90 protein-coding genes, 1 pseudogene and 1 riboswitch are annotated in these 108,297 nt (G+C 73.1%); of the genes and pseudogenes, 53 read left to right on the forward strand and 38 right to left on the reverse strand.

Going from position 1 to position 108,297, the window contains the following annotated elements; translation table 11 throughout:
* Nucleotides 1-350: 350 nt before the first annotated feature.
* Both fmt and ABZT03_RS17415 read left to right on the forward strand, forming a co-directional pair.
* Nucleotides 351-1,283: a methionyl-tRNA formyltransferase gene (fmt, locus tag ABZT03_RS17410; protein WP_356039934.1), complete on the forward strand. Its 933-nt coding sequence runs from the start codon at nucleotides 351-353 to the stop codon at nucleotides 1,281-1,283.
* 81 nt (nucleotides 1,284-1,364) lie between these two features.
* Complete coding sequence (locus ABZT03_RS17415) at nucleotides 1,365-2,783, forward strand: transcription antitermination factor NusB (protein WP_356039937.1); 1,419 nt, start codon at nucleotides 1,365-1,367, stop codon at nucleotides 2,781-2,783.
* On the opposite strand, the gene ABZT03_RS17420 is transcribed toward ABZT03_RS17415, so the two are convergent.
* On the reverse strand, nucleotides 2,764-4,935 hold the full coding sequence (locus ABZT03_RS17420) for an MMPL family transporter (RefSeq protein ID WP_356039939.1): 2,172 nt from the start codon (nucleotides 4,933-4,935) through the stop codon (nucleotides 2,764-2,766). The genes ABZT03_RS17415 and ABZT03_RS17420 overlap by 20 nt on opposite strands.
* A gap of 134 nt (nucleotides 4,936-5,069) precedes the next feature.
* Here ABZT03_RS17420 and rpe point away from each other — a divergent pair, with 134 nt between their 5' ends.
* The 13 genes from rpe (at nucleotide 5,070) to ABZT03_RS17485 (ending at nucleotide 19,093) form a co-directional block, all read left to right on the forward strand.
* On the forward strand, nucleotides 5,070-5,756 hold the full coding sequence (gene rpe / locus ABZT03_RS17425; RefSeq protein WP_356039942.1) for a ribulose-phosphate 3-epimerase: 687 nt from the start codon (nucleotides 5,070-5,072) through the stop codon (nucleotides 5,754-5,756).
* Nucleotides 5,757-5,834: 78 nt separating this feature from the next.
* Nucleotides 5,835-6,878, forward strand: coding sequence for a sugar-binding domain-containing protein (locus ABZT03_RS17430; protein ID WP_356039944.1), 1,044 nt, complete (start codon nucleotides 5,835-5,837; stop codon nucleotides 6,876-6,878).
* Nucleotides 6,879-6,917: 39 nt separating this feature from the next.
* On the forward strand, nucleotides 6,918-7,349 hold the full coding sequence (locus tag ABZT03_RS17435; protein WP_356039947.1) for a ribonuclease domain-containing protein: 432 nt from the start codon (nucleotides 6,918-6,920) through the stop codon (nucleotides 7,347-7,349).
* A complete protein-coding gene (locus ABZT03_RS17440) occupies nucleotides 7,346-7,684 on the forward strand; it encodes a barstar family protein (protein ID WP_356039950.1) in 339 nt (112 codons plus the stop codon). The genes ABZT03_RS17435 and ABZT03_RS17440 overlap by 4 nt, the downstream gene beginning before the upstream one ends.
* 107 nt (nucleotides 7,685-7,791) lie before the next feature.
* Nucleotides 7,792-9,234 carry a GuaB1 family IMP dehydrogenase-related protein gene (locus ABZT03_RS17445; protein ID WP_356039953.1) on the forward strand — a complete coding sequence of 481 codons (1,443 nt, stop codon included), beginning with the start codon at nucleotides 7,792-7,794 and terminating at the stop codon, nucleotides 9,232-9,234.
* A gap of 294 nt (nucleotides 9,235-9,528) precedes the next feature.
* Nucleotides 9,529-10,995 (forward strand): amino acid permease, encoded by a 1,467-nt coding sequence (locus ABZT03_RS17450; RefSeq protein WP_356039956.1) that lies wholly within the window; start codon nucleotides 9,529-9,531, stop codon nucleotides 10,993-10,995.
* 10 nt (nucleotides 10,996-11,005) lie between these two features.
* On the forward strand, nucleotides 11,006-11,458 hold the full coding sequence (locus tag ABZT03_RS17455) for an Lrp/AsnC family transcriptional regulator (RefSeq protein ID WP_356039959.1): 453 nt from the start codon (nucleotides 11,006-11,008) through the stop codon (nucleotides 11,456-11,458).
* Between the two features lie 335 nt (nucleotides 11,459-11,793).
* Nucleotides 11,794-12,996, forward strand: a complete 1,203-nt coding sequence (locus ABZT03_RS17460) for an MFS transporter (protein ID WP_356039962.1) — start codon at nucleotides 11,794-11,796, stop codon at nucleotides 12,994-12,996.
* A gap of 119 nt (nucleotides 12,997-13,115) precedes the next feature.
* Nucleotides 13,116-15,530: a nitrate- and nitrite sensing domain-containing protein gene (locus ABZT03_RS17465; protein ID WP_356039964.1), complete on the forward strand. Its 2,415-nt coding sequence runs from the start codon at nucleotides 13,116-13,118 to the stop codon at nucleotides 15,528-15,530.
* A complete protein-coding gene (locus tag ABZT03_RS17470; protein ID WP_356039967.1) occupies nucleotides 15,520-15,996 on the forward strand; it encodes a roadblock/LC7 domain-containing protein in 477 nt (158 codons plus the stop codon). Before ABZT03_RS17465 ends, ABZT03_RS17470 begins: the two co-directional genes overlap by 11 nt.
* 7 nt (nucleotides 15,997-16,003) lie before the next feature.
* The gene (locus ABZT03_RS17475) at nucleotides 16,004-16,384 is read left to right on the forward strand and encodes a DUF742 domain-containing protein (RefSeq protein WP_356039970.1); all 381 of its coding nucleotides are present in this window, start codon (nucleotides 16,004-16,006) and stop codon (nucleotides 16,382-16,384) included.
* Nucleotides 16,385-16,543: 159 nt separating this feature from the next.
* Entirely contained in the window at nucleotides 16,544-17,332 is a 789-nt protein-coding gene (locus tag ABZT03_RS17480; RefSeq protein ID WP_356039973.1) for a carbon-nitrogen hydrolase family protein, read from the forward strand.
* 63 nt (nucleotides 17,333-17,395) lie between these two features.
* Nucleotides 17,396-19,093, forward strand: coding sequence for an NAD(P)/FAD-dependent oxidoreductase (locus ABZT03_RS17485; protein WP_356039976.1), 1,698 nt, complete (start codon nucleotides 17,396-17,398; stop codon nucleotides 19,091-19,093).
* Between the two features lie 75 nt (nucleotides 19,094-19,168).
* Here ABZT03_RS17485 and ABZT03_RS17490 read toward each other — a convergent pair whose 3' ends face one another.
* Both ABZT03_RS17490 and ABZT03_RS17495 read right to left on the reverse strand, forming a co-directional pair.
* Nucleotides 19,169-19,855: a DUF5995 family protein gene (locus ABZT03_RS17490; RefSeq protein ID WP_356039979.1), complete on the reverse strand. Its 687-nt coding sequence runs from the start codon at nucleotides 19,853-19,855 to the stop codon at nucleotides 19,169-19,171.
* A gap of 340 nt (nucleotides 19,856-20,195) precedes the next feature.
* Nucleotides 20,196-20,550, reverse strand: a pseudogene (locus ABZT03_RS17495) (hypothetical protein); the annotation flags it as partial.
* A 113-nt stretch (nucleotides 20,551-20,663) separates the two neighbouring features.
* Here ABZT03_RS17495 and ABZT03_RS17500 point away from each other — a divergent pair.
* Complete coding sequence (locus ABZT03_RS17500) at nucleotides 20,664-21,122, forward strand: thioesterase family protein (protein WP_356039981.1); 459 nt, start codon at nucleotides 20,664-20,666, stop codon at nucleotides 21,120-21,122.
* Here the strand turns inward: ABZT03_RS17500 and ABZT03_RS17505 are convergent.
* Nucleotides 21,082-22,293, reverse strand: coding sequence for an MFS transporter (locus ABZT03_RS17505; protein WP_356039983.1), 1,212 nt, complete (start codon nucleotides 22,291-22,293; stop codon nucleotides 21,082-21,084). The two genes, ABZT03_RS17500 and ABZT03_RS17505, sit on opposite strands and share 41 nt — an antisense overlap.
* Nucleotides 22,294-22,412: 119 nt before the next feature.
* Here ABZT03_RS17505 and ABZT03_RS17510 point away from each other — a divergent pair, with 119 nt between their 5' ends.
* The 10 genes from ABZT03_RS17510 to ABZT03_RS17555 all read left to right on the forward strand — a co-directional run bounded on the left by ABZT03_RS17510 (nucleotide 22,413) and on the right by ABZT03_RS17555 (nucleotide 31,603).
* The gene (locus ABZT03_RS17510) at nucleotides 22,413-23,657 is read left to right on the forward strand and encodes an ROK family transcriptional regulator (protein WP_356039985.1); all 1,245 of its coding nucleotides are present in this window, start codon (nucleotides 22,413-22,415) and stop codon (nucleotides 23,655-23,657) included.
* A 294-nt stretch (nucleotides 23,658-23,951) separates the two neighbouring features.
* Nucleotides 23,952-24,082, forward strand: a riboswitch (FMN riboswitch).
* A gap of 144 nt (nucleotides 24,083-24,226) precedes the next feature.
* Nucleotides 24,227-24,832, forward strand: a complete 606-nt coding sequence (locus ABZT03_RS17515) for a riboflavin synthase (protein ID WP_356039987.1) — start codon at nucleotides 24,227-24,229, stop codon at nucleotides 24,830-24,832.
* Entirely contained in the window at nucleotides 24,829-25,470 is a 642-nt protein-coding gene (locus ABZT03_RS17520; protein WP_356039989.1) for a nicotinamide mononucleotide transporter family protein, read from the forward strand. The genes ABZT03_RS17515 and ABZT03_RS17520 overlap by 4 nt, the downstream gene beginning before the upstream one ends.
* The gene (locus ABZT03_RS17525) at nucleotides 25,467-26,756 is read left to right on the forward strand and encodes a bifunctional 3,4-dihydroxy-2-butanone-4-phosphate synthase/GTP cyclohydrolase II (protein WP_356039991.1); all 1,290 of its coding nucleotides are present in this window, start codon (nucleotides 25,467-25,469) and stop codon (nucleotides 26,754-26,756) included. Before ABZT03_RS17520 ends, ABZT03_RS17525 begins: the two co-directional genes overlap by 4 nt.
* A 20-nt stretch (nucleotides 26,757-26,776) precedes the next feature.
* The gene (gene ribH, locus ABZT03_RS17530; RefSeq protein WP_356039993.1) at nucleotides 26,777-27,262 is read left to right on the forward strand and encodes a 6,7-dimethyl-8-ribityllumazine synthase; all 486 of its coding nucleotides are present in this window, start codon (nucleotides 26,777-26,779) and stop codon (nucleotides 27,260-27,262) included.
* A gap of 32 nt (nucleotides 27,263-27,294) precedes the next feature.
* The gene (locus ABZT03_RS17535) at nucleotides 27,295-27,567 is read left to right on the forward strand and encodes a phosphoribosyl-ATP diphosphatase (protein WP_356039995.1); all 273 of its coding nucleotides are present in this window, start codon (nucleotides 27,295-27,297) and stop codon (nucleotides 27,565-27,567) included.
* A gap of 50 nt (nucleotides 27,568-27,617) precedes the next feature.
* Complete coding sequence (gene hisG / locus ABZT03_RS17540) at nucleotides 27,618-28,466, forward strand: ATP phosphoribosyltransferase (RefSeq protein WP_356039997.1); 849 nt, start codon at nucleotides 27,618-27,620, stop codon at nucleotides 28,464-28,466.
* A 23-nt stretch (nucleotides 28,467-28,489) separates the two neighbouring features.
* On the forward strand, nucleotides 28,490-28,945 hold the full coding sequence (locus ABZT03_RS17545; RefSeq protein ID WP_356039999.1) for a PH domain-containing protein: 456 nt from the start codon (nucleotides 28,490-28,492) through the stop codon (nucleotides 28,943-28,945).
* A 247-nt stretch (nucleotides 28,946-29,192) separates the two neighbouring features.
* Nucleotides 29,193-30,518 carry a hemolysin family protein gene (locus tag ABZT03_RS17550; protein ID WP_356040001.1) on the forward strand — a complete coding sequence of 442 codons (1,326 nt, stop codon included), beginning with the start codon at nucleotides 29,193-29,195 and terminating at the stop codon, nucleotides 30,516-30,518.
* Entirely contained in the window at nucleotides 30,515-31,603 is a 1,089-nt protein-coding gene (locus tag ABZT03_RS17555; protein WP_356040003.1) for a hemolysin family protein, read from the forward strand. The genes ABZT03_RS17550 and ABZT03_RS17555 overlap by 4 nt, the downstream gene beginning before the upstream one ends.
* A 28-nt stretch (nucleotides 31,604-31,631) precedes the next feature.
* Here the strand turns inward: ABZT03_RS17555 and ABZT03_RS17560 are convergent, their stop codons facing one another.
* Both ABZT03_RS17560 and ABZT03_RS17565 read right to left on the reverse strand, forming a co-directional pair.
* Entirely contained in the window at nucleotides 31,632-33,494 is a 1,863-nt protein-coding gene (locus ABZT03_RS17560; protein ID WP_356040006.1) for an AAA family ATPase, read from the reverse strand.
* A gap of 432 nt (nucleotides 33,495-33,926) precedes the next feature.
* The gene (locus ABZT03_RS17565; RefSeq protein ID WP_356040166.1) at nucleotides 33,927-34,556 is read right to left on the reverse strand and encodes a hypothetical protein; all 630 of its coding nucleotides are present in this window, start codon (nucleotides 34,554-34,556) and stop codon (nucleotides 33,927-33,929) included.
* Between the two features lie 337 nt (nucleotides 34,557-34,893).
* Between ABZT03_RS17565 and ABZT03_RS17570 the strand changes: the two genes are divergently transcribed.
* The 3 genes from ABZT03_RS17570 (at nucleotide 34,894) to ABZT03_RS17580 (ending at nucleotide 37,274) form a co-directional block, all read left to right on the forward strand.
* A complete protein-coding gene (locus tag ABZT03_RS17570; protein WP_356040009.1) occupies nucleotides 34,894-36,261 on the forward strand; it encodes a peptidase C39 family protein in 1,368 nt (455 codons plus the stop codon).
* A gap of 147 nt (nucleotides 36,262-36,408) precedes the next feature.
* On the forward strand, nucleotides 36,409-36,549 hold the full coding sequence (locus ABZT03_RS17575) for an SCO1431 family membrane protein (protein WP_356040012.1): 141 nt from the start codon (nucleotides 36,409-36,411) through the stop codon (nucleotides 36,547-36,549).
* Between the two features lie 65 nt (nucleotides 36,550-36,614).
* Nucleotides 36,615-37,274 (forward strand): TetR/AcrR family transcriptional regulator, encoded by a 660-nt coding sequence (locus tag ABZT03_RS17580; protein ID WP_356040014.1) that lies wholly within the window; start codon nucleotides 36,615-36,617, stop codon nucleotides 37,272-37,274.
* 89 nt (nucleotides 37,275-37,363) lie between these two features.
* Here ABZT03_RS17580 and ABZT03_RS17585 read toward each other — a convergent pair whose 3' ends face one another.
* Nucleotides 37,364-38,602: a glycoside hydrolase family 18 protein gene (locus ABZT03_RS17585; protein ID WP_356040017.1), complete on the reverse strand. Its 1,239-nt coding sequence runs from the start codon at nucleotides 38,600-38,602 to the stop codon at nucleotides 37,364-37,366.
* 330 nt (nucleotides 38,603-38,932) lie between these two features.
* Between ABZT03_RS17585 and ABZT03_RS17590 the strand changes: the two genes are divergently transcribed.
* The gene (locus ABZT03_RS17590; RefSeq protein WP_356040020.1) at nucleotides 38,933-40,105 is read left to right on the forward strand and encodes an acyl-CoA dehydrogenase family protein; all 1,173 of its coding nucleotides are present in this window, start codon (nucleotides 38,933-38,935) and stop codon (nucleotides 40,103-40,105) included.
* Here the strand turns inward: ABZT03_RS17590 and ABZT03_RS17595 are convergent.
* Entirely contained in the window at nucleotides 40,068-40,313 is a 246-nt protein-coding gene (locus tag ABZT03_RS17595; RefSeq protein ID WP_356040022.1) for a hypothetical protein, read from the reverse strand. The genes ABZT03_RS17590 and ABZT03_RS17595 overlap by 38 nt on opposite strands.
* A gap of 296 nt (nucleotides 40,314-40,609) precedes the next feature.
* Nucleotides 40,610-41,044: a hypothetical protein gene (locus ABZT03_RS17600; protein ID WP_356040025.1), complete on the reverse strand. Its 435-nt coding sequence runs from the start codon at nucleotides 41,042-41,044 to the stop codon at nucleotides 40,610-40,612.
* A gap of 267 nt (nucleotides 41,045-41,311) precedes the next feature.
* On the opposite strand from ABZT03_RS17600, the gene ABZT03_RS17605 reads away from it, so the two are divergent.
* From ABZT03_RS17605 to fxsA, 4 genes are all read left to right on the forward strand, one after another.
* Nucleotides 41,312-41,752, forward strand: coding sequence for an Lrp/AsnC family transcriptional regulator (locus ABZT03_RS17605; protein WP_016434164.1), 441 nt, complete (start codon nucleotides 41,312-41,314; stop codon nucleotides 41,750-41,752).
* Between the two features lie 66 nt (nucleotides 41,753-41,818).
* Nucleotides 41,819-43,432 (forward strand): amidohydrolase, encoded by a 1,614-nt coding sequence (locus ABZT03_RS17610; protein WP_356040029.1) that lies wholly within the window; start codon nucleotides 41,819-41,821, stop codon nucleotides 43,430-43,432.
* Between the two features lie 534 nt (nucleotides 43,433-43,966).
* Entirely contained in the window at nucleotides 43,967-44,767 is an 801-nt protein-coding gene (locus ABZT03_RS17615; protein WP_356040032.1) for a polyprenol monophosphomannose synthase, read from the forward strand.
* 250 nt (nucleotides 44,768-45,017) lie between these two features.
* Nucleotides 45,018-45,578, forward strand: a complete 561-nt coding sequence (gene fxsA, locus ABZT03_RS17620; RefSeq protein ID WP_356040035.1) for an FxsA family membrane protein — start codon at nucleotides 45,018-45,020, stop codon at nucleotides 45,576-45,578.
* 148 nt (nucleotides 45,579-45,726) lie between these two features.
* Here fxsA and ABZT03_RS17625 read toward each other — a convergent pair whose 3' ends face one another.
* The 4 genes from ABZT03_RS17625 to ABZT03_RS17640 all read right to left on the reverse strand — a co-directional run bounded on the left by ABZT03_RS17625 (nucleotide 45,727) and on the right by ABZT03_RS17640 (nucleotide 49,200).
* On the reverse strand, nucleotides 45,727-46,101 hold the full coding sequence (locus tag ABZT03_RS17625) for an RNA polymerase-binding protein RbpA (RefSeq protein ID WP_150943815.1): 375 nt from the start codon (nucleotides 46,099-46,101) through the stop codon (nucleotides 45,727-45,729).
* A 255-nt stretch (nucleotides 46,102-46,356) separates the two neighbouring features.
* Entirely contained in the window at nucleotides 46,357-47,709 is a 1,353-nt protein-coding gene (locus ABZT03_RS17630) for an MFS transporter (RefSeq protein ID WP_356040039.1), read from the reverse strand.
* 73 nt (nucleotides 47,710-47,782) lie between these two features.
* Nucleotides 47,783-48,550, reverse strand: coding sequence for a glycerophosphodiester phosphodiesterase (locus tag ABZT03_RS17635; protein WP_356040042.1), 768 nt, complete (start codon nucleotides 48,548-48,550; stop codon nucleotides 47,783-47,785).
* Nucleotides 48,547-49,200: a hypothetical protein gene (locus ABZT03_RS17640; protein ID WP_356040045.1), complete on the reverse strand. Its 654-nt coding sequence runs from the start codon at nucleotides 49,198-49,200 to the stop codon at nucleotides 48,547-48,549. Before ABZT03_RS17640 ends, ABZT03_RS17635 begins: the two co-directional genes overlap by 4 nt.
* 98 nt (nucleotides 49,201-49,298) lie before the next feature.
* Between ABZT03_RS17640 and ABZT03_RS17645 the strand changes: the two genes are divergently transcribed.
* Nucleotides 49,299-50,798: a PLP-dependent aminotransferase family protein gene (locus tag ABZT03_RS17645; RefSeq protein ID WP_356040048.1), complete on the forward strand. Its 1,500-nt coding sequence runs from the start codon at nucleotides 49,299-49,301 to the stop codon at nucleotides 50,796-50,798.
* 363 nt (nucleotides 50,799-51,161) lie between these two features.
* On the opposite strand, the gene ABZT03_RS17650 is transcribed toward ABZT03_RS17645, so the two are convergent.
* On the reverse strand, nucleotides 51,162-52,781 hold the full coding sequence (locus ABZT03_RS17650) for an ABC transporter ATP-binding protein (RefSeq protein WP_356040051.1): 1,620 nt from the start codon (nucleotides 52,779-52,781) through the stop codon (nucleotides 51,162-51,164).
* Between the two features lie 37 nt (nucleotides 52,782-52,818).
* Entirely contained in the window at nucleotides 52,819-53,013 is a 195-nt protein-coding gene (locus ABZT03_RS17655) for a hypothetical protein (protein WP_037742059.1), read from the reverse strand.
* A gap of 258 nt (nucleotides 53,014-53,271) precedes the next feature.
* Here ABZT03_RS17655 and ABZT03_RS17660 point away from each other — a divergent pair, with 258 nt between their 5' ends.
* The 5 genes from ABZT03_RS17660 (at nucleotide 53,272) to ABZT03_RS17680 (ending at nucleotide 58,701) form a co-directional block, all read left to right on the forward strand.
* Complete coding sequence (locus ABZT03_RS17660; RefSeq protein WP_356040055.1) at nucleotides 53,272-53,664, forward strand: ankyrin repeat domain-containing protein; 393 nt, start codon at nucleotides 53,272-53,274, stop codon at nucleotides 53,662-53,664.
* Nucleotides 53,665-53,965: 301 nt separating this feature from the next.
* Complete coding sequence (locus ABZT03_RS17665; RefSeq protein WP_356040058.1) at nucleotides 53,966-55,384, forward strand: HEAT repeat domain-containing protein; 1,419 nt, start codon at nucleotides 53,966-53,968, stop codon at nucleotides 55,382-55,384.
* A 139-nt stretch (nucleotides 55,385-55,523) separates the two neighbouring features.
* Nucleotides 55,524-56,651, forward strand: a complete 1,128-nt coding sequence (locus tag ABZT03_RS17670) for a glycosyltransferase family 1 protein (RefSeq protein ID WP_356040061.1) — start codon at nucleotides 55,524-55,526, stop codon at nucleotides 56,649-56,651.
* On the forward strand, nucleotides 56,648-57,811 hold the full coding sequence (locus tag ABZT03_RS17675; RefSeq protein WP_356040064.1) for a glycosyltransferase: 1,164 nt from the start codon (nucleotides 56,648-56,650) through the stop codon (nucleotides 57,809-57,811). Before ABZT03_RS17670 ends, ABZT03_RS17675 begins: the two co-directional genes overlap by 4 nt.
* Nucleotides 57,808-58,701: an SGNH/GDSL hydrolase family protein gene (locus ABZT03_RS17680; RefSeq protein WP_356040066.1), complete on the forward strand. Its 894-nt coding sequence runs from the start codon at nucleotides 57,808-57,810 to the stop codon at nucleotides 58,699-58,701. Before ABZT03_RS17675 ends, ABZT03_RS17680 begins: the two co-directional genes overlap by 4 nt.
* Nucleotides 58,702-58,980: 279 nt before the next feature.
* Here ABZT03_RS17680 and ABZT03_RS17685 read toward each other — a convergent pair whose 3' ends face one another.
* Genes ABZT03_RS17685 through ABZT03_RS17705 form a run of 5 tightly spaced genes read right to left on the reverse strand, consistent with a single transcriptional unit; the run spans nucleotide 58,981 to nucleotide 63,426 of the window.
* The gene (locus tag ABZT03_RS17685; RefSeq protein WP_356040069.1) at nucleotides 58,981-59,850 is read right to left on the reverse strand and encodes a biotin-dependent carboxyltransferase family protein; all 870 of its coding nucleotides are present in this window, start codon (nucleotides 59,848-59,850) and stop codon (nucleotides 58,981-58,983) included.
* Nucleotides 59,850-60,464, reverse strand: a complete 615-nt coding sequence (gene pxpB, locus ABZT03_RS17690; protein WP_356040072.1) for a 5-oxoprolinase subunit PxpB — start codon at nucleotides 60,462-60,464, stop codon at nucleotides 59,850-59,852. Before pxpB ends, ABZT03_RS17685 begins: the two co-directional genes overlap by 1 nt.
* Entirely contained in the window at nucleotides 60,461-61,219 is a 759-nt protein-coding gene (locus ABZT03_RS17695; RefSeq protein WP_356040075.1) for a 5-oxoprolinase subunit PxpA, read from the reverse strand. Before ABZT03_RS17695 ends, pxpB begins: the two co-directional genes overlap by 4 nt.
* An 18-nt stretch (nucleotides 61,220-61,237) precedes the next feature.
* A complete protein-coding gene (locus tag ABZT03_RS17700; RefSeq protein WP_356040169.1) occupies nucleotides 61,238-62,068 on the reverse strand; it encodes a putative hydro-lyase in 831 nt (276 codons plus the stop codon).
* Between the two features lie 35 nt (nucleotides 62,069-62,103).
* A complete protein-coding gene (locus ABZT03_RS17705; RefSeq protein ID WP_356040078.1) occupies nucleotides 62,104-63,426 on the reverse strand; it encodes an MFS transporter in 1,323 nt (440 codons plus the stop codon).
* A gap of 172 nt (nucleotides 63,427-63,598) precedes the next feature.
* Here ABZT03_RS17705 and ABZT03_RS17710 point away from each other — a divergent pair, with 172 nt between their 5' ends.
* The 4 genes from ABZT03_RS17710 (at nucleotide 63,599) to ABZT03_RS17725 (ending at nucleotide 72,610) form a co-directional block, all read left to right on the forward strand.
* Nucleotides 63,599-64,294: a GntR family transcriptional regulator gene (locus ABZT03_RS17710; RefSeq protein WP_356040080.1), complete on the forward strand. Its 696-nt coding sequence runs from the start codon at nucleotides 63,599-63,601 to the stop codon at nucleotides 64,292-64,294.
* A gap of 787 nt (nucleotides 64,295-65,081) precedes the next feature.
* Entirely contained in the window at nucleotides 65,082-66,608 is a 1,527-nt protein-coding gene (locus ABZT03_RS17715) for a hypothetical protein (protein ID WP_356040083.1), read from the forward strand.
* Between the two features lie 382 nt (nucleotides 66,609-66,990).
* Nucleotides 66,991-67,872 carry a hypothetical protein gene (locus ABZT03_RS17720; protein ID WP_356040086.1) on the forward strand — a complete coding sequence of 294 codons (882 nt, stop codon included), beginning with the start codon at nucleotides 66,991-66,993 and terminating at the stop codon, nucleotides 67,870-67,872.
* Nucleotides 67,873-67,924: 52 nt separating this feature from the next.
* Nucleotides 67,925-72,610 carry a hypothetical protein gene (locus ABZT03_RS17725; RefSeq protein ID WP_356040089.1) on the forward strand — a complete coding sequence of 1,562 codons (4,686 nt, stop codon included), beginning with the start codon at nucleotides 67,925-67,927 and terminating at the stop codon, nucleotides 72,608-72,610.
* Here ABZT03_RS17725 and ABZT03_RS17730 read toward each other — a convergent pair whose 3' ends face one another.
* The 9 genes from ABZT03_RS17730 to ABZT03_RS17770 all read right to left on the reverse strand — a co-directional run bounded on the left by ABZT03_RS17730 (nucleotide 72,611) and on the right by ABZT03_RS17770 (nucleotide 84,945).
* Nucleotides 72,611-74,161: a GMC family oxidoreductase N-terminal domain-containing protein gene (locus ABZT03_RS17730; RefSeq protein ID WP_356040092.1), complete on the reverse strand. Its 1,551-nt coding sequence runs from the start codon at nucleotides 74,159-74,161 to the stop codon at nucleotides 72,611-72,613.
* Between the two features lie 16 nt (nucleotides 74,162-74,177).
* Nucleotides 74,178-75,746, reverse strand: a complete 1,569-nt coding sequence (locus ABZT03_RS17735; protein WP_356040094.1) for an amino acid permease — start codon at nucleotides 75,744-75,746, stop codon at nucleotides 74,178-74,180.
* A gap of 127 nt (nucleotides 75,747-75,873) precedes the next feature.
* Nucleotides 75,874-77,340 (reverse strand): aldehyde dehydrogenase family protein, encoded by a 1,467-nt coding sequence (locus tag ABZT03_RS17740; protein WP_356040097.1) that lies wholly within the window; start codon nucleotides 77,338-77,340, stop codon nucleotides 75,874-75,876.
* Nucleotides 77,321-78,463, reverse strand: a complete 1,143-nt coding sequence (locus ABZT03_RS17745) for an aromatic ring-hydroxylating dioxygenase subunit alpha (RefSeq protein ID WP_356040100.1) — start codon at nucleotides 78,461-78,463, stop codon at nucleotides 77,321-77,323. Before ABZT03_RS17745 ends, ABZT03_RS17740 begins: the two co-directional genes overlap by 20 nt.
* Nucleotides 78,464-78,474: 11 nt before the next feature.
* On the reverse strand, nucleotides 78,475-79,629 hold the full coding sequence (solA, locus tag ABZT03_RS17750) for an N-methyl-L-tryptophan oxidase (RefSeq protein WP_356040103.1): 1,155 nt from the start codon (nucleotides 79,627-79,629) through the stop codon (nucleotides 78,475-78,477).
* Nucleotides 79,630-79,698: 69 nt separating this feature from the next.
* A complete protein-coding gene (locus ABZT03_RS17755; protein ID WP_356040106.1) occupies nucleotides 79,699-82,155 on the reverse strand; it encodes an FAD-dependent oxidoreductase in 2,457 nt (818 codons plus the stop codon).
* A gap of 46 nt (nucleotides 82,156-82,201) precedes the next feature.
* Complete coding sequence (locus ABZT03_RS17760; RefSeq protein ID WP_356040109.1) at nucleotides 82,202-82,828, reverse strand: MBL fold metallo-hydrolase; 627 nt, start codon at nucleotides 82,826-82,828, stop codon at nucleotides 82,202-82,204.
* Nucleotides 82,825-83,910 carry an S-(hydroxymethyl)mycothiol dehydrogenase gene (locus ABZT03_RS17765; protein WP_356040112.1) on the reverse strand — a complete coding sequence of 362 codons (1,086 nt, stop codon included), beginning with the start codon at nucleotides 83,908-83,910 and terminating at the stop codon, nucleotides 82,825-82,827. Before ABZT03_RS17765 ends, ABZT03_RS17760 begins: the two co-directional genes overlap by 4 nt.
* 291 nt (nucleotides 83,911-84,201) lie before the next feature.
* Complete coding sequence (locus tag ABZT03_RS17770) at nucleotides 84,202-84,945, reverse strand: IclR family transcriptional regulator (RefSeq protein ID WP_356040172.1); 744 nt, start codon at nucleotides 84,943-84,945, stop codon at nucleotides 84,202-84,204.
* 409 nt (nucleotides 84,946-85,354) lie between these two features.
* Here ABZT03_RS17770 and ABZT03_RS17775 point away from each other — a divergent pair, with 409 nt between their 5' ends.
* A complete protein-coding gene (locus tag ABZT03_RS17775) occupies nucleotides 85,355-85,678 on the forward strand; it encodes a bifunctional 3-phenylpropionate/cinnamic acid dioxygenase ferredoxin subunit (protein WP_356040115.1) in 324 nt (107 codons plus the stop codon).
* Nucleotides 85,679-86,117: 439 nt separating this feature from the next.
* Entirely contained in the window at nucleotides 86,118-87,320 is a 1,203-nt protein-coding gene (locus ABZT03_RS17780; RefSeq protein ID WP_356040118.1) for an FAD-dependent oxidoreductase, read from the forward strand.
* A 71-nt stretch (nucleotides 87,321-87,391) separates the two neighbouring features.
* On the opposite strand, the gene ABZT03_RS17785 is transcribed toward ABZT03_RS17780, so the two are convergent.
* Nucleotides 87,392-88,081 (reverse strand): hypothetical protein, encoded by a 690-nt coding sequence (locus ABZT03_RS17785; RefSeq protein ID WP_356040121.1) that lies wholly within the window; start codon nucleotides 88,079-88,081, stop codon nucleotides 87,392-87,394.
* 419 nt (nucleotides 88,082-88,500) lie between these two features.
* Here ABZT03_RS17785 and ABZT03_RS17790 point away from each other — a divergent pair, with 419 nt between their 5' ends.
* The 4 genes from ABZT03_RS17790 to ABZT03_RS17805 all read left to right on the forward strand — a co-directional run bounded on the left by ABZT03_RS17790 (nucleotide 88,501) and on the right by ABZT03_RS17805 (nucleotide 92,952).
* Complete coding sequence (locus tag ABZT03_RS17790; RefSeq protein WP_356040124.1) at nucleotides 88,501-91,386, forward strand: nitrate- and nitrite sensing domain-containing protein; 2,886 nt, start codon at nucleotides 88,501-88,503, stop codon at nucleotides 91,384-91,386.
* Nucleotides 91,383-91,820 carry a roadblock/LC7 domain-containing protein gene (locus ABZT03_RS17795; protein WP_356040127.1) on the forward strand — a complete coding sequence of 146 codons (438 nt, stop codon included), beginning with the start codon at nucleotides 91,383-91,385 and terminating at the stop codon, nucleotides 91,818-91,820. Before ABZT03_RS17790 ends, ABZT03_RS17795 begins: the two co-directional genes overlap by 4 nt.
* Before the next feature lie 9 nt (nucleotides 91,821-91,829).
* Nucleotides 91,830-92,225 carry a DUF742 domain-containing protein gene (locus ABZT03_RS17800; RefSeq protein WP_356040130.1) on the forward strand — a complete coding sequence of 132 codons (396 nt, stop codon included), beginning with the start codon at nucleotides 91,830-91,832 and terminating at the stop codon, nucleotides 92,223-92,225.
* Between the two features lie 121 nt (nucleotides 92,226-92,346).
* A complete protein-coding gene (locus tag ABZT03_RS17805) occupies nucleotides 92,347-92,952 on the forward strand; it encodes an ATP/GTP-binding protein (RefSeq protein WP_356040132.1) in 606 nt (201 codons plus the stop codon).
* 155 nt (nucleotides 92,953-93,107) lie between these two features.
* Here ABZT03_RS17805 and glpK read toward each other — a convergent pair whose 3' ends face one another.
* The 5 genes from glpK to ABZT03_RS17830 all read right to left on the reverse strand — a co-directional run bounded on the left by glpK (nucleotide 93,108) and on the right by ABZT03_RS17830 (nucleotide 99,152).
* Complete coding sequence (gene glpK / locus ABZT03_RS17810) at nucleotides 93,108-94,619, reverse strand: glycerol kinase GlpK (protein ID WP_356040135.1); 1,512 nt, start codon at nucleotides 94,617-94,619, stop codon at nucleotides 93,108-93,110.
* 22 nt (nucleotides 94,620-94,641) lie between these two features.
* Nucleotides 94,642-95,367 carry an MIP/aquaporin family protein gene (locus tag ABZT03_RS17815; RefSeq protein ID WP_356040138.1) on the reverse strand — a complete coding sequence of 242 codons (726 nt, stop codon included), beginning with the start codon at nucleotides 95,365-95,367 and terminating at the stop codon, nucleotides 94,642-94,644.
* Between the two features lie 344 nt (nucleotides 95,368-95,711).
* Nucleotides 95,712-97,358, reverse strand: coding sequence for a GGDEF domain-containing protein (locus ABZT03_RS17820; RefSeq protein ID WP_356040141.1), 1,647 nt, complete (start codon nucleotides 97,356-97,358; stop codon nucleotides 95,712-95,714).
* A 169-nt stretch (nucleotides 97,359-97,527) separates the two neighbouring features.
* Entirely contained in the window at nucleotides 97,528-98,718 is a 1,191-nt protein-coding gene (locus ABZT03_RS17825; RefSeq protein WP_356040144.1) for a lipid-transfer protein, read from the reverse strand.
* On the reverse strand, nucleotides 98,715-99,152 hold the full coding sequence (locus ABZT03_RS17830) for a zinc ribbon domain-containing protein (protein ID WP_356040146.1): 438 nt from the start codon (nucleotides 99,150-99,152) through the stop codon (nucleotides 98,715-98,717). The genes ABZT03_RS17825 and ABZT03_RS17830 overlap by 4 nt, the downstream gene beginning before the upstream one ends.
* Before the next feature lie 259 nt (nucleotides 99,153-99,411).
* On the opposite strand from ABZT03_RS17830, the gene ABZT03_RS17835 reads away from it, so the two are divergent.
* Nucleotides 99,412-99,948 carry an NUDIX domain-containing protein gene (locus tag ABZT03_RS17835; protein ID WP_356040149.1) on the forward strand — a complete coding sequence of 179 codons (537 nt, stop codon included), beginning with the start codon at nucleotides 99,412-99,414 and terminating at the stop codon, nucleotides 99,946-99,948.
* A 2-nt stretch (nucleotides 99,949-99,950) separates the two neighbouring features.
* Here ABZT03_RS17835 and ABZT03_RS17840 read toward each other — a convergent pair whose 3' ends face one another.
* The gene (locus ABZT03_RS17840) at nucleotides 99,951-102,317 is read right to left on the reverse strand and encodes a glycoside hydrolase family 31 protein (RefSeq protein WP_356040152.1); all 2,367 of its coding nucleotides are present in this window, start codon (nucleotides 102,315-102,317) and stop codon (nucleotides 99,951-99,953) included.
* Between the two features lie 213 nt (nucleotides 102,318-102,530).
* Between ABZT03_RS17840 and ABZT03_RS17845 the strand changes: the two genes are divergently transcribed.
* Both ABZT03_RS17845 and ABZT03_RS17850 read left to right on the forward strand, forming a co-directional pair.
* Nucleotides 102,531-104,498 (forward strand): acetoacetate--CoA ligase, encoded by a 1,968-nt coding sequence (locus tag ABZT03_RS17845; protein ID WP_356040155.1) that lies wholly within the window; start codon nucleotides 102,531-102,533, stop codon nucleotides 104,496-104,498.
* A 75-nt stretch (nucleotides 104,499-104,573) separates the two neighbouring features.
* Entirely contained in the window at nucleotides 104,574-105,461 is an 888-nt protein-coding gene (locus ABZT03_RS17850; RefSeq protein ID WP_356040158.1) for a hypothetical protein, read from the forward strand.
* Between the two features lie 87 nt (nucleotides 105,462-105,548).
* Here the strand turns inward: ABZT03_RS17850 and ptsP are convergent, their stop codons facing one another.
* Nucleotides 105,549-107,219, reverse strand: a complete 1,671-nt coding sequence (gene ptsP, locus ABZT03_RS17855; RefSeq protein ID WP_356040160.1) for a phosphoenolpyruvate--protein phosphotransferase — start codon at nucleotides 107,217-107,219, stop codon at nucleotides 105,549-105,551.
* A gap of 80 nt (nucleotides 107,220-107,299) precedes the next feature.
* Complete coding sequence (locus ABZT03_RS17860; RefSeq protein ID WP_356040163.1) at nucleotides 107,300-107,749, reverse strand: PTS glucose transporter subunit IIA; 450 nt, start codon at nucleotides 107,747-107,749, stop codon at nucleotides 107,300-107,302.
* Nucleotides 107,750-108,297 lie beyond the last annotated feature (548 nt).

A 108,297-nucleotide genomic window follows, 5' to 3' on the forward strand; every position in this document is an offset into this window, starting at 1 on the left:
CGCCGTGGCCTGGTCACTGCCGCCACGTGGCCCCGGGCCCGTCACCCGCCGTCCCGCCGTGGCCTGGTCACTGCCGCCACGTGGCCCCGGGCCCGCCACCCGCCGTCCCGCCATCGTCTGCCCACTGCCGCCACGTGGCCCCGGGCCCGTCACCCGCCGTCCCGCCGTGGCCTGGTAACTGCCGCCACGTGGCCCCGGGCCCGCCACCCGCCGTCGGCTTCCCGCCTCGCCGCAAGGGGCCCCGCCTCCCCGCCGGCCGTGCCCTCCGTCGCCGCACCCCTCCCGGGGCGTCGCCATAGACTTGTGCGTCGCCCGACGTCGAAATCCGTCCGAGAGGCCCTGACCCACCCATGAAGCTCGTCTTCGCCGGTACCCCCGAGGTCGCCGTTCCCGCACTGGACGCCCTGATCGCCTCCGGGCGGCACGAGGTGGCCGCCGTCGTCACGCGGCCCGACGCGCCGGCCGGGCGGGGCCGCAGGCTGGTCGCGTCCCCCGTCGCCGAGCGGGCCGAGGAGGCCGGCATCGAGGTGCTGAAGCCGGCCAGGCCGCGGGAGCCGGAGTTCCTGGAGCGGCTCGCGGAGATCGCCCCCGACTGCTGTCCCGTCGTCGCCTACGGGGCCCTGCTGCCGCGCGTCGCCCTCGACATCCCTGCCCACGGCTGGGTCAACCTGCACTTCTCGCTGCTGCCCGCCTGGCGCGGTGCCGCGCCCGTGCAGCACGCCGTCATGGCCGGCGACGAGATCACCGGCGCCTCCACCTTCCTGATCGAGGAGGGCCTCGACTCCGGGCCGGTGTACGGCACGGTGACCGAGCTGATCCGTCCCACCGACACCAGCGGTGACCTGCTGACCCGGCTGGCCTTCGCCGGTTCCGGGCTGCTCGCCGCGACCATGGACGGCATCGAGGACGGCACGCTGAAGGCCGTACCGCAGCCGGCCGACGGCGTCACGCTCGCCCCGAAGATCAGCGTGGAGGACGCCCGGGTCGACTGGGCCGCCCCCGCACTGCGCGTGGACCGGGTGGTGCGGGGCTGCACGCCCGCCCCCGGCGCCTGGACGACCTTCCGCGGTGAGCGGCTCAAGCTCATCCAGGTCGCGCCGGTGACCGGGCGCACGGATCTCGCCCCCGGGCGGCTGTCGGTCGGCAAGAACACCGTGCACGCGGGCACGGGTTCGTACGCCGTCGAGCTGCTGTGGGTGCAGGCGCAGGGCAAGAAGCCGATGAGGGCGGCCGACTGGGCGCGCGGGGCGCGGATCACCGACGAGGAGACCCTCGGCGGCTGACGGCCCCGGCGGGGACCGGCCGGTGACGGGGGCGTCGTACGCTTGGGGGGTATCCCTTCCTGACATCCGGAGCACCTTTCTGTGAGCGACCAGCACCGTCGTCCCCGCAAGCCCGGCAAGCCCTACCGCCGGCCCCAGAAGGACCCCGTCCGCATGCTCGCCTTCGAGGCCCTGCGGGCCGTGGACGAGCGGGACGCGTACGCCAACCTCGTCCTGCCGCCGCTGCTGCGCAAGGCGCGGGAGAGCGGCGACTTCGACGGACGGGACGCCGCGCTGGCCACCGAGCTGGTCTACGGCACGCTGCGGCGGCAGGGGACGTACGACGCGGTCATCGCGGCATGCGTCGACCGGCCGCTGCGGGAGGTCGACCCGCCGGTGCTCGACGTGCTGAGCCTCGGCGCGCACCAGCTGCTCGGCACCCGCATCCCCACGCACGCCGCCGTCTCCGCCTCGGTGGAGCTCGCGAGGGTCGTGCTCGGGGACGGACGCGCCAAGTTCGTCAACGCGGTGCTGCGCAAGGTCGCGCAGCACGACCTCGACGGCTGGCTGGAGAAGGTCGCCCCGCCCTACGAGGACGACCCCGAGGACCACCTCGCCGTAGTGCACTCGCACCCCCGCTGGATCGTCTCCGCGCTGTGGGACTCGCTCGGCGGCGGCCGGGCCGGCATCGAGGACCTGCTGGAGGCCGACAACGAGCGGCCCGAGGTCACCCTGGTGGCCCGGCCGGGCCGCTCCACCGCGGAGGAACTGCTCGGCGAGGAGGCCGCGGTGCCGGGGCGCTGGTCGCCGTACGCCGTGCGGCTCACCGAGGGCGGCGAACCGGGTGCGATCGAGGCCGTACGTGAAGGGCGGGCGGGTGTGCAGGACGAGGGCAGTCAGCTCGTGGCCCTCGCGCTCGCCAACGCGACCCTCGAAGGACCCGACGAGAAGTGGCTCGACGGGTGCGCGGGGCCGGGCGGCAAGGCCGCGCTGCTCGCCGCCCTCGCGGCCGAGCGGGGGGCGGCGCTGCTGGCCTCCGAGAAGCAGCCGCACCGCGCGGGACTGGTGGCCAGGGCTCTGGCCGGCAACCCCGGTCCGTACCAGGTGATCGCCGCCGACGGCACCCGGCCGCCGTGGCGCCCGGGGTCCTTCGACCGGGTGCTGATGGACGTGCCGTGCACGGGCCTCGGGGCCCTGCGCAGGCGGCCCGAGGCGCGCTGGCGGCGCCGCCCCGCCGACCTGGAGGGGTTCGCCCCCTTGCAGCGGGGTCTGCTGACCACGGCTCTGGACTCGGTGCGGGTCGGCGGGATCGTCGGCTACGCGACCTGCTCACCGCACCTCGCCGAGACCCGGGCGGTCGTCGACGACGTGCTCAAGCAGCACCCGGCGGCCGAACTCATCGACGCCCGCCCCTTCATGCCGGACGTACCGGCCCTCGGCGACGGCCCCGACGTACAGCTGTGGCCGCATCTGCACGGGACCGACGCCATGTACCTGGCGCTCATCCGGAGGACTGGCTGACGGGTTTCTCGGCCCGGGCCCTCACGTCCGGGTCGCCGTCCTCGCGGGCGAGGCGGCCGGGCCACCACACCCGGCGGCCCACGTCCAGGAACAGCGACGTGACGAGCACCGACCGTACGACGAAGGTGTCCAGGAGGACGCCGAGGGCGACCGCGAAGCCGATCTCGGCGAAGGCGACCATCGGCAGGGTGGCCAGGGCGGCGAAGGTGCCGGCCAGGACCAGGCCGGCGGAGGTGATGACCGCGCCCGTCGCCGCCAGGCCCGTCACCACGCCCCGGCGGGTGCCCTCGCGGGCCGCCTCCTCGCGGATCCGGGTGGTCAGGAAGATGTTGTAGTCGATCCCCAGGGCCACCAGGAACACGAAGACGAACAGCGGGAAGTCCGTCTGCTCGCCCGCGTAGTCGAAGATGTGCCGGAAGGCGAGCGCGCTCGCGCCCAGCGCGGCCGCGAAGGACAGCACGACCGTGCCGATCAGCAGCAGTGGCGCCACCACGGCACGCAGCAGCGCGGCCAGGATCAGCAGGACGACCGCGAGGACCGCCGGGATGATCACGAGGTTGTCGTGCGTCGTCGCCGCGTCCATGTCGAGCAGGGCCGCGGTGCCGCCGCCCACCTGGGCATCGGCGTCCGGCACGGCGTGCACCGCGTCACGGACGCGCTCCACCGTGTGCTTGGCGGCCTCGCTGTCGGAGGGCGCGGTCATCGTCGCCTCGAAGAGCACCTGGCCGTCGTGCGTGGGTTTCGTGCCCGGCGGGACCGTGAGGCTGCCGGGGACCACGCCCCGCGTCGAGGCGACGGCACGGCGGACCTGGTCGCCCTGCGCCTGGTTGGAGACGATCACCAGTGGATCGCCGCTGCCCGCCGGGAAGTAGCGCGCGGAGACCTGCTGACCGGTGATGGAGTCGGGTTTGCCGGTGAAAGCGTCCGCGTTGGCGATGCCCTCGGCGCGCAGTTGCAGCAGGCCGAGGGAGAGGACGGCCAGCGCCAGCGCGGTGCCGGCCCAGACGACCCGCGGCCGGCCGGACATCCGGCGGCCCGCGCGGGCCCACACGCCCCGCTCGGTCGGGTCGGGCGACCCGGAGTGCGGGATCGACGGCCAGAAGATCCAGCGGCCGCAGATCAGCAGCAGCGCCGGGAAAAGGGTGAGCATGGCGAGCAGGGCGACGGCCACGCCGATCGCGGCGACCGGGCCGAGGCCCCGCGTCGAGTTCATCTCGGCGGCCAGCAGCACCAGCATGCTCAGGACGACCGTCGCCCCGGAGGCCAGCACGGCCGGGCCGGCGCGGTGCAGGGCGAGGGCCATCGCCTCGTGCCGGTCCTCGTGCCGGCGCAGCTCCTCGCGGTAGCGGGCGACCAGGAGGAGGGCGTAGTCGGTGCCCGCGCCGAAGACCAGGACGGTGAGGATGCCCGCGCTCTGCCCGTTGACCGTCAGGCCCGCGTGCTGGGCGAGCAGATAGATCAGTGCCTGTGCCGTGAACAGCGAGGCGATCACACCGAGCAGGGGCACGATGATCAGGGTCGGACTTCGGAAGGTGAGCAGCAGCATCACGATCACGACGCCCATGGCCGAGAGCAGCAGGGTCGAGTCGATGCCCTCGAACGCCTTGGAGAAGTCGGCGGAGGTGCCGCCGGGCCCGGTGACGTGGACGGCGAGCCCGGTCGCGCTCGCTGCGGTCAGGTTCCGGATGGAGTCGACGGCGGGGGCGATCTCCTTCCAGCCCTTCGCGTCCATGGTGATCGGCACGTAGATCTGGGCGGCCCGCGGTGCCGGCCGCCGGTCGTAGACGGGGCCGCGCGTCTCGGTGCCGCGGACGCCGTGGGCGGTCAGCTGCCTGATCTGCGCCGCGTCCGCGGCGATCCGCTGCCGGTCCTGGACGGTGAGGCCACCCTCGCGGGCGTAGACGACGACGGCCGGGATCTGTTCCGGCCTGAACTCGTTCGCCGTGCGCAGGACCTGGGTGGACTCCGCGGAGCCCGGCAGCCAGGAGGCCGCGTCGTTGTCCTGGGCGTCGCCGAGTTTCTGCGCGAGGGGCGCGGCGACCACGAGCACCACCAGCCACAGGGCGACGATCAGCCACTTGCTGCGGTGCCCGGTCACGAATCCGATGAGTCCCTGGCGCACATGGCGCCCGTGGTCCCTGCCGTCCGTCATGGCCACCCCCGTAGCCTCAGCCGCACATGATGAGCCGCCCAGCATGGCAGGTGCGGGCCCTGTGGAACATCCGATGAACGGCCCAGGTACGGACCGGCGCGAACAAACGTGCTCGGACATGGGAGGCTTGGGTCATGGCCGCGCAGATCAACCCCAGCATTCTGTCCGCCGACTTCGCCCGCCTCGCGGACGAGGCGCAGGCGGTCGGTGGAGCCGACTGGCTTCATGTCGACGTCATGGACAACCATTTCGTCCCGAACCTCACGCTCGGGGTGCCGGTCGTAGAGTCACTGGCCCGTGCGACGGACACTCCGCTGGACTGCCATCTGATGATCGAGGCCCCTGATCGGTGGGCGCCCCAGTACGTCGAGGCGGGGGCCGGTTCCGTCACGTTCCACGTCGAGGCGGCCGCCGCTCCGGTCAGGCTGGCCAGGGAGATCCGGGCCAAGGGCGCCCGCGCCTCCATGGCGTTGAAGCCGGCCACGCCCATCGAGCCGTACGAGGATCTGCTACCCGAACTCGACATGCTGCTGATCATGACGGTCGAGCCCGGCTTCGGCGGACAGGCGTTCCTCGACATCATGCTGCCGAAGATTCGCCGCACCCGCGAGTTGATCAGCAAGCACGGTCTGGAGCTGTGGCTCCAGGTCGACGGCGGGGTCTCGGCCACCACGATCGAGCGGTGCGCCGAGGCGGGGGCCGACGTCTTCGTGGCGGGATCGGCGGTCTACGGCGCGTCCGACCCGGCCGAGGCGGTACGTGCACTGCGCACGCAGGCGGAGGCGGCCACCGCCAAGGCGTCCTGGGCGTGCGACCACTGACTGACAGGAATGTGAACGGCTCTCGTCCGGGCCGATCAAGTGCGCCGGATCTGCGAGGATGAACGGCGTATCCAGAGTGTGAACAGCAGTGAGGAGATGGCCGTGTCGGGTATGTCGGCGGGCCGGTCAGCCATGCGGATGGGACCCGCTGAGCTGGTCCAGGCGGCGGCCATGGCCCGCCGCTTCTATCTCGAGGGCAAGTCCAAGATCCAGATCGCCGAGGAGTTCGGCGTCAGCCGCTTCAAGGTGGCCCGGGTCCTGGAGACCGCTCTCGAACGCGATCTCGTACGCATCGAGATCCGCGTGCCGGCCGAGCTGGACGCGGACCGCTCGGACGCGCTCCGGGCCCGCTACGGCCTGCGGCACGCCGTGGTGGTCGAGTCCCCGGCCGAGGCCGAGGAGACACCGGACCCCGAGAACCTGGGGGAGGTGGCGGCCGACCTGCTCGGCGAACTGGTCAACGAGGGCGACATCCTGGGTCTGGCCTGGGGCCGGTCGACCATCCACATGGCGGCCGCCCTCGACCGGCTGCCGCCGTGCACGGTGGTGCAGCTCACCGGGGTCTACGACGCCGGAACCGCCGAGCGCGGCTCCGTCGAGGCCGTTCGCCGCGCGGCCCAGGTGTCGGGCGGCGACGCGCACCCCATCTACGCGCCGATGCTGCTGCCGGACGCGGCCACCGCGGCCGCGCTGCGCAACCAGACCGGTATCGCCCGGGCCTTCGAGTACTTCGACAAGGTCACCGTCGCCTGCGTCTCCATCGGCTCCTGGGAGCCGGGCATCTCGACGGTGCACGACATGCTCAGCGACGAGGAGCGCGCGCACTACGCCTCGCTCGGGGTCGCCGCCGAGATGTCCGCGCACCTCTTCGACGTGGAGGGCCGCCGGGTCGGCCGGGACCTGGGCGAGCGGTGCATCACCGTGAAGACCGACCAGCTCCGCCGGGTCCCCGAGGTCGTGGCGATCGCGGGCGGCCAGCGCAAGGCGCCGGCGATCGACGCGGTGCTGCGCTCCGGGCTGGTCACCAGCCTGGTGACGGACACCTCGGCCGCGGACTACCTGCTGACGGCGGGGCCCACACCCCGGCCGTCGCTCAACCGGGCGGACCCCGACGGGCCCTGACGGTGCGTCAGAAGGGGGCGGCCGTGACAGCATCGGCGCATGGTGTCACGGTCCGTCCCCCGGGTGTTCGCCGGTGTCCTCGTCTGTCTCGCCGTCCTGCTGGCGGCCTGTTCGCCGTCGGGGACCGGTGGCTCAGCACCGCGGAGCGGCACCCCGGCCGGCGCGAGTGCCGCCGCCCCCTCGTGGGCCGGGGGCCTGGCCGTCGTCGAGGCGTCCCGGCTCCCCGCCGAGGCCCGGCGGACACTCCGGCTCATCGATGAGGGAGGCCCGTTCCCCTACGCCCGGGACGGCGTCGTGTTCGGCAACTTCGAGCGGCTGCTGCCCGCCCGGGAGCGGGGTTACTACCACGAGTACACCGTCCCGACCCCCGGCTCACGGGACCGCGGGGCCCGCCGCCTGGTCACCGGCCGCGGCGGCGAGACCTACTACACCGACGATCACTACGACTCGTTCAGGGCGGTCCTGAGATGACGCGACGCGTGCTGCCGCTCGACCTCGCCGGGGTCACCGACAAGGCCGGTCTGATGGACCGCTGCGCCCGCGCCCTGGACCTGCCCGGCTGGTTCGGCCGCAACTGGGACGCGCTGGCCGACAGCCTCGGCGACCCCGCCCGCTGGCCCGAGGGCGCCGACGAGGACGGGCTGCTGATCGTCGTGCACAACTGGCGGCCCTACGCGGAGGTGCGCCCGGACGAATGGGAGACCGCCCAGGAGGTGTTCGCCGAGGCGGCGGGCCGGACACCGGCGCTGACGGTGGCCCTCGCCCTTGGAGGTTCCTCCCAGGGCCCCTCTGACCTGCCTGGATGAAGCTACCGGGCAGCGCGTTCCGGCCGCCGTGGGACAATGAAGCACGTGCTCTTCCCCCTGGCTGACCTGTCCGGGGGTCACCTCTGATCGACTGGGATGTGCGGCACGTGCGTTTCCTCAATGACATCCAGCCCCCGTACGACCTCACGTACGACGACGTGTTCATGGTCCCCAACCGCAGCGCCGTCGGCTCGCGGCAGGGCGTGGACCTCGGCTCCCCGGACGGCACGGGCACCACGATCCCCCTGGTCGTCGCCAACATGACCGCCATCGCCGGCCGCCGGATGGCCGAGACCGTGGCCCGGCGCGGCGGCCTCGTGGTCATCCCGCAGGACATTCCGATCGAGGTCGTCACCGACGTCGTCACCTGGGTGAAGAGCCGCCACCACGTCCTCGACACCCCGATCGTGCTAGCCCCGCACCAGACCGTCGCCGACGCCCTGGCCCTGCTGCCCAAGCGCGCCCACAACGCGGGGGTCGTCGTCGACGAGGAGCACCGGCCCGTCGGTGTCGTCACCGACCGGGACCTCACCGGCGTCGACCGCTTCACCCAGCTCGCCGAGGTCATGTCCCGCGACCTGCTGCTGCTCGACGCGGACATCGACCCGCGCGAGGCCTTCAACCGGCTCGACGGCGCCAACCGCCGCTACGCCCCCGCCGTGGACGCCGACGGCCGCCTGGCCGGCATCCTCACCCGCAAGGGCGCCCTGCGCGCCACGCTGTACACGCCGGCCGTCGACGCGCGGGGCAAGCTGCGGATCGCCGCCGCCGTCGGCATCAACGGCGACGTCGCCGGCAAGGCCAAGCAACTGCTCGACGCGGGCGTGGACACGCTCGTCATCGACACCGCCCACGGGCACCAGGAGTCGATGATCAGCGCGGTCAGGCTGGTGCGCGCGCTCGACCCGCAGGTGCCGATCGCGGCCGGCAACATCGTCGCCGCCGAGGGCGTGCGGGATCTGGTCGAGGCCGGCGCGGACATCATCAAGGTCGGGGTGGGCCCCGGCGCCATGTGCACCACGCGCATGATGACCGGCGTGGGCCGGCCGCAGTTCTCCGCCGTCCTGGAGTGCGCCGCCGAGGCGAAGAAGTACGGCAAGCACGTGTGGGCCGACGGCGGGGTCCGCCACCCGCGCGACGTCGCGATGGCGCTCGCGGCCGGCGCCTCCAACGTGATGGTCGGTTCCTGGTTCGCCGGCACCTACGAGTCGCCCGGCGACCTCCAGCAGGACGCCGACGGACGGCTCTACAAGGAGTCGTTCGGCATGGCGTCCTCGCGTGCCGTGCGCAACCGCACCTCCGACGAGTCGGCGTACGACCGGGCCCGCAAGGCGCTGTTCGAGGAGGGCATCTCCACCTCCCGGATGTTCCTCGACCCGGCCCGCCCGGGCGTCGAGGACCTGATCGACTCGATCATCGCGGGCGTCCGCTCCTCCTGCACCTACGCCGGAGCGGGCTCCCTGGAGGAGTTCGCGGACAAGGCCGTCGTCGGTGTCCAGAGCGCGGCCGGCTACGCGGAGGGCAAGCCGCTGCACGCCAGCTGGACCTGATCCGCACCCCGTCGGACGGCCCCGGCGCCCGAGGGCACCGGGGCCCTCCGCATGCCCCGGCGGCCACCCGTGCCACGGCCGGAGACCCGTGCGCAACGAATGCCCCGGCCGCCGGACAGGAACGCAAGGATCTTGCGGACACGCGCAAGGTTGCTGCATTACGACCGCGACGCCCCTGCTCATAGGGTCAGGCGCTGTACTGGTGTGGCGGGGACCCCGCTCGGCGGGTCCCCGTTCCCGGGTGATGCCGCAGGTCCCCGCCGCCCCGCGAGGCAGCGACGAAGGAGTCAACGCGTGCTCGACCAAGGCGCACCCCCGCACGACAGCAGCCGGACGGCCCCCGCGTCCCCGGGCCTCGGCGCGCGCCTCATGCGCCGCAAACCCGTGGAACGCCTGGTCGCCGAGGGCGGCCAGGGCGAGGGCGGAAGCCTGCGGCGCTCCCTCGGACTGTGGCAGCTCACCATGATCAGCATCGGTGCCACCCTCGGCACCGGCATCTTCGTGGTCCTCGGCGAGGCCGTCCCCAAGGCCGGCCCGGCCGTCACCCTCTCCTTCGTGATCGCCGGTCTGACGGCCCTGTTCTCCGCCCTGTCCTACGCCGAGCTGGCCGGCACCATCCCGGTGGCCGGCTCCTCCTACTCGTACGCCTACGCAACGATGGGCGAACTCATCGCCTGGATCTGCGGCTGGTGCCTGGTCCTGGAGTACGGCGTCTCGGTCGCCGCCGTCGCGGTCGGCTGGGGCGAGTACCTGAACGAACTGCTCGACGGGACCCTCGGCGTCACCATCCCCGACGCGCTGTCCGCCCCGCCCGGCGACGGCGGGATATTCAACCTGCCCGCGCTGATCGTCGTCCTGCTCGCGATGACCTTCCTGCTGGGCGGCGCCCGCGAGTCCGCCCGCGCCAACACGATCATGGTCGCCGTGAAGATCGCCGCGCTCGTGCTGTTCTGCGCGATCGGCGTCCAGGGCTTCCGCTCCGGCAACTACGCGCACTTCATGCCGCTCGGCATGGCCGGCGTCAGCGCGGCCGGCGCGACCCTCTTCTTCTCCTACATCGGCTTCGACGCCGCCTCCACGGCCGGCGAGGAGGCCAAGAACGCGCAGCGCGACCTGCCCCGCGCCATCATGCTGTCGCTGGTCATCGTCACCGCGCTGTACGTCCTGGTCGCGGCCGTCGCCGTCGGCGCCAGGCCGTGGCAGCAGTTCGGCGACTCCCATGCCGCCCTCGCCCAGATCATGCGGGACGTCACCGGGCAGACCTTCTGGGGCACCCTGCTGGCCGCCTGCGCGGTCATCGCCATCGCCAGCGTCGTGCTGACCGTGCTCTACGGCCAGACCCGCATCCTGTTCGCCATGGCCCGGGACGGCCTGGTGCCCAAGGTCTTCGCGAAGGTCCACCCGAAGACCGGCGCTCCCCGGGCCAACACCGTGATCGTCTCGCTGTTCTGCGGGGTCCTGGCCGCCGCGATCCCGCTCGGTCAGCTGGCCGACGCCACCAGCATCGGCACCCTGTTCGCCTTCGGACTGGTCAACATCGCGGTCGTGGTGCTGCGCCGCACGCGCCCCGACATGCCCCGCACCTTCCGGGTGCCGCTCTCCCCGGTCCTGCCCGCGCTGGGTCTCGCGCTCTGCGTGTGGATGATGGGCAGTCTGTCCACCGTAACCTGGGTGGTCTTCGGGATCTGGATGGCCGTCGGGCTCGTGTTCTACTTCGGTTACGGCCACCGCCGTTCCCGACTCGCCACTCCAGAGAAGTGAACCGCCCGCAGTGCTGAACCAGCTCGACGAACGCATCGTGCACGCCCTCGCCGAGGACGCCCGCCGCTCCTACGCGGACATCGGGCAGATCGTCGGCCTGTCCGCGCCGGCCGTGAAGCGGCGCGTGGACCGGCTGCGGGCCACGGGGGCGATCACCGGCTTCACCGTACGGGTCGACCCTTCCGCCCTCGGCTGGGAGACCGAGGGGTTCGTCGAGATCTACTGCCGGCACAACACCTCGCCGGAGACCATCCGGCGGGGCCTGGAGCGCTACCAGGAGGTCGTGGCCGCGTCCACCGTCACCGGTGACGCGGACGCGGTCGTCCAGGTCTTCGCCTCCGACATGCGGCACTTCGAGCGGGTGCTGGAGCGGATCGCGGGCGAGCCGTTCGTCGAACGCACCAAGTCCGTACTGGTGCTGTCCCCGCTGCTCCGCCGCTTCTCGTCGGGGTCGCCGACCTGAGACGGGGTGGGGCCGGGGGGCGGCCGACCGGGGGCCGTTCTGCCAGGGCCCGACGCCGCCGGGACGTGCTTCCGCCGGTCGACGGTCGCAGGTTGGCTGGTCCGCTGGTCCGCTGGTCCGCTGGTCCGCCGGTCCGCCCGTGCGGCCGTCTGTCCGGACGTGCCCTCGCCGGCCCACCGCCCCCGGCCGCCCCGCCATTTCGCTGGCCGCACACCCCCGCCCCCGCCTAGCATCGTCGGTATGACCTGGCGACATTGATTCCCCAGCCGTGCCTCCCGAGGGCCGCCTCGGACGCCGTACCCCCGGCATCCGATCCGTCCCTGCGGGAAGGCCCCATGACACTCTCACCCCCACGTGTGCCCACTGCCGGTGTCCGACGGCTCACGGCCACGCTGTACGGCTACGCGTTCCTCGACGACTTCGTGCTGCTCTACCCGGTGTACGCGCTGCTGTTCAGCGACACCGGTCTGTCCCTGTGGCAGATCTCCTCCCTCTTCGCCCTGTGGTCCGTCACCGGCGTGCTGCTGGAGGTCCCCTCCGGTGTCTGGGCCGACGCGGTGTCCCGCCGGCTGCTGCTGTGGCTGGGCCCGCTGCTCACGGCCGTCGGCTTCGCACTGTGGGTACTCGTCCCGTCCTACTGGTCCTTCGCCGTGGGCTTCGTGCTGTGGGGAGCGAGGGGGGCGCTCGGTTCCGGGGCCCTGGAGGCGCTGGTCTACGACGAACTGGAGCGGCTCGGCGCGGCCGGACGGTACGCGGGCGTCATGGGCCGTGCCCGGGCGGCGGGACTGGTCGCCGTGATGGCGGCGACCGGACTGGCCGGGCCGGTGTTCGGCTGGGGCGGCTATCCGGCCGTGGGCGCCGCCAGCGTGCTGGCCTGTCTGCTGACCGCCGCCGTCGCGACCCGGTTCACCGAGCAGCGGTCGAAGGCCGCCGCGGGCGACCACTGGACGGCGACCCTGCGGTCCGGTGTCGCCGTGGCCCGCCGTGACCGCTCCGTGCGCGGGGCCCTCCTGCTCGTGCCGGCCGTCGCCGCGGTGTGGGGCGCGCTCGACGAATACACCCCGTTGCTGGTCCGGGAGACCGGCGTGGCGGACGGAACGGTCCCGTATCTGCTCCTGCTGATCTGGGCCTGCGCCACCGCCGGGAGCCTGCTGGCAGGTCCGGCCGAGCGGCTCGGCCGGCGAGGACTGGCCTGGCTGCTCGCGGCCGCCGCGCTCGCCCTGGCCGCCGGCGGTCTCGCTGACACGCCCGCGGGCATCGGCCTGGTGGCGGTCGCGTTCGGCGGCTTCCAGCTGGCCGAGGTGCTCGCCGACGTCCGCCTCCAGCGGCGGATCGACGCAACCGGCCGGGCGACGCTCACCTCGGTCGCGGGCCTGGGCACCGAGCTGACCACGGTCCTCGTGTACGGCGTCTACGCGGCGATCGGCACCCGGGCCGGGCACGGCACCACCTTCGCGGTGCTCGCCGTCCCGTACCTGGCGACCGCGCTGCTGCTGGCGGTACGGCGGCCATTGCGGTCCCGGTGCGAGGTCCCGTAGGTTGTGCGGCATTCGCTACCAGCGGGTAACACCGGTGAGTAACCGGCGTTGCGCGCTGCCGCCCGCACGTCCTGTCGCGATCGTCCGCCACCCGATCGCCCTGTCGCCCTGGGGAGAGCATGCGCCGGCCCATCGGCCGTCCCACCACGGTCCGCGCCCGGATCGTGGCCCTCGCGCTCGCTCCGGCGATCGCCCTGATGGGCCTGTGGAGCTTCGCCATGGTGTCCGTCACGGGCGAACTGCGCGCCCTCATCAGGCTGCAGAGCGTCTACGACGACTTCGGCACCCCCGTCGACACGGCGGTCGGGCAGATCCAGATCGAACGGCGGCTCGCGGCCGCCTACCTGGGCACCGGCGCCGGGAGGGATACGGCGCCGGCCACCGTGCTGCTGGCGCAGCAGCGCCGTACGGACCGGGCGACCGGCGCCCTGCGGACCGCGATCCGGGACGGTGACCGCGAGCGGCTCTCCGGCCGGCAGCGGCAGGCCCTCGACGCCATGCTCGCCGGCGTGGACGCACTGGGAGGGCTGCGCGGACGGGTGCTGGCCCGGAGCATCTCGTGGGACAGCGCGGTGGCGGAGTACAGCGCCCTCGTGGAGCCGGGCTTCGACGTCCCGTCCGCGCTCACCGCCCTGCAGGCCGGCCGGCTGGCCCGGGAGGCCCAGGTCGTCGTGGAGCTGGTCCGGGTACGGGAGTTCGTCTCCCGCGAGGACGCGCTCGTCACGGGCGCCCGGGCCGCCGGCACCCTGACCGACCGTCAGTACGACACGCTCACCGCCACGGTCGAGGACCGCCGGGTCTTCGAGCGGACCTACGTCCCCGACCTCCCCGCGGACTCCCGGGCACTGTTCACCGCGTTCCAGCACGGCTCGCTGCACCGGGAGTTGGAGGGCGGCGAGGACGCGCTGCTGCGGGCCGGCGCCGACCGCGCGGGCGAGGCGGTCGGGGCCGAATCCTGGCGCACCACCACCGACCGGGCGGTCAGGCAGTACATGCTGCTGTGCACCCGGGCGGCGAAGAACTCCGCCGAGCGCGGACGGGAGTTCGCCTACCGGGAACTGACCGTGGCCGTCGTGGCGGGGACGCTCGGGCTGGCCGCGGTGGCCGTGTCGCTCTGGTTCGCCGTGCGGGGCGCCCGCCGTATATCCCGCCGGCTGGAGAGCCTGCGGGACGCGGCCGATCTGCTGGCCACCCGGCAACTCCCCGATGTCATGCGCCGGTTGAGCGCGGGCGAGGAGGTGGACGCGGTGGCGGAGGCGCCGCCCCTCGCCGACGGCGAGGCGGGCTGCGACGAGATCGGTGACGTCGGCCGCTCCTTCAACACCGCCCGGCTCGCCGCCGTGGAGGCCGCGGTCAAGCAGGCCATGCTGCGGCGCGGGCTGTTCGCGGTGCTCCTGAACATCGCCCGCCGCAACCAGGCGCTCGTGCACCGCCAGTTGAAGCTCGTGGACCGGCTGGAGCGGCGCACGGACGATCCGGACCTGCTGCGGCAGCTGTTCCACGTCGACCATCTCACCACCCGGATGCGGCGGCACGCGGAGAGCCTGATCATCCTGTCCGGAGCGGCGCCCGGCCGCAGATGGCGGCGCCCGGTGCCGGTCGGGGACGTCGTGTCCTCGGCGGTGGGCGAGATCGAGGACTACACGCGGGTGGAGGTCCCGCCGATGGAGCGGGTGGGCATCGCCGCGGACGCGGTGGCCGACGTCGTCCACTTGGTCGCCGAACTCCTGGAGAACGCCACGACGTTCTCCCCGCCCCGCACCCGGGTGACCCTGCGCACGGGCCGGGCCGGCGGCGGCTTCGTCCTGGAGATCGACGACCGGGGCCTGGGCCTGGACGCCGACCGCGCCGAGGAGGCCCGGCGCACCCTCACCGCCCCCGACGAGTTCGACCCCACCCGGCACGACCGGCTCGGCCTGTACGTTGTCGGCCGTCTCGCCGCCCGCCACGGCATCGGGGTCACCCTGTGCCGATCACCGTACGGCGGCACCACAGCGGTGGTGCTGCTGCCCGACCGGGTACTGGCGGAGGTGGACGGCGACCCCGGGCGCGGGCAGGGCGAGGGGACGGCGGCCACTGCCGGCCCCGCCCCACGCACCCCGACCCCTTCACGGCGTGAGACGCCCGCCGACCGCACGGCCGGAGTCCCCGGAGTTCCCGGAGCCGCCTGGTCGCCGCAAGCCCCCGGAGCCGAGCACGGCCCCACCCCGCCCCCCGCCCTCCCCACTCGGACCCGCAGGACCGCCCTCTCCGCCGTCCGCCCCACCGAGGACCCGTCCGCGAGCGAGCCGCCCGCCCGCGACCTCACCCCCGAAGAGGTGCGCGCCGTGTTCGGCGCCTTCCAGCGGGGCCTGGACCGCGGCCGCAGGGGCCTGCCCACGGGCCCCGGCGCCTCAGCCGTGGAGCAGGACACCGGAGCCGTGGAGCAGGACATCCCAGCCGTACAGCAGGACACCCGAGTCGTACGACAGGGCACCCCAGCCGTGCGGCAGACCGACACCGAGCGAGGGACGGACGCCGACGATGCCCAGTGACGACCGCAATCCGGAGGCACCGGCACCGGAACCGGTCTCCGTCGCCGAACCGGCGGACGCGCAGCCCGGTACGGATCTCGGCTGGCTGCTCGACGATCTCGTGGCCAGGACCGGACAGGTCCGCCAGGCCGTGCTGCTGACCGGCGACGGCCTCCCGCTGAGCGCCTCGGACGGCATGCGGGCCCGGGACGTGGAGCACCTCGCCGCCGTCTGCTCCGGCTTCCACGGCCTCGCCCGTTCTGCCGGTGAGCGGTTCGGGGCCGGGCAGGTGCGGCAGACGATGGTCATGCTCGACGACGCCTACCTGTTCATCACCCCGGCGGGCGCGGGCAGCCGGCTGGCCGTGCTGAGCGAGGCCGGCACCGACGTGGGCCAGCTCGCCCACGAGATGGCCCTGCTGGTCCGCCGGCTCGGCCGGCACCTGGACGCCACCGCGCGGTCGGCCGCCGGCCCGCACGGTCCATGAACCGGCCGTGAGCGACGACCACTGGTACGAGGACGAGACCGGCCCGATGGTGCGCCCGTACACGGTGACGCGGGGCCGGACCCGGCCCGCCGCCGGGCACACCGTCGACCTGATGTCGCAGGTCACGGCCGTGAGCACGGAGGCGGAGCCGGCCGGAGTGGACCACGCCGGGGCGGCTCTGCTCGACCTGGTGCGCCGCGGCCCCCGCCCGGTCGTCGAGCTCGCCGCGGACGCCGACCTGCCACTGACCGTCGTACGCGTGCTGCTCGGTGACCTGGCCGAGGCCGGTCTGGTCCGTATCGGGGAGCCGCGGCGCACCCCGCCGGGCGGGCCGGCGGCCGACCCGGGGCTGCTGCGGGAGATCATCGAGCGGCTGCGCCGGATCTGAGTCCCGGCGCCGCGCGAGCCGCGCAACGAATCGCCGCCGGGGCCCCGGCGCACGCAACGTTCCGCGCACCGGCGCGCAACGGCTCCCGCTTGTCCGGCCGAGCGCGCCGACCGTACCGTCTAGGTGACCCCCAACCTTTCGTCCCGGTGAGGAACACGCATGCGCACCGCCCTGCTCCAGAGCTCCGGCCGCCCCGGCTCCGTCGCCGCGAACCTCAAGGTTCTCGACGAGGCCGCGGGCCGGGCCGCCGCCGCGGGCGCCGGGCTGATCGCCGCGCCGGAGATGTTCCTGACCGGCTACGCGATCGGCGACGACATCGCCCGCCTGGCCGAGCCCGCCGACGGCGAGGCGGCGGACGCGATCGCCGAACTCGCCGCCCGGCACCGCATCGCCGTCGCCTACGGCTATCCCGAACGGGCCGGCGGACGCGTCCACAACTCCGCCCAGCTGATCTCCGCCGACGGCACCCGCCTGGCGAACTACCGCAAGACCCACCTCTTCGGCGGCTTCGAGCGCGACCACTTCACCCCGGGCACGACGCCGGTCGTGCAGGCCGAACTCGACGGCTTCCGCGTCGGCCTGATGATCTGCTACGACGTGGAGTTCCCGGAGAACGTCCGCGCCCACGCCCTCGCCGGCACCGACCTCCTGGTGGTGCCGACCGCGCAGATGCACCCGTTCCAGTTCGTCGCCGAGTCGGTCGTACCGGTGCGCGCCTTCGAGAACCAGATGTACGTCGCGTACGTCAACCGGGTCGGTCAGGAAGGGGAGTTCGAGTTCGTCGGCCTCTCCACGCTGGCCGGCCCCGACGGCGTGGCCCGCACCCGCGCCGGACGCGCCGAGGAACTCCTTTTCGCCGACGCCGATCCGGTCCTGCTCGCGGCCTCCCGCGAGGGGAACCCGTATCTGAAGGACCGCCGCCCCGGCCTCTACGGGTCCCTGATCTGACCTCCGCGCCCCACCTCCCCCCGCTTTCCCCCAGTCTTCGCCCGCGCAAGGAGTCCGTACCCCATGACGTCCACGGTGCCCACCGCCGTCCAGCACGCCGACGAGCAGCAGCCGCCGATCACCATGTTCGGGCCGGACTTCCCGTACGCCTACGACGACTTCCTCGCCCACCCGGCGGGCCTCGGCCAGATACCGGCGACCGAGCACGGCGCCGAGGTCGCGGTCATCGGCGGCGGCCTGTCCGGCATCGTGGCCGCCTACGAGCTGATGAAGATGGGCCTCAAGCCCGTCGTCTACGAGGCCGACCGGATCGGCGGCCGGCTGCGGACCGTCGGCTTCGACGGCTGCGACCCCTCGCTCACCGCCGAGATGGGCGCGATGCGCTTCCCGCCGTCCTCCACGGCGCTCCAGCACTACATCGACCTGGTGGACCTGGAGACCAGGCCGTTCCCCAACCCCCTGGCGGAGACCACGCCGTCCACGGTCGTCGACCTCAAGGGCGAGTCCCACTACGCGGAGACCGTCGAGGACCTGCCGCAGGTGTACCGGGACGTGGCGGCCGCGTGGAACCGCTGTCTCGAGGAGGGCGCCGACTTCACCGACATGAACCGCGCGCTGCGCGAGCGGGACGTGCCGCGCATCCGGGAGATCTGGGCGAAGCTCGTCGAGAAGCTCGACAACCAGACCTTCTACGGCTTCCTCTGCGACTCCGAGGCGTTCCGGTCATTCCGGCACCGGGAGATCTTCGGCCAGGTCGGGTTCGGCACCGGCGGCTGGGACACCGACTTCCCCAACTCCATCCTGGAGATCCTGCGCGTCGTCTACACCGAGGCCGACGACCACCACCGCGGCATCGTCGGCGGCTCGCAGCAACTCCCGCTGCGGCTGTGGGAGCGCGCGCCGGAGAAGATCGTCCACTGGGCGTACGGCACCTCGCTGGCGAGTCTGCACGAGGGCGGCGAGCCCCGGCCGGCCGTGACCCGGCTGCACCGCACCGCCGGCAACCGGATCACGGTGACGGACGCGAACGGGGACATCCGCACCTTCCGGGCGGCCGTCTTCACCGCCCAGTCCTGGATGCTGCTGTCGAAGATCGCCTGTGACGACTCGCTCTTCCCGATCGACCACTGGACGGCGATCGAGCGCACCCACTACATGGAGTCCAGCAAGCTGTTCGTGCCCGTGGACCGGCCGTTCTGGCTGGACAAGGACGAGACCACCGGCCGGGACGTCATGTCGATGACGCTCACCGACCGCATGACGCGCGGCACCTACCTCCTCGACGACGGTCCGGACAAGCCGGCCGTCATCTGCCTCTCGTACACGTGGTGCGACGACAGCCTCAAGTGGCTGCCGCTGTCGGCGAACGAGCGGATGGAGGTCATGCTCAAGTCGCTCGGCGAGATCTATCCGAACGTCGACATCAGGAAGCACGTCATCGGCAACCCGGTGACGGTCTCGTGGGAGAACGAGCCCTACTTCATGGGCGCGTTCAAGGCGAACCTGCCCGGCCACTACCGCTACCAGCGGCGCCTGTTCACCCACTTCATGCAGGACCGGCTGCCCGCGGACAAGCGGGGCATCTTCCTCGCGGGCGACGACATCTCGTGGACGGCCGGCTGGGCCGAGGGCGCGATCCAGACGGCGCTGAACGCGGTCTGGGGCGTCATGCACCACTTCGGCGGGGCGAGCGACCACACCAACCCGGGCCCCGGCGACCTCTACGACGAGATCGCTCCCGTCGAACTCCCCGAGGACTGATCCCGCCCCGGTTCGCCGGCCCCCGACCCCGCCGGCCCGCCCGTTCCGGTCCCACCCACCGGGCCGGGGCGGGCCTCAGTCCGGCAGGGGCGTCAGCAGCATGCGTCCCGCGAAGCCGACCGCCGCGTCCAGACGGTCGGTGAACTCCCCGGCGAGGTCGGGGATTTGGCGCAGCGCCCACAGTGCGCGGGCCGCCGCCCAGGTGGCGTCCCGGGCTCGCTCCAGGCTCCAGGCGCCGAGCAGATGGGTCAGCGGGTCGGCGACCTGAAGGAGGTCGGGGCCCGGCATCAGGTCCTCGCGGATGCGCTCCTCCAGCGAGACGAGGAGATCGCCCACGCGGTCGAACTCGTCCTCCAGCTCGACCGGTTCGCAGCCGAGCGTACGACAGGCGTCCACGACGGCGAGCGCGAGGTCGTGCCCGATGTGCGCGTTGATACCCGCGAGGGCGAACTGCAGCGGCCGTACGCCCGGGTGGCGGCGGAGCTGGAGCACGGGCCGCCAACAGGCCGGTGGGCGCCGCTCGTCGGCGACCGCCTCCACCGCGTCCAGGTAGCGCTCGGCGAACCGTACGTCCAGCGTGGTCGCGGCGCGCGCGTCACCGAGGAGACCGGCGTCGATGTGCCGGTCCACCGCCTCGGTGACCGCGAGGTAGACACGGTTGAACACCGCCACGCCGTCCCGCGCCGGCAGGCTCGCGTCGAGCGCGCGCATCCGGGAGACCACCGCGTCGACGGGGGTGGTGACTTGTTCGCATTGCACCATGGGGGCAGAGTCCCAGCTTTACCCCGACCCGGGTACCGACGGGCCGCAGGCTTCCCCAGAACGGGGGAACGCACCCGCCGGGTCGTCAGACACCAGCCGCAACGGCAACGGCAACGGCAACGGCAACGGCAACGGCAACGGCAACGGCCGCCCGACCGGCGGTTCTACGAGTTGGCGCGCCGCCCCCGCCGCTCGGTCCGCCCGCACGCGGTTCGCTCCCCTGGTGCACAGGCCGTCCGCGGCCTCAGCCGACCTTCGCGTCGTAGGACGACGTTCCCTCGTCCAGGAGCGGTTCCCGAGTCCTCCAGTGGGCGGGCGCGAACACGCGCAGGGCGTGGGAGCCGACGACCAGGCCGAGGAAGATCGCGATCCGGGACCAGAAACCACGCAGACAGACGACCGCCAGACCGGTGAAGACCATCAGCGGCAGGGCCGTCCACTGGTCCTGCGGCCACCCGGCCCCGGGTCGCCGGCAGGAAGACGACGGTGGCGACGCCGGACATCATGAGGGCGAGGTCGGGTTCCAGGCCCATCAGGACCGGCGCGGCGAACGGCGCCCCGGACATCGCGACCGCCTGCTGCGCGCCGAGCCCGGCCGTGCGCGGCCAGGTCAGCCGTTCGTAGGGACGGACCACGGCTCCGGGCGCCGGGGTGCGTCCGTCGCCGTGCAGGGTCCGGCGGACGCCGAGATCCATGGTGCGGTTCGCTTTCGGCGTGCGGGCGTTCGTCGACCACTGCCGGGCGGCGGGCGAGGATGAGCGACCGCTTAGGATAGTGATCGTTGTCCCATACACCCAGGAGTTGCGCCGTGACCGCCGAAGCCCCGACCGCCCCCGCCCTGTCCCACGGCCGGCTGATGCCGGTCACGGTCCACTTCGACGACCTGGACGCGCTCGGCATGCTGCACAACGCCCGCTACCCGCTCCTGGTCGAACGGGCCTGGACCGAGTTCTGGCAGGGCCACGGCATCCGCTTCGACGGCGACTGGGCGAGCGCCGGGGATGCCTGCAACGTGGTCAGGGAACTCCGGATCTCCTACGAGGTCCCGGTCACCCGGAGCGGCACCTACGCCGTCCACATCTGGCTGGAGCGACTCGGCACCACCGGCCTGACCTACGGCTTCCGGTTCTGCTCGGCGGACGGCGCCACCACCTACGCGCGCGGCACCCGGGTGCTGGTGCGGCTGGACGCGGCGACCCTGCGCCCCGCGCCCTGGAGCGAGGGCTTCAGGGCCGCGGGCCGGGAACTGCTTCGGCCGGCGGACTGAGCCGGGGCCGGTCACGGTCCGCCGCGCGCAGCACGCCCGCGAAGGCCACGAGCCCGCACGCCAGCACGGTCACCAGGCCGAACGACACCATCAGGCTGGTCGCCTGGGCGAGGCCGCCGATCGCGCTCGGCGCGACCAGGCCGGAGGTGTAGGTGATGGTCGCGACGCCCGCGATGGCCTGGCTCGGGTTGGGGCCGCTGCGGCCCGCCGCCGCGAAGCACAGCGGCACGACCACCGCGATGCCGAGGCCCATCAGCGCGAACCCGCCCATCGCCACCGCCGGATGGCCGGCCACGACCACGAGCAGTCCGCCGAGGACCGCGAGGACACCGCCGGCCCGGACCGTCGCCACCGAGCCGAACCGGTCCACCACCCGGTCGCCGGCTATCCGCGCGATCGCCATGGTGAGCGTGAAGCCCGTCGTGCAGGCCGCGGCGAGCCCGGCCGAGGACTCCAGCCGGTCGCGCAGATAGACCGCCGACCAGTCCAGGCTGGCGCCCTCCGCGAACACCGCGCAGAACCCGACGGCGCCGATGAGCAGCGCCGACCTGGGCGGCAGCGCGAACCGGGGCGGCGGCTCCTCGTCCTCGGCGGGCTGGATGTCGAGGACCCACGTGCACGCGCCCACGCCGAGCACGGTCAGGATCCCGGCCGCGAGCAGGTGGTGCACCCGGGCGTCGGCGCCCAGGTGAGCGGCGAGGGTGCCGGCCGCCGAGCCGATCAGGGCGCCCGCGCTCCACATGCCGTGCAGGCCGGACATGATCGAGCGGCCGAGGCGGTTCTCGACCTCGACGCCGAGGGCGTTCATCGCCACGTCCGCCATGCCCGCCGTGGCCCCGTACACGAACAGCGACACGCAGAGCGTCAGCAGGTTCGGGGCGAGGGAGGGCAGGGTCAGCGCCAGCGTCCACAGGGCGATCAGTCCGCGCAGCGCGTTGCGGGCGCCGAAACGGTGGGTGACGCTGCCCGCCAGCGGCATCGCGAGCGAGGCACCCAGTGCCGGGAAGGCGAGGGCGAGGCCGAGCTGGCCCGCGCTGACCGAGGCGTGGTCCTGGATCCACGGCACGCGCGTCGCGAACGAGCCGGTGACGGCGCCGTGCACGGCGAAGACGGCGGCCACGGCGTACCGGGCTCGTCTGACCTCGCGCTGCTCGTAGACCACTGCACTCATTCTCCGACCCTCCCAGGTCTGTTCCCCGCTCGGCCGACGTAAACTATCAGGGACCCTGCCTGATAGATAGCGAGTAACCGGTCGCCCGCCCGCGACCCCGGATCTGGAAGGATCCCGGCATGCCCGCATCCCCGAGCACCGCCCGGGCCATCAACGACCGGCTCGCCCTGCGTCTGCTCCAGCAGGAGGGCCCGTTGACGGCGGGGCAGCTCAAGCAGCTGACCGGACTGTCCCGGCCGAGCGTCGCCGACCTCGTCGAACGCCTCGCGCTGGCGGGCCTGATCGCCGTCGTGGGGGAGTCGGGGGAGCAGCGTCGCGGCCCGAACGCCAAGCTCTACGGCATCGTCGCCGACCGGGCCCACCTCGCGGCCCTCGACGTACGCCTGGAGGGGGTCTCCGTGGTCGTCTCCGACCTCCTCGGCCGGGTGCTCGCCGAGGCGTCGGTGCCGATCGGACCGGACGCGGGCACCGGACCCGCGGTGGAGCAGGCGGTCACGCTGGTCGAGCGTACGGCCAAGGAGGCGGGGGCCGACCGGCTGCACACCGTCGGCATCGGCGCCCCCGGCCTGATCGACCCGGCAGGCGGCGAACTCCGTGACTCCACGGGGCTGCCCGCCTGGCACCGCCGGCTCGTGGCGGCCCTCCAGGAGCGCTTCCCCGACGCCCGCTTCAGCGTCGAGAACGAGACCAACCTCGCGGCGCTGGCCGAGCAGCGCGACGGCGCCGCCCGGGACCGGGACACCTTCGTCCTGCTGTGGCTCGGCATGGGGATCGGCGCGGCCGTCGTCCTGGACGGCGCCCTGCGCCGGGGCGCCTCCGGTGGCGCGGGCGAGATCGGCTTCCTGCCGGTGCCCGGGACGGCGGGGCTGCCGTCGGCCACCGACTGCGGCGGCGGGTTCCACTCGCTCGCCGGGGCGGCGGCCGTCGCCGACCTCGCGGCACGGCACGGCGTGGCCGAACGGGCCGGGGCACAGGGGGAGAAGTCGGGGCCCGGACGGGGGCAGGGCGCGGCCGCGCTGGTGCGCGCCGCGGTCGAGCGGGCCGGCGCCGACCCGTCCGCCGGGCGCTTCCTCGACGCCCTCGCCGACCGGGTGGCCCTCGGTGCCGCCGCCGTCATCTCCGTCCTGGACCCCGGCTGCCTGGTGCTGGCCGGCGAGATCGGACGCGCGGGCGGGGACACGCTCGCGGCCCGGGTCCAGCGCCGGCTCGCCCGGCTCTCGCCGCTGCCCACCGAGGTGCGCTCCAGCGCCCTGGGCGGCGGGGCGGTCCTGCGGGGGGCGCTGCTGACGGCGCGGGACCGGGCCCAGGAGGAGCTGTTCGCGCCACCGGGGAGCCGGCCGGCGCTCGTCACGCGCGCGTACTGAACGGGCCCGCCGCCCGAGGGCGATGGGGGGCCCGGCGGCGGGCAAGGGCCGTCGTCACCGCCGCCGGGCCGGACCGGGAGGGGCGGGTGGAACCCGCTCACCTGCGCCGACCCTAAAAGGACTAGACCATGCCGGTCAATAGGTATGGACCAATAGCAAGTCGCCCCGGACGGCCGGAGGTTGACGCCGCCACAGGCCGCCGGAGAAGTCCAGGCAAGGGTGCTGTGAGCCAGCCCACATCGTTCGCCCGTATGGACGAGTGGGCGGCGTGGCACACTGGCCCTGTACCAGAAGCAGCGCACTCCGGGGTCGGTGAAAGTCCGAACCGGCGGTTACAGTCCGCGACCCGGCCGCTTCCAGCGGCCGGTTGACCAGGTGAAATTCCTGGACCGACGGTTAAAGTCCGGATGGGAGGCAGTGCGCGGCGGGCGGGCATTCGTGCGCGCCGCCGAACCGGTTCGTCCATGGGGCGAGCCCTGTCCGGCGTCGCATCCGGTGTCCTGCTCGTTCATTCTGTCGTCATCGACAGCCCCGGAGTCCGTGCCCCAAGAGGCAGGAGGACCCGGGAAGTGTTCACCGGAATCGTCGAAGAGCTGGGCGAGGTCACCGCCGTCGAGAACCTCGGCGACGCATCCCGCTTCCGGCTGCGCGGCCCCGTCGTCACCGAGGGCGCGAAGCACGGCGACTCCATCGCCGTGAACGGCGTCTGTCTGACCGTCGTCGACCACGAGGGCGACGAGTTCACCGCGGACGTCATGGCCGAGACCCTGGACCGCTCCAGCCTGGGCGCCCTCACGGTCGGCTCCCGCGTCAACCTCGAACGCCCCACCGCCGTCGGCGCGCGCCTCGGCGGCCACATCGTGCAGGGCCACGTCGACGGCACCGGCCGGGTGCTGGAGCGCAGGCCCTCCGAGAACTGGGAGATCGTCAAGGTCTCGCTCCCCGCGGACCTCGCCCGCTACGTGGTCGAGAAGGGCTCCATCACCGTCGACGGCATCAGCCTCACCGTCGTCGACGCCGGCGCCGACCACTTCACGGTCAGCCTCATCCCCACCACCCTCGACCTGACCACGCTCGGCCGCAAGCAGCCCGGCGACCCGGTCAACCTCGAGGTCGACATCATCGCCAAGTACGTCGAGCGCCTGCTCGCCACCGGAGCGGGGGCGGCCCGGTGAACCGGCTGAACTCCGAGGCATTCGTCCTGTTCGACCAGCACATCCTGTGGTCGGACATGATCGGCAACATCTTCGGCCTGATCGCCCTCGCCCTCGGCTGGCGCCGTTCCATCTGGAGCTGGCCCGTGCAGTTCCTGTCCGGCCTGGTCCTCTTCGGCGCCTTCTACAGCCACCTGACCGGCAGCGCCGGCAAGCAGGTCGTCGTGATGACCGTCGCCGGCTGGGGCTGGTGGCAGTGGAACCGCCGACGGCACCAGGGCGAGGACGGCCAGATCTCCGTGCGCTTCGCCACCTGGCGCGAGCGGGCCGCGATGCTCGCCGCCGCGGCCGCCGGCACCGTCGCCGTGGCCCTCCTCTTCAAGGCGTACCCGAGCCTGTCGTGGGACCCGTGGCCGGACGCCTACATCTTCGTCGGCACCGTCGTCGCCATGTACGCCCAGGCCCGCGGCATGGTCGAGTTCTGGTTCGCCTGGCTCCTGGTCGACCTGGTCGGCGTCCCCCTCAACTTCGCCAACGGCTACGCCTTCTCCGGCTTCGTCTACGTCATCTACGGCGCACTCGTCCTGTGGGGCATGCGCGACTGGTGGCTGCGCTCCCGCCGGGACTCGCGGCCCGTCCTGGAAGGAGCCCCCGCATGACGTCCGCCCCGATCCTCTACAGCACCGACAACATCGAGGACTGGTCGCTCGACCCGATCGAGCAGGCCGTCGCCGACATCGCGGCCGGCCGCCCCGTCGTGGTCGTCGACGACGAGGACCGCGAGAACGAGGGCGACCTCGTCATCGCCGCCGAGAAGGCCACCCCGGAGATCGTCGCCTTCATGATGAGCGAGTGCCGCGGACTGATCTGCGCGCCGATGGAGGGCGAGGAGCTCGACCGGCTGAAGCTCCCGCAGATGGTCGACGACAACACCGAGTCGATGAAGACCGCGTTCACCGTGACCGTGGACGCGTCCGGCGCCCACGGTGTGACCACCGGGATCTCCGCCTCCGACCGGGCCACCACGCTCCGGCTGCTCGCCGGCGGCACCGCCGTCGCCGACGACTTCGTCCGCCCGGGCCACATCTTCCCGCTGCGCGCCCGCTCCGGCGGCGTGCTGGTCCGCAACGGCCACACCGAGGCCGCCGTCGACCTGGCGCGGCTCGCGGGCCTGCGCCCGGCCGGTGCGATCGTCGAGATCGCCGGCGAGGACGGCCGCATGCTGCGGCTGCCCGAACTGATCCCGTTCGCCCGCAAGCACGGCCTGACGATCATCTCCATCGAGGACCTGATCGCCTACCGGCGCGGCGCCGAACCCACCGTGCGGCGCGAGGCGGAGGTGCGCCTGCCCACCGTGCACGGCGCGTTCACGGCGTACGGCTACCGCTCCACCGTCGACGGCGTCGAACACGTCGCCCTGGTCCACGGCGACATCGGCGAGGGTGAGGACGTGCTCGTCCGCATCCACTCCGAATGCCTCACCGGTGACGTCTTCGGCTCGCAGCGCTGCGACTGCGGTCCCCAGCTCGACGCCTCCCTGGACCGCATCCAGGAGGAGGGCCGGGGCGTCGTGGTCTACCTCCGCGGCCACGAGGGGCGCGGCATCGGCCTGATGTCCAAGCTGCGCGCCTACGAACTCCAGGAGCGCGGGCGCGACACCCTCGACGCCAACCTGGAGCTCGGCCTGCCCGCGGACGCCCGCGACTACGGGGCCGGCGCGCAGATCCTGGAGGACCTCGGCGTCCGCAGCCTGCGCCTGCTGACCAACAACCCCGAGAAGACCGACGCGCTGCTGCGCCACGGCCTCAAGGTCACCGGCCGGGAGCCGATGCCCGTACAGGCGGGCGAGCACAACCTCACCTACCTGCGCACCAAGCGGGACCGGATGGGGCACGACCTGCCCTGGCTGGACGCGGCCCCCGTGTCCGCCTGCGGCAACCAGTAAGAACGGAACTGAGGAGAGACGTGAGCGGCAAGGGTGCACCGGAACTGTCCGTACGCAACGTCGGGGACCTGCGGGTCGCCGTCATCGCGGCGCAGTGGCACGAAAAGGTGATGGACGGCCTGGTGGACGGCGCCCTGCGCGCCCTGCACGACCTGGGGATCGACGAGCCGACCCTGCTGCGGGTCCCCGGCAGCTGGGAACTCCCGGTCGTGGCCAAGGTGCTGGCCGGCCGGGGCTACGACGCGATCGTGGCGCTCGGCGTCGTCATCCGCGGCGGCACCCCCCACTTCGAGTACGTGTGCCAGGGCGTCACGGGCGGCCTCACCCAGGTCTCCGTCGAGACAGGCGTCCCCGTCGGCTTCGGTGTCCTCACCTGCGACACCGAGGAACAGGCCCTGGACCGGGCCGGGATCGAGGGCTCCAGCGAGGACAAGGGGCACGAGGCGGTGACGGCGGCGGTGGCGACCGCGGCCACCCTCCGCTCAGTATCCGAACCCTGGCGCTAGGGCGTCCGGCACACGCGTAAAGTGGGGCCACCATGTCCAATAAGACGTTCGAGGAGCTCTTCACCGAGCTCCAGCACAAGGCAGCCCACGGCGATCCCGCCACGTCCCGCACCGCGGAGCTGGTCGGCATGGGCGTCCATGCCATCGGCAAGAAGGTCGTCGAAGAGGCCGCGGAGGTCTGGATGGCCGCGGAGCACGAGGGCAAGGAGGCGGCCGCCGAGGAGATCTCGCAGCTGCTCTACCACGTCCAGCTGATGATGGTCGCCCGCGGCATCTCCCTGGACGACGTGTACGCCCACCTCTGAGCCGACGCCCACCACCGCACCGTACGCAACGAACAAAGGAAGCCGACCTCATGCTGCGCATCGCCGTCCCCAACAAGGGTTCCCTGTCAGGCCCCGCGGGGGAGATGCTGCATGAGGCCGGCTACCAGCAGCGCCGCGAGTCCAAGGAACTGCGGATCGTCGACCCGGTCAACGACGTCGAGTTCTTCTACCTCCGCCCCCGCGACATCGCGATCTACGTCTCCTCCGGCCGCCTCGACATCGGCATCACCGGCCGTGACCTGCTGATCGACTCCGGCGCCCAGGCCGAGGAGATCCTCCCGCTGGGCTTCGCCCGCTCCACCTTCCGCTTCGCCGCCAAGCCGGGCACCGCGAACGGCATCGAGGACCTCAAGGGCAGGACGGTCGCCACCTCCTACGAGGGGATCGTGGCCGGGCACCTCGCCGACCACGGCGTCGACGCCTCCGTCGTCCACCTGGACGGCGCCGTGGAGACCGCCATCGAGCTGGGCGTCGCCGAGGTCATCGCCGACGTCGTCGAGACCGGCACCAGCCTGCGCAACGCGGGCCTTGAGGTGTTCGGCGAGCCGATCATGAAGTCCGAGGCCATCGTCATCCGGCGCACCGAGGCCGACGCCGAGGAGCCCAAGGTGCAGCAGTTCCTGCGCCGCCTCCAGGGCGTCCTGGTGGCCCGGACGTACGTGATGATGGACTACGACTGCCGTGTCGAGCAGCTGGAGAAGGCCGTGGCCCTCACTCCGGGCCTGGAGTCGCCGACCGTCTCCCCGCTGCACAACGAGGGCTGGGTGGCCGTCCGCGCGATGGTCCCGTCCAAGGAGGCCCAGCAGATCATGGACGACCTGTACGACATCGGCGCCCGGGCCATCCTGACCACGGCCATCCACGCCTGCCGTCTCTGAGAGCCGTACGAGAGCCGTTGACCATGTCGGACCTGCCCCCTCTCCCCGTCACGTTCCGGCCGGGCCGCACCCGGGCCGTCCTGCTCAGCGCCGGCCTCGCGATCTTCGTGGTGATCACGACGGTCGCGATGCTGCTGGAGCAGCTCAGCGCGGGCGAGCGCCTCAGCTTCGTGCTCACCGGCGCCCTGCTCTTCGCCGTGCTGCTCCTGCTGTCCCGGCCCAAGGTGGTCGCCGACGAGTCGGGGGTCACCGTGGTCAACATCACAAGCCGCCGCCGGCTGGAGTGGCCCGAGATCATCCAGGTGAACCTGCGGCCCGGCGACCCCTGGGTCTTCCTCAACCTCAGCGACGGCACGAGCCTGCCCGCCCTCGGTATCCAGCCGGGCATCGCGAAGCAGCGCGCCATCGCCGACGCGCGCACCCTGCGGGCGCTCGCCGAGGCCCGGTCCGTCCGCGACCCCGGACAGCACCGGGACTGATCCGGGGCAACTTCAGGGCCGGCCCGAGGCCGTCCACCCTGCCGAAGACACCCATGTCTTGATTAATCTGTTGGCGGAGGCTTTTTTCGCTGCGCCTCCACCCCTGCGCGCCGCCCGGCGCCCAGGGGTTCCTGCTACCCGAGGAGTGACCCTCTCCGGCGATGGACGGATCGTCCTGTAGTACCTGCGCCGCCCCCTGCCGACATACCGCGGACCCGCTCCGCGCGTACGCGGAGGCGGCGGCATCATGAGCACCCCCCTGCTGCTCCTCGGAGCGGCCCTCCTGTTGATCCTCGCCAACGGCTTCTTCGTGGCGGCCGAGTTCGGCCTGGTCACCGTGGAAGCCACGGACGCCGAGCAGGCCGCCGCCGAGGGCGACCGACGGGCCCGTACGGTCGTCGAGTCCCTCAAGGAGCTGTCCTTCCAGCTCTCCGGCACCCAGCTCGGCATCACCATCACCTCCCTGGTCGTCGGCATGCTCGCCGAGCCCGCGCTCGCCGAACTGCTGCGCGGCCCGTTCGGCGCGGCCGGCATCCCGCACGGAGCCGTCTCCGGGGTCGCGGTGGTCGTCGGCATGCTGCTCGCCTCCGCCGTGCAGATGGTGATCGGCGAACTCGTGCCCAAGAACTGGGCGGTGTCCAAGCCCATGCAGGTCGCGCGGTTCGTCGCCGGCCCGCAGCACGCCTTCGCCCGCCTGTTCCGGCCGGTGATCGCCGCGCTGAACACGGTCGCGAACCGGCTCGTCCGCGCCCTCGGCGTCGAACCCACCGCGGAGCTGGCCTCCGCCCGCACCCCCGGTGAACTCGTCTCCCTGGCCCGGCACTCCGCGCAGGCCGGCACCCTGGAACAGGACACCGCGGACCTGTTCGTACGGACGCTGTCGCTCGCCGAGCTGACCGCGCAGCACGTCATGACCCCGCGGGTGAAGGTCAGCGCCCTGCAGTCCTCGGCCACCGCCGAGGACGTGGTCAACCTGACCCGGGCCACCGGCCTGTCCCGCTTCCCCGTCTACCGCGAGAAGATCGACGAGATCGTGGGCATGGTCCATCTGAAGGACGCGCTGGCGATCCCCTCACGCGACCGGCTGCGCACCCCGGTGGGACGCATCGCGCGTCCGCCGCTGCTGGTGCCCGAGACCCTTCCGGTGCAGCCGCTGCTCGCGCGGCTGCGCAGCGAACAGCCCATCGCCGTCGTCGTCGACGAGTACGGCGGCACAGCGGGCGTCGTCACCCTGGAGGACATCGTCGAGGAGATCGTCGGCGAGGTCCGCGACGAGCACGACGGCCAGGACGTGCCGGAGCTCGCCGCCGCCCCGCCCGACGACGGCCGTCTCGCCTGGGACGCCGACGGCAGCTGCCGCGTCGACCTCCTCCGGCGCATCGGCCTCGACGTGCCCGAGGGCCCCTACGAGACGGTCGCCGGCCTGGTCGCCGACCTGCTCGGCCGGATCCCGGCCGTCGGCGACCGGGCCGAGCTGCCCGGCTGGCGGCTGTCCGTGCGCCAGGTGGGCCACTACCGTGCCGAGCGGGTCCGCCTGGTGCGGACGTCACCCGTCGTGGAGGCGGCCCGATGAGCGTGCTCCAACTCCTGTTCGCCACCCTGCTGGTGCTCGCCAACGGCTTCTTCGTCGGCGCCGAGTTCGCGCTCGTCTCCGTGCGCCGCAGCCAGATCGAACCGCTCGGCACCGCACGGGCCCGCCAGGTCCTCTACGGCCTGGAGCGGCTGCCGCAGATGATGGCGGCCGCCCAGTTCGGCATCACCGTCTGCTCGCTGACCCTCGGCGCGGTCGCCGAACCGACCGTCGCGCGGCTGCTGGAGCCGGTCTTCGAGTGGCTGCACCTGCCGCACGGGACGATCCACCCGCTCGGCTACGTCGTCGCCCTCGCCGCGGTCGTGTTCTTCCACCTCGTCATCGGTGAGATGGTGCCGAAGAACCTGGCGATGGCGGCGCCCGAGAAGGCCGCGCTGTGGCTCAGCCCCGGCCTGGTCGCCTTCGCCCGCCTGTGCCGCCCGATCACGGTGGCCCTCGGCGCCTGCGCCCAGGGCATCCTGCGCCTGTTCGGGGTGGAGCTGAGGGACGAGGTCGAGGCGGTCTTCACCAGCGAACAGCTCAACCGGCTGGTGGAGGACTCCGGCCAGGCCGGACTGCTCGACCCCGAGGAGCAGGAACGCCTGGAGGACGCCCTGGAACTGGGCTCCCGCCCGGTCACCGACGTGCTCCTGAACCGCGAGTCGCTCGTGACGGTCAGCCCCTCGGTCACCCCGGGGCAGATCGTCGCTCTCACCGCCCGCACCGGGTACTCCCGCTTCCCGGTGGCCGCGGAGAACGGCGGCGCCTTCATGGGCTACCTGCACGTGAAGGACGTACTCGATCTGGAGGAGTCCGAGCGGGCGGTGCCGCAGCACCTGTGGCGGCCCATGACGACCCTGCGCTCCGAACTGCCCCTGGACGACGCCCTGACGGTCATGCGCCGGGCCGCCACCCATCTGGCGCAGGTCGCGGACGCGTCCGGCAGGGTGCTGGGGCTCGTGGCCCTGGAGGACGTACTGGAGCTGCTGGTCGGCGAGGTACGCGATCCCGCGCACCGTGAGACGCCCGGCGTGCGGGTGACCGAGCAGCGCGCCAGCGGGACGCCCGAGCAGGCGCTGGCCGGCTGACGGACCGGGGCGGGAGCGGCGGGGCGCGTCAGGTGGTCGACGGGTCCTGCGGTCCCCGCCCCGACAGCACCTCGCCGTAGGCCTGCATCAGGTCGGGCAGCCGCAGCGTGGAGAGGTCGTCGCGGGACAGCATGCCCGGGTACGTCGACAGCCGCAGGTCCCGGTAGGCGCAGCTCTTCTCGTACAGCGTGCGCAGGAACCGCCCGTTGCCCAGCTCGTCGATCCACCCCTGGTCGACCACGTGCCCGGCGATCGAACGCAGCTCGTCGAGGGCCTCCTCGTCCCAGACGTCACCGTTGTCGGCGGCCAGCACCTCGCCGATGGAGGTGAGCTCCAATGGCCGGTACGACGGGAAGTCGACCCGGGTGGTGAAGCGGGAGGAGAGGCCGGGGTTGGCGGCCAGCAGACGGTCCATGCCCTCCGGGTAGCCGGCCAGGATCACCACCAGGTGGTCGCGGTTGTCCTCCGCCCGCTTCAGCAGCACCTGGAGTGCCTCGTCGCCGTAGGCGTCGCCCTTGCCGTAGCCGGAGTTGGAGAGGGAGTAGGCCTCGTCGACGAACAGGACCCCGCCGAGCGCGGAGTCGATCAGTTCGTTGGCCTTGACCGCGGTCTGCCCCAGGTACTCGCCGACCAGGTCGGCGCGCTGCGCCTCCACCAGGTGGTCGCCGCCGAGCAGGCCGAGCGCGTAGAAGACGCGGCCCAGGATGCGGGCGACCGTGGTCTTGCCCGTGCCGGAGGGGCCGGAGAAGACGAAGTGCCGTTTGGGCGGCTGGACGGGCAGTCCCTGCCCGGCGCGCAGCCGGGCCATGTTCAGCTGCGCGGACAACGCCTTCACCTGCCGTTTCACCGGCTCCAGGCCCACCATCCGCTCCAGCTCGGCGAGGGCCTCCTCCAGCAGGGCGGGGTCGGTGGGCCCGGCGGGCAACTGCTGCACGGGGACGACGTTCTTCTCGCGGACCGCGGGGTCGGTGACCGAGGGCAGGGGCCCGGCCGGCAGGTCGGGCTCGGTCAGCCGCAGGTCCCGTCCCTCGGTGCCGAAGAGCGGGTCGAGCCCGTCGGGTGACTCCAGCGCGTCCTGCCCGATGCCGGTGAGGGTGATCGCCGCGAGGTCGGTGGCGTCCTCGTAGCCGTCGCCCTCGGCGATGGCGGCGAGCCGGGCCGAGGTGTCCATGAAGGCGGGGTCGACGCGGTGCACCGCCCGGTACAGGGGGAGGGCGGCCGCGCTGCGGCCGGTGCCCTCGTGCGCCCGTGCCAGCCAGTAGCGCAGTTCCTTGCGCTGCGGCTGCTCGCTGCGGCAGCGCATCAGGGCGGCCGACAGGAGGGGTTCGGCCTGTCCGTACGTCTCCAGGCGGACCCGGGCCATGCCGCCGAACAGGCCCGCCTCGATCCCGAGCATGGGGTCGGCGAGCAGCGGGTCGGTGTGCCGGACGAGCTGGTCCCAGTCCTTGACCAGGTAGGCGCGACAGGCGTGCAGGAAGCGGACCTGGTGGTCGGCGTCCACCGGGGGCAGACCGGCCAGCGCCCGGTCCAGCTCGGGGACGTGCCGCCCGTCCAGCCAGTGCGAGGCGTGCGCGAGCAGCAGATCGCGGGGGGTCTCGAGCACCGGCTGCACCCACCAGCCCAGCCAGTACCAGGAGTTGAGGGAGCGGCGGTGCCGGGCGCGCTGCTCGCCGAAACGCTCCCGGTGGCGGAACATCCGCAGCAGCGCGGTCGTCATGTCCACCCGCAGCGCGTGCAGGCCGAGCCAGCCGTCGGCCATCCCCGGATCGATCCGGACAGCGGCCCGGAACTCCTCCTCCGCCTGCGGATAGGCGCCCATCGTGTAGGCGTCCACACCCCGCAGCCAGGCGAGGTCGGCCGGGGCCTCGGGGCCCTGCGTGCCGAAGTCCATCACGTCCCCCACAAACCGTGCCCCCGTGGTTCACCACCCGACTGTCGTCCGGCGGCCGGCCTGGTCCAACGGCGCTGCCGCGGACCGGAGTTGCAACGGTGCGCAGAGCAGTCGTCCGTAGGCCGCACCGAGGGCATCGTACCTGCGGTGGTGTCGCTCGCCGAAGGGTGCCGCACAGGCCGTTTGACGAGGTGGGAGCACATGGGGCGCACAGGGCGCGGTGACCCAGGGTGAGCGGATCGCGTCGCGGGGCGCCCGAAAAGGGGGCCGGAGGCAGAACGAAGCCCCCGATCACGGGGGAACAACCGGGGGCTTCGCGTCTGAGGGGCGGCCTCGAGCGGCCGCACATTCAGAACGTAAGACCTGTACGGCCCCACGGTCAAGCGGAGTTGAAGCACTCCGGGAAGTTGCTCCGCAAGGCCCTTCACGAATTCAGCACATTGCCGATGGCCCGTCACCGTGCGTGATCGACTGGTTCGGACCGGCGGTCCGGGAGGGGCCTTCGAGCACCTCGTAGCCCTCGTGCCCCTCGCCGAGCTGCCGTACCAGGAGGTCGGCGAAGGGCCGGGAGGGGTCGGCGGCGAAGTGCGCGCGTTCCGCCCGGACCCAGCCGTCCCAGAAGTCCCGCTGGTCCTTCCCGTCCCGCAGTCGTCCCCGTGTCCACGCCTGCTCGGCCGGCAACTCCAGCCACAACAGGTGGGCCAGGTGCGGGCGCAGGGCGCGGCGGCCCGCGCCGACGCCCTCCACGAGGACCACCGGCGCGGGCGGCAGGGCGCGGGGCGGGCCGAAGCGCCGGCCGTGCCAGTCGTAGGGGGAGTAGCGAGCGGTCTCGCCGCGGTTGAGGGGTTCGATCACCTGGGCCCGGAGCCGTCCCGTCCAGCCGAACAGCTCCTCGTGGCTGGCGATGTCGTCCAGGTGCAGCACCGGGGCACCGTCCAGTGCCCCGGCCAGCCGCGCGGCGAACGTGGACTTCCCGGAGCCCGCGTGGCCATCGATCCCGATCAGACGGACCGGGCCGCAGGACGGGGGCAGCCGGCGCAGCCGTGCGGCGAGCTCGTGGATGACTGTTCCCGGAGGGGTGAGAAGGGGTGGTGCGGTCGCCGGAACATTCTAGTGAGGGGTGAGAGTGAGGGGGTGGCGGCCGGCGGGGACGCGAGGACGAGGGGACGCGAGGACGCCCCGCCCCCGCGGCCGGCCGTCCGTGGAAACGGCCCGGCCGGCGAGGTCCCGCAGCAGGTCATGCCAGTGGTCGAGACCAATATTGCCTGGCGTGGCATGGGCCGAAGTGCTGGCAGGAGCATGCCTCTGCGGCCATAGTTGGCCCACCACCGCGCATCCGCCGGTGCGGCACCACCCGTTGGACCTGCCCCGACTCGGACACCTGGGAGTCATTCCGCCCATGAGCAGAGCCGAACAGCCGTCCCGTAGAACCGTTCTGGCCGTCGCGGTCGCCGCCGCGGTGGCCGGCGGCGCCACCCCGGCGGTCGCCGCCGGCCGTCCCGGCGACGCCCCCGGCGCGCCGGACCCCGCGCCGGCCCGACCCGTCGACAACCGCGCCTGGGTCACGTACACCGACTGGCGCGGCGGCGCCGCCCAGGGCACCCGGGCCGTCGCGGGCGCCCGCCCGGGCCTGGAACTCGGCAAGCCCGCCGGCACCGCCGACTACACCGACCCGCACACCGGCACGACCGCCACCTGGGCGTACGGCACCTGGACGTCCCCCGTCCACCGGCTCGCCGTCCCCGCCACCGAGGTCGTCGCCTCCTGGAACGCCCACACCCCGGCCGGCACCTGGATCATGGTCGAGCTGAAGGGCACGTACTCCGACGGCACGGACACGCCGTGGTACGTGATGGGTCGCTGGGCAGCCGGCGACCAGGACATCAGGCGCACCTCCGTGGACGACCAGGCGGACGGCAGGAGCACCGTCTGGACGGACACCTTCGCGATCGACGACGCCGCCACCGGTCTGCGCCTGGCCTCGTACCGGCTGCGGCTCACCCTGTACCGCAGGCCCGGCACGAAGCTGACGCCCACGGTCTGGCGGGTCGGCGCGATGGGCTCCGACGTCCCCGACCGCTTCACGGTGCCGGCCTCGACGCCCGCGCTCGCCCGCGAACTGGCCGTGCCGCGCTACTCGCAGGAGATCCACAAGGGCCAGTACCCCGAGTACGACAACGGCGGCGAGGCCTGGTGCAGCCCGACCTCCTCGCAGATGATCGTCGAGTACTGGGGCGGACGGCTCAGCCCGGAACAGCTGTCCTGGGTCGACCCCTCGTACGCCGACCCGCAGGTCTGCCACGCCGCCCGGTACACCTACGACTACCAGTACGCGGGCTGCGGCAACTGGCCGTTCAACGCCGCCTACGCGGCCACCTTCGAGGGTCTGCAGGGCGTGGTCACGCGGCTCGGCTCGCTCACCGACCTGGAGACGCTGATCGCGGCCGGCATCCCGGCCATAACGTCCCAGTCGTTCCTCAAGGAGGAGCTCACCGGGGCGGGTTACGGCACCTCCGGGCACCTGATGACGGTGATCGGCTTCACCGCGGAAGGCGACGTCATCGCCAACGACCCCGCCTCCGCGAGCGACGCGGCGGTCCGCCGGGTCTACCAGCGCGCCGAGTTCGAGACCATCTGGCTGCGGACCAAGCGGTACAACGCCTCCGGGAAGGTGGTCTCCGGCACGGGCGGCGTCTGCTACCTCTACTTCCCCGCGCGTCCGACCCCGCGCCAGCGCAGGGCGCTCGCGGCGGTCGGCGTCCGCTGAGCCACCACGCGTGACGAAGACGGCCCCCGGTCCTTTGGGGGCCGTCTTCGTGTGACCAAGCTCTCCGCCGCAAAAGCCGCCGCCGGTGGCAAGGTGGACATCACGGTGGGGGGAGTCCGCCAGCACCGCCGAGACCAGTGAGACGCCATGACCACACACTCAGCCACCGCCGCCCGCGTCCGCACCGGCGGCCCCGGCGACGACGACCCCAGGACCCTCGAACACGTCGTGGGGTGGACCCTCGTCGTGGTGATCGCGATGCTCGTGGCCCAGCTCGGTCTGCTGTGACCTGACCAGGACCCGACCTGCCATACTGCGGATGTCCCGCCGCCCGTTGGAGACCAGGGTCTGAATTGAAGATCAGCCAAGAGCGTGACACCGACCGCCCGCGGGCCCGCGGTACCGAGCGTTCGGTCGCGCGACGCGCCGAACTCATCTCCATCGGCCGGAAGTTGTTCGCCGACATCTCCTACGACGCCCTGTCCATGGACGACATCGCGCGGCAGGCCGGGGTCGCCAAGGGCCTGATCTACTACTACTTCCAGTCCAAGCGCGGCTACTACCTGGCGATCATCCAGGACTCCGTCGCCGACCTGGTCACCTACGCGGCGAGCGGCGTGGAACTGGAGCAGGTGGACCGGGTCCACCGCACCATCGACAGCTATCTGCGTTACGCCGAGCACAACCACGCCGCGTACCGCACGATCGTCAGCGGGGGAGTCGGCTTCGACACCGAGGTGCACGCCATCCGGGACGGTGTGCGCGAGGCGATCGTCAGGACCATCGCCGAAGGGGCGTACGGCCGCGGCGACATCAGCGCGACGGCCCGCGTGGGCCTGCTCGCCTGGGTGTGCAGCGTGGAGGGCGCGACCCTCGACTGGATCGACCGCGCCGACCTGTCCCGCGAGACCCTGGGCGACCTGCTGGTCAAGATGCTCGGCGGCGCCATGCGGGCGATCGCGGAGATGGACCCCGCCTTCCCCGCTCCCGCGCCGGCCCGCCGCGACGGCTGACACCCTTCGCACCGACGGCCGACGGCCGAGGGACGGCGGCAGGGGGCGGAGGCTCGTGGTCCCCCGCCCCGAGTCCCCCGTCGGCCCGCCTAGTTGATGGCCTTGATGAGTTCACCGTTCGCGGTGTCGCCGCTCAGTTCCCAGAAGAACGTGCCGCCCAGGCCCTGCTGGTTCTTGTAGGTCATCTTCGTGCCGATGGTGGCGGGGGTGTCGTAACTCCACCAGTTCGAACCGCACTTGGCGTACGCGGTGCCGGCCACCGTGCCGGTCGCCGGGCACTTGGACTTGAGCACCTTGTAGTCGTCGATGCCCTGCTCGTAGGTCCCCGCCGCCGGGCCGGTCGCCGTGCCGCCGGGCGCCGCCTGCGTCACCCCGGTCCAGCCGCGGCCGTAGAAACCGATGCCGAGCAGCAGTTTCGAGGCCGGGATGCCGAGGCCCCTGAGCTTGGCGATGGTCGCCGACGTGTAGTAGTTCGCCTTGGGGATGCCGGAGTAGGAGTTCAGCGGCGAGTGCGGGGCCGTCGGGCCGGTCGCGTCCCAGGCGCCGAAGAAGTCGTACGTCATCGGGTTGTACCAGTTGACGTACTGCGCCGCGCCCGCGTAGTCCGCCGCGTCGATCTTGCCGCCGCTGGTGGCGTCGGCGGTGATCGCGGCCGTGACCAGGTTGCCCGAGCCGAACTTGGAGCGGAGCGCCGACATCAGGTTCTTGAAGGCGGCCCGGCCGCTGGTGTCACAGGTGTTGCCGCAGGCGTTCGGGTACTCCCAGTCGACGTCGATGCCGTCGAAGACGTCCGCCCACTTCGAGTTCTCCACCAGGTCGTAGCAGGACTGGGCGAAGGCGGCCGGGTTCCTCGCGGCCTCGCCGAAGCCGCTCGACCAGGTCCAGCCGCCGAACGACCAGAGGACTTTCAGGCCCGGGTGCTTCTTCTTCAGCTCGCGCAGCTGGTTGAAGTTGCCGCGCAGCGGCTGGTCCCAGGTGTCCGCGACGCCGTTCACGGACTCGGCCGCGGTGTAGGCGCGGTCGGTCGCCGCGTAGGAGTCGCCCATCGCGCACTTGCCGCCGGTGACGTTGCCGAAGGCGTAGTTGATGTGGGTGAGCCGGGCGGCCGAGCCGGAGGTCTCGACGTTCTTGACGAAGTACTTGCGGTCGTACGTGCCCCATTCGGTGAAGTAGCCGACCACCTTGGAGCCGGCGGCCTCCTGGGTCGCGGGAGCGGCACTGGCGGTGGCGGTACCCGCGCCGGCGAGCAGACCGGCGCCGAGGACGGCGCTGCACACGGCGGACAGGAGCGCCCGGAACCGGACGCGGGGACGGTGGAAGGAGTGCATCGGTGTCTCCTCGTGGGGGAGAGGGGAACGCGCGCTGAATTGGCATGAACGCGGTCATGCGGTTGGCGGGAACCCTAGGAGGACTAGACCAGTACGTCAATGGTTCGGACCAATACGGGGTCCCGAGAGGAGGTCCCGGCCCTTACCCGAAGTAAGCGGTCGTTAACTGGTGACGGGGTGCGTCCGATCGGGCATACTCACAGCGCACAGCCGCTGGTCAGCAGCTTCCGAGACCCGGGAGTGCGAGCATCGGCCGGCACACGACCCGGCGGCGCCGCCCCCACCCGAAGGGCCCGTCCGCCCGTGCCCGACAGGGAGGAGAGCGTCGCCATGCCCGACCACGCCCCGCAGCCGGTGGACCGGCAACTGCCCACGGACGAGGCCCGGGATCTGATCTCGCTGGTCCGTGACATCGCCCAGCGCGAGATCGCACCGAAGGCGGCCGAGGAGGAGGACGCCGGGCGCTTCCCGCGCGAGGTCTTCACCCTGCTCTCCCAGTCCGGACTGCTCGGCCTGCCCTACGACGCGGAGTACGGCGGCGGCGACCAGCCGTACGAGGTCTACCTCCAGGTCCTGGAGGAACTCGCCGCGGCCCGGCTCACCGTCGGTCTCGGCCTCAGCGTGCACACCCTCGCCTCCTACGCGCTCGCCGCCCGCGGCACCAAGCAGCAGCAGGTCGAGCACCTGCCCGCGATGCTCGGCGGCGGCCTGCTCGGTGCCTACTGCCTCTCCGAACCGTCCTCCGGCTCGGACGCCGCCTCCCTGCGCACCAAGGCCGTCCGCGACGGCGACGACTGGGTGATCACCGGCACCAAGGCGTGGATCACCCACGGCGGGATCGCCGACTTCTACACGGTCATGGCGCGCACCGGCGAGGAGGGCCCGCGCGGCATCACCGCCTTCCTGGTCCCCGGCGACGCCGAGGGCCTGAGCGCCGCGGCGCCGGAGCGGAAGATGGGGATGAAGGGCTCCCCGACGGCACAGGTCCACCTCGACGGGGTCCGCGTCACCGACGAGCGGCGGATCGGCGAGGAGGGGCAGGGCTTCGCGATCGCCCTGGCCTCCCTCGACTCCGGCCGGCTCGGCATCGCCGCCTGCGCGATCGGCCTGGCCCAGGCCGCGCTCGACGAGGCCGTCGCCTACGCCACCGGACGGCGGCAGTTCGGGCGCCCCATCGCCGACTTCCAGGGGCTGCGCTTCATGCTCGCCGACATGGCGACCCAGATCGAGGCCGGCCGGGCGCTGTACCTGGCGGCGGCGCGGCTGCGGGACGCGGGCCGGCCGTTCGCCAAGCAGGCCGCCATGGCCAAGCTGCACTGCACGGACACCGCGATGAAGGTGACCGTCGACGCCGTGCAGGTCCTCGGCGGGTACGGCTACACCGCGGACTTCCCGGCCGAGCGCTACATGCGCGAGGCCAAGGTCCTGCAGATCGTCGAGGGCACCAACCAGATCCAGCGGATGGTCATCGCCCGTCACCTAGCGGGTCCCGAGAGCCGCTGAACTGGCCGCGGACGACCTGGGGTGCCGCCAGCCGGACCCACTCCGGGTCGTCGCGCCCCGGCAGGGTGCGCCCCCGGTCGGCCCAGGTGCGCATGAGCTCACGGTAGATGGGCGGGTCCGGCTGCTGCGGAGCGGGCGGAACCGGACCTCCGGGCGCCGGTACGAACAGCCGGCGCCGTCGCCCGGTGGCTGAAGAGGTGAGGGTCATGGCTGGGCAACGCGGCAGCGGACCGGCAGGTCACCGGTCCGCGGAATCGACCGTGAGTTCAGCGGCGTCGTACAGCCCCCGCCGGGCTCCCGGCTACCGCCCGACCCCGCTGACGCCTGGTCGAAGCACCGCCGTACACGCCGCGAGCCGGTCGTCGGCCGTCCCCGTGCCGCTCGACGGTCACCCCGCGCACCCGGCGCACCGGGACGCACCTGTCCCGCGCCACGGCGGGCTGCCCGGCCGTGGCGCGGCGCGGTGACGGGAAGGGAGGGCGGCGAGGGGCCGGGCGGTGTCGCTCAGGCGGCCTGGCGCCGCATGCCGGAGACCCTGATCGGGCGCGAGCCCGGGCCGCCGACGTGCGAGAAGGGCTGCATCCGCCAGTCGAGCCCCTGAGGGAGCGTCAACAGCAGTGCGGTGTCCTGCTCCTGGAGTTCCGCCGACTCGTCCGCGGGCCGCGCCTCGGCGGCCCCCCGGCCGGTGCCGGCGCAGACCGTGAGCCCGAACGGGTTCCACGGGGAGATGCACAGCGCGTGCTCCGGGAGCACGTCCTCGTCCGCCAGCAGGGCGATCGGCTGGGCGCAGTCCGGGCAGATCACCCGGACCATCTCGAAGGTGTCGTACGCGTCGAACTCGTCCTCGAAGGCGTCGGGTTCGACGCCCTCCGGCTCGGGTTCGGCGACTGCCTGAAGCCGCTTGGGCGCGGTACGACCAGGACGCTTGAGACTCTGCATGGGTTCTCCCCCTAAGGCTGGGCCGTATCGGCGCTGCGGCCTCGACCACAGCAAGCACTTCCCGCCCGCTCTCGGCGGTAATCACGAGAACATCTCGCAGACGTTCCCGGCGGTGTGGCCTTCGTCACATGCCGCTCGCAGGTGCCCGGCGCGGCCGTTTTGTCTCCCCGACGGCTCACGGACCGCTCCCGCGCACATCACGAACCGGGCATGACCTGGGCTGCTCAGGTATCGGAGGAGATCAACCGCCCTGTAGGTTCTTGCGCCATGGAGGAGCTCGACCGACAGATCGTGCAGCTGCTCGTCAAGGACGGGCGGATGAGCTACACCGACCTGGGCAAGGCGACGGGACTGTCCACGTCCGCGGTGCACCAGCGGGTGCGCCGGCTGGAGCAGCGGGGCGTCATCCGCGGGTACGCCGCGGTCGTCGACCCCGAGGCCGTGGGACTGCCCATGACCGCCTTCATCTCTGTGAAGCCGTTCGATCCCAGCGCCCCCGACGACATCGCGGACCGGCTCGCCGGAGTCCCCGAGATCGAGGCCTGCCACAGCGTCGCCGGCGACGAGAACTACATCCTCAAGGTCCGGGTGGCGACCCCGCACGAGCTGGAGGAACTGCTGGCGCGGCTGCGCTCGCTGGCAGGGGTGTCGACCCGGACGACGGTGGTGCTGTCCACACCGTACGAGGCCCGGCCGCCCCGGGTCTGAGAGCGCCCCGGACCCGGCCGGGGGCCGGTGTGTCGGGCGGTGCGCCCGAGGCGCGAAACTGTCCCCATGAGTGAACGCACCGCCCAGACCGAGACCGTCCTCCTGCGCCGCGGCGAGGTCCACAGCCCCGCCGACCCCTTCGCCACGGCGATGGTCGTGGAGCGCGGGCACATCGCCTGGGTCGGCTCGGAGGGCGCCGCGGACGCCTTCGCGGACGGCGTCGACGAGGTGGTCGACCTCGACGGCGCCCTCGTCACCCCGGCGTTCACCGACGCACATGTGCACACCACCGCCACCGGGCTCGCCCTGACCGGCCTCGACCTGTCCGGCGCCCCGTCCCTGGAGGCCGCCCTCACCCTCGTCGGGGACTTCGCCGCCGCCCGCCCCGCCGACCGCGTCCTGCTCGGCCACGGCTGGGACGCCTCCCGCTGGCCCGGCGGCCGCCCGCCCACACGGGCCGAGCTCGACCGCGCGACGGGCGGCCGTCCCCTTTACCTGAGCCGCATCGACGTCCACTCGGCGGTCGTCTCCACCGCCCTGCTCGACCTGGTTCCGGCCGGCCTCGGCCGCGAGGACGCGCCCCTGGTCCGCGACGCCCACCACGCCGTACGAGCTGCCGCCTTTGCCGCTGTGACGCCGCAACAGCGCGCCGAGGCACAGCGTGTCGCGCTGGCCCACGCGGCCTCCCTCGGCATCGGCACCGTCCATGAGTGCGGCGGCCCGGAGATCTCCTCCGAGGACGACTTCACCGGTCTGCTCCGGCTCGCGGCCGAGGAGCAGGGGCCGCGTGTCGTCGGCTACTGGGCCGAGGCCGACGAGGAGGGCGTCGCCCGGGCGCGCGAACTGGGCGCGGCCGGCGCGGCGGGCGACCTGTTCGCCGACGGCGCGCTCGGCTCGCACACCGCCTGTCTGCACGAGCCGTACGCCGACGCCGCCCACACCGGCACCGCCTACCTGGACGCGGACGCCGTCGCCGCCCATGTCCTCGCCTGCACCGAGGCGGGCCTCCAGGCCGGCTTCCACGCGATCGGCGACGCGGCCGTGACCGCCGTCGTGGCGGGCGTGCGCGCCGCCGCCGAGAAGATCGGCCTGCCCCGCGTCCGGGCGGCCCGCCACCGCGTCGAGCACGCCGAGATGCTCACCCCCGAGACCGTCGCGGGCTTCGCCGAACTCGGCCTGACGGCCTCCGTCCAGCCCGCCTTCGACGCGCTGTGGGGCGGCGAGGACGGCATGTACGCCCAGCGCCTCGGCGCCGCGCGGGCGCGCGCCCTGAACCCCTTCGCGGCCCTCCTGCGGGCCGGTGTGCCCCTCGCCTTCGGCTCCGACAGCCCGGTCACGCCCCTGGATCCCTGGGGCACCGTCCGGGCCGCCGCGTTCCACCGCACCCCCGAGCACCGCGTCTCCGTGCGCGCCGCGTTCACCGCCCACACGCGCGGCGGCTGGCGGGCGGTCGGACGGGACGACGCGGGCGTCCTCGTGCCGGGCGCCCCCGCCGACTACGCCGTGTGGCGCACCGGCGAACTCGTCGTCCAGGCCCCCGACGACCGGGTCGCCCGCTGGTCCACCGACCCCCGCTCCGGCACGCCCGGCCTGCCCGACCTCACCCCGGGCCGTGACCTGCCGGTCTGTCTGCGCACCGCGGTCGGCGGACGGACGGTTTTCGTACGGCCGGGCGAGTGATCTCCCGGGTCCGCGCGGTGAAGATCCACCTCCGACACGCCGTCGCCCGAGCTGTGACGCCTCCCCGCTGACCAGGGCTTTCGTGAAGAACCCGCAGGTCGAACCGCTGTTGACAGGCGACGGCAGGGGGCCGGTAGGTTCGGCGGAGTCCACCACCGGACGCCCGACCGGGGAACGTTCGCCACTCGCCGCGGCGCCGCTGGGTCAGGGACGGTGTGCCGAACCGGCGCACCGCCACTGGGAGCCAGGCTCAGCGCCCGCGTCACAGCGAGGGAACGTTCCGGCCGGCCGGGGAGGTGTGACCCGGGTGGGGCCCGGGCGTCCAGTAGACAACGGCTTTCGGTCGACCCGCAGCCAGCGGGCCCCAGGTCGGCCCGAAGGGCGCCGGGCCCCCATCCGCAGAACGCAATCGGCCAAACCCGGATTCTTACCCCGTCTTTGGGGAATCGACACCACCCGACGATCGTCCTGTCACGTCGGCGCAGGCTGCGACCACTATGGTGGACCCCTGCGTACGGACACGAAGGGGCAGCGGTGAACGACGGCGACGGGACCCTCGCGGCACAGGCCGGGGAGCGGCGGTTCGGCCCGCTCGGCACGGTGTTGGTGATCATTCCGACCTACAACGAGGCGGAGAACATCAAGGCGATCGTCGGCCGGGTGCGTGAGGCGGTCCCCGAGGCACACGTGCTCGTGGCCGACGACAACAGCCCCGACGGCACGGGCAAGCTCGCCGACGAACTGTCCGTCGGTGACGACCAGGTCCACGTCCTGCACCGCAAGGGCAAGGAGGGCCTCGGCGCCGCCTACCTCGCGGGCTTCCACTGGGGCATGGACAACGGCTACGGCGTCCTGGTGGAGATGGACGCCGACGGCTCCCACCAGCCCGAGGAACTGCCCCGCCTGCTGACCGCCCTCAAGGGCGCCGACCTCGTGCTCGGCTCCCGCTGGGTGCCCGGCGGCCGCGTGGTGAACTGGCCGAAGTCCCGCGAGGTCATCTCGCGCGGCGGCAGCCTCTACTCCCGGATCGCCCTCGACCTGCCGCTGCGCGACATCACCGGCGGCTACCGCGCCTTCCGCCGCGAGACCCTCGAGGGGCTCGGCCTCGACGAGGTCGCCTCCCAGGGCTACTGCTTCCAGGTCGACCTGGCCCGCCGTGCCGTCAAGGCCGGCTACCACGTGGTCGAGGTGCCGATCACCTTCGTCGAGCGCGAACTCGGCGACTCCAAGATGAGCCGCGACATCCTCGTGGAGGCGCTGTGGCGGGTCACCACGTGGGGCGTGGGGGAGCGGGTCGGCAAGATCGTCGGCCGCGGCAAGCCGTCCCAGCCCTGACCTCGCCAGGGGACGCCCGCCGGTGACGGGGGTGGCCGGGGGTGCTCCGGGCCGGTGCCGGCGGCTGCGGCCGTACGGCCACGACGAGTGCGGGCGTACGGCCACGGACGACCGCCGGCCTACGGTCATGACCGAGGGCACCTACGGCCGTGACCGAGGGCACCGCGGGCGCACCTCCCCGCACAGCCGGGGCTGATCGTCTGATCGTCCGCTTACGCCGTGCTGAGCCCGGGCCAGGCACACTGGACGCATGACGACAGGCGCTTCGACCCCCACCTATCCGGCCCGGCCCCGGCGCTCCCGGCTGCGGACCTTCCTGCCGCTGGGCCTCGTCGCCTGGCTGGTGCTGGAGATCTGGCTGCTGACCGTCGTCGCGGGCGCGACGAGCGGGTTCGTGGTGTTCCTGCTGCTGCTCGCCGGATTCGTCCTCGGCGCGGTGGTGATCAAGCGGGCGGGCCGGCGCGCCTTCCAGAACCTGAACGAGGCGCTCCAGCGCGGCGAGGCCCCCTCCGGCTCACGCGGCGGCGGCAACGGCCTGATGATGCTCGGCGGCCTGCTCCTGATGATCCCGGGTCTGCTCTCGGACGCCCTGGGCCTGCTCCTGCTGCTTCCGCCGGTGCAGAAGGCGGTCAGTGGCTACGCCGAGCGCACTTTCGACCGCAAGCTCCGCGCGACCGTCCCGGGGACCCTGGGTGAGGCCTTCCAGCAGGCCCGCTTCCGCCGTCCCGACGGCAAGGTCGTGCAGGGCGAGGTCATCAGGGACGAACCCGGTGACACCCCGAGGGACTCCCGCCCGCCGCTGACGCCCTGAGGCCGCACCGGGCAGGGCCGGGCACACGTCCGGCCGGCCCGGTCTGCGCCGGGCCGGCCGTGGGTGGACACAACACCGCGGGCGCCGTACATGACGTACGGCGCCCGCGGTGTTGTGTGTGTCGTGTTCCGCCCGACCCGCGCGGGGACTATGCCGACTTACGGCTGTCCCGCGGATGTACCGCGATGTTCATCGCTCCGGATCGGAGAACGGCCAGGCGCTCCTCGAGGACCTCTTCGAGTTCCTCGCGGGTGCGCCGTTCCATCAGCATGTCCCAATGCGTACGCGCGGGCTTGGCCTTCTTCTCTTCAGGGCCGTCGCCGTCCACGAGGAGTGCTGTGGCCCCGCAGACCTTGCACTCCCACTCCGGCGGAATCTCCGCCTCGACCGAGAAGGGCATCTCGAAACGGTGCCCCTTCTCGCATGCGTACTCCACGGCCTGGCGCGGGGCCAGGTCGATGCCGCGGTCCGTCTCGTAGCTGGTCACCACGAGGCGCGTGCCGCGAAGAGCTCGCTCACTCATGAATCGTGCCTCCCGGGCTTGTCGCCCACAGGACAGGTGTCGCTGTCGTCGTCATCCGGTCAACGTCCGGTCGGCGGTAAAGATTCCCGTTCCGGGTCAAGCGTCGCCCGTCGTAGCCGCCCTTGTTGTACCCACCAGCGCCCGGTTTGTCACATCTGCTAACACATGTAACACAGCGTTTCGGCATCTTTGACGCGCAGTAACGGTACGCCTGGCAGGCCAAACGCGTACACTACATCGCTTTCGTGTTGAACGCTAAATCCTTTCGGGCACGGGGTTGCCCGCGTCGCCGATCACCCGGCGAACCGGAACCCGCGCGAGCAGCGCGAACCCGAGCACGAAGAAGACCACCAGCGAGATGATCGCGTCCCGGTAGCTGCCCGTCAGCTGGTAGGTCACCCCGAACAGCAGCGGCCCGAGCCAGCTCATGCCCCGGTCGCTCATCTCGTACGCGGAGAAGTACTCCGCCTCCTTGCCCGGCGGGACCAGGTGCGAGAACAGCGAACGGGACAGGGCCTGGCTGCCGCCGAGCACCAGCCCGATGCCCGAGGCCAGGACGAAGAACCAGACGGGCGCACCGGCGGGCAGTAAGTACCCGGCCGCCAACGTCACCGTCCAGGCGACCAGCGAGCCCAGGATGGTGCGCTTCGCGCCGTACACCCGGGCCAGCCGGCCCATGCCGAGAGCGCCCGCCACCGCCAGCACCTGCACCAGCAGCACGGCGCCGATCAGCGTCGACTGCCCCAGACCGAGTTCCTCGGAGCCGTAGACCGACGCCTGGGAGATCACCGTCTGGATGCCGTCGTTGTAGACCAGGTACGCCAGCAGGAAGCTGAGGGTCAGCGGGTGTCGGCGCATGTCCCGGACGGTCGCGGCGAGCTGCCGGAAGCCGGGCGCGGACGGCTGCCGCGCGGTGGTCCGGCGGTCGCGCAGCCGCCGTAGCGGTACGAGGGTGAAGGCGCCCCACCACAGCCCGGCCGAGGCCAGGCAGATCCGGACCGCCGCGCCCTCGGAGAGACCGAAGGAGTCGTGGCCGGTGTAGAGGACCAGGTTCAGGACCAGCACCAGCGACCCCGCGGCGTAGCCGAAGGCCCAGCCGCGGGAGGAGACGGCGTCGCGTTCCTCGGGCGCCGCGATCTGGGGCAGGTAGGAGTTGTAGAGCATCATCGCCACCGACTGCGCCGCGTTCGCCACGATCAGCAGCACGCCGCCGAGCAGATAGCGCTCGCCGCCGAGGAAGAACATTCCGGCGGTCGCCGCGGACCCCGTGTAGGCGGCCGCCGCGAGGAGGGGCTTCTTGCGCCCGGTGCGGTCGGCGGCGGCGCCCACCACGGGCATCACCAGGACCGCCACGATCACCGACAGGGACACCGAGTAGGCGAAGAAGGACCCCGCGCGCACCGGGACCCCCAGGGGGTGGACGAACCCGTCCGCGTCCGCCGCCGACTTGGCGACCGACGTGAGATAGGGACCCAGGAACACGGTGAGCACGCTCGTCGAGTAGACGGAGCACGCCCAGTCGTAGAAGTACCACCCGCGTTGCTCGCGTCTGCGTTCGGCGGCCTCGTCGGCCCCGGCCGCCTCCGCCCGCACGGTGTCGGTGCCCACCCGTGCCCTCGCTTCCCCGTGAAGTCGCCGCGCGGGTCACGGCCGAGGGGCCGTCGGGCGGGGTCGGGAGGTGTCAGACCCAGACGCCGCGGTCCTCCATGACCCTGCGCAACGTGTCGATGTGATCGGTCATGATGCCATCGACGCCCAGGTCCAGCAGACGGTGCATGTGCTCGGGCTCGTTGACGGTCCACACGTGGACCTGCAGCCCGCGCGCGTGCGCGGCCCGCACGAAGCGGTGGTCGACCACCGGGATGCCCGACTGGGACTCCGGCACCTGCGCCGCGACCGCCGAGCGGCGCAGCGTGGCCGGCACCCCCCAGGAGCGCAGCCGCAGGTTCAGCACGCCCCGGGTGCCGTACGAGGTCGCCAGGCGCGGTCCGGCCAGCCGCTGGGCCCGGGCCACGCGTGCCTCCGCGAACGAGCCGACACAGATCCGGTCCCAGGCGCCGACGCGCTCCACCAGGTCGAGGAAGGGGCGCAGGGCCCGCTCCGCCTTGATGTCGATGTTCCAGCGCGCCCCGGGGAAGGTCTCCAGGAGTTCCTCGAACAGGGGCACCGGCTCCCGGCCGGCCACGCGCGCGTCCCGGACGTCCTTCCAGGGCAGGTCCGCGATCAGGCCCGCGCCGTCCGTCATCCGGTCCAGCGTCTCGTCGTGGAAGGCGACGAGTCTGCCGTCCGCCGTCGCGTGCACGTCGGTTTCGAGGTACCGGTAGCCCGCCTCGACCGCGCGCCGGAACTGCAGCACGGTGTTCTCCAGGCCGTCGGCCGCCCCGCCCCGGTGGGCGAAGGGGATGGGGCCGGGATGGTCGAGGTAGGGGTGGCGTATCCGCGTGGTCACGGTCGCAGTATGGCTCGCGGCGATGGCCCGGCGGCAACCACCGTGCTGCCGTCGGATGCCGTGGGCGCGGCGAACACGCGCAGGAAGAGCTGGGCGAGCGGGCCGATCGACACCGCGTACAGGACGGTGCCGACGCCGATGGTGCCGCCCAGGGCGAAACCGGTCGCCACGACCGCCACCTCGACGGCCGTGCGCATCAGCCGGATCGAGCGGCCGGTGCGCCGGTGCAGCCCCGTCATCAGGCCGTCCCGGGGCCCCGGTCCGAAGCGGGCGGCGATGTAGAGGCCCGTCGCCACGCCGTTGAGCAGGATCCCGGCCAGCATCAGGGGCACGCGCACGGCCAGTGCGTGCGCGCCGGGGAGCGCGGCGAGGGTGCCGTCCATGGCGATGCCGACCACGAACACGTTGGAGACCGTGCCGAGGCCCGGACGCTGGCGCAGCGGGATCCACAGCAGCAGCACGGCCGCGCCCACGATGATCGACACCACGCCGATGGTCAGGCCGGTGAGTTCGGCCAGCCCCTGGTGCAGCACGTTCCAGGGCTCCAGCCCCAGGCCCGCGTCCACCAGCAGCGCCGAGCTGGCTCCGTAGAGGGCGAGCCCCAGATAGAGCTGGATGAGTCGCCGTCCGGTGCGGCTCTGTGCGGACACGTCGTCCCCCTGTGGTGGCAGTGGCCTGGTGCATGACACCCTGTGGCTTGGCAGTAGACGCTATCCATGGCCAATTCGGGGAAGGTGGACTGATTTCCATGGCGCAGTGGACATCGGCGGTGGGGGCGGCCCAGCTGGCCCGGCTCCTCAGCTCGCAGCAGGACCGCCCGGCCGGCCCCGGCACGCGCCGTCCGCCCGCCTATCGCGCGCTGGCCGACGGCATCCGGCTGCTGGTGCTCGAAGGACGCGTCCCGGTGGGGGCCCGGCTGCCCGCCGAACGTGAGCTGGCGCTCGCGCTGTCGGTGAGCCGCACCACGGTCGCCGCCGCCTACGAGGCGCTGCGCGCCGAGGGCTTCCTGGAGTCCCGGCGCGGCGCGGGCAGCTGGACCGCCGTACCGGCCGGCAACCCGCTGCCCGCGCGCGGACTCGAACCGCTGCCGCCCGAGGCGCTCGGCTCGATGATCGACCTCGGCTGCGCGGCGCTGCCCGCGCCCGAGCCGTGGCTGACCCGCGCCGTCCAGGGCGCGCTGGAGGAACTGCCGCCGTACGCGCACACCCACGGCGACTATCCGGCCGGCCTGCCGGCCCTGCGCGCGATGATCGCCGAGCGGTACACCGCGCGCGGGATCCCCACCATGCCCGAGCAGATCATGGTGACGACCGGTGCGATGGGCGCGATCGACGCCATCTGTCATCTGTTCGCGGGCCGGGGCGAGCGCATCGCCGTCGAGTCGCCCTCGTACGCCAACATCCTCCAGCTGATGCGGGAGGCCGGCGCCCGTCTGGTGCCCGTCGCGATGGCCGAGGGGCTGACCGGCTGGGACCTGGACCGCTGGCGGCAGGTGCTCCGCGACTCCGCGCCCCGCCTCGCGTACGTCGTCGCCGACTTCCACAACCCCACCGGAGCGCTCGCCGGCGACGACCAGCGGCGCGGGCTGGTCGAGGCGGCCCGGTCGGCCGGGACCGTGCTGGTCGCCGACGAGACGATGAGCGAACTGTGGCTGGACGCCGGGGTCGAGATGCCGCGGCCCGTCTGCGCCTACGACGCGGCCGGGTCCACGGTCGTCACCGTCGGGTCGGCCAGCAAGGCGTTCTGGGCGGGGATGCGCATCGGATGGGTGCGGGCGGCACCGGACGTGATCCGCAGCCTGGTCGCCGCGCGCGCGTACGCCGACCTGGGCACGCCCGTGGTGGAGCAGCTCGCGGTGAACTGGCTGTTCAGCACCGGCGGCTGGGAACAGGCCGTGGAGGTACGACGGTCCCAGGCGCGGGAGAACCGGGAGGCGCTCGTGGCCGCGGTGCGGCGGGAGCTGCCCGAGTGGGAGTTCGAGGTCCCCCGGGGCGGTCTCACGCTGTGGGTGCGGACCGGGGGCCTGTCCGGGTCCCGGCTCGCCGAGGTGGGCGAGCGGGTGGGGGTGCGGGTGCCGTCCGGGCCCCGGTTCGGGGTCGACGGGGCGTTCGAGGGGTACGTGAGGCTGCCGTTCACCGTCGGCGGCGCGGTCGCGGAGGAGGCCGCGGTGCGACTGGCCGCCGCGGCCCGGCTCGTGGAGAGCGGAAGCGCCGGGGGCGGCGAGGCGCCCAGGACCTTCGTGGCCTGAGCCGCCGGGAGCGCCGGCCGCGGGGACGTGGTCGGCGCAGCGACGAACGCCCCGCCGACGAGGGTCGGCGGGGCGTTCGTGGCTGCGCGGGGCGTGATCCGGGTGCGGCGCGGTGGGTGTGCGCGGGAGTGGGGTGCGGTCGCTGGACGGGGACGGCGGCCCGGGGTGCGATCGCCGGACGGTCGTGGCGCCTGCGGTTGTCGTGCGGGCGGGGTTGCCCGGTGGGCCCGCGGGGCGGGGTGGCCCGGTGGGGCGGGCGAGGCAGAGGTGAGTTGCCCGGTGGGGCGTGCGGGGTGGGGTGGGTGGCCCGCTGGGGCGCGTGCGGGGGCGGGGCGCCGAGGCTGCCGCCCCGCCCTCGGGGGGCTACGCGGGTTCCGCGACCGCGGCGTCCGTCGCCACGGCGTCCGCCGGGACCTCTTCCGGTCCGGACTCCGGCTGCGGCGCCTGTTCGACCAGGTGTCCCCCGTCCGCCGGGGTCGTGCGGGGCGGGAGGAGCGCCAGGACCGCCTGCCGGTCGGAGTCGCTCGTCGCCTCGTCGTACGGGTCGGGGGTCGCCGGCACCTGGAGACGGTGGACCGGGCCCGTGCCCAGCCGGGCGTAGCCGCGGCCGGGCGGGACGTGCGGGACCGGGGTCGTGGGCGGGGACACGCCCAGGACCGCCTCCACCTGCTCCGCCGTGGCGGGGCCGAGGACCACCCGCGCGCGCGTGTGCTGCCGTACGGCGTCGCTCAGGGCGTCGGCGCTGTCGAACTGTTCGGCCACGACGACCGTCACGTTCGTCGCGCGGCCGTGGCGCAGGGGGATCTGGAGCAGGGACTGCGGGTCGTTGCGGCCGCCGGTCGAGGCCAGGTGGGTGAAGGCGCTCGGCCGGTCGAGGAGGATCCACAGGGGCCGCTTGGTGTCCTCCGGCGGCGGGTGGCCCGCCTGCCGGGCGCGGTTCGCGGCGATGAGCCGGCGCTCCGTCTCGTGGGCGGCCCACTCCAGGCTCGCCAGCGCGCCGGACAGCCCGCACTCGACGGCCAGGACGGCGTCCCGGCCGGTCAGGCAGGCGTACTCGCCGCTGCCGCCGCCCTCGACGATGACCACGTCGCCGTACCGCAGGGCCTGCAGGGCGACGGAGCGCAGCAGGGTCGAGGTGCCGCTGCCGGGCTGGCCCATGACCAGCAGGTGGGGTTCGGTGGAGCGGATGCCCGTGCGCCACACGACGGGCGGGACGTCGCGCTGCTCCTCGCCGTGGGTGAGCGGGAGCGTGCGCCGGACCTCCGTGGGATCGGTGAAACCGAGGACCGTCTCGCCGGGTGCGGTGACGAAGCGCTGGGCGGCGATGTCGGTGGGCAGCGGAGGCAGGACGGTGACGGTGAGCTCGTTGGCCTCCTCGTCCCACGCGAAGTGGTATTCGCGGCCGCGGCCCGACTTGGCGTGCAGCAACTGCTCGATCCGGGCGCGGGACTCCGCCTCGCCGTCGGTGAAGTACGCCGGGTAGCGGATCTCCAAACGGGTGATGCGGCCCGAGTCGTCGAACTCGTGGACGGGGAAGACGTCCTCCCATCCGCCGCCGTGGGCGTACAGGGGGGCCGGGTCCTCGGCGGCCGAGAAGTAGGGGACGAGGGCGTCGTACAGCGACTGGAGGCGCTGGATCTGCGTCTCGTCCGGTCCCTCGGGCTTCGACGGCTCGCGGTCGCGGCCGTGCCAGGCCGCCGCCGCCATCAGGGTGATGGCGGCGAGCAGCGGACCGTACGGCGCGAGGGCCACGACCAGGACCACGGAGGCCACCAGGAAGAGCAGTGGCCCCCGCCTGTCCTTGGGTGTGTCGGCCCATCTGCGCCGTCCGGCGGATGCCAGTCGGCGCAGACCCCGGGTGACCGTGATCAGCGGGTGCAGGACGTCGGTGGCGCTGTCCGCCGCCGTCCGGGCCAGCTCCCGGCTCCGGGCGATCTGCGCGCTGCCTGTGCTCAGGATGCGGGGAAGGGGGCGCCGGGCCACAGCTGTCTCCTGACGGTACGTACGGACGGTGGGGGCGTCAGAACTTGATTCCGCCGAGGAGGCTCGCCAGGCTCTCGCCGCCGGCCTTGATGCTCGGCGCGATGGCGGTGCTCGCCAGGTAGAACCCGAACAGGGCCGAGACCATGGCGTGCGAGGCCTTCAGGCCGTCCTTGCGGAAGAAGAGGAAGACGATGATGCCGAGCAGGACGACACCTGAGATGGACAGGATCATTTGCGTTCTCCTGGTTCGCGGGGACAGTCACCATGAGTACTTCCAGGATCACAGGATGTATCCATACGATAAAAGGTGCAAGTGGGTGAATTACGGCTGATTTCACTCGGGTGGCAGAGCCCTGGTACCCCTGTGACCAGGGCCGTTGCGGTGGACGGGGCCCCGTGATCCTTGCCGGGGACATGTCCGGCCATGTACGCCGGAAGCCAGTACGCTGGCGCTTCACCCGAACGGTTGTGACGAGAGGCGGTCCGGCTGATGACCCAAGCCCCCGACCCCGAGGTCGTGGAGCTCGCGACCAAGATCTTCGACCTGGCCCGTCAGGGACGGACGGAGGCGCTCGTGGCGTACGTCGACGCGGGCGTGCCGGCCGACCTCACCAACGACCGCGGGGACAGCCTCGTGATGCTCGCCGCCTACCACGGCCACGCCGAGGCGGTGCGCGCCCTCCTCGCCCGGGGCGCCGACGCCGACCGGATCAACGACCGCGGCCAGACCCCGCTCGCGGGAGCCGTCTTCAAGGGTGAGACCGAGGTCATCAAGGCCCTGATCGAGGCCGGCGCCGACCCGGCCGCGGGCACCCCCTCGGCCGTCGACACGGCCCGCATGTTCGCGAAGGCGGACCTGCTCGAACTGTTCGGTGTGAGCTGACCCGGCCGTCCTGACCAGGGAAAACTCAAGAAACGGGGGAGGCGGTGTCCAGCCGCCGAAATTTCGGTCGCGGCGGGACGAACTGCCGAGTCATCATGACCTCGTGATTCACGGACGCGATGGCCGGGCAGGTGACGCCGCACCGCGCGGACCGTGACGCGGCCCGCATGGGCCACCGACGAGAGGCAGAGGAAAATGGTCTACAGCAAGCAGGAAACGGCGGGCGCCCCGACGTGTTGTCACGCGGCCAGGTAATGCACGTCCCCCGGTTGCGTCGACGCTTGATGTGAGGCTGTTTCCCATGTTCGATCCGGTCATAGCGCCCAGCGGAACGCTGCTCGGCCTGCTTCAGCGGGGCCGCGGCGACGGCACCCTGCACGCGCTCACCGCACCGCGAGCCGAGGCGCTCGCGGCCCTGAACCACTGCGTGCTGCTCGACCCGCGCCACGACTGGCAGGTGGAGAACCGCTCCCTGTATTACGCCCGTCTCTACCTCGACCTGAACGGCGAACTCGACGAGATCGAGGCGCACCTCTTCGACGTCGAGGACACCTTCGACACCGAGGAGTCACGCACCGGACTCGCCCTCGCCGTCCTGGGCCACCTCGCCTCGTACGGCAGGCTCGACGCTCTCGCGCTGCTGCGCAGATACGCCGCCTCCGGCTCCAACTGGGCCTGGGCCCTGGACGAGCTCGCCCTGCGCGACGACGACGCCGGCCTGCGCGCCCTGGCGGCCCCCGTCCTGGCGCGCTTCGCGACCGACGCCGAGGGCGAGGCGGAACTCGCCGCCGCCGTACGCGACGCCTTCGAACCCCGGCCCTGGCGGCTGTGGGCGGAGGATCCGCGCGAATCCGTCGCCGGCCGGGTGCGAGCCGCCCACGAGGCCGGCTGCTTCGACCGCTGGCAACGCCAGATGCGCCCCGCCGGCCCACGCCCCGGATGGAGCGTGCAGGCCGTCTTCGAGTGGGCCCAGCAGGGCATCGAACGCGGCGCCGCGCTCCACGTCCCGGCCGCCCGCTGCCTCTCGGCCGTCGCCGGCCCCGAGGACCGCCCCGCGATCGTCCGCGCCGCCGAGGAGGGCACCGACGGCGCCCGCTGCACCGCCCTGCGCTACCTCGCCGACACCGACGACCCCGACGCCCTCCGCCTGATCGAGCGCGCCGCGACCACCGGCTCCGCCCTCGTCGTGGAGGCCGCCGTCGACGCCTTCGAACGGATGCGCAGCGTCGCCGGCGTCGATCGCGCCCGGGGCTGGGCCCGGCGGCCCGACCCGCTCGGCGCCGCCGCCGGCCGGATGCTCGCCTGCCGGGGCGGAGCGCAGGACAGCGACCTGGTCCTCGCCGCACTCCGGGAGGCCGTACGGGGCGAGGGGCCCGACGCGCCCACGCTGTGGACCCTCGTCGACGGCGCCGGACGGCTCGGCATCGCCTGCGCCGCCCCCGTCCTGCGGCACGTCTACCGGGAGACCGCGTCCTCCCATCTGCGCGGCCGCGCCGCCCGCGCGCTGGCCGCCACCGACCCGTCCTACGCCACCGGATTCGCCGTCGAGTGTCTCTGGGACTGCGAGGAGACGACCCGCGAGATCGCCGCCCGGCACGCCGAGACCGGTGACGCCCGGGTCGTGGAGCGCCTGCGCAGGCTCGCCGCCGACCCCGCCGAGGAGGCCGAGGTCCAGACGGCCGTACGCAGCCGGATCGGCCCCGACGCACCCGCCGTGTGAACGGGACATGACCCCCGGGGCAGGCGGGCGTGGACGCGACCCGACCTGCCCGGGTGCGCAGCGCAACGCTCATGGACCGTTCCTCGCCCGGACAGATCCACGTTGACGCGGCCACGTCCAGCCCGGCGACAACACGGGTATGCGTGTCGTCATCGTGACCGAGTCCTTTCCCCCCGACGTGAACGGCGTGGCCCACTGCGCGCTCCAGACCGCCCGACACCTCGTGGACCGCGGTCACCTTCCCCTCGTCGTCGCACCGGCCACCGCCGCCGGCAGCGGGCCCGACGCCTCGGCGCCGTGTCCGGTCGTCCGTGTCCCCTCCCTACCGCTCCCGGGCTACCCCCAGGTCCGCGTCGCCCTCCCCAGCCGACGCGTCGCCGCGGCCATCACCGAACACCGCGCCGAACTCGTCCACCTGGCCGGCCCGTTCGTCCTCGGCGTCCGCGGCATGGCGGCCGCCGCCCGGCTCGGCGTTCCCGCCGTGGCCGTCTACCAGACCGACCTCGCCGGTTACGCCCGCACGTACGTGGGCGCCGGTGAGGCGGCCGCCTGGCGGCGCATACGCTCCGTCCACGCGGCCGCCGACCTGACGCTCGCCCCGTCCGGCCCGGCCCTGCTCGACCTGCGGGCACACGGCGTGCCCCGGGTACGGCTGTGGGCGCGGGGTGTGGACACCGCCCGCTTCCGCCCCGAACTGCGCGACAGCGCACTGCGCCGGGAACTCGCCCCCGGCGGTGAGCTGATCGTCGGCTATGTCGGTCGCCTGGCACCCGAGAAGCAGATCGAACTGCTGGCCGGCGCCTGCGGCCTGCCCGGCGTACGGGTCGTCGTCGTGGGCGACGGGCCGAGCCGGGCGAGCCTGGACCAGGCCTTGCCCGGCGCGGTCTTCCTGGGCCGGCGCACCGGCGACGATCTCGCCCGGATCTTCGCCTCCCTGGACGTCTTCGTGCACACCGGCCCCTTCGAGACCTTCTGCCAGACCGTGCAGGAGGCCATGGCGAGCGGCGTGCCCGTCGTCGCGCCCGCCGCGGGCGGACCGCTGGACCTGGTCGCCCACGGCCGCACCGGGCTGCTGGTCCCGCCGCGCGACGCCGGCGCCGTACGGGACGCCGTCGCCGCCCTGGGCGCCGACCCGGCGCTGCGGGCCGCCTTCGGCACCGCCGCGCGCGGGGCCGTCGAGGGACGCACCTGGGCGGCCGTCGGCGACCAGCTCATCGGCCACTACGGCGACGTGCTCGCCTCGCGCGGGACGGTGGTGGCGGCATGACCGGGCTGCGGATCGTACGGCTGGCGAACTTCGTCGCGCCCTCCTCCGGCGGACTGCGCACCGCGCTGCGCGAGCTGGGCAAGGGCTTCAGGGCGGCGGGACACGAGCCGGTGCTCGTCGTGCCCGGCGAGCGGGCCGGTGACCGGGAGACCGAACAGGGCCGGGTCATCACCCTGCCGGGCCCGCTGCTGCCCGGTACCGGCGGCTACCGCGTCCTCACCGACAGACGGCGGCTCGCCGCGCTCCTGGAGGAACTCGCGCCCGACCGCCTGGAGGTCTCCGACCGGACGACCTTGCGGTGGACCGGCAAGTGGGCGCGGCGGGCGCGCGTCCCGGCCGTGATGGTCTCCCACGAGACGGCCGACGGCGTCCTGCGCACCTGGGGCCTGTCGGAGAACCTCTCCCGGCGTGCGGCCGACGCCCTCAACGTCCGTACGGCCCACACCTACGCGCGCGTGGTGTGCACCACCGAGTTCGCCGAGCGGGAGTTCGTGCGCATCGGGGCCCGCAACGTCGTTCGGGCCCCCCTGGGCGTCGACCTCGTGGAGCGGCACCCGGACCTGCGCGACCCGGGGCTGCGTGCCCGGCACGCGCGCGGGGGCGAGGCACTGCTCGTGATGTGCTCCCGGCTGTCGGTCGAGAAGCGGCCCGGCACCGCGCTGGACACGCTGGAGGCGCTGCTGCGACGCGGCCGACGCGCGGTGCTGGTGGTCGCCGGGGACGGGCCGCTGCGCGCGCGGCTCGAACAGCGGGCGCGCGAGCGCGGGCTGCCGGTCACCTTCCTCGGCCACGTCGGCGACCGCGCGCTGCTCGGCGCGCTCCAGGCGTCCGCCGACGTGTGTCTGGCGCCGGGACCCGCCGAGACGTTCGGGCTCGCCGCGCTGGAGGCGATGGCCTGCGCCACGCCCGTGGTGGCGAGCGCCTCGTCCGCGCTGTCGGAGGTCATCGGCTCCGCCGGAGCCACGGCCGCCGACCACGGTGCCGCCTTCGCGGACGCCGTGGAGGAACTGCTGGCGCTTCCGGAGGAGGCCCGGCGCGAGGCCGCACGCGCGCGGGCGGAGTGCTTCGGATGGCGTACGTCGGTCGGGGCGTTCCTCGCCGCGCACGACGCGGTGGTGCCGGGCGCCACCCGTACGTTCCTGCCCGAGGGTGTCGGATGAGACCGCGGCGTTTCGTCGCCCTCGGTGACTCGCTCACCGAGGGCGTGGGCGACCCCGTCGGAGACGGGTGGCGCGGCTGGGCCGCGCTGCTCGCGGACGGGCTCGCCGCGACGCCGGACGAGGGCGCGGCACCCGGGCCGGACGGGGGGATCGGACGGGTCGTCGTGTTCACCAACCTCGCGGTGAGCGGCGCCCAGACGCCTGACGTGCTGGAACGGCAGCTGCCCGCCGCGCTCGCCCTGAGCCCGGACGTCGTGTCGGTGATCATCGGCGTCAACGACACCCTCCGCTGCACCTTCGACATCCGTGCCGTCGCCGCCCGCCTCGACACCGTGTACGCCGCCTGTGCCGACCTCGGCGCGGTCCTGCTCACGGCGTGTCTGCCCGACCCGGGCGGGACGCTGGGTCTGCCCGGCGCGCTGGCCCGCCCACTGGCCCGGCGGCAGCAGGCGGTCAACGCGGTCGTCCACGCCCTGTCCGACCGCCACGGGGCGGTCCACCTGCACGCCTCCGAGGGCGCGTGGATCACCGACCGCGCGATGTGGAGCGCGGACCGGCTGCATCCGGGGGAGCGGGGGCACCGGCAACTGGCGGTCCGCTTTCACGCGTTGCTGGCCCGGGAGAGCGTCGCGACCGGGCCGGCGCCCTCCCCGGAGCCGGAGTTCCCGGCGCCCACCCGGTCCGCGAGCCTGTGGTGGCTGGCCACCGCGGGCACGGGCTGGGTGGCCCGGCGGTGCACCGACCTGCTGCCCCAGCTCCTGACGCTCGCCGCGGACGAACTGCGCCACCGCGCGCGCGGCACGAGCGCCCGGCTCGACCTCCGCGCCTCCGCCGCGGTCTCCGCGGCCCTCACGGCCCTGACGGCGACGGAACGGGCCGACGTGGCATAAGGGGCGTTGAGAGGTGCAGAGGTGTCGGGTGGCTTCTGTCGCACGGATGAGGGCGATCACCGGGGTCCGCCGGTGATCGGGCGGTCATGCGGTTGGCCGTCGCGGTGGGTCGGCTGCCGGGTTCAGCGGCGGTGGGCGGTGACGAAGCGCACCGGGGTGCCGGGGGCGGCCTGGGCGGTGGCTGGGAGGTCGGTGGCGCGGACGACGGCGATGACCGGGGCGGCCGCCGGTGGTGGGGTGGTCGCGCGGTTGGCCGTCGCGGTGGGTCGGCTGCCGGGTTCAGCGGCGGTGGACGCTGACGAAGCGCACCGGGGTGCCGGGGGCGGCCTGGGCGGTGGCTGGGAGGTCGGTGGCGCGGACGACGGCGATGACCGGGTAGCCACCGGTCGTCGGGTGGTCGGCCAGGAAGACGACCGGCCGGCCGTCGGGCGGTACCTGTACGGCGCCCAGCACCATGCCCTCGCTGGGCAGTTCACCGGACCGGGCCCGCTCCAGGGCGGGCCCCTCCGTGCGCAGACCGATGCGGTTGCTCGCGGAGGACACGCGGTACGCGCGGGTGGTGAAGGTCCGTAGGGCCTGTGGCGTGAACCAGTCCTCGCGCGGGCCCGGTGTGACATGCAGGACGAGCTCCGCCGGGGGGCGCGGCTGCGGGGCCACGTCCACGCGCGCGTGGAGGCCGGTCTCGGGCCCCAGCGGCAGGACCGCGCCGTCCGCCAGCGGGGGCGGCCCCAGGCCGGAGAGGAGGTCCGTGGAGCGGCTGCCGAGCACCGGCTCGACGGCGATGCCGCCGGACACCGCGACATAGCCGCGTACTCCGGCGAGGGCCGGCCCGACCTCGAGAAGCGCCCCGCCGGGTACGAGCACCGGTGCGCCCCAGGGGGCCGGACGGCCGTTCACGGTCACCCGGCAGGGCGCCCCGCCGACCGCCGCGGTGACCGTGCAACGGGGGCGCAGGGCGCACCCGTCGAGTGTGGTCTCCAGGACGGCCGCCTCGGGCGGATTGCCGGCCAGCCGGTTCACCAGCGCGGCCGTGAGCGGGTCCAGCGCCCCGGAGCGTGGCACCCCGAGGTGGGCGTGTCCGGGACGCCCGCGGTCCTGCACGGTGGTCAGCGCCCCGGCCCGTACGACGGCGAGCGCGCGGTCGGTCATCAGGACCCCACCGGGACGAACCGGACACGCGTGCCCGGCGACAGCAGCGCGGCCGGCACGCGCGCGGTGTCCCACAGCACGACGTCGGTGGTGCCGATCAGCTGCCAGCCGCCCGGCGACGCGCGCGGGTACACGCCGGTGTAGGGGCCCGCCAAGGCCACCGACCCGGCCGGTACGGCCGTGCGCGGGGTGGAACGGCGCGGCACGTCGTAGCGCGGGGGCAGTCCGGTGAGGTACCCGAAGCCGGGGGCGAAACCGCAGAAGGCGACGTGGAACTCGGTGTCCGCGTGGATGCGGACCGCCTCCCGCTCGGACACACCCCAGTGCGCGGCGACGTCGGCCAGGTCGGGGCCGTCGTAGCGGACCGGGACCTCCACGACCCGCCGCGCGCGCGGGGGAGCGGGGGGCACTGTGGATGCGGTCAGTTCGGACGCCACACGGTCCGGGTCGCCGACGCCGTCCAGGAGGACCGTGCGGGCCGCCGGGACGATCTCCCGGGCGGTCAGCAGGCCCTCCGCGCGACGGCGCAGCAGCTCGGCGTGCAGCGCCTCGGCCTCGTCGCCCGAGGCCACCTCGACGAGCAGCGCGCTCTCACCCACCGGCAGCACCTTCACGCGAAGGCCTCCACTCGGACGCCCGACTCCTCCAGCCGCTCCCGGACCCGGCGGGCCAGTTCCACCGCGCCGGGCGTGTCCCCGTGCACGCACAGGGAACGCGCGCGGACCGGCACGCTCGCCCCCGTACGGGCGGCGACCACTCCGTCGCGGGCCAGTCCCAGCGAGCGCCGCACCACGGTCTGCGGGTCGCTGATGACGGCGCCGTCCTCGCCACGCGGGACGAGGGTGCCCTCCGCGGTGTACGCGCGGTCGGCGAACGCCTCCGGGACTGCCGGCAGACCCGCCTTCCCGGCCAGCTCCAGCAGCCGCGAGCCGGGCAGCCCCAGCACCGGCAGCGTGGCGTCGGCGAGGAGCACACCGTCGACGACCGCGCCGGCCTGCTCGGCGTCGTGCACGGCGCGGTTGTAGAGCGCGCCGTGCGGTTTGACGTAGGACACGCGGGTGCCCGCCGCCCGCGCGAAGACCTGGAGGGCGCCGATCTGGTAGGCCACCTCGGCCGCCAGCTCGGCGGACGGCACGTCCATCGCGCGGCGGCCGAAGCCCGCCAGGTCCCGGTAGGAGACCTGGGCGCCGATCCGGACCCCCCGCTCGGCCGCCCGCTCGCACACCCGGCGCATGGTCACCGGGTCCCCGGCGTGGAATCCGCAGGCCACGTTGGCGCTGGTGACGACGGACAGCAGGCCCTCGTCGTCGGTCAGCCGCCAGCGGCCGAAGCCCTCGCCGAGGTCCGCGTTGAGATCGATCGGGGTCATGGTTCCAGTGTCTCCTGCTCAGGCGACGCGGTACTGCTCGTCGCGGGCGTCGGTGAGGAACATCTGCCCGGGGGCGTGGGTGATGGCGAACGGCGGACGCGAGGCCATCACCGCGGCCTGCGGGGTCACCCCGCAGGCCCAGAACACCGGGATGTCGTCCGGCTCGGACTCCACCGGGTCGCCGAAGTCGGGGCGCCCGAGGTCGTGGATGCCCAGAGCCGAGGGGTCGCCGCAGTGCACGGGGCTGCCGTGCACCGCCGGAAGCAGGCTGCTCTCCCGGATGGCGGCCGCCAGGTGCTGCGGCGGCACCGGCCGCATGGACACCACCATGGGGCCGTGCAGCCGCCCCGCCGGGCGGCACTGACGGCCGGTCACGTACATCGGGACGTTGCGGCCCTGCTCGATGTGCCGGATCGGGACGCCCGCCCCGGTCAGCGCCCATTCGAAGGTGAAGCTGCAGCCGATCAGGAACGACACCAGGTCGTCGCGCCAGTGCGCGCGCACGTCGGTCGGCTCCTCCACCAGCTCGCCGTTCTCCCACACGCGGTAGCGCGGCAGATCGGTGCGCAGGTCGGCGCCGTCGGCCAGGACGGTCGTCGGGGAACCGGCGTCGGTGACGTCGAGCACCGGACAGGGCTTGGGGTTGCGCTGGCAGAACAGCAGCATGTCGTAGGCCCAGTCGGCGGGCACCGAGATCAGGTTGACCTGGGTGTGGCCCGCCGCGACCCCGGCGGTGGGGCCCGCCAGGCCCGCGCGGAAGCGGGTCCGGGCGTCCCTGGGGCTCCACGCGTGCGCGTGCGCGTCGACGAGGGTCAGGGGGCGGTCCCCGGCCGGGGACGGCGGCCGCACCCGAGGCGCGGTGACGGGACGGTCCTGGGTCGTGCTCACGTGAGTTCCTTCCCTGCGGTCTCCGGCAGGCCCAGCAGGGCCAGCGCGGCGATGGCGTAACCGATGGCGCCGAACACCAGCGCGCCGCCCACGCCCCAGCTGTCGGCGAGGAACCCCACCGTCGTGGGGAAGACGGCACCCACCGCGCGGCCGGTGTTGTAGGTGAAGCCCTGCCCGGTGCCGCGCACCGCGGTCGGGTACAGCTCGCTCAGATACGACCCGAAGCCGCTGAAGATCGCCGACATGCAGAACCCGAGCGGGAAGCCGAGCACGAGCAGCACGGTGTTGGCGCCGCTCGGGATGTTCGCGTACGCCAGGATGCAGACGGCCGACAGCAGCGCGAAGAGCCAGATGTTGCGCCTGCGCCCCAACCGGTCGGTGAGGTATCCGCCCGTCAGGTAGCCGAGGAAGGCGCCGGAGATCAGGAACGTGAGGTAGCCGCCGGTGCCGACGACCGACAGGTCACGCTCGGTCTTCAGGTACGTGGGCACCCAGGTGGCGAGGGTGTAGTAGCCGCCCTGGACGCCGGTGGAGAGCAACCCGGCGAAGACCGTCGTGCGCAGCAGGCCCGGCGCCTCCGGCGTGCCCGGACGGAAGATCGCCGCGAACGAGCCCTTCTCGGCGCTCTTCTCGCGGGCGGCGGCCGCCTGGGGCGCGTCGTGCACCCGGCGCCGCATCCAGATGACGAGCAGCGCGGGCAGCGCGCCGGTCCAGAACATCACCCGCCAGGCGAGGTCGGCGCCGAGGAAGGAGAAGACCAGTGTGTAGACCACGGCGGCCAGTGCCCAGCCCACGGCCCACGAACTCTGGACCGCGCCGAGGGTACGACCGCGGTGGCGGGCGCTCGCGTACTCGGCGACCAGGATCGCCCCGACCGCCCACTCGCCGCCGAAGCCCAGCCCCTGCAGGGCCCGGAACACCAGCAGCGTCTCGTAGTTGGGCGCGAAACCGCAGGCGACGGTGAACACCGCGTAGGTGACGACGGTGATCATCAGCGCCCGCACCCGGCCGACCCGGTCCGCGAACACGCCCGCGAGGGCGCCGCCGACCGCGGAGACCACCAGCGTGACGGTGGTGAAGAGACCGGTCTGGCCGCTGTCCAGGCCGAAGTACGAGGCCAGCGCCACCATGCTGAGCGGCAGCGTGAAGTAGTCGTAGGAGTCGAGGGCGTAGCCGCCGAAGGCGCCGGCGAAGGCCCGGCGGCCGCGCGGACCGAGGGCGCGCAGCCAGCCCAGCGCGCCGTCGTCGGTGTGGACGCCGGTCGCGTCGGCGGCGCCGGGGTCGGTGGTCAGGGCCTGTGGCGGAGGGGTCGTACTCATGGGGCACCTCGCAGAGGGAGGACGGAGAGTGCGTGGGACCGAGCCGTGCCGTGCGGGGAGGACCGGGCGCCGTGGGTGCGGAACGGCGCCGTGGCAACAAGGTAGAGGATCGTTGAACGATCCTTCAATACCCGTGTTGTTTCGTTCCTGTATCTGCGCTTGAATTCCGGGCATGGCAGAGCAGCTGACCGGACTGGCCGACGACCGTGCCCTGTTGGGCCGTACCAGCACCGCCGAACGGGTCGCGGACATCCTCAGAAGCCGTATCGCCGAGGGCTACTTCCCGCCCGGCACCCGGCTGTCGGAGGACAGCATCGGCGGCGCGCTCGGCGTCTCCCGCAACACCCTGCGCGAGGCGTTCCGGCTGCTCACGCACGAGAGGCTGCTGGTCCACGAGCTCAACCGGGGCGTCTTCGTCCGGGTTCTGAGCGTCGAGGACGTCGAGGACATCTACCGCACCCGCGGCCTCGTCGAGTGCGCCGTGGTGCGCGGGCTCGGAGAGCCGCCGTACGGCCTCGACGGCCTTGCCGACGCCGTCGCGGAGGGGCAGCGGGCGGCACGTGAAGGTGACTGGAAAGAGCTGGGCACGGCCAACATCCACTTCCACCGGGAGCTCGTCGCCCTCGCGGCGAGCGACCGCACCGACGAACTGATGCGCAGTGTCTTCGCCGAACTGCGCCTCGCCTTCCACGTGGTGGACGACCCGCGCCGACTGCACGAGCCCTATCTCGCACGCAACCAGCAGATCCTCACGGCACTCCAGGCGGGGGACAAGGACGAGGCCGAGCACCTGCTCGCCGTCTACCTCGCCGACTCCCTGGAACGCGTGGTCGAGGTCTACCGCCGCCGGGTCGGCGAGGAGAACTGACAGGACGACGCATGGCGTGGACGGGCGCGGGGGAGGGGCACGCCGCGAGGGGGGCGGGGAACTGCGCGACCGGCCACGGACGTGCTGCGGGCGACGGACGGCGCCATCGGGCGGGCTCGGCGGAGTGCTCGGCAGTGCCGTGAAGGGGGGCGGGGAACTGCGCGACCGGCCACGGATGTGCTGCGGGCGACGGACGGCACATCGGGGCCTGGGCGGCCGCAGTGCCGTGAAGGGGCGCGGGGAACTGCGCGACCGGCCACGGGCGTGCTGCGGGCGACGGACGGCGCCATCGGGCGGGCGGGCTCGGCGGAGTGCTCGGCAGTGCCGTGAAGGGGGGCGGGGAACTGCGCGACCGGCCACGGATGTGCTGCGGGCGACGGACGGCACATCGGGGCCTGGGCGGCCGCAGTGCCGTGAAGGGGCGCGGGGAACTGCGCGACCGGCCACGGGCGTGCTGCGGGCGACGGACGGCGCCATCGGGCGGGCGGGCTCGGCGGAGTGCTCGGCAGTGCCGTGAAGGGGCGCGGGGAACTGTGCGACCGGCCACGGATGTGCTGCGGGCGACGGACGGCACATCGGGGCCTGGGCGGCGGCAGTGCCGTGAAGGGGCGCGGGGAACTGCGCGACCGGCCACCGACGTGCCGCGGACGACGCACGGCGGACGACGCACGGCGGCAGGGGCGGCAAGCCGCTCGGCCGAGCCACCGCACCCCTGTGACCGGCGCCGCCCCGGAGGGCATCTGCGCCGTTTGGGTCGTTGTCAGACCGAGGACCTAGTCTGTGCACCGTGACTTCGCCTGCATCGACGGACAGCGTTCCGCCCCAGCTCAGCGCGGGGCCGCGCCCCGCACCGGGCCCGGCCGCCGACGAGGGACTGGCGCGGCGGCTGCGCGCGCTCGCCTGCACCGCGCCGCTGCACGACCTCGATGCCCGCAAGGCCAACCTCGCCGGTGAGTACTCCGTGTACGGCATGGCGGAGGTCGCCCTGTCCGCCATCGACCTGGTCACCCTGAACATGGACTTCGACACCGGAGCCGACCACGACCAGATCGTCGCCCGGCTCATCCCGCGCATCGCCGCCCAGGCCCCCCACCGGCCCGTGGCCGAGCACGAGCGCGTGGCCCGCTGGGTGCTGGAGAACCTGATCAACGTCGGCAGCGTGGACCGCGGATTCCGCGCCGTCTACGGCACGTTCGCGACGGACGGCACCTATGTGCGCCGCGACTACGACTTCAAGCTGATCGAGGAGGTGCCGGGCCCCGGCGGCACCGTGTACCTCCGTACCACCGACGAGGCGGTCAACGTCCTCGTGGGCGCCCTCGACACCGACGTCACCAGCGCCCAGATCGCCGCCGAGGTCAAGCTGGAGGTGCTGATCAGCCGCGGCCGCCTCGCCGACGCCCAGCTCGCCGCGGAACAGGCCCGCTACCGGACCGTGCAGTACTCCGAGACGCTGCGCCGGGCCCTGGACGCCACCCGGCGCAACGTGCGCGCGGTCGACTGGCTCAACTCGGTGCCCGACATGATCGCCGAGGCCCTCGACCACGTCGCCGACCGCTACCGCCACGAGAACGCCATCCTCACCAACATCCGCCGTGCCCGCGACGAGTCTGAGGACCCCGAGCAGAAGCGGCGCGCGGCCGAGCTCGTCGACATCGTCAAGGACTGCATCCGGCGTCACACCCAGCTCCAGTCCCGGCTGCTGGAGGCGGGCCCGCTGTTCCGCGCCGAGCAGGACCGGCAGGCGTTCGCCACCCCCCTGACCACTTCGGGGACCGACCTGTACGGCCATCTCCTCGCGCCCGTCCTGCCGCTGCCCCTGCGGGAGGCGGTCCGCGTCACCGACGCGTTCTTCGTGCACGGCACCGGCCTGCGGACCCCGGTCTCCGTGCGGGTCGGCGACCTCGTCGACATCCTCCTGACGCCTCCCGTCGAGCGGGAGCACCTCGGCGCGGAGATGCCCGAGCCGGACCTCGTCGCCACCCCGGACGACAGCCGGTTCAGCGAGGAGCAGCTGGCGGCGGCCACGGCGCTGCTCGACCTGCCGGCCGACGCCCCCCGCCGGCTGTCCGGGCTGCTGGCCGAGGCCCGTCGCCAGGACCCCGAACTGCCCTACCTCGTCGCCCTGCTGGCGGTGCACGCGGCCAGTCCGCCGGTGGGCACCGCCTACCGGCAGGGCGAGCGCAAACTGCTGTTCGCCGTGGACGACGGCACCGAGCTGGACGACCCGGAGTTCGGCGGCGCCGACCTCATCGTCGGCATGGCCCTGCTGGACGCGGCGGGAATGGCGGCGGACCGGACGGAGGCCGCCTGATGCGCCTGCCCCGGCCCCCGCACGCCTCCGGACCGATGTCCCCGCACCGCCACAAAACGCCTGCGGCGCCTCCCTGCGGAACGCTCGCGGCGGCCCGCCACGCAGCCGCCGCCGCGGCTCCCCGCAGGGCCGACGCAGACGCTCCCCACAAGGTAGGCGCGGGCGTCCCCCACAGAGCGGGCGTGGCTGCTCTCCACAGAGCGGGTGTGGCTGCTCTCCACAGAGCGGGCCCGGCCGCCCCCGCCCGCCCGGCCGCTCCCGCCCGTGCGGCGCTCGCCGCCCCCGCGGCCCCGTCGCGCAGACCCCGTGCCCATCCCCACCCCCGGGATCGTCGACAAGTCGTCCCGCCAGCCGTCCCCCACCACCCCGAGGAGTCCCCGTCGTGAGCGAGCACGTCGACCGGAGCGAGCCGGAGGCCGTCGCCGCGCAGGCGGGTGCCGCCGTCACCCCCGCCGACGCCGCCGACGCGGCGCGGCTCGTCGCCTTCGGTCTCCAGCCCAAGCTCCAGCCGGCGCGCGACCAGGAGTACCAGGACCTGCTGCGGCGCTACCGCGAGGAGGCGCCGTTCGCGCGCCTGGCCGACGCGGTGGCCGCCGGACTCGGCCTGGTCGTCCTGGAGGTGTCCCCGCGCGCGGGGATGGCGGTGACCGCGGCCGAGGACTCGGTGTTCGCCGTCCGCATGGGCGACTACGCGCGGCGCACGTCCGCCGACTCGGCCGACCGCTTCCTGCACGGGCTGGCACACCTCGCCGTAGCCGCCATGGCGTTCCCGCGCCCGGAGGACCTCGCCGACGACGGTTACATCGGGCGGGTCACCGTCAACGGCGTCGACGCGTTCGTGCGCCAGGCCTGCCGTCGGCTGGAGGAGCGCGCCGAGGCGGTGGGCGAGATCACCGACCCCGCCACCGACGCCCCCGGCCTGGAGGCCGCCTGGCGGATCTGGGCGAGACGCAGCGCCACCGGCGCCACCAAGGACGCGCGCCGCCTGGCCGGTTCGACGACCGGTATCGTCGGCAAGGCGGCCGTGTTCCTCACCGACTCGGGCTTCCTCCAGCGCACCGGCGACGAGAACGGCGGCACCTACCGCACGACAGCCCGCTACCAGCTCCAGGTGCGGGACATGGCCGGCACCGCCGCCATGGCCGAGCTCCTCGAACTGGGCGTCGTCCCGGTGACCGACGGCACGCCGACCCTGCTGCCCGCCGAGGAGAGCGACGACCTGGACCTGGTGGCCGACGCCGGGCTCCCGTTCCACTCCACCTGAGCCCCAGCCCCTCCCACGTCCCCGACCTGCCGAAGACTTACGAGAGTCCGCCATGTACGAGCTGTCCCGGGTCCGCCTCTACTCGATCGGTCCCGCCGGTGCGCGCTACGCCGACACCGTGCTTGACCTGCGGGGCGTGGGCGCGCCCGTGCCCGACCCCGCGCCCACCCAGGCGGAGTTCTTCGCGGACGAGCCCGTCGGCCCGCCCCTGCGGCCAGCGCCCGCCGGCGTGCTCTTCCTGGAGAACGGCGGCGGAAAGTCCGTCCTGCTCAAGCTGATCTTCTCCGTGATGCTGCCCGGCCACCGCAACACGCTCGGCGGCGCCAGCTCCGGAGTGCTGCGCAAGTTCCTGCTCGCCGACGACTGCGGGCACGTGGCGCTGGAGTGGCAGCACGTGCAGACCGGCGAGTGCGTCGTCGTCGGCAAGGCCAGCGAGTGGCGCGGGCGCCAGGTCTCGAGCGACCCGCGCAAGTTCGCCGAGGCCTGGTACTCCTTCCGCCCCGGTCCCGGACTGAGCCTCGACAACCTGCCGGTCGCCGAGTCCACCGCCGTACGGCCGCCCGTCGAGGGCCAGTCCGGCGCGCAGGGCCGCCGGCGCACCATGAAGGGCTTCAGGGACGCCATCACCGAGGCGGGCAAGGCGTACCCGCACCTGGAGGTCCACTGGGAGGACGTCCACGACCGGTGGATCGAGCACCTCGGCGACCTCGGCCTCGACCCCGAACTCTTCCGCTACCAGCGGGAGATGAACGCCGACGAGGGCGAGGCCGCCGGCCTCTTCGCGGTCAAGAAGGACTCCGACTTCACCGACCTGCTGCTGCGCGCCGTCACCGACACCCGCGACACCGACGGACTGGCCGACCTGGTCAGCGGGTTCGGCAACAAGCTGGGCCGGCGCGCCGAGCTGATCGCCGAACGGGACTTCACCGCCGGGTCGGTGGACCTGCTCGGCCGGATCGTCGAGGCCGCCGAGGCCCGCTCCCGCGCCCGCGAGATCCACACGGGGGCCGAACGCCGCACCCGGACCCTGGCCCGCCGGCTCTCCGCGCGGGGCACGCGGGAGCGCCTGCGGTCGGGCGACCTCGCCCAGCGGGTGACCGCCGCCGCGTACGCCGTGACGCACGCCGAGACAGGCCGCGCGCGCAGCGCCCTGATCGCCGCCGAACTCGCCTACCGGCACGCCTCTTTGGCGCTGGCCGGGGCCGAGAGGTCGGCCGCAGCGCTGAAGCGCGAACTCGCCGACGCGCGCACCCTGCACTCCGCCTGGCAGGCCGCCGAGGTGGTGCTGCGTCACCGCGCAGCCGCCGACCGCGTCGCCCGCGTGGCCGCCGCCATCCAGGAAGCCGAACGGGACGCGGCCCCCGCGCTCGCCGCGCGCTCCCGGGCCGCCGTGGATCTCGTACGCGCGCTGCACGCGGCCGCGGACAGCGCCGAGACCCTCGCCAACGAGGGCGAGGAGCGGTCCGCCGCGCTCCAGGAGGTCAGCGAGACCGCCCACCGGGACGCCACCTCCGCCGCCACGGAGGCGCAGCGCGCCCGCAGCGAGGCCGGACACCTGCGCCAGCGCCTCACCGAGGTCGAGCAGGAGACCGCCGAGGCCGTGCGGGCGGGCTGGCTCGACGACAGCGCGCCCGACGCCGACCCCGCGCGGGCCGCGCTCGCCGCCAGCGACGCCGAGAAGACCGCCGTGGCCGCCTGGGACACCGCGCGCGAGGCGTCGCGACGGACGTCCGAGCACGCCAGGGAGGCCGCCGCGACCGAGTCCCGCGCGGAGCTGACGGCGGCCCGCGCGGCGGACGCGGCGGCCGCCGCGGAGCGCTCCTACGACGCCGAGCGCCGCCTCGCCGAGGGCCTCGCGGCGGAGGAGCGCCTCGCGGAACTGCTGAGCCTGCCCGGCGCCTTCGCCGGCGCAGGGCGCGGCGCCGTGCCCGCACCGCGCGCGGGGGCCGACGGGCCCGCCGCCTCCCCGGGCGCCGGCGCGATCCCGCCCGCCCGGACAGAGAGCGGCTCACTCGGTCCCGAGGACCTGGACCGCTTCGCCGACGAACTGCGCGAACTGCTCGACGACTCCGTCGCCCGGGCCGAACGGCAGCTCTTCGAGCTGCGCACCGCCGCCGCCGACGACGCCCGCATCCTCAGCGCGCTCGGCGACGGCGGGCTGCTGCCGCCCGGCCCCGACGTGCTGGCCACCGTGGAGTTCCTCGGTGAACGCGGCATCCCCGCGCTGCCCGGCTGGCGCTATCTCGCACAGGCCGTCGACCCCGTCGACCACGCCCGCGTGCTGGCCGCCCGGCCGGAACTGGTCGACGGCGTGATCATCACCGACCCCGACACGCACGCGCGGGCGCGGGAGGCGCTGACCGACGCCGCGCTGCTGCCCCGCTCCGCCGTGGCGGTCGGCACCGCGGCCGCCCTGCTCGCCCCCACGCCCGGTCCCGACGCCCACGACGGCCGCCACGCCGACGTGTTCCTCGTACCGCCGAACCCGGCCATGCACGACGAGCACGCCGCCGACGAGGAACGGCAGGCACTGCGCGCGCGGGCCGGCGCCCGGGACGAGGAGATCCGGGCGCTGGCGGCCCGCCTCGGCAAGGACCGTGAGCTGGCGGCGCGCCTGTCGTCCTGGCGCACCGGCTGCCCCGCGGGCCGGCTCGTGGAACTCGCGCAGGCCGCCGGGGAGACCCGTGCGTTCGCCGAGGAGGCCGAGGCCGAGCTGGTCGAGGCACGAACCGTGCGGACCGAGGCCGACGAGGCGGCGGCCGAGGCCGCCCAGGTACGCGACGAACGCCAGGAGGCCGCGCAGAAGGCCCGGCGCGCCGCCGACGCCCTCGCCGGCCTCGCCTTCCGGCTGCGTGAACGGGCCGGCTGGCAGGTCAAACTGCGGGAACTGGCCGACGACGCCGCCGAGTCGGAGGCCCGCGCCCAGGCCTGTCTGGAGCGGGCCCGGGCCGCCGACGAGGACCGGCGGGCCGCCCAGCGCGCCGGCGACGACGCCCGCCGGACCGCCCGCGCCCTGCGCGCCGAACGCTCGGAGATCGCCGGCGCCCCCGACGACGTCCCCGAGGACGCGGAGGCTGCCGCGAAGTCGTCGCTGCCTGCCCTCCGCGAGGCCTACCGGGCCGCCTCCCAGGTGTACGAGAAGGTCGGCGTCGGCGCCGACCTGCGGGCCGAGCAGGCCCGGGCCGAGAGCGACGAGAGCGCGGCGCGCGCCGAACTCGACCGGCTCAGCAACAAGGTCCGCACCCGCGCCGGACAGCTCCTGGAGTCGACCGACGGCTCGGACGGACCGTCGCGGCAGGCCGCCGCGGCCCGAGCCGACGAACTGGTCCAGCTCCTGGAGACCCGGATGTCCGCCGCCAGCGAGCAGCTCGGCCGGCTGCGCGCCGAAGCCGAACGGCACGCCCCCGAGGACGGCGCGGCGCACACCGGGCTGCCGGAGGACATGCTCCCGCGCGACGCCGAACACGCCCAGGCCCTGCTGCGCACCGCGAGCACCGAACTCGCCTCCCGCACCGAGGCGTTGAGCGCTGCCAGGGAGACGCACGCGGAACTCCTCGACGCCCACCGCGCCGCCGAGGACGCCGCCGGCGGCTTCGACGAGATCGCCGCGATGCTCCGCGACCTGCTGCGCGAGCACACCGCCGAGGAGGAGCAGGAGGAGACCGAGCCCTACCCCGGCAGCCCCGAGGAGGCCCGGCAGGCCGCCGCAGAGACCCGCCGCTCCCTGCGCGGCTGCGCCGCCGACCTGTCCGCCGCCGAGTCCGCCGTGCGCGAGGCGAGCGACACCCTCGTCCGGCACGCCAACTCCACGCGCTACGAACAGGTCCGCACCCCCGCGCGACAGCAGATCCGCGAGCTGCCGGCGTCGGCGCTGCCCGAGCACGCCCGCAAGTGGGCCGACGCCTTCGCGCCCCGTCTCCGCGTCCTCACCGACGAGCTGGCCCAGCTGGAGCGCAACCGGGACTCGATCGTGGACCGGCTGCGGGGGCTGGTCGAGTCGGCCCTCGCCACCCTGCGCTCCGCCCAGCGGCTGTCCCGTCTGCCCGAGGGCCTCGGCGAGTGGTCCGGGCAGGAGTTCCTGCGCATCCGCTTCGAGGAGCCCGATCAGGCCGTCCTCACCGAGCGGCTCGGCGAAGTCATCGACGAGGCCACCCGGGCGGCCGTCAGGAAGAACTCCGACCTGCGGCGCGACGGCATGTCCCTGCTGCTGCGCGGGGTCGGCGCCGCCCTCATGCCCAAGGGCATCGCCGTGGAGATCCTCAAGCCGGACGCGGTGCTGCGCGCCGAGCGGGTCCCCGTCGGGCAGATGGGCGACGTGTTCTCGGGCGGGCAGCTGCTCACCGCGGCCATCGCCCTGTACTGCACGATGGCCGCCCTCCGCAGCAACGACCGGGGCCACGACAAGCACCGGCACGCCGGCACGCTGTTCCTCGACAACCCCATCGGGCGCGCCAACGCCACCTACCTGCTGGAGCTCCAGCGGGCCGTGTCCGACGCGCTCGGCGTGCAACTCCTCTACACCACCGGCCTGTTCGACACGACGGCGCTCGCCGAGTTCCCGCTCGTCATCCGGCTGCGCAACGACGCCGACCTGCGGGCCGGGCTGAAGTACATCAGCGTGGAGGAACACCTCCGGCCGGGACTGCCCCAGCAGGTCCCGGCCGGAGAGGGCGAAGCGGTGCACAGCGAGATCACGGCGACACGGATGTTCAGGCGGCCCGCGGCGACCACGACCTGATCAGGCGTCCTCCTTCAGCAGGTCCGCGCACTTCTCGCCGATCATCATCGTCGTGATGCACGGGTTGACGGCGACGAGGTCCGGCATCACCGAGCCGTCCGCGACCCGCAGCCCCTCGACCCCCTTGACCCGCAGCCGCGCGTCGAGCGGGGCCGAGGTGTCGTCGTCGGCGCCCATCCTCACGGTGCAGGACGGGTGGTAGACGGTGTTGTGGGTCTTGTGGATGTAGTCGAGGAGTTCGTCGTCGGTGCGCACGTCCGGCCCCGGGGCCAGTTCGGCGCCCGCCCAGCCGCTCAGCGCCGGCTGCGAGGCGATCTCGCGGGCCAGCCTCAGCCCGAAGGTCATCACCCGTACGTCGTGTTCGTGCGTGAAGTACCGCGGGTCGACCATCGGCTTGTCCCGGTAGTCCCGGGTGCGCAGCCGGACCGTCCCACGGGACTTGGCGCCCGTCACGTTCGGCGTGAGGCAGAACGCGTTCTCGGAGGTGGGGTAACCGTGCCGGGCGGTGTTCATGTCGAAGGGCACCGAGCCGTAGTGGAACATCAGGTCGGGCCGGTCCAGGCCCGGTTCGGTGTCGTAGAAGATGCCCGCCTCCCACCACTGGCTGGAGGTGGTGGTCATGGGCTGCGCGGCGTCCCACATGATGACGCCCTCGGGGTGGTCCTGGAGGTTCTCGCCGACGCCCGCCGAGTCGACCACGACCTCGACGCCGGTCTCGCGCAGGTGCGCGGCCGGTCCGATGCCGGAGAGCATCAGCAGTTTCGGTGAGTCGATCGCGCCGCAGGACACGACGACCTCACGCCGGGCCCGTACGGTCCGGGTGTGGATCAGGTCCGGGTCCAGGTACTCGGCGCCCACGCAGCGCCGGCCGTCGAGCACGAGCCTCTTGGCCCGCACCCCCGTCCGTACCTCCAGGTTCGGCCGCTTGCCGAGGACCGGGTGCAGGTACGCCACCGAGGACGACTGGCGGATGTTGTTCTCGTCGGAGTTGATCTGGAACCAGTTGGCCCCGCGCACCACCGTCCGGCCCGTGTTGAAGGGCGTGGTCGGGATGCCGGCCTGCGCGCACGCCTCCAGCAGGGCCGTGCCGCACGGGTCGTCGCTCTTGAGCGTGCGCAGCTTCACCGGCCCGGTGCGGCCGTGGTGGTCGCCGGGAGCGTCGTTGTTCTCCAGCCGCCGGTACAGCGGGAAGAGGTCGGCGGCGCTCCAGCCCGTACAACCGGACGCGGCCCAGCCGTCGAGGTCCTCGGCCGGTGCCCAGAAGGCGATGCAGGAGTTGTGCGAGGAACAGCCGCCCAGCACGCGGGCGCGGGCGTGCCGCATGAAGCTGTTGCCGCTGGCCTGCGGCTCGACCGGGTAGTCCCAGTCGTAGCCGGACTCCAGCAGGCCCATCCAGCGCTCCAGTTTGAGCACGTCGTCGTCACCGACGTCGCTCGGGCCCGCCTCCAGCACGCACACCGTGACGGACGGGTCCTCCGAGAGTCTGGCCGCGACGACGTTGCCGGCGGTGCCCCCGCCGACCACGACATAGTCGAACTCATCGATGTCCATGAGCTGTTGACCTCCTTCAGTCGGTCGCCGGGGCGCCCAGCGGCGCGGGCGGCGCGGCCGGGTCGTCCAGCCGGTGCTCGGCGAGTACGCCGGTCCTGTGCCGCTGCACGAACCAGTAGTAGGCGAAGCCGCCGCCGGCGATCACCGCGACGAACAGGACCGCGCCCCACCGCAGGTACCAGTGGAACGGGGCAGCCGCGTTGTAGACCTCGGCGCGCGGCCAGATCAGGTTGACCGTCATCGCCGCGCCCCACACCACGGCAACGAGGTTGACGAGCAGCCCCCAGCGGCCCAGCGAGAACTTGCCGTCGCCCGCGGGCTGCCACTTCCCGCGCAGCCGGGCCACCAGCATCGGTCCGGTGACGCCGAGGTAGGCGAGGTAGATCATGATGATGCCGATGCTGGTGACGACGGTGAAGATCTGCGGCTGGCGGATGTTGACGACGAGGATCGCCACGGCGAGGACACCGATGATCACCGCGGGCAGCACCGGGGTCTTGAAGCGCGGGCTGACCTTCGCCATCAGCGAGGACGCCGGCAGGTTGTTGTCACGGGACATCGCGAAGGCGAGCCGGATCGCCGCCGTGTGCACGGCCAGCGCGCAGACGGTCACCGCGATCAGCACGCACCACAGCATCGCCTTGCCGGCCGTCGGACCGAGCACGTCGAGCACGATGAACTGCAGGCCGTCCGTGGACAGTTTGTCGCCCTTCAGGCTGGAGACGCTCATCAGCGCGAGCAGCAGCACCAGTCCGCCGAGGATGAACGAGGCGACGATGGCGCGGATAATCGCGCGCGGCGCGTTCCGGGACGGGTCCAGGGACTCCTCGCCCAGCGAGGCGGCCGTGTCGAAGCCGTACATGACGTACGCGGAGGCCAGTGAGGCGACCATGAACGCCCCCAGGTAGCCTGCCGAGTGCGCGGTTCCGGTGCCCTGGGTGTCGGTGACGACCTGCGGTCCCCGCGTGATGTGGACGGCGAACAGCACGATGAGGACGACGGTGGCGACCAGCTCGATGAGCACGCCCGCACTGTTGATGGTGGCCATCAGCTTGACGCCGAAGGCGTTCACCAGGGTCGTGAACAGGATCAGCACGGTCGCGAGGACGACCGCGTTCGTCGCCACGTCGTACTTGCCGGTGCCGTCCCCGACGAACTGGAACGCGGACGAGATCTGCGGAAGCGTCAGCTGGTAGGCGAGGGCGACGGCCGAGATCGACACGATCGAGGCGATCAGCATCATCCAGCCGGCGAGCCAGCCCAGGTGCGGATTGCCCACTTTCTTCGACCAGTTGTAGACCGACCCCGCCACGGGATAGCGGGCGGCCAGCTCGGCGAAGCACAGGGCGACCATGAACTGGCCGACGAAGACCATCGGCCACGACCACCAGTAGGCGGGGCCGCCGCTGCCGTAGCCGAAGTAGAAGAGCTGGAAGGTGCCGGTCAGGATGGAGATGTAGCTGATCCCGGCGGCGAAGGTGTGGAAGTTGCCGAGGGTGCGCTTGAGTTCGGGTCTGTAGCCGAACTCGGCGAGTTCGGCGTCGTCGTGGCCGTGCTCGGACGGTGGTTGTTCCGTTGTCGTCATGAGCGGACTCCTGATGGGCCGGGAGGAGGGGATGGAGCGGCTCGGTGCGGGTGCCTGGATCGGTGGGGGAGACGGTACGTGGGGGGCGTGGGGTCGGAGGGCGGTCACGCGGGGTCGGGATGAGCCGTCAGGCGAACCAACCCTGGGGCGCGGGAGCCGTGTTGCGCCAGATGTGCTTCGCCTCGCGGTACTCGGCGAGCCCGGCGGGCCCCAGTTCGCGTCCGGTGCCGGACTGCTTGAAGCCGCCCCACTCCGCCTGCGGCACGTAGGGGTGGTAGTCGTTGATCCAGACGGTGCCGATCCGCAGTCGTGCCACGACCCGGGCCGCCCTGGCCTCGTCGCTCGTCCACACGGCACCGGCGAGCCCGTAGATCGTGTCGTTGGCCAGGCGCAGCGCCTCGTCCTCCGTGGTGAAGCGTTCGACGGTCAGCACCGGCCCGAAGGACTCCTCCCGGACCACCGTCATGCCGGCCGTGCACTCGTCCAGCACGGTGGGCGGATAGTAGAAGCCCTCCTCCAGGCCCGGCCCGGACGGACGCGCGCCGCCGCAGCGCAGCACCGCACCCTCCGCGAGCCCCTGGGCCACATACGCCTCGACCTTGTCCCGGTGCGCCGCCGAGATCAGCGGTCCGGTCTGCGCCCGCTCGTCGAACGGCCCCCCGAGCCGGATCAGCGACGCACGCCGGACGACCTCGTCCACGAACCGGTCGTGCAGCGAGTCCTCCACCAGCAGCCGCGCGCCCGCGGAGCAGACCTGGCCCGAGTGCAGGAACACCGCCGTCAGCGCCATGTCGACGGCCGTGTCGAAGTCGGCGTCCGCGAACACGATGTTGGGGTTCTTGCCGCCGAGTTCGAGCGCGACCTTCTTCACCGTCCCGGCCGCGGCGGCCATCAGCCGGCGGCCGGTCTGCAGGCCCCCGGTGAAGGAGATCAGGTCGACGTCCGGGTGGTCACCGAGCGGGGCGCCCGCCTCGGGGCCGGCGCCCAGGACCAGGTTGCCGGCCCCCGGCGGCAACCCGGCCTCGGCCAGCAGCCGCATGAGGTGGATCGCGGTGTGCGGGGTCAGCTCACTGGGCTTGAGCACGAAGGTGTTGCCGGCGGCGAGAGCCGGGGCGACCTTCCACGCGGTCTGCAGCAGCGGGTAGTTCCACGGGGTGATGAGCGCGCAGACCCCGACCGGTTCGTACACGACCCGGCTGTCGACGCCCGCGCGCCCCGTGTCGACGACCCGCCCGGTCTCGCTCGCGACGAGCCGCCCGAAGTAGCGGAAGCAGTTCGCGATGTCGTCGATGTCGTACTCGCTCTCGACGAGCCGCTTGCCGGTGTCCAGGGACTCGGCCCGGGCCAGCACGTCCTTGTCGCGCACGAGCAGGTCGGCGACGCGCAGCAGCAGGTCGCCGCGGTCGCCGGGGGAGGTGCGCGGCCAGGGTCCGTCGTCGAAGGCGCGGCGGGCGGCCGCGACGGCCTCCACGGTGTCCTTGCCGGCCGCCTCGTCCACCACCCCGACCAGGGAGCCGTCGGCCGGACAGCGGATCTCCCGGGTGCGTTCGTCGACCGCCCCCCGCCACTCGCCGTCAATGAACAGATCCGGCATGGCCGCCTCCCAGCTTCTCCAGGACCCACGCGTGGAAGATCCCGATGTGGTGCTCGTTGGGGACCAGGACACCACCGTTGCGGTACGCCCGCGACGCCATGGCGGGCTGCGTCCGTTCGCAGGCCTCGAAGTCCTGCTCGTTGACCCGGTGGAACAGTTCGACCGACTTGGACAGGTCCGCCTCCGACGCGACGACCTCCGGCGCGTACAGCCAGTCGCACTCCACCAGCGTGCGGTCCTCGGCCAGCGGGAACATGCGGTGCAGGATCACGTGGTCCGGCACGAGGTTGACGAACACCGTCGGCTTCACGGTGATGGCGTAGTAGCGGCGGTCCTGGCCGGCGGAGAGCGCGGGCAGGGTGGCGAAGCCCTCGCTGCCGTCGACGGTGAACCCCCTGATGCCCTCGCCGAACTCGGCGCCGTGGCCCACGTAGTACTGGGCCGCGTAACCGTCCGCGAACTCCGGCAGTACGTCGGTCAGTTCGGGGTGGATCGTCGCGCAGTGGTAGCACTCCATGAAGTTCTCGACGATCAGCTTCCAGTTGGCCCTCACGTCGTAGACGATCCGCCTGCCGAGCGCGAGGTCCTCGGTGCCGTAGTGCTCGATCGCGGCCACGTCGCCGAGCCGTTCGACGGCGGCGCCGAGCACCGTCTCCTCGAAGGAGGGGGGTTCGTCGGCCAGGCACACCCAGGCGTAGCCGAGCCACTCGCGCAGGGCCACCTTGACCAGGCCGTACGCGACCCGGTCCACGTCCGGCATCCTGACCAGGTTGGGCGCCGCGACCAGCTTGCCCTCCAGGTCGTACGTCCACGCGTGGTACGGGCATTGCAGGGTGCGCCGGACCTCGCCGGACTCCTCCGTGCACAGCCGGGCCCCGCGGTGGCGGCAGATGTTGAGGAAGGCACGCAGCTCACCGGTGCGGGTCCGGGTGACGATCACGCTCTCGCGGCCGACCTGGACCGTGCGGAACGCGCCGGGCCTCGCGAGGTCGGCGCCGCGGACGGCGCAGAACCACATCGACTCGAAGATGTGCTCCTGCTCCTGGCGGAAGAGTTCCGGGTCGGTGTAGTGGCGCCCGGGGAGGGTGGCGATCAGGCTGGGGGAGACGGGGGTCGTCGTCACGGGCGTGCTCCTCAGGCGGGCGCGGCGGCGAGGCGGGCGGGGTCGAACAGCCCGACGGGGTGGGCGGTGGTGCCGGTCAGGGCCAGGTCGGCGAGGATCTCGCCGACGACGGGCACGAACTTGAAGCCGTGCCCGGAGAACCCGCAGGCCACGGTGACCGACCCGGGGTGGGCCGGGTGCTGGGCGATCACGAAGTGTTCGTCGGGGGTGTTGGAGTACATGCAGGTCGCGGCCTTGAGGAAGGTACCGGGGAGGTCGGGGACGCAGCCGGACATGTGGTCCGCCATCGCCCTGATCTCCTCCTCGTGGACCGTCCGGTCGATGGTCTCGGGGGTGGTGACCTCGCCCTTGCGGAAGAACGCGACCTTGGCACCGAGGTCCGGACCGTCGATGGCGGGGAAGCCGTAGACCTGGACGCCGGCCGCGTTCTCCCAGATGTAGATGGGGTGCCGCTCGGGCAGGAAGCGCGCGGTGCCGCCGGCCGGCTGGAACCAGTACATGACCTGCCGCTCGATGGTGAAGGACACGCCGAGATCCGTCAGCAGCTGCGGCGCCCACGCCCCCGGGCAGATCACCAGCCGGCCCGCCGTGTACGTGTTCTCCGCGGTGTGCACCCGGACCCCGTCCCGGTACGGCTCCCAGCGGGTCATCGGCTCCTCGAAGTGCAGGTCGGCGCCCTGCCGGGTGGCGAGCTGGAGATGCGCGGCGACCGTGTTCTCGGGACGCAGGAGACCGGCCTTCTTCTCGTACAGCGCCACCTCGTCGTCCTTCGGCGCGAGCGTCGGGAAGCGGCGGCGGATCTCCTTCGCGTCCAGCATCTCGTGGGGCAGGTCCCACCGCTGCGCGGAGAGCAGGGAGCCGGAGACGGTCCGCGAGCCGGGCGGACCGACCATCACCCCGCCGGGCAGGATCGCGATCTCCCGGCCGGTGGCCCGCTCCAGGTCCTCGTACAGCTCGTAGGCGCGCAGCAACAGCGGGACGTACGCCGGGTCCTCGAAGTAGGACTGCCGGGTGATCCGCGAACCGCCGTGGCTGGAGCCCCGGTTGTGCACCGGGCCGAACTTCTCCAGGCCCAGCACACGGGCGCCGCGGGCGGACAGGTGATGGGCGGCGGCGCTGCCCATGCCGCCGAGACCGATGACGATCACGTCGTAGGTGGGTGACACGTGGGCCTCCTGGGCGTGCCTGGTGCTGGGGCGGGCGGTGCGAGTCGGTGGACCTTCCCGGCCACGGCACTAGCGGCGGATGCGGGTCATCTTCGGGTCGAAGAGGGGCTCTTCGGCGACGGTCGCGGGGAGTTTCCGGCCGAAGTACTCGATGTGCACGCCGCTGCCGGTCGTCAGCCCGGCCGGCAGCCAGGCGTAGGCGACGCAGCGGCCCAGGGTGTAGCCGTACGAGGCGCTGGTCACGTAGCCGGCCGGGGCGCCGTCCACGAACACCGGCTCCTTGCCGAGGACCACGGCGGCGGGCTCGTCGAGGAGCAGCGGGGTGAGCCTGCGGGTCACCGGGGCGTCGTCGAGCGCGGCGCGGCCCACGAACTCCTTGTCGGTGCGCACCGCGAAGCCGACGCCCGCCTCGTAGGGGTTGTGCTCGTCGGTCATGTCGACGCCCCAGGCGCGGTAACCCTTCTCCAGGCGCAGGGAGTTGAAGGCGGAGCGGCCGGCCGCGACCACACCGAGCTCCCGGCCGGCGTCCCAGAGCGTGTCCCACAGGCGCAGGCCCAGGTCGGCCGTGGTGTAGAGCTCCCAGCCCAGCTCTCCCACGTACGACAGGCGCATGGCGGTGACCGGGACGTGCCCGAGGTGGGTCTCCTTCGCCCGGAAGTAGCCGAACCCCTCGTGCGAGAAGTCGTCGTCGGTGAGCGGCTGGACGAGGTCGCGGGCCAGCGGACCCCAGACGCCGACACAGCAGGTGCCGGCGGTGATGTCCCTGACCCGCACGCCGTTGGGCGCGTGCCGGGTGAGCCAGTCGAGGTCGGCGGGGGAGTTCGCGCCGACCTGGAAACGGTCGGGGGCCAGGCGCGCCACGGTCAGGTCGGAACGGATGCCGCCCGTCTCGTCCAGCAGCAGGGTGTAGGTGACGGCGCCGGGCTTCTTGCGCAGGTTGTTGGTCGTCATGCGGGACAGGAAGTCGAGGGCGCCGGGGCCGGTCACCTCCAGCCGCCGCAGGGGGGTCATGTCGTACAGGGCGACCTTCTCGCGGGTGGCCTTCGCCTCCGCGGCCGCGACGGGCGACCAGTAGCGGGCGGACCAGGCATCGCGCTCGGGCAGCGGCTCCAGGGCGTCGACGAGGGGGGCGTTGGCCTCGTACCAGTGCGGCCGTTCCCAGCCGCCGCCCTCCAGGAACCGCGCGCCGAGCTGCTGCTGCCGGGCGTAGAAGGGGCTGACGCGCAGCGGACGCGGCTGCTCCATCGGCTGGAGGGGGTGCAGCACGTCGTACACCTCGACGAACTGCTGTGAACCCCGTTCACGGACGTACGACGGTGAACGCTGCGCCTCCTCGAAACGCGTGTGGTCGCACTCGTGCAGGTCGAGGGAGGGCCGACCGTCGACCATCCACTCGGCGACGGCCTTGGCCACGCCGGCGGAGTGGGTGACCCAGACGGCCTCGGCCAGCCAGAAGCCGCGCAGCCGCCGTGTCTCGCCGAGCAGGGGCATGCCGTCGGGGGTGAAGGAGAAGACGCCGTTGAACCCCTCCTCGATCTCCGACTCGCGCAGGGCCGGGATCAGCCGCCGGCAGTCGTCCCAGCTCGGGGCCCAGTCCTCGGTCGTGAACGGGAACGAGGACGGCATGTCCATGTTCCGGGCACGGGCCTCGTCGTAGGGCAGGACCGCGAACGGGTCGACGGGCAGGGGCCGGTGCGCGTAGGAGCCGATGCCGATGCGGTCGGTGTGCTCGCGGAAGTACAGGTCGCGGTCCTGGTGGCGGAGGATCGGCCGGGTGGCCTCCGCCTCGTGGTCCCGCAGGCCGGCAAGCGGCCGGGTGCGCGCGTACTGGTGCGCGAGCGGTTGCAGGGGTACGTCGACCCCGGCCATGCGGCCGATCACCGGGCCCCAGAAGCCGGCCGCGGAGACGACGTGGTCGGCCGGGAACACACCCCGGTCGGTGACGACACCCGTGACGCGGCCGTTCTCCTTCTCGATACCGGTGACGGTGTGGCGGTCCAGGAAACGGGCGCCCCGTTCGGTGGCCCGTTCCAGCTGGGCGCGGGCCGCGGGCAGGGCGCGGGCCAGTCCGTCGTCGGGGGTGTGGAAACCGCCGAGGACGATCGACTCGTCGATGAGCGGCCACAGCTCCTTGCAGCGGGCGGGGCCGACGACCTCGCCGCGGATGCCCCAGGCGGCGGCGTAGCCGGCCTTGCGGTGCAGGTCGGTGAGGCGTTCCGGGGTGGTGGCCAGCTCCAGGCCGCCGACCTGCTGGAAGCACGGGACGCCGTCGGCCCGCAGCGAGCCGAACTTCTCGACGGTGTACCGGGCGAGCGCCGTGAGCGTCCTGGAGGGGCTGGTCTGGAACACGAGACCGGGTGCGTGCGAAGTGGAGCCGCCGGGGGCCGGCAGCGGGCCCTGTTCGAGGACGGTGACGTCGGTCCAGCCGCGGGCGGTCAGCTCGTCGGCGAGCGAGCAGCCGACTATGCCGGCGCCGATGATGACGACCTGCGGACCGTTCGGGCGGGTTTCGGGCGTGCTGGACATGCCCCTCCTTGCCGGGGTGGGGAGCGGACGCGCTTGTGGGCCGTGCTCAGGGAGTGGGGACGTGCGGCCGTTCACCGGCGATCGTCGTGTCCTGGCCGTGCCCGGTGCACACGACCGTGTCGCCGGGCAGGACGAGCAGCCGCTCGCGGAGGGAGGCCTCGATGGTGGGGCGGTCGGAGTAGGAGCGGCCGGTCGCGCCCGGCCCGCCGTGGAAGAGGGTGTCGCCGGTGAAGACCGTGTTCAGGAACGGGGCGTGCAGTGAGCAACTGCCCCAGGTGTGACCCGGGTTGTGGATCACATGGAGTTCGATCCCGGCGACCGTGAGGACCCGGCCGTCGGTCAGTTCCCCGTCCGGCTTGCGCGTGGGATGGGTGTGGGACCACAACTCGTTGTCGTTCGGATGCAGGAGGACGGGGGCGCCGGTCAGGCGGGAGAGTTCGGCCGCCGCGCCGATGTGGTCGTCGTGCCCGTGGGTGCAGGCGATCGCGGTCACGTGCCGCCCGGCGACCGCCGCGTGGATGGCGCCCGCGTCGTGGGCGGCGTCGACGACCAGCACCTCCGCGTCGTCGCCGACCAGCCAGACGTTGTTGTCCACGTCGAACGTCTCGCCGTCCAGGCTGAAGGTGCCGGAGGTGACGACGCGCTCCACCCGCACGGCTCCGCGGGCACTCACAGGACCACCACGGAGCGCAGCACCTCACCCCGGTGCATCTTGGCGAACGCCTCCTCGACCTGGTCGAGCGCGATCGTCTCGCTCACGAACGCGTTGAGGTCCAGCAGCCCGTAGAGGTACTGGTCGATGAGGTAAGGGAAGTCCCGGCTCGGCAGACAGTCGCCGTACCAGCTCGCCTTGATGGCGCCGCCCCGCGAGAACACGTCGATCAGCGGGAGTTCCACCTTCATCTCGGGGGAGGGCACACCGACCTGGACGAGCGTGCCCGCGTGGTCGCGCATCGCGAAGGCCTGGAGGAACGTCTCCGGCCTGCCCACCGCGTCGATCGCGATGTCCACGCCGAAACCGTCGGTGAGCGCACGGACCGCCTCGACCGGGTCCGTGCCCCTGGAGTTGACCGTGTGCGTGGCACCGAACTTCTCGGCCTGGTCGAGCTTCTTGTCGTCGATGTCGATCGCGATGACCTTCATGGCGCCGTTGAGACAGGCCCCGGCGATGGCCGCGTCGCCGACGCCGCCGCAGCCGATCACGGCGACCGAGTCGCCGCGGCTCACGTTGCCCGTGTTCACGGCCGCGCCGTAGCCGGCCATCACCCCGCAGCCGATGAGGCCGGCGGCCTCGGGGCGGGCGGCCGGGTCGATCTTCACCGCCTGTCCCGCGGCGACCAGTGTCTTCTCGGCGAACGCGCCGATACCGAGGGCGTTGGTGAGCGGGGTGCCGTCGAGGAGGGTCATCGGCTGGGTGGCGTTGCGGGAGTCGAAGCAGTACCAGGGGCGGCCGCGGCGACAGGAGCGGCAGGTGCCGCAGGGGGCGCGCCAGGCGAGGACCACGTAGTCGCCGGGTTCGAGGTCGGTGACGCCCTCGCCGACCGCCTCGATCGTGCCGGCCGCCTCGTGGCCGAGGAGGAAGGGGAAGTCGTCCGTGATCGCGCCCTCCCGGTAGTGCAGGTCCGTGTGGCAGACCCCGCAGGCCTGGACGGTGACGAGCACCTCGCCGGGACCGGGGTCGGGGACGACGATCGTCCGCACCTCGACGGGTGCGCCCTTCTTCACAGCGACTACGGCACGGACCTCGTGTGGCACGACGGGCTCCTCTGCTGTTGCGCAATGCACGATGGGTTGCGCGATGAGGAACATACTGAGAACGCGACCGAGCGGCCGTCAAGAGGTGCGAGTTAACCCTTGGCAAAAGGAACGGGACGGGCGAAACCTGCCGGACACACGACGGCGCGGGACCGGTGGAGTTCCCGGTCCCGCGCGTGTGGCCGCTGATGCGTGCGGTGTGCCCTGGGTGCCCTGGGTGCCTGGGGATTCGGAGTTCCTGGGGCCCCGGGGGCCCTGGGTGCGGCGCGGGCCGTGTCCTCCCGGGGTCCGTCAGAAGCCGTAGCCCATCCGCCGTGAGAGCTCCGCCGCGGCCGCCACCGTGCGCTTGGCCACCTCCGGCAGCCGGTCGCCGTTGAGCCGGTACATCGGCCCCGAGACGCTGATCGCGGCGATCACCTTGCCGTCGTGCGCCCTGATCGGCGCCGCCACCGCCGCCAGCCCCAGTTCCAGCTCCTCGACCGTGAGGCCGTACCCCTGCTCGACCACCGCCTCCAGCTCGCCGCGCAGCACCGACGAACCCGTGATGGTGCGCTCCGTGAAACGCGGCAGGGTACGGGCCAGCAGACCTTCGCGCAGGGTCGGCGGCATGTGTGCGAGCAGCACCTTGCCGCTGGAGGTGGCGTGCAGCGGGGTGCGTCTGCCCAGCCAGTTCTGCGCCGTCACCGAGGCGGTGCCCCGGGCCTGCATGATGTTGACCGCCGCGTCGTCGTCCAGGACAGCGATGTTGACCGTCTCGCCCAGCTCGTCGGCGAGTTCCCTGCAGACCGGCACGCCCTCCTGCGAGATGTCCAGCCGCACCGCCGCCGCTCCCGCCAGGCGCAGCACGCCGGCCCCCAGGTAGTACTTGCCGCGGTCCTTGGCCTGCGCGACCAGGCCGCGGTTCTCCAGTACGCCGAGCAGGCGGAACGCGGTGGACTTGTGCACGTCCAGCTCCTCGGCGATCTCCGTGACGCCGGCCTCGCCGTGCCGGGCCAGGATCTCCAGCACGCTCACGGCGCGGTCCACCGACTGCACGGCGCTCGCCGCGCCGCGGCCGCCCTGCTGCGCCGTGGTCCCGGGTCTCGCCCGCTTTCCGGAACTCGTCGGTTCCGCCGGGTCCACGGCGTGCTCGCCGCCGGGGTCGGACTGCTTCTGCGTGCGGGGCATGGCTCGACTCTCACCACCTCTCGGCCCGGTTTGGGCCGCATCTGCGGGAAACCCTTGACGCGACGGTCGTCCCGCCCGGATTCTGTTGCGCATAGCGCTTGCTCATGCGCCATGCGAAACATCATGTTACCGAAGGGTCCTGATCCCGGAAGGGCTGCGAAGCCCGGAACGGGACCCGGACGATCCGGACCGACGGCGGTCCGGTACGCCCTGAACTTCCCGACTGCTTGGACCGAGCCGGTTCCGGACCGCGCGTCCCGGACCGAGAGGGGGGCCCATGATTCCCGTCTGCCGCCTCGAAGACCTCCCCGAGGGTGAGTCCGTCCGTCTGGAGACGACCCCGCCCGTCGCCGTGTTCCGTACCGACGACGGCGAGTTGTACGCCATCGACGACACCTGCACCCACCAGGACGCCTCCCTCTCCGAGGGGTACCTGGAGGGCTGCCTGGTCGAATGCCCGCTGCACGCGGCCTCGTTCGATCTCCGCACGGGCCGGCCGACCTGCCTGCCGGCCCGCCGCCCCGTCCGCACCCATCGCGTCACCGTGGAGGACGGCGTCATCCACGTCCACCCGGACGCGCAGGAGGGGACCGCCGCATGAACCTCCCCGACGCGCCGGCCGCGGCAGCTCGCGGCACCGGCAACCCGACACGGATGGGCCGCCGTGCGGGGCGCCCGGCATCGGCGGGCGACCGCACGGGCCTCGCGACGCCCGGCCGCACGGAACCCGCCGGTTACACGGAGCCCGCCGGTCGCACGGGCCTCGCGACGCCCGGCCGCACGGAACCCGCCGGTCGCACAGAGCCCGCCGGTCACACGGGCCTGGCGACGCCCGGCCGTACGGAACCCGCCGGTCGCACAGACCCCGTCGGGCTCGCGGCACCCGGCGGGTTCGCGGAACACGCCCGCGCCATGTGCTCGGCGTCCGCAGCGAACTCCGAGGTTTCCGCACCGAGTTCCGAGGTCTCCCCGCCCGGCTCCGAGGTGTCCGCGACAAGCCGCGAGGCGTCCGCGTCCCGTCCCGGAAGGAGCCGCACCGCATGAGGACCGTGACCGTCGTCGGAGCCTCCCTCTCCGGTGTCCACGCGGCCCGGGAACTGCGGGCCCAGGGCTTCGACGGACGTCTGGTGATCGTCGGCGACGAGCCGCACCGCCCTTATGACCGGCCTCCCCTCTCCAAGGACTTCCTCACCGGCCGTGCGGACGAGGACCACCTCGCCCTCACCGACGCCGACGATTTCGCCGGACTGGACGCTGAATGGCGCCTGGGGGTCCGGGCCCGCGGGCTCGACTCCCGGGGCCGCACCGTACTGCTGGACAACGGCCGCACCGTGTCGACCGACGGCGTCGTCATCGCCACCGGTGCCTCGGCCCGCCGCCTGCCGGGTGCCGCCCTGTCCGGAGTGCACACACTGCGCACCCTGGACGACGCGCGTGCCCTGCGCGAGGAACTCACCCGGGGCCCACGCGAAGTCGTGGTCATCGGCGGCGGGTTCATCGGTGCCGAGACCGCGTCCTCCTGTACCGCTCTCGGTCACACGGTCACCGTCGTCGAAGCCGCCCCGTTGCCGCTCGTGCCCCAACTCGGCGCGGAGATGGCCGCCGTGTGCGCCGCCCTGCACCGCCGGGGCGGAGCGGAGCTGGTCACGGGTATCGGAGTCGCGGGACTGCGCGGCACGGACACCGTCACCGGTGTGGAACTCGCCGACGGCCGCCTCCTGCCCGCCGACATCGTGATCGTCGGTATCGGCGCCACCCCCAACACCGCCTGGCTGGCCGGTTCCACGCTCGCCCTGCAGGACGGAGTCCTGTGCGACGACGGCTGTATGACGGCCCTGCCCCAGGTGGTCGCCGTCGGCGATGTCGCCCGCGTCGGCGGTCACCGGGCCGAGCACTGGACCTCCGCCACGGAGCAGCCCCGGGTCGCCGTGGCCAACCTGCTCGCCGGACGCTCCCGGGAGGCCGCGCGGTCGCTGCCGTACTTCTGGTCGGACCAGTACGGGGCGCGCATCCAGTTCGCCGGCCGGCGCGGACCCGGGGACACCGTGCGCGTCACCGAGGGTGCCCTGTCCGACGGCGGGCCGGCGGAGGACGGCTTCCTCGCGCTCTACGAGAGGGACGGACGCACGACCGCCGTGTTCGCCGTGAACCGCCCCCGCTCCTTCACACGCACGCGCCGCGAACTGGCCCGGGAGGAGGGCCGACTGCGGGAGGAGGGCCAGGCGCGATCCGTCGCACGCTGACCCGCCGACCGCCCCCCGGCCACCTCGCCGTCAGGATCACCCCCGACCGCCCCAGCCCGCCCCGCCGAGCATCAAGGATGCGACAGTCGCCCCGCGCCGCCCCGGCGCCGTATCCGCTCCTGGGTCCGCTCCGTCGACCGGGCGTGCCGCCTGGTCTTGCGGCGCTCGCGCCGCAGGGCCCGCGCGGTGCTGCTGGGCGTGGACACCACGCCGTTGCGCTGGTTCCAGACCTGGCGCGTCACCCAGACGTCGAGCGCGGCCCAGGTCGCCACCACCGTGCTGGCCACGCTGCTGAGCACCATCGGGAACGCGAGCCAGGAACCGGCCATGGTGCACAGGAAGGCCACCATCGCCTGAATAAGCGTCACCGAGATCACGAGCACCGCCCGCACCGCCGCCGTACGCACCGGGTCCGGCATGCGCCGCCGCCGCGCCGGTTCCTCCACCCACAGCTGCCGGGACAGTCGCTCCTGCCCGGCGTCGTCGTACGCGTCGGCCTCCACCACGCCCCCGTGCGCCGCCGTGCTGCGGGGCCCGGTTCCCCGGAACCCTTCGCGCCGTACCCTCGCGGCCGGGACACCTGTGTCCGTCCCGGCACTTCTGTCTCTTCCCGCACCCGAGTCCGCCCCGGCCCGACGGCCGTCCGTCGCCGGACGCACCGACGCCGGACCGCCGGAATCCGGTGCCTCAGGACTTCGCGGCGCAGTCAACTGCGCCGTCATGCCGCCTTCGGGCGCATCGCGCCGCTCCGCCGTGCCCATCAACGTGTCACTCCCCACCGCCAGCAGACCCTCGCCCCGGTGTCCTAAGACCCGGCTTCTCAGTGGCTGCCCGGCTTGCGCTGTTTTACGCTGCCCCGGTTGCGAGACGCGGCTCCTGTGACCGATTCCGCCCCCAACTCCCATAGAAAAGACGAACGAAGCGTCTCCAAGATTCCCGCCGAGCGAAGATTTCCGGCCAACTGCCCAGACAGGGCGTTCGGCTCCGATCCGGTCACCGTCACCGTGTCGTGGGAGGCCATCTCCCGCCATGAGCGGACAACTCCGCATGTCTCGCCCCGGATGCGGAAGTTCGGCTTCCGGACGGGTCTTCGAGATACCTGTGCCGCAGTAGTAGGCTCGCGCCGTTTGTTGACGTACATGTGTGCCCCCTGACCCTGGGGGTCGAGCTGGGGGAGGCCATGCGCTTTCGCGGGAAGTCGATCCGCCGGAAGATCGTGGCGCTGCTGCTCGTGCCGCTGGTGTCCCTCGCGGCGATCTGGGGCTTCGCCACGGTCCTGACAGGCCGGGAGGTCACCCAGCTGTTCCAGGTGTCCTCCGTCGTGGAGAAGATCGGCTACCCCGCCGAGGACGCCGTCCGGAGCCTTCAGCAGGAACGCCGCCAGACCCTCGTCTACCTCGCCGACCCCCGGGCCGCGGACGCGCTGTCCGCGCTGCGCACCACCCGCGGCCTCACCGACTCGGCCGTCACCAGGTTCCGCGACAACACGAGGAACTCCGACGTCCGCGACGGGCTGGACGCCGACGACTCCGAACGCCTCACCGCCGTCCTCGACGCCTTCGACGGCCTCGCCGCGCTGCGCCGCAGCGTCGGGCAGGGCACGGTGTCCCGGGAGCGGGCCCTCGGCCTCTACAACCGGCTCGTGGACCCCTGCTACGCGCTGCTGGCGTCGCTCGACGGCGTCGACAGCGTGGAACTCGACAAGCAGGCCCGCGCCCTCGTCAACGTGACCCGCGCGCGCGAGCTGCTCTCCCGTGAGGACGCCTTGCTCGGGTCCGCCCTCGTGGTCGGGAAACTCTCCCCGAGCGAGATCCGCGAGGTCTCCGACCTGGTGGCCCAGCGCACCCTGATGTACGACATCAGCCTGCCGGTCCTGCCCCCGGCCGAGCGTGAACGCTACGAGCACTTCTGGGAGAACGCCTCCACCGCGCCCCTGCGCTCCGCCGAGCTGGACGCCATCTCCGCGGAGCCCGGCCCCGCCGACGGCTTCGTGAGCGCCAGGAACTGGGACGCCGCCGCCGGCAACGTGCTCGACGAACTGGCCACCCTCGACGACCAGGCCGGCGACCGCTACCAGGACCGTGTCCGGCCGGCGGCCGTCAGCGTCATCGTCAAGGCGTCCGTCGTCGGCGTCCTCGGGCTGGTGGCGGTGCTCTTCTCGCTCTTCCTGTCCGTACGCGTCGGCCGCGGCCTCATCCGTGACCTCAGGCAACTGCGCCAGGACGCGCACGAGGCGTCCGGGGTGCGGCTGCCCAGCGTGATGCGCCGGCTGTCCGCGGGCGAACAGGTCGACGTGGAGACCGAGGTCCCGCGCCTGGAGTACGACAGGAACGAGATGGGCGAGGTCGGGCAGGCCCTCAACACGCTCCAGCGGGCCGCCGTCGAAGCCGCCGTCAAGCAGGCCGAACTCCGCGCCGGCGTCTCCGAGGTGTTCGTCAACCTCGCCCGCCGCAGCCAGGTACTGCTGCACAAGCAGCTCACCCTCCTCGACACCATGGAACGCAGGACCGAGGACACCGACGAACTCGCCGACCTGTTCCGCCTCGACCACCTCACCACCCGTATGCGCCGCCACGCCGAGGGCCTGGTGATCCTCTCCGGAGCAGCCCCTTCCCGCCAGTGGCGCAAGCCCGTCCAGCTGATGGACGTCGTACGGGCCGCCGTGGCGGAGGTCGAGGACTACGAGCGCATCGAGGTCCGCAGGCTGCCCCGGGTCGCCGTGACCGGCCCCGCGGTCGCCGACCTCACCCACCTCGTGGCCGAACTCCTGGAGAACGCCACCGTGTTCTCCCCGCCGCACACCGCCGTCCAGGTCATCGGTGAACGGGTCGCCAACGGTTTCACCCTGGAGATCAACGACCGGGGCCTCGGCATGGCGGCCGACGCCCTGCTGGACGCCAACCTCCGGCTCGCCGAGACACCGGAGTTCGAGCTGTCGGACACCGACCGGCTCGGCCTGTTCGTCGTCAGCCGGCTCGCCCAGCGCCAGAACGTCCGCGTCTCGCTCCAGCCCTCCCCCTACGGCGGCACCACCGCCGTCGTCTTCATCCCGGACGCGCTCCTCACGGACGACGTCCCGGACACCAACGGCATCGGCTTCCGCCTCGACCGGCCGCAGCCCTCGAAGGAAGCCCAGCTGGAGGAGGCGCACCGGACCTCGCTCAGCAAGGTGTCCGCGCAGTCGGGGCCGCCCGTCCCGGTCCTCAACGGGCCGGTCGAACTGGAGGCGCCCGTCGACCTGGACAGCGTCGGGGGGTTCCCGAGTGCGCTCGGCGACGAGGACGGCGAACACGGTGGGCTCTTCCGCTCACGGCACGCCCTCCTCGGCGCGCCCGACGAGACGCGCGGGCGGCTCGGCGAGCCGCTGCGCGAAGCACCCGACGCCGACGGCGGCCCGGACCCGGACGACCGCGCCGACGCCACGCTGTCGCTGCCGCGCCGCAGAACGCCCAAGCTGGTCAGCTCCCACGGACGCCCCGTCACCGGACGCGCCCGGCGGGAGGAGCCGGAGGAGGCCGGGGCGGACCCGGCCCGGCCGCGGTCGCCCGCCGCACTGCCCTCCCGCCGCCGGGGTGCCGCGCCGCTGCGCCGCGGCACCGGAGTGGCCGACCGCGCCGACGAGTTCACGAACGGTCCGGGCAGCACGCAGCCGGAGGCCGCCGTCGACCCCGACGCGCCCGCGCTGCCCAGGCGCACCCGGCGCGCCGAGATCGCGTCCACCGGCGCCCCCGAACCCGCCCGGAGCGCCGACCCGGCCGGCCGCCCCGGCCCAGCCCGCGACCCGCGCACCCCCGCCCTCGGCGCGGACGCGCGGGACACCGGCTCCGGCACGGCCGCTCTGCCCCGCCGCGTACGGCAGGCCAGCCTCGCCCCGCAGCTGAAGCAGAGCGCCGCGCGACGACCCGAGGACAGGCCGGAGCCCGCCGAGCGGGACGCCGACGAGGTACGCAGCAGGATGGCCTCGCTCCAGCGCGGCTGGCAGCGCGGCCGTCAGGAGAACGCCGCGGGCGACGACGCCCACAGCGACGCAGCACCGCAAGGAACGACAAAGGGGGACGGTCGATGACCGCACCGAAGCCGACCGACCGCACGACGACCAGCGAGTCCGGTGAACTCAACTGGCTGCTGGACGACCTGGTCGACCGCGTCGCGAGCATCCGCAAGGCCGTCGTGCTGTCCGGCGACGGACTGGCCACCGGCGTGTCCAAGGACCTGTCCCGCGAGGACGGCGAGCACCTCGCGGCCGTCGCCTCCGGGTTCCACAGCCTCGCCAAGGGCGTCGGCCGCCACTTCGAGGCCGGCAGCGTCCGCCAGACGGTCGTCGAACTGGACGACGCCTTCCTGTTCGTGACCGCGGCGGGCGACGGCAGCTGCCTCGCCGTCCTCTCCGACGCCGACTCGGACGTCGGACAGGTCGCCTACGAGATGACGCTCCTCGTCAAGCGCGTCGGTGTGCATCTGGGCGCCGTTCCGCGCACCGATCTGCCCTCGGGCGGGTAGTGGGACGACATGAGCCCAGACGGTCAGGGAAGAAGCCACTGGTTCGACGACGAGGCCGGACCCGTCGTACGTCCGTACGCCATGACGCGCGGCCGTACCACCAGTGCGGGCCAGCACCGCCTCGACCTCATCGCGCTGGTCGTCACCGAGACCGAGGCGGACGATCCGGAGGCGGACCACTCGCTGTCCCCGGAACACGTCGACATCGTCGAACTGTGCCGGGACGCCCCGCAGTCGGTCGCGGAGCTGGCCGCCGGACTCGACCTGCCCGTGGGAGTGGTCCGGGTGCTCGTCGGAGACCTCGTGCACGGCGAGTTCGTGCACGTGAACCGGCCCGTCCCCCCGGCCGAGCTGCCGGACGAGGACATTCTGCGTGACGTGATCAACGGACTCCGGGCGCTGTGAGCGGCGCCGAGGCGGGGGACTCCATGACGTGCCGGCCGTCGCGCCCCCCATCGAGACCCCCGGCGGCGCAGGGACAGCGGACCGGCGTCGCCCGCACCCCATCAAGCAGGAGAAGAGATCGATGATCTTCGGGCGCTCTGAGCGCGGCAAGCCCCCGGTCGAGCCGGTCACGCTCAAGATCCTGGTGGCCGGCGGCTTCGGCGTGGGCAAGACGACGCTCGTCGGTGCGGTCAGCGAGATCAGGCCGCTGCGCACCGAGGAGTTCCTCACCGAGGCCGGCCGCCCGGTCGACGACACGAGCGGTGTGGAGGGCAAGCACACCACCACCGTCGCCATGGACTTCGGCCGTATCACGCTGCGCGAGGACCTGGTGCTGTACCTCTTCGGCACGCCCGGCCAGGAACGGTTCTGGTTCATGTGGGACGAGCTCTCCGAAGGCGCGCTCGGAGCGGTCGTCCTCGCCGACACCCGCCGTCTGGAGGACTGCTTCGCCGCCGTCGACTACTTCGAGCGGCGCGCGATTCCCTTCGTCGTCGGCATCAACTGCTTCGAGGGCGCCGCCCGTCACCCGGTGGACGCCGTCCGCCAGGCCCTGGACCTGGACGACAGCGTCCCTCTCCTGCTGTGCGACGCCCGCGACCGCGAGTCCGTCAAGGAGACCCTCGTGGGCGTGGTCCAGCACGCGATCAGGTACGCGGCCGACCACCGCCGGACCGTCACCACCTGACACCCGCACGGCCCGTACCCCCGCCGACAGGGGTACGGGCCGCGCCCGTCGACGCACGCGCGCGCAGGCCTCGTCCTCGCGCCCACGCGCGCGTACGCCTCGTCCGGCCGACCGACCGCCCGCCCCGGCCTGGTCCTGAGGACGTGACCCGGTACCTAGTCCTCACCCTCCTCCAGCCAGCCGAAGCTCTTCTCCACGGCCTTGCGCCAGCGGCGGTACTCGCGGTCACGCACCGACGTCTCCATCGACGGCGTCCACTCGGCGTCCTTCTGCCAGTGCGCCTTGAGTTCGTCGAGGTCGTTCCACACCCCCGTGGCGAGTCCGGCCGCGTAGGCGGCGCCGAGACAGGTCGTCTCGGAGACCCGGGGCCGGATGACCGGTACGCCGAGCACGTCCGCCTGGTGCTGCATGAGGAGGTTGTTGCCGGTCATGCCGCCGTCCACCTTCAGCGTCGTGATCCGCACCCCGGAGTCCTGGAACATGGCGTCCACGACCTCGCGCGTCTGCCAGCTGGTCGCCTCGAGCACCGCGCGCGCGAGATGCGCCTTCGTGACGTACCGGGTGAGGCCGGTGACGACACCGCGCGCGTCGGAGCGCCAGTACGGCGCGTACAGGCCCGAGAACGCGGGCACGATGTACGCCCCGCCGTTGTCGTCCACGCTCGCCGCCAGCGGCTCGATCTCGTCGGCGCTGCGGATGATGCCCAGCTGGTCGCGGAACCACTGCACCAGCGCGCCCGTGACGGCGATCGAGCCCTCCAGGCAGTAGACGGGCGCCTCGTCGCCGATCTTGTAGCCCATCGTCGTCAGCAGGCCGTTCTTCGACGGCACCGGCCGGCTGCCGGTGTTGAGCAGCAGGAAACTGCCCGTCCCGTACGTGTTCTTCGCGGTCCCCACGTCGTAGCAGGCCTGTCCGAACACGGCCGCCTGCTGGTCGCCCAGCGCGGAGGCGACGGGCACCCCGGCGAGCTGTCCGACGGCGGTGCCGTACACCTCGGCGGACGACCTGATCTCGGGCAGTACCGCCTCGGGCACGTTCATCGCGGACAGGATGGACGGGTCCCACTGGAGCGTCTCCAGGTTCATCAGCATGGTGCGGCCGGCGTTGGTGACGTCGGTGACGTGCCGTCCGCCTTCGGTGCCGCCGGTGAGGTTCCAGATCAGCCAGGAGTCGATGGTGCCGAAGGCGATCTCCCCGCGCTCGGCCCGCGCGCGCAGCCCCGGCACGTTGTCGAGCAGCCAGGCCGCCTTGGGGCCGGAGAAGTAACTGGCCAGCGGCAGACCGGTCTGGTCGCGGAAGCGGTCCTGCCCGTCCGGGCCGCCCAGTTGGTGGCACAGGGCGGCGGTCCGCGTGTCCTGCCACACGATCGCGTTGTGCACGGGTTTGCCGGTGGCGCGGTCCCACAGGACGGTGGTCTCGCGCTGGTTGGTGATGCCGAGCGCGCTGAGCTGGTCGGCGCGCAGTCCGGCCTTGGCGATCGCCCCGGCGACCACCGCCTGCACCTTGGACCAGATCTCGGTGGCGTCGTGCTCCACCCAGCCCGGCTTGGGGAAGATCTGCCGGTGCTCGCGCTGGTCGACGGCGACGATCGCACCGCCCCGGTCGAAGATGATGCAGCGGCTGGAGGTGGTGCCCTGGTCGACAGCGGCGACGAACCTGTCCGTCATGTCGTGCCCTTCGTCGGTTCCTTCAGAAGGCTGCGTTGAAGATGAGTCCGGACAGCGCCCCGCCGATCAGCGGCCCCACCACCGGAATCCACGCGTAACTCCAGTCCGACGTGCCCTTGTTGGGGATGGGAAGCAGTGCGTGGACGATCCGGGGGCCCAGGTCGCGGGCCGGGTTGATGGCGTATCCGGTTGGCCCGCCGAGCGACAGCCCGATGCCGACCACGAGGAAGGACACGATCAGGATCGAGGTCCCCGACTCGCCGAGTCCCTTGGTGAGTCCGAAGGCCAGGACCGGCAGCACCAGCGCCATGGTCGCGATGATCTCGGTGACGAGGTTCGCCACGGGATGGCGGATCGCGGGCGTGGTGGCGAAGATGCCGAGGGTGGGCTGCGCGATGTCCTCCTCGGCGTTGGCCTGGAACTGCGCGAAGTAGACCAGCCAGCACAGGACCGCGCCGAGCATCGCGCCGACGATCTGGCCTCCGAGGTAGAACGGGACCTTGGCCCACTCCCCGGTGTCGACGGCGATGCCGATGGTGACCGCCGGGTTGAGGTGGCCGCCGGACAGCGGAGCCGCGGTGTAGGCCCCGGCCAGCACGCCGAAGCCCCAGCCGAAGGTGATGACGATCCAGCCGGCGTCCTTCGCCTTGGAGTAGTTCAGTACGACGGCGGCGACCACGCCGGCGCCGAAGAGGATCAGGATCGCGGTACCGATGACTTCGCCGAGGAATATGTCTCCGTTGCTCATGGCGGCTCCTAGGCCCTGGCCCGGGACGGATCAGCCCGGGCCTCCGTGCAGGGTGCGGTTCCCTTGGCGGACAGCCGAGGGCAGGGAGGGTCCCGCGCCCCGCCCGGCGTCCGTGACGAGCGTGCCGTGGCAGCCGAATCGCCCGTGGAGGAACGGCCCGTGACTCAGGCGGGGCCCGCGCGGCGTAGTGCCTGGATACGCCGAGAATGTACGGCGATGTCGACCGACACCCGGAAGTGTTCACCGGCACCCACGGAGCGTCAAGGTCGCCGACCGCACCGGTTCCGGCGGGCCCACCGGAGGGTTTCGGCCGCACGGCCGGCGCTCCGGTCCGCCCTGTCGGGTCAGCCCGGTTCCGCCACCGCGTACCCCGCCGGAGTGCCGGACGCCCCCGAGCCGCGTCGCACCTCATGGCCGGTCAGTCCGGGCCGGCCGAGGACCCAACTCGCCCCGCGCAGCGCCTTGGCGGCCTTCTTCAGGGGCGCCAGACAGGCGGCGGCCTCGCGGTGGTCCGTCACGCTGCCCGGCGCGCACAGCACGGTGGCCAGGGACAGCGTCACGGGGCGGCCGCCCGCCGACCAGGGCGCGTCGAGCACGGCGGCGGCGAGCGCTTCCAGCCACTCGAACTCCGCGAGCACCAGGAAGTCGTCCCCGCCGATGTGGCCCACGCGCGTGCCGCCGGACGCCGCCTGCTGCAACGCCCGCCCGACGGAACGGATCAGCTCGTCGCCCGCGGCGAACCCGGCCCGGTCGTTGACCTGTTTGAAGTGGTCGACGTCCAGCCAGCTCAGGGCGAAGGGCCGCCCGTCCGTGATCCGCCGGTCGACCTCGGCGGTGACGGCGTCCGAACCGGGCAGCCGGGTCAGCGGATTGAGCCCCGCCGCCTCCTCGACCCGGCTCTCGGCCAGAGCCCGCACCAGGTCCGCGAGCCGGGCGACGCCCACGCACCGGCCGTACCGGTCGACGACGGCCACGTCGTCGGACGTACGGTCCCGGTCGCCGACCGCGACCACGTCCAGGACCTCCCAGGCGGTCGCGTCGGCGCCGACCGTCCGTGGCGGGTCCCCGAGTCTGGCGGCCGGCCGGTCGGCGTACAGGGCGTGTCCGTAGCGCCCCGACATCGACAGCAGGAAGCGGGACCGGTGCACCGACCGGACCGGCACGCCGTCCCGGTCCACGAGCACCACCCCGGACACCTCCGGCGAGCCCGTGAGCAGGGCCCGCACCTGACCGGCCGACGCGGTGGCGGGCAGCAGCGCGGCCGGCCGGACGAACTCCCGCACCGAGGGCCCCGGCCGCGGCATCGCCAGGACACCGAAGGTGCGGGGCGGAACGTACACGTCGGCTGTCGGCAGCCGCGAGGGCGGCGCGAACAGCAGGCCCTGAGCGAGCTGCGCGCCCGCCGCCCGTGCCGCGGCGCACTGCAGTTCGCTCTCCACGCCCTCGACGGACAGCAGCGCCCCCAACTGGTCGCACAGCGTCCGCATGGCGCGTACCGCAGCGGGCCGGGACAGCAGGGAGGCGTCGAGCTTCACCAGGTCCGGGGCCAGGTCGGTGAGCAGCCGCAGGGGCGCGTCGCCGTCGCCCACGCCGTCCGCGGCGATCCGGAAGCCCCGCGCGCGCAGCCCGTCCACCGCCTCCAGCAGCGCCTTCTGCGGCACGTGCGTGTACGGCGGGCCGACGTCGACCGTCACCTCCCACGGCAGCCGCCCCGCCGCCCGCACGGCGTCGTGCAGGGGGGTGAGCCCGCCGAGATCGGCCAGGGTGCCGGCGAACACGTTGACATGCAGCGGCAGCAGGGTCTCCCGGCGCGAGGCGGCGCGGACCGCCAACACCGCGAGGCGGCCGTCCAGTTCGGGGTCACGGCGGGCCTCGGCCAGGATGTCGCCGGTCTCCGGCCGGGCGAGTATCTCCAGTCCCGCGACCCCGCCGGTCGTCAGGTTGACCACCGGTTGGAAGGCGAAGCGGAGAGTATCCGTCCAGGAGGGCACGGCAGCATGATGGCGTTGCCGGAGCCCGCCCAGGCCCAGTTCACGAGACGTTCACGCGGCATTCCGGGCTGATGACACAGCGTGCGCGAAAGGGCTTGCGGCTATCGCGGCGGAGCCGCCCGCCCCGCCGCGAGCCGCACGCCCCCCGACGTCCCCCGAGCCCGGGCCCTCACCGCACCGCGACCACCGCCGACCCGTGTCCGAACAGCCCCTGGTTCGCGCTGATCCCCGCCCGCGCCCCCGCGACCTGCCGGTCGCCCGCGGTTCCCCTCAACTGCCAGGTGAGCTCGCAGACCTGGGCGATCGCCTGTGCCGGAACGGCCTCCCCGAAGGAGGCGAGGCCCCCGCTCACGTTGACGGGTATGCGCCCGCCCAGAGTGGTCGCGCCCTCCCGCAGAAGCTTCGCGCCCTCGCCCTCCCCGCACAGTCCGAGATCCTCGTACCACTGCAACTCCAAGGCGGTGGACAGGTCGTAGACTTCGGCGAGCGACAGGTCCCGGGGCCCGACGCCGGCCTCCTCGTAGGCGGCCGACGCGATGGACGCGCGGAAGGTCTCGGCGGCGGGCTCGACGGCCGCCGCGGAGTCCGTCGCGATGTCCGGCAGGTCCAGCACGGTGCTGGGATAGCGCGGCGTCACCGTGGACACCGCCCGGATCCGCACGGGCCGCGGCACCCCGTGCCGGCGCGCGAACTCCATGCTGGACAGCACCAGCGCGGCCCCGCCGTCGGAGGTCGCACAGATGTCGAGCAGCCGCAGCGGATCGGCGACCACGGCGGAGGCGGCGACCTCCTCGGCGGTGACCCGGCTGCGGTAGCGGGCGTTCGGGTTCAGGGCTCCCAGGGCCGAGTTCTTCACCTTCACCTGCGCGAAGTCCTCCGCCGTGTCCCCGTGCACGGCCATCCGACGGCGCGCGTACAGGCCGAAGTACGTCGGATTGGTCGCCCCGAGGACCCGGAACCGGAGCCAGTCCGGATCGTCGGGCCGGTCGCCGCCCGCGGGCCGGAAGAACCCCTTGGGCGCCGCGTCGGCGCCCACCACGAGCACCACGTCCGCCAGGCCCGCGAGGATCTGCGTACGGGCCGCGTTGACGGCCTGGGCCCCCGACGCGCAGGCCGCGTAGACGCTCGCGACGCGAGCGCCCTGCCAGCCGAGCGCCCTCGCGAAGGTTGCGCCCGCGACGTATCCGGGGTAGCCGCCGCGCACGGTGTCGGCCCCCACGATGGAGCCGACGTCCCGCCAGTCCAGCCCGGCGTCGGCGAGTGCGGCGCGGGCGGCCGCCACGCCGTACGCGACGAAGCTCCGGCCCCACTTGCCCCACGGGTGCATGCCCGCGCCCAGCACCGCGACCTCCGTCGTCATGTCCGCACCCCCGTCGGCCGCCAGTTCCAGGTCGTCTCCCCGCCCGGCGAGAGGACGCCCCGGACGATCTCCATCTCCATACCGACCGTCAGATCGGCGACACTCACCCCGGGAGCCCCCTGTCCCAGTACCACCATCCGTTCCGGCACCAGTTCCACAGCGATCAACGCGTACGGCTCCCACGGAAGTTCCGGGTCCGTCACATAGGGTGACGGCGGCCGGTAGCGGCTGTCCGTGTACGACCAGACGCGTCCGCGGCGGGAGAGCGGGACCTCGACCAGGTCGCCGCCCGAGCACCCGGGGTTGCGGCAGTGGGCGTCCTCCCGCGGGAAGAAGACCGAGGCGCAGGCGGTGCACCGGGTGCCGAGGAGTCTGAACTCGTCCCCTTCACCGGCGAACCACCCGGCCACGACGGGTGCGCGTGTGTGCGGCAAGGTCCCTCCCGAACGAGATCTGACGGAACGTCAGAAGTGTGGCACGGCCGGACGGAAAGAGGCAGGGCGTCCCGCAGAACCGGACGGGCCGTCCCGGCGTCGTCGTATCGGGAGGGGCGGCCGGGGCCCACGGGGGTGGTTCCGGCCGCTCCTCCCGCCGGTGCCGGCACCGATCGCGCGCCGACCGCACGAGATGCCGCAGTGCCGGCCGCGGAGCCTGCGGCGAACGCGTCTGCGATGATCGGATACAGTCCGCCGCGTGTCCGAAACCCAACACTCAGCCCCCAACTCCGGCCCCGGAACGCACTGTTCCAGCTGCGGAGCGCCCTACGGAGAGGGTGCCTCCGGCTGGCCGCGCACCTGTCCGGCCTGTCACACCGTCGCCTACCGCAACCCGCTGCCGGTCGCGGTCGCCCTCCAGCCGGTGTACGACGCCAAGGGCACCGCCCTGGTCGTCATCACCCGCACCATCGCTCCCGCGCGCGGGGGCATCGCCCTGCCGGGCGGGTTCCTGGACGACCGGGAGGACTGGCGCCACGCCCTCGTCCGCGAACTCCGGGAGGAGACCGGCATCGAGGTGGCCGCCCGCGACGTACGGCTCATCGACGCGATGAGCTCGAACGACGGGCACCTCCTGCTGTTCGGCCTCCTTCCGGAGCGGCCCGCCGACAGCCTCCCCCGGTCCGCTGCCACGGACGAGACGGAAGGCTGGCACCTCCTGCGCAGGCCGGAGGAACTCGCCTTCCCCCTGCACACCGCGGTCGCGCGCGCGTGGTTCGAGGGCCGGTACGTCTGAGGTCAGACCTCCCCGAGCCCCCGGACCCGCACCGGGTGGGCAGGCACGCCCATCCCGTCCTCCCCCTCCCGCTCGACGACCACCCGGTCGCCCTCCCAGCGGGAGACATAGCGCTCGATCTCCGGCTGGTGGTGCCCGTCGCCCCCGTCGGGCACCACCAGCCCCGCCCCGGTCCGACCGCGGGCGGGCGCCCACACCTCCAGCTCCAGACCGCCGTCGTCCCCGCGCACGGGGATGACGGCGCCCGCGCGCACGAGCACCGGTATCCGCGACAGCGGGGCGTCCACCAGCACCTGGGCCGGCCCCTCGTACGGCCGTCCCGTCGCCGTGTCGTACCAGTGCCCCCGCGGCAACTGCACCGCCCGCCGGTCCGCGCCCGGATGGAGGACCGGCGCCACCAGCAGACAGTCACCCAGCAGGAACGCGTCCTCACAGTCGCGCAGCGCACGGTCCTCCGGCGCCGACCACCAGACCGGGCGCACATAGGGCGCGCCCGTGCGCCGCGCCAGATGCGCCAGCGTCATCAGGTACGGCGACAGCCGCCGCCGTGCGAGGAGCGCCACGCGCGCGTGCTCCAGCACCTCGGCACCGAACTCCCACGGTTCCCGGCGACCCGCGCGCGCACTCGCGTGCGTGCGGAACAGCGGCAGATACGCGCCCAGCTGGAACCACCGCAGGTACAGCTCCGCGGACGGAACCCCGTCGAAGCCGCCCACGTCGGGCCCGGAGTACGGCACCCCGCACAGCCCGAGCCCCATGACCAGCGACAGCGAGGCCCGCAGGCCGGGCCAGCCGGTGGCCACGTCACCGGACCATGTCCCGCCGTAACGCTGGAGCCCGGCCCACCCGGAACGCGAGAAGACGAACGGCCGCTCCCCCGGAGCCAGTTCTTCCAGCCCCTCGTGAGCGGCACCGGCCATGCACAGCGCGTAGACGTTGTGGGCCTCGCGGTGGTCGCCCCCGCGCCCCTCCAGCGCGTGCCGGGCCGACCGGGGGAGGGTCGGCTCACCGAACGCGGTGACCGACGTGGGCTCGTTCCCGTCGTGCCAGAAACCCGAGAACCCCTGGACGAGCCGCTCCTCGTACAGACCGCCCCACCAGCGCCGTACGCGCGCGCTGGTGAAGTCCGGGAAGACCACCTCACCCGTCCGGCCGACGCCCCGCACGACCCGCCCCGAGGCGTCCCGCACGAACGCGTCCTCGGCCGTGCCGCTGTCGTACACGTCGTCGCCCGGCACGGCGCCGACTCCCGCGTAGACGGCCGACACCAGACGGACACCGTCCCGGCGCAGGTCCGCGGCGAGCTGCGGCAGCTTGGGGAACCGCTCCTTGTCGACGCCGAACGCGCGATGGCCGTCGTGGCGGTCGAAGCCCAGATGAACGGCGTCGAGCGGCAGCCCCCGCTCCTGATAACCCGCCACGAGCCGCCGCACCTCCTGCTCACCGCCGAAGCCCCAGGGAGCGTGATGGTGGCCCAGCGCCCACGCGGGCGGCAGCGCGGGTGCCCCCGTCAGCGAGGCCCAGGCGTGCAGCACGCGCGCGGGAGTACCCACCACCACCCAGCACCGCAGTGGACCGCCGTCCATCCGCAGCTCGCACGTCCCCGCCCGGTCGTGCCCCGAGCCGGCGCCCTCCTCGCCCTCCCGCAGCGTCACCCTGCCGTCCCACGAGGTGTCGTGGAACACCAGATGCGTGGCCGCGTCGGCGACCACCACCTGCACCGGCATCGTGAGGTACAGCGGATCGTCACCGGGGCCGAAGGGCCGGCCCGGGTCGGAGTTCCACAGCCGGTACGCGCCGCCCCTGAGCCGCGGACCCCCGGCACGCCCCCCGAGCCCGAAGAACCGGGCGTCCGCGGCCACCTCGGACCGCTGCATCCAGCGCGCCGTGCCTCCCCCGACCGGCTCCCACCACCGCGGCGGCAGGTCCCGGCGCAGGACCACACCGCCCGGCGTGAGCACCTCGACGGCACCGTGCCGTGAGACGACCACCGTCACCCGCTCGGCGACGACCCGCCAGCCACCCTCCTTGTCCGGCTCCAGCACCGCCCGCGGGTCCGGCTCGGGACACCGTCCGGCGAGCGCGTACGACGGCTCGGGACCGGCCCCGTCCCAGCCCCAGAAAACCGCCCCGTTCGCCGCCACCAGGACCCGCAGTTCGGACCGGGCGAACCGCAGGACGCCGCCTCCCGGCCCCGGCTCGACCTCCCGCACGGGACCCGGCACCCGGGCCCGCTCCGCACCCCGCGCCGGGAGCCCGGAGGCGTCGGCACGCTTCCTGCGCCACGCGGCCCGTACGGTACGCAACCCCTGACTCACCCCCGCGGTACCGACCGCTTTCACCGAACGCACCAGGTCACGACCGTCCATGCTGCTCACCCTGCCATCGACGGCCCTACGCGGGCGTGTCGTTCAACTTCCGTTCACCTGTGCCGGGACCACATCTTCACGACACGGACTATGTGGGGCGCGCCCTGGTGCGGAAGTCGATCACATGGCATCGTCCGTGTCAGCCGCGTCACGCGCACACCCCCGCCCGTGCGCGCCCGACGCACACGACGCGCACAGTCCGGGAGCCGCCCCATGTCGACCGTGAACCCCCAGCCGCTCTGGCAGCCAGACGCCGAACGCATCGAGCGGGCACAGGTCACCCGATTCCAGACCTGGGCCGCCGAGCACCACGGCGCCCCCTCCGAGGGCGGCTACGCGGCGCTGCACCGCTGGTCCGTCGACCACCTCGACGTGTTCTGGCAGGCCGTCACCGAGTGGTTCGACGTACGGTTCTCCACGCCCTACGCGCGCGTGCTGGGCGACCGCTCGATGCCGGGCGCCCAGTGGTTCCCCGGAGCGACCCTCAACTACGCCGAACACGCGCTGCGCGCCGCCGCCACCCGGACGGACCAGCCCGCCCTGCTGCACGTCGACGAGACGCACGACCCCCGGCCGGTCAGCTGGTCCGAGCTGCGCCGCCAGGTCGGCTCCCTCGCCGCCGCGCTGCGCGAACTCGGCGTACGCCCCGGCGACCGCGTCAGCGGCTACCTGCCCAACATCCCCGAGGCCGTCGTCGCCCTCCTCGCCACGGCGGCGGTCGGCGGCGTCTGGACGTCCTGCGCCCCCGACTTCGGCGCCCGCAGCGTCCTCGACCGCTTCCAGCAGGTCGAACCCGTCGTCCTGTTCACCGTCGACGGCTACCGCTACGGCGGCAAGGAACACGACCGCCGCGACACCGTCGCCGAACTCCGCCGCGAACTGCCCACCCTGCGCGCCGTCGTCCACATCCCGCTCCTGGGCACCGAGGCCCCGGAAGGCACCCTGGACTGGTCGGCCCTGACCGCCGCCGACGTGGAGCCCGCCTTCGAGCAGGTGCCCTTCGACCACCCCCTGTGGGTGCTCTACTCCTCGGGCACCACCGGCCTGCCCAAGGCCATCGTCCAGTCCCAGGGCGGCATCCTGGTCGAACACCTCAAACAGCTCGGCCTGCACTGCGACCTCGGCCCCGAGGACCGCTTCTTCTGGTACACCTCGACCGGCTGGATGATGTGGAACTTCCTCGTCTCCGGCCTCCTCACCGGCACGACGATCGTGCTCTACGACGGCAGCCCGGGCCACCCGGACACCGGCGCCCAGTGGCGCATCGCCGAACGCACCGGGGCCACCCTCTACGGCACCTCGGCCGCCTACGTCATGGCCTGCCGCAAGGCGGGCGTGCACCCGGCCCGCGACTTCGACCTCTCCGCCGTGCGCTGCGTCGCGACCACCGGCTCCCCCCTGCCGCCCGACGGCTTCCGCTGGCTGCACGACGAGGTCCGCGACGACCTGTGGATCGCCTCGGTCAGCGGCGGCACCGACGTCTGTTCCTGCTTCGCCGGAGCCGTACCCACGCTCCCCGTCCACATCGGCGAACTCCAGGCACCCGGCCTCGGCACCGACCTCCAGTCCTGGGACCCCGATGGCCGGTCCCTGGTGGACGAGGTCGGCGAACTCGTGGTCACCAACCCCATGCCGTCCATGCCGATCCGCTTCTGGAACGACCCCGACGGCAGCCGCTACCACGACAGCTACTTCGACACCTACCCCGGCGTGTGGCGCCACGGCGACTGGATCACGCTCACCTCCAGAGGCTCCGTGATCATCCACGGCCGCTCCGACTCCACGCTCAACCGGCAGGGCGTGCGCATGGGATCGGCCGACATCTACGAAGCGGTGGAACGCCTCCCCGAGATCAGGGAGAGCCTCGTGATCGGCGTCGAGCAGGCCGACGGCGGCTACTGGATGCCCCTCTTCGTGCACCTCGCCCCCGGCGCGTCACTCGACGACGCCCTTCTCCACCGCGTCAAGCAGACGATCCGCGAACAGCTCTCACCCCGTCACATCCCCGACGAGATCATCGAGGTCCCCGGGATCCCGCACACCCTCACCGGCAAGCGCATCGAGGTACCGGTGAAGCGACTCCTCCAGGGCACCCCCCTGGAGAAGGCCGTCAACGCCGGCTCCATCGACAACCTCGACCTGCTGCACTTCTACGAGGAACTGGCCCGCAAACGCGCCTGACGCACCCCGGGACGTCGTTGTCAGTGCCGCCGATTACTGTGAGTGAGCATTGATCGACGTGTTCAGGGGGAACTCATGGCGCACACCGACCACCAGACCATGCGACGCGTCCTGCGCCGCGAAATCGCCGGCACCATCGCGCTGCTCACCGACGAGCACGACTTCCGCGCCATGCGCCGCTACCGCAGCTTCACCTTCGACGACCACACGACCTACCTGGAACAGGTGGAGGCCGTCCTCAGGACACGGGCCTCCCAGGGGAGCCACACCACGGTGACCCTCTTCGACCCCGAGGACTACGCCGAGTTCTGCGCGGAGACGGGACTCAACCCCGACGCCCCGTCCAGCCGTACCCGCTTCACGGCCGAACTGGCCGCCACCGGACCCACCCTCCCGTACGACGGCCGGCCGCTCTCCGACCTCGTCCCGGCCCTCGTCGACGAGGCCGTCCGCCAGGCCACCTGGGAGTACGCCTCCACGCTCCTGGCCCGGCTCGGCTCCTGCGCCTCCGGCGGCGAGGACCTCGGCCGCGCGGCCTTCGTGCGCGCCTCCGACCTCCTCGTCCGCATCCTGGAGACGGCCGGGCCCGGCAATCGACACCTCGTCTGCAGCGTCTCCGGCACCCCGGAGACCCTGGTGGCCGTCCTGCACGCCGACGACGACGCCGACGGGGTCACGCAACTCGACGAGGCCGAGGCACTCGAGTTCACCACCGTGCTGGCCCTCGGCCTCGGAATCGGCGGCCCGGGCGGACTCGTCATGCGCACCACCGCCCCGGGCACCGCCGACCGCGTCTACGGCTGGCGCATCCGCGGCGGCCTGGAACCCCTCACCGCGGGGGAGGTGTTCGACGCCTACTGCACGGACGTGGAATCCGGAGACCTCATCTCCCCGGAGTCGGACGTCGACTACTGCGCACCACCGGACCTCGGAACCCAGGGACCGACGTCCCACCAGCACTGACACCGCGGCAGCACCGACACAGCGAGGGGGCGCCCCACCCGCAGGTGGAGCGCCCCAGAAGGCCGGGGACCGTTCGCCGGCGGACCGCTACTCGCCGGACAGCACGGCCTGCGCCGCGGTGCGGGCCTCCTCCGCGCTGTCCGCCGCCCGGGCGGCGACCGCCGCCCGCTGGCACTGGGTCAGCGTGTACTTCGCCAGCGCCGCCCGGACGTAGGGGATGGACGCCGCACCCATGGAGAGAGAGGTGACACCGAGACCGGTCAGCACACACGCCAGCAGCGGGTCCGACGCGGCCTCGCCGCAGACACCACAGCTCTTGCCCTCGGCCTTGGCGGCGTCGGCGGACAGCGCGACCAGGTCGAGCAGCGCCGGCTGCCACGGGTCCTGGAGCCGGGACACCGCGCCCACCTGGCGGTCGGCGGCGAACGTGTACTGCGCGAGGTCGTTCGTGCCCAGGGACAGGAACTCGACCTCCTGCAGGACGGAGCGCGCCCGCAGTGCGGCCGACGGGATCTCCACCATCGCGCCGAACTTCGCGTGCAGACCCGCCGCCCGGCAGGCATCGGCGAACGCCTTGGCGTCGGCCCGGTCGGCCACCATCGGCGCCATGACCTCAAGATGGACAGGCAGCCCCTCCGACGCCTTGGCGAGCGCGGTCAGCTGGGTGCGCAGCACGTCCGGGTGGTCGAGCAGCGTCCGCAGACCCCGCACGCCCAGCGCCGGGTTCGGCTCGTCGGCCGGCGTCAGGAACTCCAGCGGTTTGTCCGCCCCGGCGTCCAGCACCCGCACCACGACGCGCCCTTCGGGGAACGCCTCCAGCACCTTGCGGTACGCCTCGACCTGCTTCTCCTCCGACGGCGCGTTCTTGCTGTCGTCGAGGAAGAGGAACTCGGTACGGAACAGACCGACACCCTCGGCGCCGGCCTCGACCGCGGCCGGCACGTCCGCCGGACCGCCGACGTTGGCGAGCAGCGGCACCCGGTGGCCGTCCGAGGTGGCACCCGGCCCGGTCGAGGCGGCCAGCGCCGCCTTCCGCTCGGCGGCGGCGCTCTCCAGCTGTGCCTTCTTCTCCGCGCTGGGGTTCACGAAGATCTCACCGGTGCTGCCGTCCACGGCGATCATCGTGCCCTCGGCCAGTTCACCCGCGCCGGGCAGCGCCACCACAGCGGGTACTCCGAGCGCCCGCGCCAGGATCGCGCTGTGGCTCGTCGGGCCGCCCTCCTCGGTCACGAAACCGAGCACCAGGGTCGGGTCCAGCAGCGCCGTGTCGGCGGGCGCCAGGTCACGGGCGATCAGCACGTACGGCTCGTCGCTGTCCGGAACACCGGGCATCGGCACCCCGAGCAACCGGGCGACGATACGATTCCGCACGTCGTCGAGGTCGGCCACGCGACCGGCGAGGTACTCACCGGCGCCGGCCAGCAGCGCACGATAGGCGGCCAGGGCGTCGTACACCGCCCGCTCCGCCGTGCTTCCCACGGCGATCCGACGGTCCACGTCCGCGATCAGCTCGGGGTCCTGGGCCATCATGGCCTGCGCCTCGAGCACCGCCTGGGCCTCACCACCCGCCAGATTGCCGCGCGCGACCAGGTCGGCAGCGACCGCTTCCACCGCCTGCCGGGCGCGCCCCTGCTCACGCTCCGCGTCCTCGGCCGGAATCTGCTTGGCAGGCGGCTCCAGCACCGCCGTTCCCATGTGCCGAACCTCGCCGATCGCCACACCGTGGCTCACGCCGACGCCTCGCAGCGTTGTCTCCATCTCACCCGTCTCCGATAGTGCAGCGGAGTCCCGCCGCCGCGGTGGTTGTTCCTGCTCACCGTCATACGACGGCACGGACGTCACTTCCAGAGGAAGAGACTGTCCCCGGTCTTCACCTCGCCGTCGTCGCGGAGCTCGGAGAGGGCCTCGGCCGTCGCCTCGAGCGCCACGACCGGGCACACGGGGGACTTGCCGGCGGCCTCGACGGCGGCCGGGTCCCAGCGCACCACGCCCTGGCCCCGGGTCACGGTGTCGCCCTTGTTCACGAGCAGTTCGAAACCCTCGCCGTTGAGCTGCACGGTGTCGATGCCCAGGTGGGTGAGCACGCCGTGGCCCTGGTCGTCGACGACGACGAAAGCGTGCGGGTGGAGGGAGACGATCACTCCGTCCACGGGTGCGACGGCCTCGGAGGGCTCGCGCACGGGGTCGATGGCGGTGCCGGGGCCAACCATGGCGCCGGAGAAGACCGGATCCGGCACGGCGGCCAGTCCGATGGCGCGTCCGGCAAGCGGGGACGTCACGGTGGTCATGGGAAGCCTCCCAGGGTGGAGATACAGAGGGGCCGTCGCTGCCTGTGCCGGACGGCGCACTGAGCAGCAGGCTATGTCACATCGAGTGACGGTTCCGCTCGATGATCCCAGTTAGTGGTCTAGACCACAACCCTAATCGATTTGCGTGGGGTTCGAGACCGCGTGTACTGTCGTACTCCTGCTTGAGGCCGAGCGGCGCTGGACAGCGTCCTTGCTCAGCAGCATCCCAAACTGTCAGATCCTCATCTCGGATTGCTTTCTGCGTGCTCGCAGAACGGTGGTCAGGGAGTCGGAAAAACACTGATAGAGTTTGGAACACCGAAGGGAAGCGCCCGGAGGAAAGCCGCGAGAGAGTCTCTCGGGTGAGTACAAAGGAAGCGTCCGTTCCTTGAGAACTCAACAGCGTGCCAAAAATCAACGCCAGATATGTTGATACCCCGTTCCCGGCCGTCAGGTCGGGGCGAGGTTCCTTTGAAGTAAAACACAGCGAGGACGCTGTGAACGGCCGGGCTTATTCCGCCTGGCTGTTCCGCTCTCGTGGTGTCATC

Origin of the sequence: Streptomyces sp. NPDC005574 (genome assembly GCF_040605435.1) — a bacterium.
Classification (GTDB): Bacteria; Actinomycetota; Actinomycetes; order Streptomycetales; family Streptomycetaceae; genus Streptomyces.

Excerpts from the sequence above, each read along its gene's own strand:
- fmt (WP_356039934.1), top strand. The coding sequence starts at position 351 with ATGAAGCTCGTCTTCGCCGGTACCCCCGAGGTCGCCGTTCCCGCACTG.
- ABZT03_RS17420 (WP_356039939.1), bottom strand. The coding sequence starts at position 4,935 with ATGACGGACGGCAGGGACCACGGGCGCCATGTGCGCCAGGGACTCATC.
- rpe (WP_356039942.1), top strand. The coding sequence starts at position 5,070 with ATGGCCGCGCAGATCAACCCCAGCATTCTGTCCGCCGACTTCGCCCGC.
- ABZT03_RS17435 (WP_356039947.1), top strand. The coding sequence starts at position 6,918 with ATGGTGTCACGGTCCGTCCCCCGGGTGTTCGCCGGTGTCCTCGTCTGT.
- ABZT03_RS17440 (WP_356039950.1), top strand. The coding sequence starts at position 7,346 with ATGACGCGACGCGTGCTGCCGCTCGACCTCGCCGGGGTCACCGACAAG.
- ABZT03_RS17460 (WP_356039962.1), top strand. The coding sequence starts at position 11,794 with ATGACACTCTCACCCCCACGTGTGCCCACTGCCGGTGTCCGACGGCTC.
- ABZT03_RS17465 (WP_356039964.1), top strand. The coding sequence starts at position 13,116 with ATGCGCCGGCCCATCGGCCGTCCCACCACGGTCCGCGCCCGGATCGTG.
- ABZT03_RS17470 (WP_356039967.1), top strand. The coding sequence starts at position 15,520 with ATGCCCAGTGACGACCGCAATCCGGAGGCACCGGCACCGGAACCGGTC.
- ABZT03_RS17480 (WP_356039973.1), top strand. The coding sequence starts at position 16,544 with ATGCGCACCGCCCTGCTCCAGAGCTCCGGCCGCCCCGGCTCCGTCGCC.
- ABZT03_RS17485 (WP_356039976.1), top strand. The coding sequence starts at position 17,396 with ATGACGTCCACGGTGCCCACCGCCGTCCAGCACGCCGACGAGCAGCAG.
- ABZT03_RS17490 (WP_356039979.1), bottom strand. The coding sequence starts at position 19,855 with ATGGTGCAATGCGAACAAGTCACCACCCCCGTCGACGCGGTGGTCTCC.
- ABZT03_RS17505 (WP_356039983.1), bottom strand. The coding sequence starts at position 22,293 with ATGAGTGCAGTGGTCTACGAGCAGCGCGAGGTCAGACGAGCCCGGTAC.
- ABZT03_RS17510 (WP_356039985.1), top strand. The coding sequence starts at position 22,413 with ATGCCCGCATCCCCGAGCACCGCCCGGGCCATCAACGACCGGCTCGCC.
- ABZT03_RS17525 (WP_356039991.1), top strand. The coding sequence starts at position 25,467 with ATGACGTCCGCCCCGATCCTCTACAGCACCGACAACATCGAGGACTGG.
- ABZT03_RS17535 (WP_356039995.1), top strand. The coding sequence starts at position 27,295 with ATGTCCAATAAGACGTTCGAGGAGCTCTTCACCGAGCTCCAGCACAAG.
- hisG (WP_356039997.1), top strand. The coding sequence starts at position 27,618 with ATGCTGCGCATCGCCGTCCCCAACAAGGGTTCCCTGTCAGGCCCCGCG.
- ABZT03_RS17545 (WP_356039999.1), top strand. The coding sequence starts at position 28,490 with ATGTCGGACCTGCCCCCTCTCCCCGTCACGTTCCGGCCGGGCCGCACC.
- ABZT03_RS17550 (WP_356040001.1), top strand. The coding sequence starts at position 29,193 with ATGAGCACCCCCCTGCTGCTCCTCGGAGCGGCCCTCCTGTTGATCCTC.
- ABZT03_RS17555 (WP_356040003.1), top strand. The coding sequence starts at position 30,515 with ATGAGCGTGCTCCAACTCCTGTTCGCCACCCTGCTGGTGCTCGCCAAC.
- ABZT03_RS17560 (WP_356040006.1), bottom strand. The coding sequence starts at position 33,494 with ATGGACTTCGGCACGCAGGGCCCCGAGGCCCCGGCCGACCTCGCCTGG.
- ABZT03_RS17570 (WP_356040009.1), top strand. The coding sequence starts at position 34,894 with ATGAGCAGAGCCGAACAGCCGTCCCGTAGAACCGTTCTGGCCGTCGCG.
- ABZT03_RS17575 (WP_356040012.1), top strand. The coding sequence starts at position 36,409 with ATGACCACACACTCAGCCACCGCCGCCCGCGTCCGCACCGGCGGCCCC.
- ABZT03_RS17585 (WP_356040017.1), bottom strand. The coding sequence starts at position 38,602 with ATGCACTCCTTCCACCGTCCCCGCGTCCGGTTCCGGGCGCTCCTGTCC.
- ABZT03_RS17590 (WP_356040020.1), top strand. The coding sequence starts at position 38,933 with ATGCCCGACCACGCCCCGCAGCCGGTGGACCGGCAACTGCCCACGGAC.
- ABZT03_RS17595 (WP_356040022.1), bottom strand. The coding sequence starts at position 40,313 with ATGACCCTCACCTCTTCAGCCACCGGGCGACGGCGCCGGCTGTTCGTA.
- ABZT03_RS17600 (WP_356040025.1), bottom strand. The coding sequence starts at position 41,044 with ATGCAGAGTCTCAAGCGTCCTGGTCGTACCGCGCCCAAGCGGCTTCAG.
- ABZT03_RS17605 (WP_016434164.1), top strand. The coding sequence starts at position 41,312 with ATGGAGGAGCTCGACCGACAGATCGTGCAGCTGCTCGTCAAGGACGGG.
- ABZT03_RS17610 (WP_356040029.1), top strand. The coding sequence starts at position 41,819 with ATGAGTGAACGCACCGCCCAGACCGAGACCGTCCTCCTGCGCCGCGGC.
- fxsA (WP_356040035.1), top strand. The coding sequence starts at position 45,018 with ATGACGACAGGCGCTTCGACCCCCACCTATCCGGCCCGGCCCCGGCGC.
- ABZT03_RS17625 (WP_150943815.1), bottom strand. The coding sequence starts at position 46,101 with ATGAGTGAGCGAGCTCTTCGCGGCACGCGCCTCGTGGTGACCAGCTAC.
- ABZT03_RS17645 (WP_356040048.1), top strand. The coding sequence starts at position 49,299 with ATGGCGCAGTGGACATCGGCGGTGGGGGCGGCCCAGCTGGCCCGGCTC.
- ABZT03_RS17655 (WP_037742059.1), bottom strand. The coding sequence starts at position 53,013 with ATGATCCTGTCCATCTCAGGTGTCGTCCTGCTCGGCATCATCGTCTTC.
- ABZT03_RS17660 (WP_356040055.1), top strand. The coding sequence starts at position 53,272 with ATGACCCAAGCCCCCGACCCCGAGGTCGTGGAGCTCGCGACCAAGATC.
- ABZT03_RS17665 (WP_356040058.1), top strand. The coding sequence starts at position 53,966 with ATGTTCGATCCGGTCATAGCGCCCAGCGGAACGCTGCTCGGCCTGCTT.
- ABZT03_RS17670 (WP_356040061.1), top strand. The coding sequence starts at position 55,524 with ATGCGTGTCGTCATCGTGACCGAGTCCTTTCCCCCCGACGTGAACGGC.
- ABZT03_RS17675 (WP_356040064.1), top strand. The coding sequence starts at position 56,648 with ATGACCGGGCTGCGGATCGTACGGCTGGCGAACTTCGTCGCGCCCTCC.
- ABZT03_RS17680 (WP_356040066.1), top strand. The coding sequence starts at position 57,808 with ATGAGACCGCGGCGTTTCGTCGCCCTCGGTGACTCGCTCACCGAGGGC.
- ABZT03_RS17685 (WP_356040069.1), bottom strand. The coding sequence starts at position 59,850 with ATGACCGACCGCGCGCTCGCCGTCGTACGGGCCGGGGCGCTGACCACC.
- ABZT03_RS17695 (WP_356040075.1), bottom strand. The coding sequence starts at position 61,219 with ATGACCCCGATCGATCTCAACGCGGACCTCGGCGAGGGCTTCGGCCGC.
- ABZT03_RS17705 (WP_356040078.1), bottom strand. The coding sequence starts at position 63,426 with ATGAGTACGACCCCTCCGCCACAGGCCCTGACCACCGACCCCGGCGCC.
- ABZT03_RS17710 (WP_356040080.1), top strand. The coding sequence starts at position 63,599 with ATGGCAGAGCAGCTGACCGGACTGGCCGACGACCGTGCCCTGTTGGGC.
- ABZT03_RS17725 (WP_356040089.1), top strand. The coding sequence starts at position 67,925 with ATGTACGAGCTGTCCCGGGTCCGCCTCTACTCGATCGGTCCCGCCGGT.
- ABZT03_RS17730 (WP_356040092.1), bottom strand. The coding sequence starts at position 74,161 with ATGGACATCGATGAGTTCGACTATGTCGTGGTCGGCGGGGGCACCGCC.
- ABZT03_RS17735 (WP_356040094.1), bottom strand. The coding sequence starts at position 75,746 with ATGACGACAACGGAACAACCACCGTCCGAGCACGGCCACGACGACGCC.
- ABZT03_RS17740 (WP_356040097.1), bottom strand. The coding sequence starts at position 77,340 with ATGCCGGATCTGTTCATTGACGGCGAGTGGCGGGGGGCGGTCGACGAA.
- ABZT03_RS17755 (WP_356040106.1), bottom strand. The coding sequence starts at position 82,155 with ATGTCCAGCACGCCCGAAACCCGCCCGAACGGTCCGCAGGTCGTCATC.
- ABZT03_RS17775 (WP_356040115.1), top strand. The coding sequence starts at position 85,355 with ATGATTCCCGTCTGCCGCCTCGAAGACCTCCCCGAGGGTGAGTCCGTC.
- ABZT03_RS17780 (WP_356040118.1), top strand. The coding sequence starts at position 86,118 with ATGAGGACCGTGACCGTCGTCGGAGCCTCCCTCTCCGGTGTCCACGCG.
- ABZT03_RS17785 (WP_356040121.1), bottom strand. The coding sequence starts at position 88,081 with ATGGGCACGGCGGAGCGGCGCGATGCGCCCGAAGGCGGCATGACGGCG.
- ABZT03_RS17790 (WP_356040124.1), top strand. The coding sequence starts at position 88,501 with ATGCGCTTTCGCGGGAAGTCGATCCGCCGGAAGATCGTGGCGCTGCTG.
- ABZT03_RS17795 (WP_356040127.1), top strand. The coding sequence starts at position 91,383 with ATGACCGCACCGAAGCCGACCGACCGCACGACGACCAGCGAGTCCGGT.
- ABZT03_RS17800 (WP_356040130.1), top strand. The coding sequence starts at position 91,830 with ATGAGCCCAGACGGTCAGGGAAGAAGCCACTGGTTCGACGACGAGGCC.
- ABZT03_RS17805 (WP_356040132.1), top strand. The coding sequence starts at position 92,347 with ATGATCTTCGGGCGCTCTGAGCGCGGCAAGCCCCCGGTCGAGCCGGTC.
- glpK (WP_356040135.1), bottom strand. The coding sequence starts at position 94,619 with ATGACGGACAGGTTCGTCGCCGCTGTCGACCAGGGCACCACCTCCAGC.
- ABZT03_RS17815 (WP_356040138.1), bottom strand. The coding sequence starts at position 95,367 with ATGAGCAACGGAGACATATTCCTCGGCGAAGTCATCGGTACCGCGATC.
- ABZT03_RS17825 (WP_356040144.1), bottom strand. The coding sequence starts at position 98,718 with ATGACGACGGAGGTCGCGGTGCTGGGCGCGGGCATGCACCCGTGGGGC.
- ABZT03_RS17840 (WP_356040152.1), bottom strand. The coding sequence starts at position 102,317 with ATGGACGGTCGTGACCTGGTGCGTTCGGTGAAAGCGGTCGGTACCGCG.
- ABZT03_RS17845 (WP_356040155.1), top strand. The coding sequence starts at position 102,531 with ATGTCGACCGTGAACCCCCAGCCGCTCTGGCAGCCAGACGCCGAACGC.
- ABZT03_RS17850 (WP_356040158.1), top strand. The coding sequence starts at position 104,574 with ATGGCGCACACCGACCACCAGACCATGCGACGCGTCCTGCGCCGCGAA.
- ptsP (WP_356040160.1), bottom strand. The coding sequence starts at position 107,219 with ATGGAGACAACGCTGCGAGGCGTCGGCGTGAGCCACGGTGTGGCGATC.
- ABZT03_RS17860 (WP_356040163.1), bottom strand. The coding sequence starts at position 107,749 with ATGACCACCGTGACGTCCCCGCTTGCCGGACGCGCCATCGGACTGGCC.